The 115343-nt window shown below is 70.6% G+C and carries 95 protein-coding genes (1 of these 95 running past the window's edge); 43 read left to right on the top strand and 52 right to left on the bottom strand.

Features of this window, described 5'->3' with window-relative positions:
- On the top strand, positions 1-714 hold the 3' portion of the coding sequence (locus ACWIGI_RS16470) for a ribokinase (RefSeq protein WP_454203234.1). The gene continues 147 nt to the left of window position 1, outside the view; 714 of the gene's 861 nt are visible here — the last part of the coding sequence; its start codon lies beyond the left edge, outside the window; it ends in the stop codon at positions 712-714.
- 72 nt (positions 715-786) lie between these two features.
- Here ACWIGI_RS16470 and ACWIGI_RS16465 read toward each other — a convergent pair whose 3' ends face one another.
- Positions 787-1368 (bottom strand): TetR/AcrR family transcriptional regulator, encoded by a 582-nt coding sequence (locus ACWIGI_RS16465; RefSeq protein WP_454203233.1) that lies wholly within the window; start codon positions 1366-1368, stop codon positions 787-789.
- A gap of 117 nt (positions 1369-1485) precedes the next feature.
- Between ACWIGI_RS16465 and ACWIGI_RS16460 the strand changes: the two genes are divergently transcribed.
- Positions 1486-3246, top strand: a complete 1761-nt coding sequence (locus ACWIGI_RS16460; protein ID WP_454203232.1) for a nitroreductase family deazaflavin-dependent oxidoreductase — start codon at positions 1486-1488, stop codon at positions 3244-3246.
- Between the two features lie 60 nt (positions 3247-3306).
- On the opposite strand, the gene ACWIGI_RS16455 is transcribed toward ACWIGI_RS16460, so the two are convergent.
- The 6 genes from ACWIGI_RS16455 to ACWIGI_RS16430 form a co-directional block, all read right to left on the bottom strand.
- Entirely contained in the window at positions 3307-4338 is a 1032-nt protein-coding gene (locus ACWIGI_RS16455; RefSeq protein WP_454203231.1) for a zinc-binding dehydrogenase, read from the bottom strand.
- Positions 4339-4371: 33 nt separating this feature from the next.
- Complete coding sequence (locus ACWIGI_RS16450; RefSeq protein WP_454203230.1) at positions 4372-5250, bottom strand: VOC family protein; 879 nt, start codon at positions 5248-5250, stop codon at positions 4372-4374.
- Positions 5251-5268: 18 nt separating this feature from the next.
- Positions 5269-6381 carry a 2Fe-2S iron-sulfur cluster-binding protein gene (locus tag ACWIGI_RS16445; protein WP_454203229.1) on the bottom strand — a complete coding sequence of 371 codons (1113 nt, stop codon included), beginning with the start codon at positions 6379-6381 and terminating at the stop codon, positions 5269-5271.
- 161 nt (positions 6382-6542) lie between these two features.
- Positions 6543-6788 carry a hypothetical protein gene (locus ACWIGI_RS16440; protein ID WP_454203228.1) on the bottom strand — a complete coding sequence of 82 codons (246 nt, stop codon included), beginning with the start codon at positions 6786-6788 and terminating at the stop codon, positions 6543-6545.
- A gap of 11 nt (positions 6789-6799) precedes the next feature.
- On the bottom strand, positions 6800-7960 hold the full coding sequence (locus ACWIGI_RS16435) for a Rieske 2Fe-2S domain-containing protein (protein ID WP_454203227.1): 1161 nt from the start codon (positions 7958-7960) through the stop codon (positions 6800-6802).
- Between the two features lie 86 nt (positions 7961-8046).
- Entirely contained in the window at positions 8047-8559 is a 513-nt protein-coding gene (locus ACWIGI_RS16430; protein WP_454203226.1) for a flavin reductase family protein, read from the bottom strand.
- A 246-nt stretch (positions 8560-8805) separates the two neighbouring features.
- On the opposite strand from ACWIGI_RS16430, the gene ACWIGI_RS16425 reads away from it, so the two are divergent.
- The 5 genes from ACWIGI_RS16425 to ACWIGI_RS16405 all read left to right on the top strand — a co-directional run bounded on the left by ACWIGI_RS16425 (position 8806) and on the right by ACWIGI_RS16405 (position 14694).
- A complete protein-coding gene (locus tag ACWIGI_RS16425; protein WP_454203225.1) occupies positions 8806-9642 on the top strand; it encodes an IclR family transcriptional regulator in 837 nt (278 codons plus the stop codon).
- Between the two features lie 60 nt (positions 9643-9702).
- A complete protein-coding gene (locus tag ACWIGI_RS16420) occupies positions 9703-10377 on the top strand; it encodes a PadR family transcriptional regulator (protein WP_454203224.1) in 675 nt (224 codons plus the stop codon).
- 81 nt (positions 10378-10458) lie between these two features.
- Positions 10459-12174 (top strand): MFS transporter, encoded by a 1716-nt coding sequence (locus ACWIGI_RS16415; RefSeq protein WP_454203223.1) that lies wholly within the window; start codon positions 10459-10461, stop codon positions 12172-12174.
- Between the two features lie 193 nt (positions 12175-12367).
- Positions 12368-13597 (top strand): bifunctional 3,4-dihydroxy-2-butanone-4-phosphate synthase/GTP cyclohydrolase II, encoded by a 1230-nt coding sequence (locus ACWIGI_RS16410; RefSeq protein ID WP_454203222.1) that lies wholly within the window; start codon positions 12368-12370, stop codon positions 13595-13597.
- A gap of 155 nt (positions 13598-13752) precedes the next feature.
- Positions 13753-14694 (top strand): alpha/beta hydrolase fold domain-containing protein, encoded by a 942-nt coding sequence (locus tag ACWIGI_RS16405; RefSeq protein ID WP_454203221.1) that lies wholly within the window; start codon positions 13753-13755, stop codon positions 14692-14694.
- Positions 14695-14722: 28 nt separating this feature from the next.
- Here ACWIGI_RS16405 and ACWIGI_RS16400 read toward each other — a convergent pair whose 3' ends face one another.
- A complete protein-coding gene (locus ACWIGI_RS16400; protein WP_454203407.1) occupies positions 14723-15094 on the bottom strand; it encodes a hypothetical protein in 372 nt (123 codons plus the stop codon).
- 270 nt (positions 15095-15364) lie between these two features.
- Here ACWIGI_RS16400 and ACWIGI_RS16395 point away from each other — a divergent pair, with 270 nt between their 5' ends.
- Positions 15365-17683 (top strand): LuxR C-terminal-related transcriptional regulator, encoded by a 2319-nt coding sequence (locus ACWIGI_RS16395; RefSeq protein ID WP_454203220.1) that lies wholly within the window; start codon positions 15365-15367, stop codon positions 17681-17683.
- A gap of 39 nt (positions 17684-17722) precedes the next feature.
- Here the strand turns inward: ACWIGI_RS16395 and ACWIGI_RS16390 are convergent, their stop codons facing one another.
- The 4 genes from ACWIGI_RS16390 to ACWIGI_RS16375 form a co-directional block, all read right to left on the bottom strand.
- Entirely contained in the window at positions 17723-18577 is an 855-nt protein-coding gene (locus ACWIGI_RS16390; protein WP_454203219.1) for an alpha/beta fold hydrolase, read from the bottom strand.
- Positions 18578-19738, bottom strand: coding sequence for a 3-hydroxy-9,10-secoandrosta-1,3,5(10)-triene-9,17-dione monooxygenase oxygenase subunit (gene hsaA, locus ACWIGI_RS16385; protein WP_454203218.1), 1161 nt, complete (start codon positions 19736-19738; stop codon positions 18578-18580).
- A gap of 129 nt (positions 19739-19867) precedes the next feature.
- The gene (locus tag ACWIGI_RS16380) at positions 19868-21625 is read right to left on the bottom strand and encodes an alpha/beta hydrolase (RefSeq protein WP_454203217.1); all 1758 of its coding nucleotides are present in this window, start codon (positions 21623-21625) and stop codon (positions 19868-19870) included.
- 230 nt (positions 21626-21855) lie between these two features.
- Positions 21856-23364: an FAD-dependent oxidoreductase gene (locus ACWIGI_RS16375; RefSeq protein ID WP_454203216.1), complete on the bottom strand. Its 1509-nt coding sequence runs from the start codon at positions 23362-23364 to the stop codon at positions 21856-21858.
- A gap of 165 nt (positions 23365-23529) precedes the next feature.
- On the opposite strand from ACWIGI_RS16375, the gene ACWIGI_RS16370 reads away from it, so the two are divergent.
- The 3 genes from ACWIGI_RS16370 (at position 23530) to xylB (ending at position 28660) form a co-directional block, all read left to right on the top strand.
- Positions 23530-25923 (top strand): PEP-utilizing enzyme, encoded by a 2394-nt coding sequence (locus tag ACWIGI_RS16370; protein ID WP_454203215.1) that lies wholly within the window; start codon positions 23530-23532, stop codon positions 25921-25923.
- A gap of 321 nt (positions 25924-26244) precedes the next feature.
- On the top strand, positions 26245-27255 hold the full coding sequence (locus ACWIGI_RS16365) for a zinc-dependent alcohol dehydrogenase family protein (RefSeq protein WP_454203214.1): 1011 nt from the start codon (positions 26245-26247) through the stop codon (positions 27253-27255).
- Between the two features lie 16 nt (positions 27256-27271).
- Complete coding sequence (xylB, locus tag ACWIGI_RS16360; RefSeq protein WP_454203213.1) at positions 27272-28660, top strand: xylulokinase; 1389 nt, start codon at positions 27272-27274, stop codon at positions 28658-28660.
- A gap of 22 nt (positions 28661-28682) precedes the next feature.
- Here xylB and ACWIGI_RS16355 read toward each other — a convergent pair whose 3' ends face one another.
- Together ACWIGI_RS16355 and ACWIGI_RS16350 are read right to left on the bottom strand one after the other, a co-directional pair.
- A complete protein-coding gene (locus tag ACWIGI_RS16355) occupies positions 28683-28853 on the bottom strand; it encodes a hypothetical protein (protein ID WP_454203212.1) in 171 nt (56 codons plus the stop codon).
- Between the two features lie 112 nt (positions 28854-28965).
- On the bottom strand, positions 28966-30432 hold the full coding sequence (locus tag ACWIGI_RS16350; protein ID WP_454203406.1) for an FGGY-family carbohydrate kinase: 1467 nt from the start codon (positions 30430-30432) through the stop codon (positions 28966-28968).
- A 254-nt stretch (positions 30433-30686) separates the two neighbouring features.
- Here ACWIGI_RS16350 and ACWIGI_RS16345 point away from each other — a divergent pair, with 254 nt between their 5' ends.
- The gene (locus tag ACWIGI_RS16345; protein WP_454203211.1) at positions 30687-31778 is read left to right on the top strand and encodes a winged helix DNA-binding domain-containing protein; all 1092 of its coding nucleotides are present in this window, start codon (positions 30687-30689) and stop codon (positions 31776-31778) included.
- Between the two features lie 18 nt (positions 31779-31796).
- On the opposite strand, the gene ACWIGI_RS16340 is transcribed toward ACWIGI_RS16345, so the two are convergent.
- The gene (locus ACWIGI_RS16340; RefSeq protein ID WP_454203210.1) at positions 31797-32537 is read right to left on the bottom strand and encodes a tyrosine-protein phosphatase; all 741 of its coding nucleotides are present in this window, start codon (positions 32535-32537) and stop codon (positions 31797-31799) included.
- A gap of 97 nt (positions 32538-32634) precedes the next feature.
- Positions 32635-34830 carry a pyruvate, phosphate dikinase gene (locus tag ACWIGI_RS16335; RefSeq protein WP_454203209.1) on the bottom strand — a complete coding sequence of 732 codons (2196 nt, stop codon included), beginning with the start codon at positions 34828-34830 and terminating at the stop codon, positions 32635-32637.
- Between the two features lie 240 nt (positions 34831-35070).
- Between ACWIGI_RS16335 and ACWIGI_RS16330 the strand changes: the two genes are divergently transcribed.
- Positions 35071-36687 carry an AMP-binding protein gene (locus tag ACWIGI_RS16330; protein ID WP_454203208.1) on the top strand — a complete coding sequence of 539 codons (1617 nt, stop codon included), beginning with the start codon at positions 35071-35073 and terminating at the stop codon, positions 36685-36687.
- Between the two features lie 20 nt (positions 36688-36707).
- On the opposite strand, the gene ACWIGI_RS16325 is transcribed toward ACWIGI_RS16330, so the two are convergent.
- The 7 genes from ACWIGI_RS16325 to ACWIGI_RS16295 all read right to left on the bottom strand — a co-directional run bounded on the left by ACWIGI_RS16325 (position 36708) and on the right by ACWIGI_RS16295 (position 42427).
- Complete coding sequence (locus ACWIGI_RS16325) at positions 36708-37295, bottom strand: Dabb family protein (RefSeq protein WP_454203207.1); 588 nt, start codon at positions 37293-37295, stop codon at positions 36708-36710.
- Positions 37292-37636 (bottom strand): hypothetical protein, encoded by a 345-nt coding sequence (locus ACWIGI_RS16320; RefSeq protein ID WP_454203206.1) that lies wholly within the window; start codon positions 37634-37636, stop codon positions 37292-37294. Before ACWIGI_RS16320 ends, ACWIGI_RS16325 begins: the two co-directional genes overlap by 4 nt.
- Entirely contained in the window at positions 37633-38091 is a 459-nt protein-coding gene (locus ACWIGI_RS16315) for an LLM class flavin-dependent oxidoreductase (protein ID WP_454203205.1), read from the bottom strand. Before ACWIGI_RS16315 ends, ACWIGI_RS16320 begins: the two co-directional genes overlap by 4 nt.
- Before the next feature lie 219 nt (positions 38092-38310).
- Positions 38311-39126, bottom strand: coding sequence for an SDR family NAD(P)-dependent oxidoreductase (locus tag ACWIGI_RS16310; RefSeq protein WP_454203204.1), 816 nt, complete (start codon positions 39124-39126; stop codon positions 38311-38313).
- A gap of 10 nt (positions 39127-39136) precedes the next feature.
- Positions 39137-39868 carry a glucose 1-dehydrogenase gene (locus ACWIGI_RS16305; protein WP_454203203.1) on the bottom strand — a complete coding sequence of 244 codons (732 nt, stop codon included), beginning with the start codon at positions 39866-39868 and terminating at the stop codon, positions 39137-39139.
- Between the two features lie 11 nt (positions 39869-39879).
- Positions 39880-41655, bottom strand: a complete 1776-nt coding sequence (gene kstD, locus ACWIGI_RS16300; RefSeq protein ID WP_454203202.1) for a 3-oxosteroid 1-dehydrogenase — start codon at positions 41653-41655, stop codon at positions 39880-39882.
- A gap of 16 nt (positions 41656-41671) precedes the next feature.
- Positions 41672-42427 carry a glucose 1-dehydrogenase gene (locus ACWIGI_RS16295; RefSeq protein ID WP_454203201.1) on the bottom strand — a complete coding sequence of 252 codons (756 nt, stop codon included), beginning with the start codon at positions 42425-42427 and terminating at the stop codon, positions 41672-41674.
- A gap of 194 nt (positions 42428-42621) precedes the next feature.
- Here ACWIGI_RS16295 and ACWIGI_RS16290 point away from each other — a divergent pair, with 194 nt between their 5' ends.
- The 4 genes from ACWIGI_RS16290 (at position 42622) to ACWIGI_RS16275 (ending at position 46147) form a co-directional block, all read left to right on the top strand.
- The gene (locus ACWIGI_RS16290) at positions 42622-43743 is read left to right on the top strand and encodes an LLM class flavin-dependent oxidoreductase (protein ID WP_454203200.1); all 1122 of its coding nucleotides are present in this window, start codon (positions 42622-42624) and stop codon (positions 43741-43743) included.
- Positions 43744-43793: 50 nt separating this feature from the next.
- Positions 43794-44552 (top strand): glucose 1-dehydrogenase, encoded by a 759-nt coding sequence (locus ACWIGI_RS16285; protein WP_454203199.1) that lies wholly within the window; start codon positions 43794-43796, stop codon positions 44550-44552.
- A gap of 52 nt (positions 44553-44604) precedes the next feature.
- On the top strand, positions 44605-45564 hold the full coding sequence (locus ACWIGI_RS16280; RefSeq protein WP_454203198.1) for an alpha/beta hydrolase: 960 nt from the start codon (positions 44605-44607) through the stop codon (positions 45562-45564).
- A gap of 163 nt (positions 45565-45727) precedes the next feature.
- Positions 45728-46147, top strand: coding sequence for a DUF4189 domain-containing protein (locus tag ACWIGI_RS16275; RefSeq protein ID WP_454203197.1), 420 nt, complete (start codon positions 45728-45730; stop codon positions 46145-46147).
- On the opposite strand, the gene ACWIGI_RS16270 is transcribed toward ACWIGI_RS16275, so the two are convergent.
- Positions 46144-46518 (bottom strand): DUF5313 family protein, encoded by a 375-nt coding sequence (locus tag ACWIGI_RS16270; protein ID WP_454203196.1) that lies wholly within the window; start codon positions 46516-46518, stop codon positions 46144-46146. The two genes, ACWIGI_RS16275 and ACWIGI_RS16270, sit on opposite strands and share 4 nt — an antisense overlap.
- Entirely contained in the window at positions 46518-46970 is a 453-nt protein-coding gene (locus tag ACWIGI_RS16265) for a MarR family winged helix-turn-helix transcriptional regulator (protein WP_454203195.1), read from the bottom strand. Before ACWIGI_RS16265 ends, ACWIGI_RS16270 begins: the two co-directional genes overlap by 1 nt.
- Before the next feature lie 331 nt (positions 46971-47301).
- Here ACWIGI_RS16265 and ACWIGI_RS16260 point away from each other — a divergent pair, with 331 nt between their 5' ends.
- The 3 genes from ACWIGI_RS16260 to ACWIGI_RS16250 all read left to right on the top strand — a co-directional run bounded on the left by ACWIGI_RS16260 (position 47302) and on the right by ACWIGI_RS16250 (position 50714).
- Positions 47302-48525: a glutamate ABC transporter substrate-binding protein gene (locus tag ACWIGI_RS16260; protein ID WP_454203194.1), complete on the top strand. Its 1224-nt coding sequence runs from the start codon at positions 47302-47304 to the stop codon at positions 48523-48525.
- Between the two features lie 117 nt (positions 48526-48642).
- Positions 48643-49431: a hypothetical protein gene (locus tag ACWIGI_RS16255; RefSeq protein ID WP_454203193.1), complete on the top strand. Its 789-nt coding sequence runs from the start codon at positions 48643-48645 to the stop codon at positions 49429-49431.
- Positions 49432-49493: 62 nt separating this feature from the next.
- Entirely contained in the window at positions 49494-50714 is a 1221-nt protein-coding gene (locus tag ACWIGI_RS16250) for an RtcB family protein (RefSeq protein ID WP_454203192.1), read from the top strand.
- 120 nt (positions 50715-50834) lie between these two features.
- Here the strand turns inward: ACWIGI_RS16250 and ACWIGI_RS16245 are convergent, their stop codons facing one another.
- On the bottom strand, positions 50835-51314 hold the full coding sequence (locus ACWIGI_RS16245; protein ID WP_454203191.1) for a hypothetical protein: 480 nt from the start codon (positions 51312-51314) through the stop codon (positions 50835-50837).
- 100 nt (positions 51315-51414) lie between these two features.
- Positions 51415-51543: a hypothetical protein gene (locus ACWIGI_RS16240; protein WP_454203190.1), complete on the bottom strand. Its 129-nt coding sequence runs from the start codon at positions 51541-51543 to the stop codon at positions 51415-51417.
- Between the two features lie 160 nt (positions 51544-51703).
- Between ACWIGI_RS16240 and ACWIGI_RS16235 the strand changes: the two genes are divergently transcribed.
- Positions 51704-53821, top strand: a complete 2118-nt coding sequence (locus tag ACWIGI_RS16235; RefSeq protein ID WP_454203189.1) for a RecQ family ATP-dependent DNA helicase — start codon at positions 51704-51706, stop codon at positions 53819-53821.
- 207 nt (positions 53822-54028) lie between these two features.
- Here the strand turns inward: ACWIGI_RS16235 and ACWIGI_RS16230 are convergent, their stop codons facing one another.
- Positions 54029-54517: a MarR family winged helix-turn-helix transcriptional regulator gene (locus ACWIGI_RS16230; RefSeq protein WP_454203188.1), complete on the bottom strand. Its 489-nt coding sequence runs from the start codon at positions 54515-54517 to the stop codon at positions 54029-54031.
- A gap of 132 nt (positions 54518-54649) precedes the next feature.
- Between ACWIGI_RS16230 and ACWIGI_RS16225 the strand changes: the two genes are divergently transcribed.
- Complete coding sequence (locus ACWIGI_RS16225; protein ID WP_454203187.1) at positions 54650-55069, top strand: hypothetical protein; 420 nt, start codon at positions 54650-54652, stop codon at positions 55067-55069.
- A 180-nt stretch (positions 55070-55249) separates the two neighbouring features.
- On the opposite strand, the gene aztD is transcribed toward ACWIGI_RS16225, so the two are convergent.
- From aztD to aztB, 3 genes are read right to left on the bottom strand one after another with little or no spacing between them, the layout of a single operon-like run.
- A complete protein-coding gene (gene aztD, locus ACWIGI_RS16220) occupies positions 55250-56410 on the bottom strand; it encodes a zinc metallochaperone AztD (RefSeq protein WP_454203186.1) in 1161 nt (386 codons plus the stop codon).
- Positions 56411-56452: 42 nt separating this feature from the next.
- Positions 56453-57355 carry a metal ABC transporter solute-binding protein, Zn/Mn family gene (locus tag ACWIGI_RS16215; protein WP_454203185.1) on the bottom strand — a complete coding sequence of 301 codons (903 nt, stop codon included), beginning with the start codon at positions 57353-57355 and terminating at the stop codon, positions 56453-56455.
- Positions 57352-59349, bottom strand: a complete 1998-nt coding sequence (aztB, locus tag ACWIGI_RS16210) for a zinc ABC transporter permease AztB (RefSeq protein WP_454203184.1) — start codon at positions 59347-59349, stop codon at positions 57352-57354. Before aztB ends, ACWIGI_RS16215 begins: the two co-directional genes overlap by 4 nt.
- 57 nt (positions 59350-59406) lie before the next feature.
- On the opposite strand from aztB, the gene aztA reads away from it, so the two are divergent.
- Positions 59407-60090 (top strand): zinc ABC transporter ATP-binding protein AztA, encoded by a 684-nt coding sequence (gene aztA / locus ACWIGI_RS16205; protein ID WP_454203183.1) that lies wholly within the window; start codon positions 59407-59409, stop codon positions 60088-60090.
- Positions 60091-60544: 454 nt separating this feature from the next.
- Here the strand turns inward: aztA and ACWIGI_RS16200 are convergent, their stop codons facing one another.
- The 10 genes from ACWIGI_RS16200 to ACWIGI_RS16155 all read right to left on the bottom strand — a co-directional run bounded on the left by ACWIGI_RS16200 (position 60545) and on the right by ACWIGI_RS16155 (position 74133).
- Entirely contained in the window at positions 60545-61054 is a 510-nt protein-coding gene (locus ACWIGI_RS16200) for a DUF4254 domain-containing protein (protein ID WP_454203182.1), read from the bottom strand.
- A gap of 327 nt (positions 61055-61381) precedes the next feature.
- Positions 61382-62521 carry a glutamate 5-kinase gene (proB, locus tag ACWIGI_RS16195; RefSeq protein WP_454203181.1) on the bottom strand — a complete coding sequence of 380 codons (1140 nt, stop codon included), beginning with the start codon at positions 62519-62521 and terminating at the stop codon, positions 61382-61384.
- Positions 62522-62620: 99 nt separating this feature from the next.
- The gene (gene obgE / locus ACWIGI_RS16190; protein WP_454203180.1) at positions 62621-64075 is read right to left on the bottom strand and encodes a GTPase ObgE; all 1455 of its coding nucleotides are present in this window, start codon (positions 64073-64075) and stop codon (positions 62621-62623) included.
- A 250-nt stretch (positions 64076-64325) separates the two neighbouring features.
- Entirely contained in the window at positions 64326-64592 is a 267-nt protein-coding gene (rpmA, locus tag ACWIGI_RS16185; protein WP_454203179.1) for a 50S ribosomal protein L27, read from the bottom strand.
- Between the two features lie 51 nt (positions 64593-64643).
- A complete protein-coding gene (rplU, locus tag ACWIGI_RS16180) occupies positions 64644-64955 on the bottom strand; it encodes a 50S ribosomal protein L21 (RefSeq protein ID WP_354986255.1) in 312 nt (103 codons plus the stop codon).
- Between the two features lie 417 nt (positions 64956-65372).
- Complete coding sequence (locus ACWIGI_RS16175; protein WP_454203178.1) at positions 65373-68636, bottom strand: translation initiation factor IF-2 N-terminal domain-containing protein; 3264 nt, start codon at positions 68634-68636, stop codon at positions 65373-65375.
- A gap of 471 nt (positions 68637-69107) precedes the next feature.
- A complete protein-coding gene (gene ndk / locus ACWIGI_RS16170) occupies positions 69108-69524 on the bottom strand; it encodes a nucleoside-diphosphate kinase (protein WP_454203177.1) in 417 nt (138 codons plus the stop codon).
- A 36-nt stretch (positions 69525-69560) separates the two neighbouring features.
- Positions 69561-69905: a DUF4233 domain-containing protein gene (locus tag ACWIGI_RS16165; RefSeq protein ID WP_454203405.1), complete on the bottom strand. Its 345-nt coding sequence runs from the start codon at positions 69903-69905 to the stop codon at positions 69561-69563.
- A gap of 71 nt (positions 69906-69976) precedes the next feature.
- Positions 69977-71443 carry a bifunctional tetrahydrofolate synthase/dihydrofolate synthase gene (gene folC, locus ACWIGI_RS16160; protein WP_454203176.1) on the bottom strand — a complete coding sequence of 489 codons (1467 nt, stop codon included), beginning with the start codon at positions 71441-71443 and terminating at the stop codon, positions 69977-69979.
- The gene (locus ACWIGI_RS16155; RefSeq protein WP_454203175.1) at positions 71440-74133 is read right to left on the bottom strand and encodes a valine--tRNA ligase; all 2694 of its coding nucleotides are present in this window, start codon (positions 74131-74133) and stop codon (positions 71440-71442) included. The genes folC and ACWIGI_RS16155 overlap by 4 nt, the downstream gene beginning before the upstream one ends.
- A 355-nt stretch (positions 74134-74488) precedes the next feature.
- Between ACWIGI_RS16155 and ACWIGI_RS16150 the strand changes: the two genes are divergently transcribed.
- The gene (locus tag ACWIGI_RS16150) at positions 74489-75280 is read left to right on the top strand and encodes an alpha/beta fold hydrolase (RefSeq protein WP_454203174.1); all 792 of its coding nucleotides are present in this window, start codon (positions 74489-74491) and stop codon (positions 75278-75280) included.
- Here ACWIGI_RS16150 and ACWIGI_RS16145 read toward each other — a convergent pair.
- A complete protein-coding gene (locus ACWIGI_RS16145; protein ID WP_454203173.1) occupies positions 75237-76097 on the bottom strand; it encodes an MmyB family transcriptional regulator in 861 nt (286 codons plus the stop codon). The genes ACWIGI_RS16150 and ACWIGI_RS16145 overlap by 44 nt on opposite strands.
- A 208-nt stretch (positions 76098-76305) precedes the next feature.
- Here ACWIGI_RS16145 and ACWIGI_RS16140 point away from each other — a divergent pair, with 208 nt between their 5' ends.
- From ACWIGI_RS16140 to ACWIGI_RS16115, 6 genes are all read left to right on the top strand, one after another.
- Positions 76306-77463: a 2-deoxy-scyllo-inosose synthase gene (locus ACWIGI_RS16140; protein ID WP_454203172.1), complete on the top strand. Its 1158-nt coding sequence runs from the start codon at positions 76306-76308 to the stop codon at positions 77461-77463.
- Complete coding sequence (locus ACWIGI_RS16135; protein ID WP_454203404.1) at positions 77463-78752, top strand: DegT/DnrJ/EryC1/StrS family aminotransferase; 1290 nt, start codon at positions 77463-77465, stop codon at positions 78750-78752. The genes ACWIGI_RS16140 and ACWIGI_RS16135 overlap by 1 nt, the downstream gene beginning before the upstream one ends.
- Positions 78749-79957 (top strand): GNAT family N-acetyltransferase, encoded by a 1209-nt coding sequence (locus ACWIGI_RS16130; RefSeq protein ID WP_454203171.1) that lies wholly within the window; start codon positions 78749-78751, stop codon positions 79955-79957. Before ACWIGI_RS16135 ends, ACWIGI_RS16130 begins: the two co-directional genes overlap by 4 nt.
- A gap of 393 nt (positions 79958-80350) precedes the next feature.
- Positions 80351-81487: a cytochrome P450 gene (locus ACWIGI_RS16125; protein ID WP_454203170.1), complete on the top strand. Its 1137-nt coding sequence runs from the start codon at positions 80351-80353 to the stop codon at positions 81485-81487.
- A 124-nt stretch (positions 81488-81611) separates the two neighbouring features.
- Positions 81612-82283 carry an AAA family ATPase gene (locus ACWIGI_RS16120; RefSeq protein ID WP_454203169.1) on the top strand — a complete coding sequence of 224 codons (672 nt, stop codon included), beginning with the start codon at positions 81612-81614 and terminating at the stop codon, positions 82281-82283.
- A gap of 194 nt (positions 82284-82477) precedes the next feature.
- Positions 82478-82849 carry a hypothetical protein gene (locus ACWIGI_RS16115; RefSeq protein ID WP_454203168.1) on the top strand — a complete coding sequence of 124 codons (372 nt, stop codon included), beginning with the start codon at positions 82478-82480 and terminating at the stop codon, positions 82847-82849.
- 122 nt (positions 82850-82971) lie between these two features.
- Here ACWIGI_RS16115 and ACWIGI_RS16110 read toward each other — a convergent pair whose 3' ends face one another.
- Positions 82972-83898 (bottom strand): YegS/Rv2252/BmrU family lipid kinase, encoded by a 927-nt coding sequence (locus ACWIGI_RS16110; protein ID WP_454203167.1) that lies wholly within the window; start codon positions 83896-83898, stop codon positions 82972-82974.
- Complete coding sequence (locus ACWIGI_RS16105) at positions 83895-85472, bottom strand: FAD-binding oxidoreductase (RefSeq protein ID WP_454203403.1); 1578 nt, start codon at positions 85470-85472, stop codon at positions 83895-83897. Before ACWIGI_RS16105 ends, ACWIGI_RS16110 begins: the two co-directional genes overlap by 4 nt.
- A 141-nt stretch (positions 85473-85613) precedes the next feature.
- Here ACWIGI_RS16105 and ACWIGI_RS16100 point away from each other — a divergent pair, with 141 nt between their 5' ends.
- Both ACWIGI_RS16100 and ACWIGI_RS16095 read left to right on the top strand, forming a co-directional pair.
- The gene (locus tag ACWIGI_RS16100) at positions 85614-86231 is read left to right on the top strand and encodes a TetR/AcrR family transcriptional regulator (protein WP_454203166.1); all 618 of its coding nucleotides are present in this window, start codon (positions 85614-85616) and stop codon (positions 86229-86231) included.
- Between the two features lie 66 nt (positions 86232-86297).
- A complete protein-coding gene (locus tag ACWIGI_RS16095; RefSeq protein ID WP_454203165.1) occupies positions 86298-87842 on the top strand; it encodes a glycerol-3-phosphate dehydrogenase/oxidase in 1545 nt (514 codons plus the stop codon).
- 207 nt (positions 87843-88049) lie between these two features.
- On the opposite strand, the gene ACWIGI_RS16090 is transcribed toward ACWIGI_RS16095, so the two are convergent.
- Positions 88050-88463, bottom strand: a complete 414-nt coding sequence (locus ACWIGI_RS16090) for a hypothetical protein (RefSeq protein WP_454203164.1) — start codon at positions 88461-88463, stop codon at positions 88050-88052.
- A gap of 181 nt (positions 88464-88644) precedes the next feature.
- Between ACWIGI_RS16090 and ACWIGI_RS16085 the strand changes: the two genes are divergently transcribed.
- On the top strand, positions 88645-90720 hold the full coding sequence (locus ACWIGI_RS16085) for an FHA domain-containing protein (RefSeq protein WP_454203163.1): 2076 nt from the start codon (positions 88645-88647) through the stop codon (positions 90718-90720).
- A 170-nt stretch (positions 90721-90890) separates the two neighbouring features.
- On the opposite strand, the gene ACWIGI_RS16080 is transcribed toward ACWIGI_RS16085, so the two are convergent.
- The 4 genes from ACWIGI_RS16080 to ACWIGI_RS16065 all read right to left on the bottom strand — a co-directional run bounded on the left by ACWIGI_RS16080 (position 90891) and on the right by ACWIGI_RS16065 (position 99046).
- A complete protein-coding gene (locus ACWIGI_RS16080; RefSeq protein ID WP_454203162.1) occupies positions 90891-93953 on the bottom strand; it encodes an FAD-dependent oxidoreductase in 3063 nt (1020 codons plus the stop codon).
- 301 nt (positions 93954-94254) lie between these two features.
- Positions 94255-97080 carry a protein kinase domain-containing protein gene (locus ACWIGI_RS16075; protein ID WP_454203161.1) on the bottom strand — a complete coding sequence of 942 codons (2826 nt, stop codon included), beginning with the start codon at positions 97078-97080 and terminating at the stop codon, positions 94255-94257.
- Positions 97077-98585, bottom strand: a complete 1509-nt coding sequence (locus tag ACWIGI_RS16070) for a hypothetical protein (protein ID WP_454203160.1) — start codon at positions 98583-98585, stop codon at positions 97077-97079. The genes ACWIGI_RS16075 and ACWIGI_RS16070 overlap by 4 nt, the downstream gene beginning before the upstream one ends.
- Entirely contained in the window at positions 98582-99046 is a 465-nt protein-coding gene (locus tag ACWIGI_RS16065; protein WP_454203159.1) for a hypothetical protein, read from the bottom strand. The genes ACWIGI_RS16070 and ACWIGI_RS16065 overlap by 4 nt, the downstream gene beginning before the upstream one ends.
- 379 nt (positions 99047-99425) lie before the next feature.
- Between ACWIGI_RS16065 and ACWIGI_RS16060 the strand changes: the two genes are divergently transcribed.
- A complete protein-coding gene (locus ACWIGI_RS16060) occupies positions 99426-99698 on the top strand; it encodes a hypothetical protein (RefSeq protein WP_454203158.1) in 273 nt (90 codons plus the stop codon).
- 621 nt (positions 99699-100319) lie between these two features.
- Here the strand turns inward: ACWIGI_RS16060 and ACWIGI_RS16055 are convergent.
- On the bottom strand, positions 100320-101993 hold the full coding sequence (locus ACWIGI_RS16055) for a DHA2 family efflux MFS transporter permease subunit (RefSeq protein ID WP_454203157.1): 1674 nt from the start codon (positions 101991-101993) through the stop codon (positions 100320-100322).
- A gap of 198 nt (positions 101994-102191) precedes the next feature.
- Between ACWIGI_RS16055 and ACWIGI_RS16050 the strand changes: the two genes are divergently transcribed.
- From ACWIGI_RS16050 to ACWIGI_RS16015, 8 genes are all read left to right on the top strand, one after another.
- Positions 102192-102761 carry an NADPH-dependent FMN reductase gene (locus ACWIGI_RS16050; RefSeq protein WP_454203156.1) on the top strand — a complete coding sequence of 190 codons (570 nt, stop codon included), beginning with the start codon at positions 102192-102194 and terminating at the stop codon, positions 102759-102761.
- A gap of 41 nt (positions 102762-102802) precedes the next feature.
- Complete coding sequence (locus ACWIGI_RS16045; protein ID WP_454203155.1) at positions 102803-105790, top strand: AAA family ATPase; 2988 nt, start codon at positions 102803-102805, stop codon at positions 105788-105790.
- Between the two features lie 88 nt (positions 105791-105878).
- On the top strand, positions 105879-108182 hold the full coding sequence (locus tag ACWIGI_RS16040; RefSeq protein ID WP_454203154.1) for an FdhF/YdeP family oxidoreductase: 2304 nt from the start codon (positions 105879-105881) through the stop codon (positions 108180-108182).
- Entirely contained in the window at positions 108179-109000 is an 822-nt protein-coding gene (gene fdhD, locus ACWIGI_RS16035) for a formate dehydrogenase accessory sulfurtransferase FdhD (protein WP_454203153.1), read from the top strand. The genes ACWIGI_RS16040 and fdhD overlap by 4 nt, the downstream gene beginning before the upstream one ends.
- A gap of 114 nt (positions 109001-109114) precedes the next feature.
- Positions 109115-109489, top strand: coding sequence for a nuclear transport factor 2 family protein (locus tag ACWIGI_RS16030; RefSeq protein ID WP_454203152.1), 375 nt, complete (start codon positions 109115-109117; stop codon positions 109487-109489).
- A gap of 79 nt (positions 109490-109568) precedes the next feature.
- Positions 109569-110132, top strand: coding sequence for a hypothetical protein (locus tag ACWIGI_RS16025; protein ID WP_454203151.1), 564 nt, complete (start codon positions 109569-109571; stop codon positions 110130-110132).
- 331 nt (positions 110133-110463) lie between these two features.
- Positions 110464-111027, top strand: coding sequence for a carboxymuconolactone decarboxylase family protein (locus ACWIGI_RS16020; RefSeq protein WP_454203402.1), 564 nt, complete (start codon positions 110464-110466; stop codon positions 111025-111027).
- Between the two features lie 57 nt (positions 111028-111084).
- On the top strand, positions 111085-112473 hold the full coding sequence (locus tag ACWIGI_RS16015) for an ATP-binding protein (protein WP_454203150.1): 1389 nt from the start codon (positions 111085-111087) through the stop codon (positions 112471-112473).
- Here the strand turns inward: ACWIGI_RS16015 and ACWIGI_RS16010 are convergent.
- Together ACWIGI_RS16010 and ACWIGI_RS16005 are read right to left on the bottom strand one after the other, a co-directional pair.
- The gene (locus ACWIGI_RS16010; RefSeq protein ID WP_454203149.1) at positions 112470-113381 is read right to left on the bottom strand and encodes a DUF389 domain-containing protein; all 912 of its coding nucleotides are present in this window, start codon (positions 113379-113381) and stop codon (positions 112470-112472) included. The genes ACWIGI_RS16015 and ACWIGI_RS16010 overlap by 4 nt on opposite strands.
- 118 nt (positions 113382-113499) lie before the next feature.
- On the bottom strand, positions 113500-114720 hold the full coding sequence (locus ACWIGI_RS16005; protein ID WP_454203401.1) for a cation:proton antiporter: 1221 nt from the start codon (positions 114718-114720) through the stop codon (positions 113500-113502).
- Positions 114721-114864: 144 nt separating this feature from the next.
- On the opposite strand from ACWIGI_RS16005, the gene ACWIGI_RS16000 reads away from it, so the two are divergent.
- Positions 114865-115239, top strand: coding sequence for a PLD nuclease N-terminal domain-containing protein (locus ACWIGI_RS16000; RefSeq protein ID WP_454203148.1), 375 nt, complete (start codon positions 114865-114867; stop codon positions 115237-115239).
- Positions 115240-115343: the final 104 nt, after the last annotated feature.

The following is a 115343-nucleotide window of genomic DNA, read 5'->3' as shown; positions in this document are numbered from 1 at the left end:
CGCGGCGGGGGCGCGGTGGAGTTCGTGGGGGCCGTGGGTGACGACGTGTTCGCGGAGGCCCTCGAAAGCGTGCTCGCCGCGGCGGGAGTGGGGGTTTCGCGGCTGCGGCGGGTCGACGGGCCGAGCGGGGTGGCGGCGATCATCGTGGACGGGGGCGGGGAGAACAGCATCATCGTTGTGGGCGGGGCCAATTCGCGGATGACCGACCTGAGCGAGGCGGATCTGGCGGTCATCGCGCAGGCGGATGTGCTGCTGTGCCAGTTGGAGATTCCGGTGGAGACCGTGCTGGCGGCGGCGGTGCACGCACGCGCGAACGATGGCCTGGTGATGCTCAATCCGTCTCCGGTGCGCGAACTTTCGGACGAGCTCTGGGCGGCGGTGGACATCGCGGTGGTCAACGAGGGCGAGGCCGCCGAGTTCGGGGCGGCCCTGGACGTGGTGCCGCACGTGATCACCACGCTGGGCGCGGACGGCGCGGTGTATCGCGGGCTCGACGGGCGCACGTTTCCGCAGGCGGGGATCGAGGTGGCGGTCGTGGACACCACGGGAGCCGGGGACACCTTCACGGGCGTGCTCGCGGCGCACTGGCACGAGGGGCCGGAGACGGCGCTGCGGTGGGCGTGCGCGGCGGGGGCGCTGGCCACCACGACATTGGGCGCCAGCGCGGCGATTCCGTCGTTCGAGCAGATCGAAGGGGCATTGAGCCCGGCCTGATCGTGCAACAATCCCACTGTTCGGCGGAATCCGCCGCCGTCGGGGTATTCGCGCACGATCCGACCGGGTATCTCACGCCGCCGCGGTCGGAGCCTTCCCCGTATGCAGCGCAACCAGATCCGCCAATTGCCGGCCCACCCGCTCCAGCGGCGCGGTGGTGCGCGACGCCAGCGACATGACCACCGCGCCCTCGATCGCCGCCACGATGGTCGTGGCCAGGGTCCGGGCGGTCTCGGGCGCGACCTGCTCGGCTTCGAGCCGATCGGCCAGGATGCCCTCCCACTCGGTGAAGGTCTCCCCCGCGACGTCGGCGGCCTCCGGCGATTCGGCGCGGCCGAGGGCGGCAGCGACTATCGGGCAGCCCGCGGTGAAATCGCTCGAGATCAGGGCGTCACGCCACATGGCCGGGAAGGCCGCGATGACCGTCGCCAGGTCCGTGCCCGCGGTGACGGTGCGCATGAGGGCGCTCGACGCCTGGCCCGCCGTGCGCGTCGCCTCGGCCACCAGCTCGGATTTGCCGCCCGGGAAGTTCAGGTAGACCGAGCGGCGCGATATGCCGCTGTGCTCCAGGAGCTGGGCGATTCCGGTTCCGGCGATGCCTTTGCAGCGCATGAGCGCAATGGCGCTGTCGATGAGGCGGTCGCGCGCTCCCATGGTCGATTCCTTCCTTGCAGTATACCGATCGGTGTACTAGCGTTTTCCGTTATACCGATTGGTCTACCGAGTGTAGACCGGCGTAATCCACTTCGACGATGATTCGGAGCACCTGCCATGGCGACATCACCCTCCCGGCGGCCGGCCCCGGACCGCACCGCGCCAACTCCCAGCAACGGAGTGCCCGGTCTGTCCGATCCACTGCCGCTGGCCAGTGGGCAGGTGCTGCCGAACCGCATGATGAAGTCGGCGCTGAGCGAGGGTCTGGGCACCACCGACTGCGCGCCCGACGAGCGCCTCGAGCGCCTGTACGCGCGCTGGAGCACCGGCGGCTACGGGCTGATCGTGACCGGCAACGTCATGGTCGACAGCCGTCACCAGGGTGAGCCGGGCAATGTGGCGCTCGAGGACAAACGGCATCTGGCGGCGGTCACGCGGTGGGCCGAGGTGGCCAAGGCCGGCGGCAGCAAGGTCTGGATGCAGATCAATCATCCCGGCCGCCAAGCCAATCCGCTGGTGACCCGGAACCGCACCGTCGCGCCGTCGGCCATCGCCATGGGCATCCCGGGCGCCCCGGCCCCGCGCGCGCTGACCGAAGCCGAGATCCTGGAGATCATCGAACGTTTCGGCGTGGCGGCGAGCATCGCCGAGACCGCGGGCTTCGACGGCGTCCAGATTCACGGCGCGCACGGGTACCTGGTATCGCAGTTCCTGTCGCCGCTGTCGAATCAGCGCACCGACGCCTGGGGCGGAGATCCCGAGCGGCGCAGGCGATTCGTGCTCGAGGTCGCGCGCAGCATCCGCGCCGCGGTCGGCCCGGGCTTCGGGCTCGGCATCAAACTCAACTCCGCCGACTTCCAGCGCGGTGGTTTCACCGAGGACGAATCGCGCGCGGTCGTGGAGGCGCTGTCGAGCGAGGGCCTGGACCTCATCGAGATCAGCGGCGGCACCTACGATTCCCCGGCCATGCTGAATCGCCCGCAGACCGCCGCGGCCAGCACCCGGGCCCGGGAGGCGTACTTCCTGGAGTACGCCGAATCGGTGCGGCAGGCGGCCGGCGCGGTGCCGATCGCGGTGACCGGTGGCTTCCGTTCCCGCGCGGCGATGTCCGAGGCGCTGGCCGAGGGCAAGTGCGACCTCATCGGCCTGGGGCGTCCCGCCATCCTGTTCCCGAACGCGGCGGCCGATCTGCTCACCAACGGCACCGAAGTGCTGAATCCCCCGGCGATTTCCCTCGGCCTGCCCGCCCGGCTGCGGGCCAATCCCATGCTGAAGTCCCTGGACGGCGCGCTGGATCTGCAGTGGCACACCGACCAATTGCATCTGCTCGGCGCGGGCAGCGATCCGGACCCGGAGCGCTCGCCCTGGAAGACCGCCGTTCTCATCGTGCGGCGCAACGGTTTCGACGCCTTCCGCAGCAAGCGGTCGGCCGCGCCGCGACCCGCCGTGAACGCCGCGGCCCGCAAGTTCCGCCGGGAGCGGACCCTGGGCCGCTACGTCATGAACCCCGCGGTGCGGGCCCTGGACCGGATCGGCGTGCGCACCACGCTGGCCGCGGAGATCGAGACCATCGGCCGCAAATCCGGTGAGCCGCGCCGGGTTCCGATCTCCATGCTCTTCGACGCCGACGGCGCGTGGGCCATCTGCCAGCACGGCATGCGCTCGGGCTGGGGCCTCAACATCTCGGCGAACCCCGAAGTCCGGGTCCGCCAGGGCGATTGCTGGCGCACCGGCACCGCCGTCCTGCTCCCGGACGACGACGTGGTGGCCCGCGCGCGCACCTTCGCCCCGCATCCGCTACTGGCACCGGCCGCGCGCGGCATGTTCGCCGCTCTGGAGTCCGATCCGGTGACGGTACGAATCACCTTCACCGACTGACGATTTCGCGCGTCCCGCCGGATCCCGGTCACGGTGCTTCCGGCGGGGCCACGGGCACCCTCAGAGGTTGGGGCGCACCAGGATCTGGATGTGATCCTCCGGATTGCGCAGGGACTCGATGGCCCCGGCCACCCCGTCCAGCCCGACCTCGTCGGTGATGAGCGAGGCCGCGTCCACCGTGCCCTCGGCGATGCGGCGCAGGGTCTTGGCGTATTCCTCGTGCGGGTACACCATGCACATCTCGAGCGAGATGTCCTTGTATATCCCGACGATGGGCCGGATGACGTCGTCGGTCATGACCGCGCCGATCTGCAGGATCCTGGTCTCGCGGGGCACCCTGTCCATGAGTTCCATCAGCAGCCCGCGCACCGCGGCGCACACCCAGACGTGCAGTTTCTGGCCGGGCGCGGCCAGGTCCCGCCACACCTCCACCGGATCCTCCACCGCCGGATCCACGACCCGGTGCGCGCCCAGGCGCAGGGCGGCCTCGCGGCGCAGCCTCGACGGATCCGAGGCGACGATGGGCTCGACTCCGCGTTCGGCCAGCGCCGCGACCGCGCCCAATCCGACGGGGCCGCAACCGATCACGATGCCGCTGCCGTCGGGCCCGATCCCGGTGCGCGCCACGTTGCCGAAGCCGACGGCCAGGGGTTCGGTCATGGCCGCCACGTGCGCGGGCACGTGATCGGGAATCGGCTCCAGGGCCATGGCCTGCAACACCATGCGCTCCCCGTAGCCGCCGGGGAAATCGTTGGAGAAGCCGAGGCCGTGGATGCCGCCGGCCGCGTCCAGTGCCCACGGCAGGGCGACCACGTTCTGTCCTTCGACGAACGGGGTGTCCGGTCCCGCGCCGATGACCCGGGCGGCGAGCTCGTGGCCCATGACCAGGTCCCGGTGCGGGTCGAACAGGAAGGTCGGCACGCCGCTGTCCCGCGAGGCCCGCAGGAAGTCGTCGGTGTGGTCCAGGGCCTGTTTGTCCGAGCCACAGATCCCGCACGCGATGGTCTCGACCAGCACCTGCCCGGGACCGGGCACCGGCTCCGGGATCTCGTCGACGACGAGCCTGCGATTGCGCATGACGACCGCGCGCATGTCAGTTCCCTTCCGGCGCCGGGGTCGGGTCGCTCAGCCGCGGGCCCACTCGTGGCCCCAGTAGCTGTCCGCGGTCATCTCCTCCGCGACATAGTCGTCGCCGACCAGCATGCCCTCGCAACCGAATTCGATGTCCCAGTTGCCGGGGGTGCGCACGTAGAAGGAGATCATCTTGTCGTTGGTGTGCCTGCCCAGCGTCGAGGACAGGTGGTAGCCGGCCTTGGTGACGCGGTCCAGGGCCCGGCCGACATCGTCGAGCGAGTCGACCTCGACCATGATGTGCACGATGCCGGGGCCGTCCGGGCGGCTGCCCGGGATGAGCGCGAGGCTGTGGTGCCGGGGGTTGACGCCCATGAAGCGGATCCAGATGGGGTGCGCGGGCGGTCCGACGCGGAACGAGCCGCGCGAGCTGAAATCCAGTACCTCGGTGTAGAACTGCCGCGCGGCCTCGATGTCGGGCACCGGCAGCACCACGTGCCCCAGGCCCAGGTCGCCGTTGACGAACCGGGCGCCGTAGCGGGTCAGCACGGGGCTGTGGTCGAGCAGCGGTCCGTGGAACACCTCGATGGTGAACCCGGCCGGATCGACGAAGCTGATCGCCTCCTCGACATGACGATTCGCCGATTCCTCGAGGCTCAGCGCGGTCACCGCGACGCCCGCCTTCTCCAGGATCTCGCGCACCAGGTGCAGCGAGCGGCGGTCCGCGACCTGCCAGCCGACGGCGATGACCTCGTCGCGCTCACCCGGCACCAGTTCCAGGCGGTAGGTGTGCTCGTCGGTGCGCAGGTAGACCGAGTCCGGATTGGGGCCCGAGCCCTCGGCGAAACCGAGGGTGTCGAAGGCGAATTCGCGCCACGCCGCGACATCGGCGATGCGGACGCGGACGTAGCCGAGGGAGCTGAAGGCAGCCATGGTGAACTCCTAGCGATTTCAGGAATAGGTGATCGAGACGTCGTCGGTCACCGGAACGGCCTGGCAGGCCAGCACATAGCCCTCTTCCAGGTCGGCGTCTTCGAGAACTTCGTTGCGCCGCATGGACACCTCGCCGGAGACGACACGGCAGACGCAGGCGCTGCACGCGCCCTCGCGGCACGAGTACGGCGCCTCCAGGCCCTTGGCGAGCAGCACGTCCAGCAGGGTCTGCTGCCGCGGCCAGGTGACCTCGTGATTCTCCCCGTCGAGTTCGACCCGCGCGACAGCGTTGTCACCGGCGGCGGCCGCGGCGTCCATATCGACCGCGGCGGTATCGGTCTCGAACGGATTGCCCGCCAGCGACACGAACTTCTCCGCGTGCACGCGCTTGCGATCCGCGCCGAGCGCGGTCATGGCCGCGGCGACCGCGTCCATGAACGGGCCGGGGCCGCAGACGAACACCTCGCGGCCGGCCCACGGCGCGGCCAGCGCGGTGAGCTGGGCGACGCTCGGCAGGCCCTGCACCGACTGCAGCCAGTGCAGCACCAGCAGCCGATCCGGGTGCGCGGCGGCCAGTTCCGCGAGTTCGGCCGCGAAGATGACCGAGTTCTCGTGCTGGTTGGCGTAGATCAGCGTGATGTGACCCGAACCCCGCGCCAGCGCGGACTTCAGGATGGACAGCACCGGGGTGATGCCGCTGCCGCCGCCGAACAGCAGCAGATCGGTGTCCAGCGACGCGGGAGTGAAGAGCCCGGCCGGCGGCAGCACGTCCAGGCTCATGCCCTCGACGGCGTTGTCGCACAACCAGTTCGAGCCGTAGCCGTCGACCGTGCGTTTCACCGTCACCTTGAGCGGGCCGCCCTCGTGCGGCGCGCTGGACAGGGAGTAGCAGCGGCTCACCGACCCGGTGCGCTCGCTCGGAATGCGCAGGGTCAGGAACTGGCCGGGGCGGTAGTCGAAGCGATCGGCGCAGTCCGCGCCGGGGGTCAGTTCCAGCGATACCGCGTCGGCGGTCTCGCGCACCACCCGGGTGATGCGCACCGCGGCGCTGCCGCCCGCGCGCCGCACGGTCTCCAACGCGGCGTCGGCGTCGAGCTGCGCCGTATCCGGTTCGAGGTCTGCCACCGTCATCGCTCCACCAGTTCCATTCCTGTGCGTGTGTTTCGTTCCCGATCCGATCGGGTAGACCATTCGAGGGTCGACCGCCGACGCTGCCGGGCGGCCTGTTTCTCAGGCTTGGCGGCGGACCGTCGCTGACGCTCGGCGGCGGCCCGTCGCCAAGACGCCGCGCCCTAGGCCAGGGTGCGCCCGCGCGTGCGCACATCCGCGTCGCGGGTGCTCGCGCCCAGTGCGCCCGAGGCCACCGCCGCGTCGATGCTGTCGCGCAGCGCGTGGCAGGTGTGCGCCTTCAGGCCCGTCGCGGCCAGTTCCGTGCAGGCGGCCTCGGCGGCCCGGTTCCACTGCACGCTGGTGTGCTGGGGGCTGAACTTCTCCACCAGCACGCAGGTCCCGCAGGACCCGCACGAAACCCGATCCATCTCGGCGCCTCTCAGCCCTGTGCCGCGGCGGCTTCGGCGCGCTTGGCCAGGTTGTCGGCCACCTCGGCCTCCCAGGCGGTGACCGCGCGGGTGGTGTCCACCTCGAACTCGAAGCGCGCGGTCATCTCGTCGCTGACCGCGGCGGCGTCGGTGTAGAACTGCTCGTACCAGCGACGCAGCTGGTAGACCGGCCCGTCCTCCTCGCACAGCAGCGGATTGTTGATGCGCGACTTGCGCTTCCAGATATTGGCGTCCTGCTCGAAGCCCTTGCCGAGGCCGCCGACGAACTTCTGCGCGATCTCCGCGGCCTGCTCGGCCGGAACGCCGTCGGGCCTGCGCGCGATGGCCCCGTACATGAGCATGAACTGGTTCTCGTTGATCGGGTAGTGACAGTTGATCAGGTACCCCTCGACGACCAGGCCGTTCGCGCTCTCGGACTTCAGGTAGTCGATCATGTAGGACGGGCCGTAATAGGAGGCCTCGGACTGCAGGACGTTCTTGCCGCCCAGCGCCTTGGCGGTCTCGCCCATCATGTCCTCGCGCGAGACCGAGGTCATGTACTGGCTGGCGGTGTGCCCCTCGAAGACGTTCTTGAAGAAGGTCGGGAAGCCGTAGTGCACGTAGAAGAAGTGCGCCATGTCCACCACGTTGTCCACGACCTCGCGGCAGTTGGCGTCCACGATCATGGTGTTCCAGGTCCAGTCGGTCCACTCGTCGCTGAACGCGGCGTCGATGCGCGGGATCGCGACCTCGGCGGGCGGCTGCTTGTTCTCCGGGTCGTGCCAGACGAACAGCTGGTGGTTCTCGACCATGGTCGGCCACGCCTTGGTGCGGGCCAGCGGCGGCACCCGGCGCGCGTACGGGATGCCCGTGCACTTGCCCTTGCCGTTCCAGCGCCAGTCGTGGAACGGGCAGGCCAGCGAATCACCCTTGACGGTGCCGTCGGCCAGATTGCCGCCCATGTGCGGGCAGTAGGCGTTGAGCACGTTGAGCGTGCCGTCCTCGGCCGCGAAGACCACGATCTCGGTGCCGAAAGCCTTGACGGTGTGCGGCTTTCCGTCGCGGAAGGTCTCGGCCAGGCCCAAGCAGTGCCAGCCGCGCGCGAACCGGGCAGGCGGGGCGCCCGCGTCGATGACTCGCACTTCGGTCGCCACGGCACCATCGGTGGTCATGTGAATTCCTCTCCCTTGCCTTACTTCGAATGGTTCCCGCCCATGTGACGCCGATGACAACGGGTGTCCCACTGGCCGGGAGGTTGCTACTGGTGTGCGAGACGCCCGAAGGCCGCGCGGTAGAACAGCAGCGGCGTCGCCTCGGAGTGTTCGTTCAGGCCGGTCACACTCGCGATGACGACGGTGTGATCACCGCCGTCGACCTCGTCGCGCAGGGTGCAGTCGATGGTTGCCAGCGCACCGGTGAGCAGCGGAGAACCGTTCGCGGACGGGGTCCAGTCGATCCCGGCGAACTTGTCCGCGCCGGGCCGCCCGAGCCGACGGCAGAGCTCGTCCTGGTGGTCGGCCAGGATGTTCACGCAGAACGACCCGGCCCGGCGGATGCGCGGCCAGGTGCTCGAGGTGCGCGCCGGGAAGAAGCTCACCAGCGGCGGGTCGATGGACAGCGAGGCGAACGACTGGCACGCGAACCCGACCGGTTCGCCGGCGTCCATGGCGGTGATCACGGTGACGCCCGAGGCGAAGCGCCCGAGCACGGCCTTGAAGGCGGCGGGATCGATCCGCGCGGCCACGAGATCTACCTCCAGCACCGGTTCCACGGTGACTCCTCTATTTCGGTTCGACATATAGCTGTCAGTCATGACAGCAGGTCGGGCCACGGAGGCGTCAACATCCGGGTTCGGTGACCGAGACATGAATCCGTAGAACGGGACCAAACCTACGTAGTTCTCCCGATTCGTCCGGGTGTGGTCCAGGGCACTGTGATGGGTAGCACAAGGTCCGAAACCGGCACATGCCTATTCGGAATATCCCTAGACTGGATGTCGGATCCAACGGAGGCTCATATGTCCGTCGCCACGCTCGCCTCGGCGGAAGCTCGAATCGCTCACAACCCCATGCGTGCCAAGGAATCTCGTAACACCAGCGCCGAAGTGCCGGTCTCGATGATCGAACGGATGACGCTGATCCTGGACGCGTTCGACGCCTCCACCCCCACCCTCACCCTGCTCGGTCTGGTCGAGCGCACCGGGCTGCCGCGGTCGACCGTGCACCGGATCCTCGATCAGATGATCAAGCTGCGCTGGCTGGCGCACACCTCGGGCGGCTACCGCCTGGGCATGCGCGCGCTCGAACTCGGCGGACTCACCGCCGACCACAACGAGATTCGCGACGCGGTCAGCCCGCTGCTGCACGAGTTGAGCCAGCGCACCGGCATGGTCGGGCACCTCGCGGTGCTGGACGGGCGCGACGTGGTCTACCTGGACAAGGCCGGCGGCCGCTTCGCCGCGAGCCTGCCCACCCGCCTGGGCGGCCGGATGCCCGCGCACGCGACGGGTGTCGGCAAGGCCATGCTCGCCTGTCTCGAGCCCAACATCGCCGAGGCCGCGCTGCGCACCCGCCTGCCGCGCCTGACCCCGCGCACCATCTGCGAGCCCGAGGCCCTGGCCCGCGAACTCGCCCAGATCCGCCTGCGCCAGGGCATCGCCATCGACCGTGAAGAGGCCGTGGTCGGAATCGCCTGTGTCGCAGCGCCACTGCGCGGCCGGGGCACCGCGCCCGCCGCCCTCTCGCTCTCGGGCCGGGCCGACGGCATGAGCTACGACCGGCTGGCCCGCGTCGTGCTCGAGGTCGCGCACGAGGCCGGTCGCGCCCTGTTCCCGCGCCGCGCGCACTGGCGCTGACACAACCGATCGGTTGCCCGAACTCGAGAAGGCGGACACATGCGGGGGCGATACAGTTCCATGACGACCGACGGCGCCACGCGCCCCGACGAACAGCCGGTGATTCCGGACTTGCCGACCACGGCGTGGGCGGTACTCGGAATGCTTTCGCACGCAGAGGAACTCTCCGGGTACGACCTGAAGAAATGGGCGGACTGGAGTCTGCAGTTCTTCTATTGGAGCCCGTCGTTCAGCCAAATCTACGCCGAACTCAAACGGCTGGAGAAGCACGGCTTCGCCACCTCGCGCACCGTGGTGTCCGAGGACGGGATGCGCGGCAAGCGGATGTACGCCATTACCGAGAGCGGCCGGGAAGCGGCCTCGCACTGGGTGAATCACTCCCCCGTCGAGGCGCCGGTGCTCAAACACAGTGTGATGCTGCGGGCCTGGCTGGGGCATCTGGCCGAGCCGGATCGCATGCGCGAGATCCTGGGCAGGCACATCGATTACGCGGAAACCCAGCGCCGGCGCGCACAGGCCGACGCCGACGGCTCGGACGCCAATCCGGAGTGGGCGTATCCGAGCGCCGTATTGCGCTGGTGCGTCAAGCATTACGAGGCGGAAAAGGAATTCGCCGAGGACCTGCTGCGCGATCTCGACAAATTGGCCAGAAAGCGTAGTCGCCGAAAGGCCGCGGCGAAGCCGAACGGCGAAGATTCCCGGTCAACGGACCGGGAAACAACTGATTCCCACTGAACGGACTTCTTCATAGTCGGCGCGTATCCGGCGTGACACGGTTCACATCAAACGTGTTACCTACTCACCTGGAGTGCGCCAATGTCCACCACTGTCGATACCGCGACGCCCGACGGCGTCGTCGACGACACCGGCCGCCTCGATGGTGCATCGAAGCTCCGGATCTTCTCCGTCCTCGCGGTGATCGTGCTGTTCACCGAGGTCGCCCCCATGCAGTACGTCATGGTCTCGGCCGCCCTGCGCCAGATCGCGCCCACCTTCCCCAGTCAGGGCGCGAACATCAACTGGGCCATCATCGTTTTCGGCGTCGTGGGCGCCGCGACCTCGCCGCTCATCGGCAAGCTGAGCGACATCGTCGGCAAGAAGCGGATGTTCCTCACCTGCGGCATCCTGTTCATGATCGGCTGCGTCATCTGCGCGATCACGAGCAACTGGCTGCTGTTCCTGGTGGGCCGCGGCCTGCAGGCCACCGCCATCGCCACCGCGGTCATCTCCTACGGTCTCATTCGAGATCTCATGCCGCGCAAGCTGGTTCCGGTCGGCCTGGGCATCGCCTCCACCGGTCTGGGCGTCGCGGCCCTGGCGGGCCCGCTGCTGGGCGGCTTCATCGTCGACAACTACAGCTGGCGCGCGATCTTCTGGTTCCTGTTCGCCTTCACCGTCGTGATGATCCCGCTGGTGTGGGTGATCGTTCCGGAATCCAAGCTGCGCACCCCGCAGAAGCTCGACCTGCTCGGCGCGTCGCTGCTGGGCGCGGGCCTGGTGCTGACCCTGATCTACCTGGACAACGGCCAGCACTGGGGCTGGTCCAAGCCCTCCACCCTGGCCTGGCTCATCGGCGGTCTGGTGCTGCTGGCGCTGTTCCCCATCGTGGAGATGAAGGTCAAGCAGCCCATCATGGACATGAAGCTGCTGATGAACCCGCGCGTGAGCGTGGTGCTGTTCATCGCGCTGCTGGCCTCGTTCACCATCGGATACCAGTCGTACGCGGTGGGCTACATGACCCAGTCGCCGCCGGCGGCCGAGGTCGTCGAACAGGTCAAGGCCGCCACCTGGGAGCAGGTCAAGGCCGGTGCGCTGGAGCAGGCACAGCAGGGTGCCGAGGCCCAGGCCAAGGCCGCGCTGCCGCCGGGCGTGGAACTGCCGCCGGGCTCGGTCGTGGTGCCGCCCGAGGCCGTGTACTCCCAGCTGCCCCCGGACATGGTCCAGGTCGATCTCGACCCCGGCTACACCTACGGTGACGGCCTCAGCCTGCTCGGCTTCGCGACCCATATCGCGTTGGCGCAGGCGGTGATCTCGATGATCCTCGGCTTCGTCGGCGGTCTGTGGATCCGCCGCTCCGGGGCGCGGGCGCCACTCATCCTGGCCCTGACGATCTTCATCGGCTCCTCCATCGCCTACGCCCTGATGTCGCACACCTGGGGTGCGCTCGCCCTGGTCAGCGCGGTCTTCGGCATCGCGTTCGGCCTGTACTACGCGGCCATGCCGAACCTCATAGTCGAGGGCGTGCCCGCCGAGCAACAGGGCATCAGCGCCGGCATGCTCGGTGTCATGCAGGCCATGGGCGTGGCCATCGGGCTCGCGGTGGCCACCGCGTTCCTCAACGCCAACCCGGTGCAGGCCGTGGTGACGGTGGCGGGGGCGGAACCGGTCACGCAGGACATTCCGCTGCTGTACGCGGATTCCGGCTACGAGATCAGCTTCTACTTCATCGCGGGCGCGGCGGTCATCGCCTTGCTCGGCGCGATCCTTATGAAGCACGGCCGCACTCCCGCCACCGGCGGCACCGCGCACTGATCCTCCCCTCGATACCCCAACGGCCCGAAGGCATCTGCCTTCGGGCCGTTGCGGCGTACTGGAAACAACTCCGCGCCCATGATGACCCGATCGCGATCCGGGGCGCACATCGGCGACCACTGAGCGGGATCCTGCCTCGTTGTTCCGCGCCGGGCATATTTCTATTAGAAATACCCGAAGGAGGTGGTCGACGATGACCGGTGAGCTCGACAGCATCACCACCGCCGTGGCGGCGATCGCGGCAGGCGGCATGGTGCTCGTGGTGGACGACGAGGACCGCGAGAACGAGGGCGATCTCGTGCTCGCCGCGGAACACGCGACCCCCGAGAACATCGGCTTCCTGGTGCGCCACACCAGCGGTGTGGTCTGCGTGCCCATGGCGGGCGAGGATCTGGACCGGCTGCTGCTGCCGCCCATGACGGCGATCAACGAGGACCCCAAGGGCACGGCCTACACGGTGTCGGTGGACGCGATATCCGGTGTGAGCACCGGCATCTCGGCCGCCGACCGGGCGCACACCATGCGCCTGCTCGCCGATCCGCGCACCCGCCCCGGCGAGCTGTCCCGCCCCGGGCACGTCTTCCCCTTGCGCGCGAATCCCCGCGGCGTGCTGGGCCGGCCGGGTCACACCGAGGCCGCCGTCGATCTCGCGCGGCTGGCCGGCCTGCGCCCGGCCGGGGTGATCGCCGAGGTCGTCAACGACGACGGGTCCATGGCGCGCCTGCCCGAACTGCTGATATTCGCTCGCGCCCACCGTATTCCGATCGTCTCGATCGCCGATCTCATCGAGTACCGCAGGACCCTGGAGAACGGCGTGACCCGGGTGGTCGAGACCCGCCTGCCCACCCGGTTCGGCGATTTCCGCGTGGTCGGCTACGCGGACGCGCACTCCGGCGCCGAGCATCTGGCGCTGGTGTACGGCGATCCGGCCGGCGAGCACACCCTGACCCGCGTGCATTCGGAATGCCTGACCGGCGACGCGTTCGGGTCCCGGCGCTGCGACTGCGGTGAACAGCTCGACGCGGCCCTGGCGGCGGTGGCCGAACTGGGCCGCGGGGTGGTGGTGTACCTGCGCGGTCAGGAGGGCCGGGGCATCGGACTGCTGAACAAATTGCGCGCCTACGAATTACAGGATGAGGGCGCGGACACCGTCGACGCGAATGTGCGGCTCGGGCTGCCGATCGACGCCAGGGATTACGGCGCGGCCGCGCGCATTCTCGCCGATCTGGGCGTGCTGTCGGTCCGGCTGCTGAGCAACAATCCCGCGAAACGAGCCGGGCTGGAGGCGCACGGTATCGCGGTGACCGCGCAGGTGCCGTTGCAGACCGCGCCCACCGAGCACAATGTGCATTACCTGCGCACCAAAAGGGATCGCATGCGGCATCAACTGCCCGATATCGAGACCGCGGTCGGGTATCGCTGATCGTGTCCGGTCGTTTGCCGTGCACCCGGGGAATTACCGATTCGGGGCCGCCCGGAAATCGATCGCGCCGCAGTTCGCCGAGTACCGGCCGATCGGGCGCGCATTCGGTAGGGTCGGGTCGCGCAACGTGACGCGGGCAGTCGCAGGAGGTCGAAGTGCCGAGTTTTCTCAGCCGCGTGGTGCTGCCGAACTACTTTCGGCTCATTCGCGCGAATCGGCCGTTCCTGGGTCCCGAGGGCGCGCGGAAACATTTGCGCGAGCGCACCATTCGTCCCAAGACTTTCGGGCCGCCGCGCCGCCTGCGCACCGATGTCGCGGTGAGCGCGGATCACGTGGACGGCTGGCCGGTGTACACGATCACGCCGCGCGCCGGGCGGGTGCGCGGCAACGTCGTGTACCTGCACGGCGGCGCGTGGGTCAACGAGATCTCCCCGCAGCACTGGACGCTCGCCGCGGACATCGCCGTCGCGGCGCACGCGACGGTCACCGTGCCCATCTACCCGCTGGTGCCCTTCGGCACCGCCGACCAGGTGATCGCGGGCGTGTGCGCGCTGGTGCTGGCCAACCGTTCCCGGTACGGCGAGGTCTGCCTGGCCGGGGATTCCGCGGGCGGCCAGATCGCGCTGTCCACGGCCGCGGTGCTGCGCGACGAGCACGGGGTGCGGCTGCCGCGTACCGTGCTCATCTCCCCCGCGCTGGATCTGTCCCTGGCCAATCCCGAGATCGACGTCGTGCTGCCCACCGACCCGTGGCTGGGCAAGGAGGGCACCCGGGTCTTCATCGAGCTGTGGCGCGGCGTGCTGCCGCTCTCGGATCCGCGGGTCAGCCCGCTGCTGGCCGACATGGGCGGGCTCGGTCCCCTCACCGTGTTCAGCGGCACCCGGGACATCGTCTGGCCGGATGTGAAGCTGCTGGTGGCCAAGGCCCGCGCGGCGGGTGTGGAGGTCGACTATCACGAAGCGCCCGGACTGGTGCACGTCCATCCGCTGATTCCGGTGCCCGAGGGCCGGGCGGCCCGCGCGGTGCTGCTCGAATCCCTCGCCCGGGCGCTGGCCGGGACGCAGGAAAAACCCTGTGCGCCAAGCGAACCCGGATAGGCCCCGCACCACACCGGGGCGGGCGCCGTCAGTCGCCCGGACGCGGATGAGCGGCCAGCCAGGCGCGGGCGCGGGTCGCGGAGGCGCGGCTGAGCCAGGCGTCCTGGATGATCTCGGTCAGCTCCTGCAGGGTCAGTTCGGGCAGGCGCGCGGACCGCAGCAGCACCGAGGGATGACCCCGGAAATGCGGCGTGGTGAAGAAGGGCGAATCCGGATCCTGGACCAGGGCCTGTTTGTCGGACTCCCCCGGCACCCAGAAGACGATGACGTCCGGATAGCGGTCCCCGGTCTCCGGATCGACCGCGTCGGGGCGCGGGGTGCGGAAGAAGACGAACGATTTGGCGCCCACCTGATAGATGGGGTTCTCGGCGGGACCGTATTCGACCGTCACGTGGGGCATCGCCACGGCGAGGTCGTGCACATCCGCCAGACGGGCGCAACGCGGCTTGGTCGGCACCCTTCGAGGGTAGCCGCCGGGCGCGGAGGTTATGCCCACTCCGCATCGCAAAACCCGACAAATCAGGCGACGACCCGGAAGGATGCCTGTTCGGAGCGTCATGGGATGTAAGCGGGGGCACAGTGCCCACGAGCATGCCCGGCGTGCGGCGGCGAACAGGGTTTCTGTGGCGTCGCTGGCAGGGAACCCGACAAATCACATAGGTTGGTGCGCATGGCACGGCGTGGCAATGGAAATCTGACTGCCGAGGTCACCAGTTTCGTCGGGCGCCGCGACGAACTGGCAACCGCGAAGCGGCTGCTGCCCACCACCCGGGTACTGACCCTGCTGGGTCCGGGCGGCATGGGCAAGACCCGGCTGTCCCGGCAGATTGGGCAACTGGTGGCCCGGGCGTTCCCGGACGGCGTCTGGATGGTCGAACTGGCCGATGTCCAGGACCCGGACCTGGTCACCCTCACCGTCGCCGAGGCCCTGGACCTGCGCGACGAGTCCACCGCACCGCTGCCCCGGCTCACCGAGTTCCTGGCGAACAAGCGCCTGCTGCTGATCCTGGACAACTGCGAACACCTCATCGACGAATGCGCGCTGCTGGTCGGGCGCATCATCGCCACCACCCCGGACGTGCGGGTGCTCGCCACCAGCCGCGAGGTGCTCGGCATTCCCGGCGAGCAGGTGATGCCGGTACCGCCGTTGACGGTGCCGGACAACGACTCCGGGTACGAGGGCGACGCGCTGACGCTGTTCATCGAACGCGCCAGCGCCGCCAATCCGGCCTTCGTGGTCACCGCCGCGAACCGGCCGGTGCTGGCCGAGATCTGCCGCAGGCTCGAAGGCATGCCGCTGGCGCTGGAACTGGCGGCGCTGCGGCTGCGGATGTTCACCCCCGACCAGATTTTGGATCGCCTCGACGACACCATGGGCCTGCTGAGTACCGGGCCGCGCACCGCCCCCGAACGCCAGCAGACGATCGAGGGCGCGATCCGCTGGAGCTACGACCTGTGCACGCCGGCCGAACAGCTGCTGTGGGAACAGCTTTCGGTCTTCGCGGGCGGCTTCGATCTGGAGGCGGCCGAGGCGGTGTGCGAACTCGGCGTCGCGCGCAAGGCCAAGGGCGCGCTGCTGGACGCGCTCACGGGGCTGGTCGACAAGTCGGTGGTGCTGCTGCGCCTCGAGGGTGAGACCGCGCGCTACTCCATGCTCGAACCCATTCGCCAGTTCGCCGTGGACCGGCTCGACGAGCGCGGGGAACTGCCCGCGGTGCGGGCCCGGCATCGGGCGCACTACCGGCGGCTGGCCATGCGCGGGCAGACCGCGTACTGGACCGGCGAGGATGTGGACTGGTTCCGCGAATTGAGCCGCGAGCACGCGAATCTGCGTGCGGCCCTGCGCACCGGGCTCGAGGACGAACCGCTCGCGACCATGGCGACGGTGACGGTGCTGCGCCCGTTCTGGGAGCACAACCGATTCCTGTCCGAGGGCTACCGCTGGCTGGTGGACGCGCTCTCGCGCAACCCGGAGCCGACCGCCGAGCGCGCCAAGGCGCTGTCCTCGGCGGCGTCACTGGCGGCGCTGCTCGGCGATCAGCATTCGGCCGCGAAACTGGTGGCAGACTGCCTGGATCTGGCTGCGACGCTGGAGGATTCCGACATAATGGCCGAGGCGTCCCTGGATCGTTCGCTGCTGGCGTTCGCCGAGGGCAACCAGACCTACGCGCTGGAACTGGGCCACGAGGCCATCGATCTGGCGGCCGCCCACGGGCAGGACGCCATCGAAATGGACAGCCACGCCTTCTCTTTCATGTGCGCCATGGTGCTGGACGCGCCGGGGCGCACCGAACTGGCCGAGGGCTTCCTGAAGCTGACCACCGCCAGCGGCTCCCATCTGCTGGGCGGGCTGGCGCTGTGGACGGTCGGCATAAACCATTGGCGGCTGGGCGATCTGGAGGCGTCGGCGCAGTACCACCGGCGCGCGATCGAGCAGCTCGCGCTCTTCGATCGGTGCATCTGGCTGTCCTCGGCCTTCGAGGGCCTGGCCTGGACGGTCTCTGCGGCGGGCGATCCCGAACGCGCCGCCCGCCTGCTCGGGGCCGCGGAGTCGCTGCAGCGCAGCACGATTCGGCTGGCGCACACCATCACCGTCGCGGTCGGCGACAAGGAACGCTGCAAGATGCGGGCGGCGCTGGGCGAGGACGCGTTCCGCGCCGCCTTCGGCGCGGGGGCGAACATGCCGCTGGACGAGGCCATCGACTACGCCCTGGGCCGGACCCCGGCGCCCGCGCCGGCCGCGCCCGAACCCGTCGTCAAGCGCGCGCCCCGCGCGAAGTCCGCCGCCGTGTCGGAGACGAACGTACTGACCCGCCGGGAGAAGGACGTGGCGCGCCTGGTGGCGGCCGGGCACAGCAACAAGCGCATCGCCGCGGACCTGGTCATCTCCATCCGCACGGCCGAGACCCACGTCGAGCACATCCTGACCAAACTGGGTTTCACCTCGCGGACCCAGGTCGCGGCCTGGGCGCACGAACACGAGCTCTGAGTTCGCGCGCCGGCCGCGTCCGCGGTTCGATGCGGGTGACTACAGCCCGTGGGTGAGGAAGTCGATCACCGAACGCTCGAAGGCGTCCTTGCGCTCGATCTGCACCCAGTGCCCGCAGCGGGCGAAGGTCCGCAGGTCGGCGTTGGGCAGCTGCCGGGACGGGAACAGCGCGCCCTCCACCGGGGTGACGCGATCGTCCCGGCCCCAGAGCATGAGGACCTCGTGGCGCAGGCTCTTCAGGCGAGCCCACAGCGGGAGCGGCTCGGCCATCTTCGGGTTGTAGAAGGTGGCGTAGGCATCGCGCAGCGCCGCCTGGCCCCGGGGATCGGCCGCGGCCCGCAATCGCGTGGCGACGAGTTCCTCGGTGAGCGTGGCCTCGTCGCTGACCATGGCGCGCAGGAAGCCCATGGCCGTGGCGTCGGAGGGGTTGGCGTTGAATTCCATCAGCCGCCGAATGCCCTCGGAGGGTTCGGGTCCCAGCACGTTGACACCGACGCCGCCGGGCGCCATGAGCACCACCCGATCGACCCGGTTCGGATGCTCGAGCGCGGTCAGCGCCGCGACGCCGCCGCCCATGGAATTGCCGAGCAGGTGCGCCTTCTCGATGCCGAGCTCGTCCAGCAGCCCGATCACCGCGTCCGAGGCGATCCGAAGGTAGTTGCGGTCGTACACCTCCGGGCGGCCGCTCGCGCCGAAGCCGGGCTGATCCAGCACCAGGCACCGGAACCGCTCGGCCAGCACGGGCAGGTTGCCGCCGAAATTGGCCCAGCCCGAGACGCCGGCGCCGGAGCCGTGCAGCAGCACCAGGGGCGCGCCGGAGCCCGCCTCGTGGTACCGCAGCTTGCTGCCGTCGACGGTGACCCAGCGCTCGGTGTTCTCCACGGTGAGAGTCATCTACAGCATCCGATCCGTGACTTCGAGGCCCATGGCGCCCTTGCCGAACATGGCCAGCGCGCGCTCCACGTCGTTGATCGCGTGCACGCTGCCCGCGTGCGCGTCGCGCCAGTGCCGCTCGATCGGGTTGGGGCGGCGGATGGAATGCCCGCCGGAGTTCTTGAACAGTAGATCGATGGCCTCGAGCGCGCGTTCGGTGCCGCGCACCTGGTCGCGGCGGGCGCGCAGGCGCAGCTCGAACGGGATCTCCTCGCCCGCTTCGGCATAGCGCAGCTGCTCGGAAGTGTTGCGCTCCATCTGCAGGATGGCGGCGTCGATCTCGCTGGCGGCGCGCGCGATACGCACCTGGGCGAACGGATCGTCGGAGACCTTCTGGCCGCCGTAGGACAGGCGCACCCGCTCCTGCTGGCGCGCGATGTGCGCCTCGTACGCGCCCTCGGCCGCGCCGATGATGGGGGCGGTGATGGTGTTGGAGAAGACGCTGCCGAACGAAATCTTGTACAGCGGAGCGGTATTCACCTCCTGCCCGGGACCGATCAGGTTGGCCTGGTCGGTGGCGGAGTACAGCCGGTAGGCGGGCACGAACGCCTTGTCGATGACGATGTCGTTGGAGCCGGTGCCGGACAGGCCGGACACGTGCCACACGTCCTCGATGCGATAGTCGGTGCGCGGCACCAGGACCGTGTAGTAGTCCATACCGGTCTCCGAGGGCAGCAGCGCGCCCAGGAACACCCACTGCGCGTGATCGCAGCCCGAGGAGAAGCTCCAGCGGCCGGACATCTCGAAGCCGCCCTCGACCCTGCTGAGCTTGCCGGTCGGCGCGTAGGAGGACGATACCAGCGTGTCCGGGTTCTGCGACCACACATCCTGCTGGGCGCGATCGTCGAACAGCGCCAGCTGCCAGGGGTGCGCGCCGAGCACCGAGGTCACCCACGCGGTGGACGGGCACGCGGACGCGACCGCGCGCACCACCCGGTAGAAGTCGACCGGCGAGTCCTCCGCGCCGCCGAAACGCTTGGGCTGCAACATGCGGAACGCACCGGCCTCGGTCAGCTCCGCGATACTGGCATCGGGCACCCGCCGCTGCTCTTCGGCTTCCACCGCCCGTTCGCGGATCGAGGGCAGCAGATCCCGAACCTGATCGAGCACCTTGTTGGTCATGCGGGTGATTCCTCCTCGTGCAGTGGTTCCTGCACTCGACGCTATGGCGTCCGGACCCCGCCGACCGGAAAAGTCCCGGTGGGCGGAATCGGACGCGGCGCGCTCGGAAGGCCGTCAGCGATCGCCCGGCTACTTGTGCTCGATCTCCCAGTCGGAGTCCTCGTTCAGGGCCTGGCGGATGCGGGCCTCGAGCTCGGGATTCCAGTTCTCGGGCTGGGTCACCGCGGTCCAGCCGTCCAGCACCAGGGTGCCGTAGCGGTGACCGTGCCCGGACGGCACCTTCTGCGCGTGCGCCAGATCCGCGCTGACCTGCCAGAAGGTCACCACCGGCCACCACCGGATGGATTTGGAGACATCCGAGCCGCGCGGCTCCTTCAGCCAATCCGGTTGCTCGAACAGCAGATCCGGCGACCACCAGACGATGGGATCCGACGCGTGCTGCAGGTAGGCGATGCGGGGATCGACCCACGGCCCGCCCGGGCGGTTCAGATTCGGGGCGTCGGCGGCGAAGCGCACGATGAGTCCGTCGGCGTAGATGGGCAGGATCTCGGGGGTGCCGGGATCGCGGCGGGTGGTGAGCTGACTCCAGATGCGGTTGGAGTTCGGCGGGCCCACCCACAGCACGCCGTCCACCAGGGTGCGGATGTCGTCGAGTCCGGTGAAGGCCGCCTCGGAACCCTGCGAGCCCAGGCTCTCGCCGTAGACCAGCAGTTTCGGCCGGGCATCCGGCGGCAGCTGCGCCCAGCGCTCGTGGACCGCGTGCACCAGCAGGCGGCCGGCCTCGGCGGCCTTGGACTTGTCCGACAGGAACGACAGCACGCTGGGCAGGTACGAGTACTGGGTGGCGGCGATGGCGGAGTCGCCGCCGTACATGTACTCGATGGATTCGGCGGTGGTGGAGTCCACCCACCCGGTGCCGGTGGTGGTCACCATGACCAGCACCTTGCGCTCCCAGGCTCGGGTCCGGTCCAGTTCCTTGACCACGAGATCGGCGATGGCCTCGGGATCCTGCGCGGATTCGAGGCCGGCGTAGACGCGAATGGGCTCGCGCGCGGGCGCACCGGTGACCTGGGCGATGCGCTCGGCGGTCGGGACGAAGGAGACGAACCAGCGGCCCTCCGAGCCGAGGGTGTCCCACGGCGCGAGCGAACCCGGGCTGCCCGAGCGTTCGGGCTGGGTGGGCTGCACCGCGGCCGGTGAGGTGTTGCTGTTACGCACGCTGAACGCCGAATTCGCCACGGAGAAGAAGCCTTTGGCAAGCACGCCCTGGAACAGCAGCACGCTGAGGACGACCACGACCACGACGCCGGCGGGCAGCGCGATCGCGCGCGGGATGTGCCAGTCGATGTTCAGCACCCGCACGATGGTGCGAATCAGCCAGCGCACCAGGCGAAACAGCGCGACGACGAACGCGACGGTCGCCGCGGCCACCAGTTCCGCGCGCAGATAGCTGGAGGTCTCCGTCGGTTCCATGCCCATGAGGACTTCCAGATCCCGCTGCCAGCGCGCCGACCGCGCTAGGATCGCGGCCGCGCCCAGGGCCGCGCCGAGCACGATCACCAGTTTGACGATCTGGCGGATCCGGTCGCCGGGCTGGGCCAGTCGCATCCGGGCGCGGGTGCGGGCGGGGATGCGCGGCCAGGCCCATTTGCGGAACGCCCACTCGAGCACACAGCCGACCCCGTATCCGATCACCGCGCTGATACCGCTGACCAGACCCTGGAAGATCCAGCTGCGCGGCAGCAGCGAGGGCGAGACGGACCAGGCGAAGAAGATCGCGCCGATCACCACCCCGGTGTAGTTCGGCCTGATGGCGTGCTCGGCCGCGCTGAGCACGCCCAGCAGGCGCTGCGGCAGCGACGGACTCGACTGAGGCGCGGTCGTCATGACCCGAGTCTTCCCGCCGCCCGCACGAATTCGGCCCCGCGACACGCAACCGATCAGCTACTGCCGGACATACGTCCGACTCGACCCGTCGGGCCGGGCGCGCGCCCGCACCGGACACCGCACCCCGCAGGGCACCGGGTGCGCGCCGCCACCCATCATCGGGCGCGACGCGGATCGCGATGGGCCCGGCAGCGCGTCACCGACCGCGCTCACCCCGGGGTGGGCCGGGTTCAGGCCCGGGCGGCGGCCGCCACTCCCGCGCGACGGCCGAAGAAGGTGCCGTCGCCCAGGGAGGTGCCGGAGATGTAGCCGAACCCGTGCAGGCCGTTGGCGGCGCGGCCGGCGGCGTACAGGCCCGGGATCGGCGTGCCGTCCAGGTTCAGGACGTGGCCGTCGAGGTCGGTGTGCAGACCGCCGAGGGTGAAGACCGACGCGCCGGTGCCCCTGCGGTTTCCGGACTCGGACGGCGGGCGCACGCCCGCCTTGACGTCGATGGCGGCGAACGGCGGGGTGAGCGGGCGGAGCCAGCGGGCCGCCTTGTGGTGGTCGAGATCCGTTCCGCGCTCGGCGAATTCGTTGTAGCGGCGGATGGTGTCGGTCAGCGAGCCGGCCGGCAGGCCGGTGAGTTCGGCCAGCTCCTCGGGGGTTTCGGCGACCTGGTGCGGGCGCACGCCCCAGCGCTGGGATTCGGGAACCGCCTCGAAGCCCTCCTCGTCGACGATGACCCACACCGCGGTGTCACCGCCCGCCCACGCGCCGCCCATGTTCTGGCGGTACAGCGCGGCCTGGCCGATGCGGCCCGGATAGGTGTCCTCGTTCATGAAGCGCTGCCCGCGCGCGTTGACGACCATGCCGCGCGCGGCCAGTCCCGGGATCAGCGCCATGCCGACCTGGCCCGCCGACATGTGCCGCACGGCCGCGCCCAGGGCCTGCGCCATGCGGATGCCGCTGCCGTCGTCGGTGCCCGCGCTGACCCTGGTGTGCCCGAGCAGTTGCGGGGCGTGCGCGGCGAGCATGTCGTCGTTGTCGACGAAACCGCCGGTGGTGAGCACGACCCCGCGGTGGGCGCGGATTCGCAGTTCCCGGCCGTAGCGGCGCGCGACGACACCCAGCACGGCACCGGCGTCGTCGACGATGAGCGCGTCGGCGTGCACGTCGAACAGCGCTGTGGCGCCGGCGGTTTCGGCCGCCTCGGTCAGGCAGTCCATGAGCAGCCTGCCGCCGAAGTCGTTCGCGGTGGGCCGGTGCCCGCGCGGGGCCGGGGTCGCGAGTTCGGTGAAGGGCCAGCTGTTCTCGCCCAGCCACATGAGCCCGTCGTCGGTGGGCGGCACCCAGGTCGGGGCGTCCCACAGGGTCGGCTTGAACGGCACGCCGCGATCGACGAGCCAGCCGAAGTGCTCGACGCTGCCCGCGCAGTACGCCTCGATCTTGGCCGCGTCCGCGCCCGCGCCCAGGGCCGCGGTCAGGAAGGCCGCCATCGCCTCGGGGGTGTCCTCGAAGCCGCACGCGCGCTGGATCGGCGTGCCGCCGCCGAGATAGATCTCGCCGCCGGACATCGCCGAGGCCCCGCCCGGCCCGCCGGCGCGATCGAGCACCAGGACCCGCGCACCGGCCCGCGCGGCCTCGAACGCCGCCGACGCGCCCGCCGCGCCGTAGCCGACGACCAGCACCTCGGTCTCGACGTCGTACTCGCCAACCTCGCTCGCGGCCAGCGGCCGCACCGAATCACGCACTGTCATGTCTCGACGGTGCCCGCTCGCACCCCCGGGATATAGCGCGGCATCTTGCTGACCGATTCCGGTATCCCGTTGAACGGGACTGCGAGCCTGTCCCCGGCCTGGCAGCAGGGACGGTGTGTGAACGGCGTCACGTTGGTTGGGGACGCCTCACGAGGAGGAGAGTCAATGCGGATTCTGGTCACCGGAGTCACCGAGCCGAGCGGTCGTTCCGTAGCGCGCATGCTGCTGGCGGCCGGGCACGAGGTCATCGGCCTGGACCGGCAGCGCAATCGCTACGTGGACCCGCGCGTGGAGCAGATCGCCGGTGATCCGGCCGACGCGCAGCTCGCCGCGCGCGCCGTCGCCGGGACCGACGCGGTGCTCCACCTGGCGCAGGCCCCGGTCGGCGCGATCGCCACCGCGGCGCGCGACGCCGGCGTCCGGCTCGTGGTTCCGGTTGTGGCGGAATCGAATTCGACCGTCGAGCGGGCCGTGACCGCCAGCGGCGCGGACGCGCTGATCGTGCGCACCGCGCTGATCACCGGGCGCCGCATCGACGGCGGCAGCTGGCGGGTGCTGGAAAGCCTGGCCGGTGCGCGCGGCGCGGGGGCCGTGCAGGTTCTGCACTACGACGACTTCGAACGCTTCCTGGTGCTGGCCGCGCTGTCCCAGCGCGGCGGCACGGTCGGATTGGCCGCGCCCGGTGAGGTGTCCGGAGACGACGTGCGCCGCACGCTGCAGGACGCGGGCGTGAAATACACCGCGTGGCTGGGCCGTTCGGCCGCGGGCCGCGCGGTCGTGGACACCGCCGCCGCCCGGGACGATTGGGGCTTCCGCTACGGCTGGACCGCCCGCGAGACCGTCGAGGACGTGGCGCGCGGTCTGCACGGGCGGGTGTCGAGCAGTTCGGGCATGAAGAACCGGCGCGGCGCGATCCCGCTGCCCGCGCACGTGGTGCCGCAGAACGCCCCGACCTCGGACGGCTATCAGCTCCGGGCCTCCGCACCGGAGGGCCTGCAGGGCGAGTTCGACGATCTGCTCGACGATCGCATCCCGGTGTTCACCGCCACCAACACCTCCGAGGCGCTGCCCGGCCCGCTGACCCCGCTCACCATCGATCTGCAGGCGGGCGCGATCCGGCTCGGCAACGAGGCCATGGGCCACATGATCGCCATCGAGGGCGTCGCGCTCGAGCACTGGGTTTCCCGGGTCACCGGCGTCATGGGCCACCACATGTACATCAACGCCTCGATCGGCGTCTTCTCCGCGGAGAACATGCCGGGCTGGGACGAGGAGAGCGTGCGCCGCGACGTGTACGGCGCGATCGGCGACGTGGAGCTGCATCCCAAGGGCCGCCCGGCCATGTCGAGCGGTCTCGGCGCCCGGCTGGGCACCTTCAAGGCGCTGGGCCGCGTGGCCTCGACGGCGCTGAGCTACAGCAAGACCGCCGAGCTCATCAACGCCGCCGCGCGCACGGAGGCCCTGGACCGGGACGCGATCTCCGAGCTCACCGACGAGCAGCTGCACGCCCGCGCGCTGCTGTGGCGGGACCGCCTGAACCAGGGCTGGATGGCCGCCTCCATCGGCGTCATGATGACCGGCGCGGCCACCGCCGCGCACAAGGGCGAGGTGAAGATCAACCTCGAACGCCTCGAGTCCGCCCGGACGATGCTGGCCGTGGAACGCCTGGCGGCGCTGTGCCGCAAGGATTCCGGGCTGCAGGGTGTGGCCAAGAGCGGTGACGTGGCCGCCGCCCGGGAGAAGTCCCCGGAGTTCGCCCGGGCCCTGGACGAGGAACTCGCCCGCATCGGCCATCGCGGCCCGGGTGAGTGCGAGCTGATCAACGCCACCTTCGGCGATCGCCCCGAACTCCTGGTGACCGCGGCCGGCCGTGCCGCGGAAATGCCCGCGCCGCAGCGGGAACCGGTCGCCGAGCCGACGAGCCGCACCGCCAAGATGGCGGTCGGCGCGACGGTCTACCGCGAGCGCGCCCGCGACGCGGTGGTCCGGGTGACCCACTGCCTGCGCCTGGTCACCCAGGAACGCGCGGCCCGGCTGGTCAAGGCGGGCAGGCTGACCGAGATCGAGGACTCCGCGTTCCTGACCCTCGACGAAATCCTCTGGGCCCCGGCCGATATGGCCGAGCGCGTGGCCCGCCGGCGCGCCGAGCGCATTCGCTACCAGGGCGTCCGCATGCCCGACGTGATCAACGGCGACTGGGAGCCGGAGGAGATCTCGGGCGCACTGCCGGTCGGCGAGAGCCTGTCCGGGCTCGGCGTGAGCCCCGGCGTGGTCGAGGGCACCGTCAAACTCGTCCTCTCGATCGACGACGACATCGAGCCCGGCGACATTCTGGTCGCCTCGGTCACCGATACCGGGCACACCGCGATGTTCGGCTACGCGGGTGCGGTGGTCACCGACATCGGCGGCGCCGCTTCGCATGCCGCGATCGTGGCGCGCGAGTTCGGCGTTCCGTGCGTCGTGGACACCAAGACCGCGAGCACCGCGCTGCGGGACGGCCAGCGCGTCCGCGTGGACGGCGCGGCCGGCACCATCACCCTGCTCGCCGACGCCGAGTAGCGATCGTTCGGCCGGCGCGAGCTCGTGCCGGCCGTTCGCCGATCGTGCGCCGCGGCCGGTTCCCCCGGGACCGGCCGGGCGCGCGGGTGGTGCCACCGAATGCCGGCGTCGTCCTCCCGGAACGGCGCCGGCATTCGCGTGCCCGGCGCATTTTTCCGGCGGCGCTCGACATTTCGGCGTCGCCGTCCACCGGTATCGAACACACCCCGCGACACCCATTCACCCCCGCCCGCTCGTAATCGCGTCGAAACCCAGTCACGAATACGATTGCTATTGCGTAAAACGCGTCGAACTCACGGTGATCGGGTGCATGGTATTGCTATGCGCGCGTTGCTGGTCGAGAAGCCCGGACAGTTCTCGGTCGAAACGGTGCCGGATCCCACGCCCGGCGCGGGGGACGCGGTCGTGCGGGTGGACGCGGTCGGGATATGCGGAACCGATATCCATATCGTGGCGGGCGAATTCCCGCCGACGCCCTATCCCATCATCCCCGGGCACGAATTCGCCGGGGAGGTAGTGGCACTCGGTGCCGATACCGTCGGGGTCCGGATCGGTGATCGGGTCGCGGTCGATCCCTCGCTGTTCTGCGGGCGTTGTCATTACTGCGCGATCGGTCGCGGAAATCTCTGCGAAAACTGGGGCGCGATCGGCGATACCGTCGACGGCGCCATGGCCGAGTACGTGAAAGTGCCCGCCGCCAACTGTTATCGGCTACCCGGGCACATCTCCGCCGTGCAGGGCGCACTGGCGGAACCGCTCTCGTGCGCGGTGCACGGATTCGACGTGTTGCCGAGGCGACTCGGCGCGCACTACCTGATCTACGGCGCGGGCACCATGGGCCTGCTCATGCTGCAGTTGGCCGGCGCGGCGGGCGCGGGGTCGGTGTCGATGGTCGACACCAACGTCGACCGGCTCGCGGTGGCCCGCCGGCTCGGCGCGGACGCGGCGACCACGGACGCGGACGACATGGACCGGCCCGAGGGCTGGGAGGTCGTCATCGAGTGCAGCGGAACGGTTTCCGCCATGGAGGATGGCTTGTCCCGGGTGCGGCGTGGCGGCACCTATCAGCAATTCGGGGTTGCACCTGCGGACGCGCGAGCGAGTGTCTCGCCCTTTCGCATCTACAACGACGAGATCACCATCGTCGGTTCGATGGCGGTCCTGCACAGTTTCGGGCGGGCCGTGGATCTCATGGGCGAAGGCGTCATCGACGCCGACACCATGATCACCCACGATTTCGCGCTCGACGAATTCGGTGACGCGCTGCGCACTTTCCGCGCCGGCACGGGCCGTAAGATCCAGCTGCGTCCCGGACGGGGCCCGGCGCGATAGAGACGGGTAGGGACCAATGACGGTCGTTGCCGGAGTGGACTCTTCGACGCAATCCTGCACAATCGTGGTGTGCGACGCCGATACCGGAACGGTATTGCGGCAGCGGCAGATCGCGCATCCCGACGGCACCGAGGTGGCGCCCGCGCTGTGGTGGGAGGCGCTCAGATCCGCCTGCGATCGCATGATGCGCGACGTGGAGGCGATCGCCGTCGCGGGCCAGCAGCACGGGCTGGTCGTCCTGGACGCGGCCGGGCATCCGGTGCGGGACGCCCTGCTGTGGAACGACACCCGCTCGGCCGAGGCCGCGGGTCAACTGGTCCGCGAACTCGGCGGGCCGCAGGCCTGGGCCGACGCGGTGGGCAGCGTACCGCTGGCCGCGCACACCGTCGCCAAACTGCGCTGGTTCGCCGACAACGAGCCCGACCTCGCGGATCGGACCGTGCGCGTGCTGCTGCCGCACGACTATCTGACCTGGCGCCTGCGCGGCGGTGATCCCGCGCACGCGCCGACCACCGATCGCGGCGACGCCTCCGGGACGGGCTACTGGTCCCCGGGCGCGGGCAGCTACCGGCCCGATCTGCTGGCGCTGGCGTTCCGGGGGCGCACCCCCGAGGTGCCGCGCGTGCTGGAACCCGCCGGGGTCGCCGGGCACACGCCCGGCGGGCGCGTGGTGGCGGCGGGCACCGGCGACAATGCCGCCGCCGCACTGGGTTTGGGCATCGCGGACGGGGACGTGGTGGTCTCGCTCGGCACCAGCGGCACGGTGTTCACCCGGTCCGCCGCGCCGAGCACCGACCCGTCGGGGGCGGTCAACGGCTTCGCCGACGCCACCGGCGCGTTCCTGCCGCTGGTCTGCACGCTCAACGCGGCCCGGGTGCTGGACGCCACCGCGACGCTGCTGGGCACCGACATCTCCGGGCTGGAGGTGCTGGCGGCGCAGTCACCCGCGGGCGCCGACGGGCTCACGCTGCTGCCGTATCTGGCCGGGGAGCGGACGCCGAATCTGCCGCACGCCACCGCGAGTCTGCACGGGCTGCGCCCGGCCACCATGCGCCCGCACCATCTGGCGCGCGCGGCCATCGAGGGCATGCTGTGCAACATCGCCGAGGCCTTCGACCGGCTGCCCACCACGCCGCGGCGCATTCTGCTGATCGGCGGTGCGGCGCGCTCGCGGCTGATCGCGCACGCGGCCGCGACGATCTTCGGCCGCACCGTGACGGTCCCGCACGCCAACGAGTACGTGGCCCTGGGTGCCGCCCGGCAGGCGGCCTGGGCGCTGCGCGGTGGCCCGCGACCGCCGCGGTGGCCCGCACCGCAGGCGACCGAGTTCCACGCTCCCGCCGCGGGGCTGGGGGCGGCCGTGCGCGAGCGCTACGCCGAGATACGCAATCAGTACTACCCGTGAGCGGGGCCGGATCACACCGTGCTCAGCCGAAGACCACCGGGTCGTCGGAGAGGAATTCGTCCCAGGTGCCATGCCGTTCCAGGTAGGTGCGCACGGCATCCCGGGCGATCTCCTGTTTCGACCGCCCTTCGACTACCGCCTGCGCGCTCAGCGCAGCTTCTTGATCAGCGTTGAGCCGCAACGTCCATGCCACGGCGCAAGTTGTATCACCTCCGGGTCCCGCTGTCCTGCGTTCCGCGATCGCGGAGCAACCCACCGCGCACCATGCTGAAAAGGAATAAATCGGACACGTCGCGCGGCGGCGGTCAGGACGCGCGGTGCTGTTCGGCGGCCAGGAAATGGGCGGTGGCGCGGGTGGTTTCGTAGAGGGTGCGGTAGTGCCGGTAGTACCTGTCGTACTGCGCAGTGTGCGCCGGGTCGGGATCGACGGTGGCGACGATCGGGTTCCAGTCGGCGGTGGGCAGGCCCAGGGCCTCGGCCGCGAGCAGGGCGTCGCCCAGCGCCGCGCCGATGGTCTCGGCCGGCAATTGCTGAGGCAGACCGGTGATATCGGAGACGATGCGGGTCCACAGCCCGCCCCGGGTGCCGCCGCCCACCGCGATCAACCGGGTTGCCCGACCGCCCGCGTCGGTCATGGCCTCGAGGTTGTGGCGGACGCCGTAGCCGATGCCCTCCAGCACCGCGCGATAGAGCTCGGCGCGACCGTGGCTCAGGGTGAGCCCGGCGATCACCCCGCGTGCGCTGGGATCGAACAGCGGCGTGCGCTCGCCGGCGAAGTAGGGCAGCACCAGCAGCCCGCGGCTACCGGGTGGCACCGCGGCCGCGTCGGCGGTGAGTTCGCCGAACACCCCGCCGACGAGGGTGCGCAACCAGTCGGTGACCGCGCCGGAGGTCGCCATGCCCGCGGCGGAAGTGTATGTGCCGGGGCGGGTTCCACAGGTGGTCCACAGTCCGGGATGCGGTCGCGGCGCGGTCAGCACCTGGGTCAGGAACAGGGTGGTGCCGTACATGATCATGGTGTCGCCGGGATCGCGGGCGCCGATGCCCGCAGCCTCGGCCCAGGCGTCGATGGTGCCGGTGGTGACCGGCAGTCCGGCGGGCAGACCGGTTTCGGCCGCGGCCCGCGCGGTGAGGTGGCCGACAATCTCGGTGGGCCAGGCCAATTCGGGCAGCGGCAGGCCGGGAGCGACCGAATCGGCCCAGTCCCGGGCCCAGTCGCGGGCCGCCAGGTCGTACATGGGCACGCACTGGCTCGCCGACTGGTGATCCAGGACGTAGCGGCCGGTGAGCCGGTGCACCAGAAACGAACTCGCCATCAGCAGCATGCGCGTGTCTTTCCAGACCTGCGGTTCGTGCCGGGCCAGCCAGCGCAGTTTGGGCCCGACGGCCTGGCTGGTCAGCGGCGAGCCGGAGCGCTCGAGCACGGTGTCCGCGCCCAGTTCGTCGGTCAGCTCGGCTATTTCGATGCCGGCGCGGGTGTCGACGCCGTAGAGGATGGCCGGGCGCAGCGGCAGCCCGTGCTCGTCGGCGGGCAGCAGGCAGGGCCCGATACCGCTCACCGCGAGGGCGTCGACGGGCGGGCCGTCCTCGGTCAGCTCGCGCGCGATCGACCGGAAGTCCGCCCACCACACGGCGTCGGCGTCGTGCTCGACCCAGCCGGGCCGGGGCATGGACACCGCGTGCGAACGCTCGGAGCGCCGCACGACGCGGCCGCGATGGTCGGCGAGGACGCCCTTCGACGCCGAGGTGCCGATGTCTATGCCGAGCAGCATGATCGCCACGGGTGGGTCGGACGACGACCGCTGTCCGGGATCTCGCCCGGGCGGCTGTCCGCCGCCGGGCGGGGATGATCGGTGACGAGGGTGGTGCCGATTCGGGCCAATGCCTTGCCTCCCCGCGGTGGGTGGACTCTCGACTCCCCCTCAGAATCCCAGCTCCGTCGCCGTGACATGCCCGAATCCGGAAGATCGGTCTGCTCCGCCGAGATAGGACACGTCCTGTCCTAATCCCCGGCGACACTGATCCCATGACGGAAATCTCGCTCCGCACGCTGAACCGGACCCTGCTGCTGCGCCAGTCGCTCGTCGAGCGCGCCGACATGTCCGCCGCCGACCTCGTCCGCCGGCTGGTCGCGGTGCAGGGCCAGGAACCGAACTGGCCGTACGTCGGCCTGTGGTCCCGGCTCACCGACTTCCGCAACGACGAGCTGGAGGGGTTGCTGCGCGATCGAACCGTGGTGCGCTCCACCATGATCCGGCGCACGGTGCATCTCGCCGACGCGGCGGACTACCGCTGGCTGTACCCGACGGTGCGCCCGGCCGTCGAACAGCTGTACACCGCCGCCTACTTCCAGGAGGCGCTCGGCGCCACGGACCGCGACGAATTCCGTTCCGTGGGAGCGCGATTGCTCGCCGGGCGCACGCTGTCGCGCCGCGAGCTGGGGCGCGAACTCGCCGCGCACTTCCCGAGCCCGCATCCCGGGCGGCTCGCCCAGGCGCTGGGGCTGGTCCTGCCGCTCGTCCACGACCACACCGCCGGGGTGTGGGGCGCGTGGCGCAATCGGTACGTCTCGGTCACGCTCGCGCAGGACTGGACCGGCGAGCCCGTGCACGACGCGCCGGATCCGGAGACCCTGATCCGGCGCTACCTGGCCGCCTTCGGACCCGCGAGCGTGGCCGACATGCAGGCGTGGTCGGGGGTGACCCGGCTCGCGGCGGTCGTCGCCCGCCTGCGGCCGAGCCTGCGGGTGTACCGCGACGACACCGGCCGCGAGCTCTTCGATCTGCCGGACGCGCCGCTGGCCGACGCGGACCTGCCGGTTCCGGTCCGGCTGCTGCCCGCGTTCGACAACGCCGCCCTCGGGCACAAGGATCGCCGCCGGATCATCAGCGACGCGGACCGCGCCCGGATCAACCGGATCGCCTCGGCGGGCGTGCCGATGTACCTGGTGGACGGTTTCGTGCACGGCTCGTGGGCGGTGGAGGGCTCGACCGTTCGCATCACGCCGTGGCACCCCTTCGCCCCCGGCGCCCGCGAACAGGTGGAGGCCGAGGCCCACGCCCTGCTGCCGACGATCGCCTTGGGGGAAGAGGGCAAGGTCGTCGTCGAACCGCGATAGGCCGCTGCCCGCCGCGGGTCAGTTCGGTTGCACCACAAGGGTTTCGCGCAGGCTCGCGAGTTCCTCCGTCGGCAGGCCGTTGGCCAGCAGCCAGGCCGCGGCGCCGCCGTGGTCGGCGTGCAGATTGCGCAGGAAACCGAGCATGACCTCGGGGGTGATGGCCAGGATCCCGGTATTGGCCGGGGGCAGGCCGGTGTAGGAGGGCAGCGCGTTCAGGCGGTCCCGCACCCGCTGCATCCGCTCGTTGGTCAGGACGTAGTCGTGTGCGATGGCCTCGTGGTCCACGCCGACGGCGTCCAGTAATACCGCGGCCAGCACGCCCGTGCGGTCCTTGCCCGCGGCGCAGTGGAACAGCACCGAGCGGCGCTCGGGATCGATGATGAGGCGGACCGCTTCGACGATGTGCTCGGCGCTGCCCGCCAGCAGCTGACCGTACAGGTCGGTCAGATCGACGCGCGTCTTGTCGGGCACCAGATCCCGTGCCGCCAGCGAGGATTGCGGCGACTTGCGGATGGGCAGCCCCGCGATGCGGATCTCGGTGCCCGCGATCGGGCCGTAGCCCTCGCGGTCGACCTCGTCGGGCAGGCGCAGGTCGATGACCGTGCGCAGCCCCAGCGGGCCGAGCAGGCGCGCCAGGTCCGACTCGGTGGCCTGCTGCAGGGTGCTGGAGCGGAAGACCATGCCGAAACGGGTTGTCCCGCCCCCGGTTACGGGGAGTCCGCCCAGATCGCGCACGTTGTCGATCTGGGCGAACTCCACCCATCGCCGGTCCGCCGCGGCAGGGGACGCTGGGGAATGGCGGGCGGCGGAGTCGGAAAGTGTGGGGTCGGCGGACATCGACGGCGCGAGTACGGGATCAGTGGGCACGGCCGGCCGCCGCTTCCTCGGCGCGGGTCAGACCGCACAGGCCGATCAGATCCTCGTGCAGTTCGAACCACACGGTGTGATAGCTGTCCATGATGGGCCGGGCGACGTAGGTGAGGTCGCCCTCGGCGATGCGCTCGACGGCCCGGTCCAGGCGATCGGTGTAGCGGACCAGGCGCGGGGCCAGGCCACCGAGCCGGTGCACCAGCGGGCGCAGGGCCCGGTGGGTGGCGGCCAGGCGGGCCAGCACCGCCGCGTCGTAGTCGGCGTCGGCGTGATCGTTGACCGTCGCCGGATCCTTCATCTGCCAGTCGGTGATGATCACCTTGAGATCGGCGTTGTAGCCGCAGAATTCGTCGTAGGCGACGGTGAGCGCGGCGTGGTCGACGCTCGCGCGCTCGGCCTCGAGCAGCTCCGCCAGCCGGGGACGCCCCTCGGGGGTGAGCCGGAAGCCGGCCGGGGTGGTCGCGCACAGTCCGGCGGCGACCAGGCCCTCGCAGTGCGCGGTGATGTCGGCGACGTCCGCGCCCAGGCTCGCGGCCAGGTTCTCCGCGCTCACCCGGCCCTTGATGCCGACGAGCCGCAGCAGTGCCAGCTCGGTGACGGGCGCGTCCACCGGAGCCGCGCCCGGCGCGACATCGGTGCCGGTGTCTTCCGTTGCGCCGGAACGCTGTTCGAGCCGATCGGCCAGCGCCGCGGGCTCCACGCCCGCCCACTCGGCCAGCCGCGCCACGTCGTCGAGCACGCTCTGCTCGACGGGCTTGGCGGTGATCTGACCCGAAAGCACCAGTCCCGCACCGCCGTCGACGGTGACGGTCCGGCCGACCAGCGCGGCCACGACGCCCGGACCGCAGCCGACCACGCAGGGCCGTCCCAGTTCCCGGCTCACCAGCGCGGCGTGCGAGGTGGTCCCGCCCAGTTCGGTGACGATCGCGCGCGCGGCGATCATGCCGTGCAGATCGTCCGGGCTGGTGGTGGGGCGCACCAGGATGACGTCCTCGCCGGCCTCGGCGCGCGCCTCGGCCTCGTCGGGATCGACCACGACCACACCCGAAGCCAGTCCGGGACAGGCGGATTCACCGCGCGCCAGTGGCTCGTGCCCGGCGGTGTCACCCGTGGCCGGGCGCAGCACCTCGCGCACCTGGTCGGCGGTGACCCGATCCAGGGCCTCCCCGGCATCGATCAGGCCCTCCGCGACCATGGCCACGGCCGCGCGCGTGGCGGCCCGCGCGGTCCGCTTGGCCGGGCGCGACTGCAGCATCCACAGCGTGCCCGATTCCACGGTGAACTCGATGTCCTGCATATCGCGGCCGTCGCGTTCGAGCAGTTCGGTGGCGGCGATCAGGCGCGCGTGCACCGCGGGCTGGGTCGCGGCCAGGTCGGCGAGCGGGCGCGGGGTCAGGCGGCCCGAGACCACGTCCTCACCCTGCCCGCCCACCAGCCACTCGCCGTACACCGGGCCGTCGCCGGTGTTGGGGTTGCGGCTGAACAGCACGCCGGTGCCGGAGCGCTCGTCGAGGTTGCCGAACACCATGGCCTGCACCGTGACAGCGGTGCCGAGCGCGTCGGGCACCCCGCGATTGCGGCGATAGGTCTTGGCGCGCGCGGAATCCCACGACCGGAACACCGCCTCGATGGCGCCGCGCAGCTGCTGCCACGGGTCCGCGGGCACGACGCCGTCCGCCGCGCCGAGTACGGTCTCGCGGTACTGGTGCACGAAGCGATCGCGGGTGTCGTTGGCGTACACCGGATTCGAGGTCTCGGCCGCGAGCGCGGCCTGCACCTCGTCGGTCATACCGAGGTTGAGCACCGTGTCCATCATGCCGGGCATGGACACCGCCGAACCCGAGCGCACCGACACCAGCAGCGGCCGTCGCGCGCCGCCGAAGGAGCGCCCGGTCCCGCGCTCGATCATGGCGATGCCGGCGCGCACCCGCTCCCAGATCTCGTCGGCGATGACCCCGCGCCGGGTGTAGTCCGCCCAGGCGTCGGTGGTGATGACGAAGGCGGGCGGGACCGGCAGGCCGAGGGCCCGCATGTGGTCGATGCTCCACGCCTTGCCGCCGATGCGCTCGCGGGACAGCCCGCAGGCGCCGTCGAGTTCGGCGACGGTCACGGCGGCACCGGCCGGGCCGGCGATCGGCTCGGCCACGTCGGGTCGCTGCTCGAGCTCGGCTCCCGCGGTCATGTCACTCCTTCGATGTTCGGAATTCATCAGCACTCCAGCGCTCACCGCTCGAACGCGGCCTATCGGGCATATGCCGACCGGAAATATCCCTGTCATCGAGCGTGCCGGGCGATCGCCCTCACCCCCAACCCGCATCCCGATCAGCGGAATCACGCGACGCGGGCCGATGGCACGCCCGGTCACCGGGATGGCACGCGAAAAACGGGCATTCGGGTGGGGGCGGTGCGGCAGGATGGGCGAATGGATCGGCGGCATGCGGCATCCATCGGCGGAAGCTCGGCGTCCGGCCCGATCAGCACCATTCCGGCCCTCGTGGCGGACCGTGCCCGGCGGTATCCGGACGCCGTCGCGATAGCCGGGCCCACGGGGCGAGTGACCTACGCGGAATTGGCCGAACAGGCGGCGGCGGTCACGCGCGCGGCCATCGCCTCGGGGCTCGAGACCGGCGACCGCGTCGGGATGTGGGCGCCCAACACCGACCGCTGGATCGTCGCCGCGCTCGGGCTGCTCGGGGCCGGAGCCACGCTGGTGCCGATCAGCACCCGGTTCAAGGGTCCCGAGGCCGCCGACATCCTGGCCCGCGCCCGGGCCAAGGCCGTCTGCACGGTGCAGGAGTTCCTGGGCAACGACTACCCGGGCATGCTCGCCGCGGCCGGGCCGCTGCCCGACCTCGAACACCTCATCCTGCTCGACGACGCGCCGGGCGACACCGCCGCGGACTGGGACACCAGTTCGTGGGCCGGATTCCTGGCCCCGGGCCAGGTGATCCCCGCCTCGGCCGCGAAGGACCGGGTGGCGGAGGTGACCCCGGATTCGATCTCGGACATCCTGTTCACCTCCGGCACCACCGGCGCACCGAAGGGCGTCCTGGCCACCCACGGGCAGACCCTGGCGGTGTTCACCGCGTGGGCCGAGGCGGTGACGCTGCGGCCGCGTGATCGCTACCTGCTGGTGAATCCGTTCTCGCACACCTTCGGCTACAAGGCCGGGATCATCGCCTGTCTGCTGTGCACCGCCACCATGGTGCCGCTGGCCCGGTTCGAACCGGAGCCGGCGCTGCGCCTCATCGAGAGCGAGCGCATCAGCGTGCTCGCCGGTCCCCCGACGCTTTTCACCGATCTGCTGAACAGCGATCACGGTGACTACCGGCTGGGTTCGGTGCGCCTGGCCGGCACCGGGGGCGCGACGATCCCCGCCGAACTCGTCGAGCGCGTCCGCACCGAACTCGGGGTGCCGTCGGTGTTCACCGCCTACGGCCTCACCGAATCGGTGGGCGTGGTCTCGGTCTGCCCGCCCGGCGCGCCGGTCGAGTTGCTGACCGAGACGGTGGGAAAGCCGTTGTCCGGCACCCACGTTCGCATCGTGAACCCCGACGGCGGCAACACCGCGCCGGGTGAGCCCGGGGAGATTCTGGTCAAGGGTCCCAACGTGATGCTCGGCTACCTCGACGATCCCGCGACGACCGCGGCGGTCATCGACGTCAACGGCTACCTGCACACCGGCGACGCCGGGTACCTCGGCGCCGACGGGTATCTGCGCATCACCGATCGCCTCAAGGACATGTTCATCGTCGGCGGTTTCAACGCCTACCCGGCCGAGATCGAGCGGGTCCTGCTCGGGCACCCGCAGATTCGCGACGTCGCCGTCGTCGGCATCCCCGACAGCAGGCTCGGCGAGGTCGGCCGGGCCGTGGTGGTGCCCGCCGATCCCGCGGCCGCCGACGCGGCGGCGATCGTCGAGTGGTCCCGGAAACGATTGGCCGGGTACAAGGTTCCGCGCGAGGTGGTGTTCACCGGCGCCCTGCCCCGCAACACCGGCGGCAAGGTCCTCAAGGAGCAGCTGCGCGGCCCCCGCTGAGCGGCGGCGGCCGCGGGCGCTCACTGCCCCAGCACCGCCCCGTCCGCCCGGCGATACAGGTGCGCGATCTCCGGGGTCACGATCGAGCCCGGGATCTCGCTGTCGAACCAGCGATCGACGTGCGTCCAGTGGTACGGGTGTAGCAGATAGTCGCCGTTGAGCCCGTCGGCGTCGGCGAACTCCTGCTCCCAGGCGTGCGTCCAGCGCGGGTGGCCCGACACCCGGCTCAGCGACCAGGATTTGATGGCGGCGATATGACCGGGCATCGCCGTGAGATCGGCTTCGAAGCGCGCGATCACCGCGGCGGGCGTGCCCGCGCGCACCGTGAGCAGCAGGGTGCGCTTGATCCGGTCCGGTCCACCGAGCGGAACCGTCAGCGCGCGAAGCGGTTCCAGCCGCACCGCGTCGCCGTCCAGGCCGGGCAGGGCTTGCTCGGGCGTGAGGTCGGCGTGCAGATCCCACACCGCGCCGCGGCCACCGGCGCTGCCGGGCAGGTCCAACCCTCCCGAGCAGTGCCGCACCCCGGGCAGCGCGGCGGCCGCCGCCGCACGCGCGGTGACGTCGCGCTCGGTCGCCGGCGCGTCGCTCAGAATTATCCAGCGGCTCATGCCGTTTCCCTTTCGGAGACCGATTCCGCACCCGCGGCCAGCACGTGCCGCTGCCGTTCCAGCGCCAGCGCGTCGGTCCGCGACCAGAACTCGGCGACCGCCGGATCCGCCCCGGCCGCCGCGCGCATGCCGTAGAAGTCGTAGATGCCGGGCAGTTCCCAGACGATGTGCAGGGCGACCGCGTCGGCGCCCAGGTGTGCGCGCCAGACGTGCGGTGCGCGCAGCCCCCGGGTGATGGCGCCCGGCACGTAGTCCGCGCGCCAGCCGGCGAGCCAGTCCTCGACCCGGTCGGCGGGCAGGACGATCCGGTCCAGTACCCGGACCCCGGCCTCGGCGCTCACAGCGTCGCCACCACGTCGTTGCGGTAGCGATCCACGTATCCGGCAAGCGATTCCACGCCGTTCAGCAGCGATTCCGGGCCGAACATGGGCGGGGTGAGCACGAGGCGGCTCGCCCCCGCAGCGACATAGGGCCGCACGTAGTCGGCGTCGAACTCCCGGGTGAAGTCGAACGACCCGGGCCAGATCGTCATCTCCACCGCGTCCTCGGAACGTCCGGCGGCGGTGGCGATCTCGCGAATCCGGTCGGCGCCGCGCGCGAAGTCGTCCGCGCCGATGGTGTACGGGAACCAGCCGTCGCCGACCTGGGCCGCGCGCCGCACCGCCGGAAGACTGTTGCCGCCCAGCACGATCGGGATGGACCGCCGGCCGGATGCCCGGCGGCGATCTCGGGACGCCGATGACTGATCCGCTCGAAACCCTGGCGTTCGTGGCTGCGGCCTCGACGACCCGCTCATCAGCCGCCTCCGTTGTTCGAGAATCCAGCCTCCCAGCGGGGCCGTTCTTCGAGGCTCCCGTGTTACCGGCGTCACAACACAGGACCGGTCTCGATCAGCGAGACCGGCAATATGCGCAGGTCAAGGCTGTCCAACCGGCACAACGACCGTTAGCCGCACACCGGAAGGGCGTGCGGCCAACGGTCGTCCGGCCGCGCGGGCGCGGTCCTGCGGCGGAGGTCAGATCTCCTTGCGCATCTGCGCGGTGAGCGGCTTCATGTAGCCGGAGCCGAGCAGGCGCTGCATCCAGTTCATCGCCTTGGCGTCGGTGCCGATCAGGATGAGCGGGTCGTTCTTCCGGATGCCCTTGAGGATCGTCTGCGCGCACTGCTCGGGCGTGGTCTTGGCCAGGCCGTCGAAGTTCTTGGCCAGCGCGTCCCGATCGCGGTTGGCCGAAGCCCGTGCCTTCCAGGCGATCTCGGTCTTGATCATGCCGGGGTGCACGCTGGAGACGCCGACGTTGTTGCCCGCGATGATCATTTCCTGGCGCAGCGCGTCGGTGAAGGCGCGCATGGCGAACTTCGACGAGCTGTAGCCGCTCTGGCTCGGGCAGGCCACCAGGCCGAACATGCTGGACACGTTGGCGATGTGGCCGTCACCGGAGGCGACGACGTGCGGCAGAAACGCCTTCGTGCCGTGCGCGGTGCCCCAGAAATTGATGTTGAAGATCCATTCGAAGTCTTCCCAGGTCACGTCCTCGACGTTGGCGGTCAGCGAGACGCCGGCGTTGTTGATGACGATATTGACCTTGCCGAAGTCCGAGACCACCTCGTCCGCGTGCTCGTACACCGCCGCGCGATCGGTGACGTCGAGCTTGTACGCGCGGGCCTTGACGCCCTCCTTCTCGCACAGCGCCGCCGTCTCGGCGACACTCTCGAGATTGCGGCCCGACAGTGCCAGGTGCGCACCGTTCTTGGCCAGCTCGACCGCCAGCGCGCGGCCGATGCCCGCGCCCGCACCGGTGATGACGGCGACCTTGCCGTGGAAGTCCTTCATGATCTTTCCCTTACTGCGTGGTGAAGCCACCGTCGGCGATGAATTCCGACCCGGTGCTGTAGGAGGACTCGTCGGAGATGAGGAACAGCACCAGATTGGCGAGCTCCCCCGGGGTCCCCGGACGGGCGATGGGCTGATTGGCCGCGATGGACGCCGAACGATCGGAGGTGGCGACCATCTCGGTGGCGACGATCCCGGGGTGCACGGAGTTGACGCGAATGTTGTCCGGCGCGAACTCCTGAGCGGCGGTCTTGGACATCCCGCGCACCGCCCACTTGGAGGCCACGTACCCGAGGATGTTCGAGTAGCCGATGAGCCCGCCGGTCGAGGAGATGTTCACGATCGAGCCGGCGCCCGCGGCGCGCATCGAGCCGACCACGGCCTTCATACCCAGGAACACACCGACCTGGTTCACGTCGATGACCCGGCGGTAGTCGGCCTCGGACAGCTTCTCGATGGGGTCCACGTGCACGATGCCCGCGTTGTTGACCAGGCCCGAGACCGGGCCGAACGCCGCCTCGGCCCGCGCGACCACGACGTTCCAGGCCGCCTCGTCGGTGACGTCCAGCGGCAGGAACAGGGCCCGCTCGCCGAGTTCGGCGGCCAGGTCGGCGCCCTCCCGCTCGAGGACGTCGGTGATGACGACGCTCGCGCCCTCCTCGACGAGCCTGCGCGCGAAGGCCGCGCCCATGCCGCGCGCGCCGCCGGTGACGATGACGTTCTTGGTGCTTACCCGTCCCATATCGCCGCTCCTCAGTTCCGGGCCGCGCCGGCCGGGGCCGCGCCGCGCTTGGCGTTCCGTTTGGGCTGTGCGGACCCGGTCCGCTCGGACGCTGCCGAATCGGCCTGCGCCGCATCCGATTCCGCGTCGTCCCGGTCGGCCATGTGGTTGGCGGCGATGTAGCCGAACACCATGGCCGGTCCGATCGTCGCGCCCGCGCCGGCGTAGTCGTTGCCCATGACTGCCGCGGAGTTGTTGCCCGCCGAGTACAGGCCCGCGATGACCTCGCCGCGCTCGTCCAGCACGCGCGCGTGCTCGTCGGTGACCAGGCCGCCCTTGGTGCCCAGATCGCCGGGGACCATTTCCACCGCGTAGAACGGGCCGCGCTCGATAGGCGCGAGGTTCGGGTTCGGCTTCACGGTCGGGTCACCGTAGTAGCGGTCGTAGGCGGAATCGCCGCGCTGGAAGTCCTCGTCGCGGCCCGCCCTGGCGAAGCCGTTGAAACGCTCCACCGTGGCGGCGAGCTTGGCGGCCGGGATGTCCAGCTGCGCGGCCAGGTCGGCCAGGGTATCGGCCTGCTTGATGATGCCCTTGTCGAAATACGCCTGGGGCAGTGGCCGTTTGGGGAAGTTGCCCAGGAACAGGTAGTGGTCGCGGAAGTTCTGGTCGAAGATGAAGTGCGACGGCCCGCTGCTGCGCCCGGCCGCGGCCTCCTCGTACATCTTGTGCACGACGTTGACGTACGGCGCGGATTCGTTGACGAAACGCTCGCCCTCGTCGTTGACCATGATCGCGCCGGGCTGCGCGCGCTCGGCCAGGCAGAAGAACGGCGGGCGGTCGCCGCCGCTGCGCACCGACGGACCCCACCACGCGTCGTCCATGAGATCGGTTGCCGCGCCGACGTTCTGGCCCGCGACGATGCCGTCGCCGACATTCTCGACGGCGCCGACGGTCCACGCGGTGGACTGCGGGCCGGAGATGTACTTCTCACGCATTTCCAGGTTGTGTTCGAACCCGCCGGCCGCCAGCACCACGCCGTACTTGGCCCTGATGACCACCGGGGCGCCCTCGTGCTCGGCGCGCACGCCGACCACGACGCCGTCCTGCACGATCAGCTCGGACAGCGGGGTGTTCAGCCACACCGGCACGCCCGCGTCGCGCAGCGACAGCCACAGCCGCGCGGCCAGCGCCTTGCCCAGGCTCAGCGGCTTGGCGCCCTTGACCAGGGCCAGCGCGGTGCGCGCGCCGACCTTGACCGCGGTCTTCTTGGCGGTCCAGGTGCGCGCGATCATGTTCAGGTCGTGGAAATCGCTGACCGTGATGGCCAGCCCGCCCGGCGCGGACATGGTCGGCTGGTTGATCTTGTGCAGATCACCGCCGAGCAGTCGGCCGTCGATCACCTTGGGCTCGATGGACCGGCCCTGTGCCAGACCGCCCGGGTACTCCGGGTGGTAGTCGGAATAGCCGCGGTCGTAATCGAATTCCCAGTAGCGCGAGCGCGCGCCGAGGTAGTCGAACATCTTCGGGCCCTCGTCCAGGAAGGCCCGCTGCTTGGCATCGGGAACACGGTCGCCGACAACGGCTTTCAGGTATGTCCGCGCCATGGTCGGGCTGTCCGGCACGCCCGCGGCCTTCAGCACCGGGTTGTTCGGCACCCAGATGCCGCCGCCCGAGCGCGCGGTGGAACCGCCGAACAGGCGCGATTTCTCGATCAGGGTGACCGACAGGCCGCGATAGGCGGCGGTCAGGGCGGCGGTCATACCGGCCGCTCCGGAACCTACGACGACAACGTCGAATTCGAATTCCATGGGTGGTGTCTGTCCTCTAGTAGCCGCAACTGGTGAGCATGCCGCCGTCGACGACGAACTCGCCGCCGGTGCAGTAGCTCGAGGCCTCGGACGCCAGGAACAGCGCCACCTCGGAGACCTCGACCGGCTGACCCCAGCGCGGGATGGGCAGTTCGGAGAAGAAACTATTGCCGTCCACACCGCTCGCGCCCGCCACGGACGCGGTCATGGGCGTGGCGATACCGCCGGGGTGCACCGAGTTCACCCGGATACCCGAATGACCCAGCTCCCGGGCGGCGGACTTGGTGAGTCCGCGCAGCGCGAACTTGCTCGCGCTGTAGGCGGACAACCGGGCAGCGCCGACGAAACCCTCCACCGAGGACACGTTGACGATGGAACCGCCACCGGCGTCGATCATGGCGGGCGCGGCGGCTCTGATGCCGAGGAAACTGCCCGTCACGTTGATCGCCTGCATGGTGTTCCACTCGTCCAGGCTCATGTCGAGCAACCGCTTGAATCGCAGGATGCCCGCATTGTTGACCAGCGTGGTGAGCCGGCCGAAACGCTCGACGGTCTCGGAAACCGCTGCCTGCCAGTCGCTTTCACTGGTGACATCGTGGTGTACGTAGTGGACGTCCGCACCGAGCTCGGCGGCGAGCGCCTTACCCTCGTCGTCGAGCACATCGCCGAACACCACGCGCGCGCCCTCGGCGGCGAAACGGCGCACGTGCTCCGCTCCCATACCGCGCGCACCGCCGGTGATCAGCGCGACTTTCCCGTCCAACTGTCCCACAGGTTCCCGTCCTTCCTCAGCGTTGAAACCGACGCTAAGGCGGTCCCGCGGGACCGGGCAGGTGTGGTCCCGGCCACTGAGACAACCGAATGACCTGATGGTTTGAGTACTGAACTATTTCGGTTAGGCATAGCGGCCGGACCTTGCCCGAACAGGCCGCCTCGGGTAAGCCGGCGAGCTGAGGAGCACCCCGAATGAAGTTCTCGATGATCTTCGAAGCACAGATGGCGGATCCCACCGCCGCGCACGAGGCCCGGGTGCTGCACGACTGCGTCGAACAGGCGGTGCTGGCCGATCGGGTCGGCTTCGACACCGTGTGGGCGGTCGAGCACCACGGACTCAAGTGGTACGCGCACATGAGCGCGCCGGAGATCTTCCTGACCTGGGTGGCGGCCCGGACCGAGCGCATCCGCATCGGGCACGGCGTGGTGTGCATGCCGTTCAACTTCAACCACCCGGTGCGCGTCGCCGAACGCGCCGCCATGCTGGACGTGCTCTCGAACGGGCGGCTGAACCTGGGCGGCGGCCGCGGCGCGACCGCCGTGGAGACCTCGATGTGCGGGGTCGACCCCGCGCGCACCGCGGCCGAGGTCGAGGAATCGCTGCGCGTGATCGCCGCCGCCTGGCAGGACCCGGACGGCGAATTCTCCTATCGCGGTGAGCTTCTGACCATCGAGCCGCACCATCTGCTGCCCCGGCCGGTGCAGCGCCCGCATCCCCCGCTGTTCATGGCGTGCACGCGCAAGGACACCCTGCGGCAGGCCGCCGACTACGGCGTCGGGGCGCTCGTCCTGGGCTTCGCCGGGATCGAGGAGATCGCCGAACTGCGCGGCATCTACGACCGCGCCATCGCCGAACGCAGCGGTGAGCGACTCGTCTCCACCGTGGTCAACGACCATTTCGCGGCGCTGTGCCCGACCATCGTCCTGGACGATCGCGAACGCGCCCGGCAGATCGGCGCGCGCGGGCAGCGCTTCTTCGCCCAGGCGATCAAGCACTACTACGGCATGGGGCCCGCGCCCGACGAAGCCGTGGATCCCGCCGCCGACGAGATGGCCCGGATCGGGGCGGCCGGCGCGGAGCACATCGCCTATCTGCACGAGGCCAAGATCCCGGTGAAGTCCGGGTCGGCCGCGATCTTCAACGCCGAACACGCCTACGGCACCGCCGACGACGCCATCGCGTACGTCGAGCGCCTCGCCGCCGCGGGAGCCGACGAGATCCTGTGCCTCATCCAGATGGGCACCGTCCCGCAGGAAGCGTGCCTGGAAACCATCCGGCAGTGGGGCGAGAAGGTCATCCCCCACTTCCGCTGACCACTCGAACCATCGACATCCCCACCGTCACACACAGTTAGGACACAGCAATGACCGACCTGAACGGCAAAGTCGCCATCATCACCGGAGCCGCTCGCGGACAGGGCGCGGCCGAGGCGCGGCTGTTCGCCGAACGCGGCGCGAAGGTCGTCATCACCGACGTGCTCGAGACCGAAGGCAAGGAGCTCGCCGAATCTCTCGGTGACGCAGCGCGATTCGTCCGGCACGACGTGACCGACGAGGACAGCTGGGCCGCCGCGGTCGAGGTCGCCGTGTCCACCTTCGGCAGGCTCGACGTGCTGGTCAACAACGCCGCCATCTACATCATGAAGCCGCTGGTGGAGACCAGTTCGCAAGAGCTGGAACGCATTCTGCGGGTCAACCTCATCGGCGCGTTCAACGGGATCAAGGCCGTCATCCCGGCCATGACCGCGGCGGGCGGCGGTTCCATCGTGAACATCTCCTCGCAGGCCGGACTCGAGGGTCTGATGAACCACTCCGCCTACGGTTCGTCCAAGTGGGGCCTGCGCGGGCTGTCCAAGATCTCCGCCCTCGAACTCGGCCCGGCCCAGATCCGCGTCAACTCCGTGCACCCCGGACCCATTGCCACGCCGATGGTTCCGTACCTGACCACCGGCCCCGGCAGCTTCCCCACCCTGCCGCTCGAGCGCACCGGGCACCCCGAGGAGGTCGCCGAACTCGTCGCCTTCCTGGCCTCGGACGCCTCGGCCTACATCACGGGCGCGGAGATCACCGTCGACGGCGGGCTGGCGGCGGGCAAGTTCATCCCGCGCGGCATGCAGATGTAATCCGTTCCACGCGAATCCATTCCGAGATCACCCACCACCGCAGGAGTCCGCGATGTCCCTGTCGCCCGAATGGCAAGTCTTCGTCGACGCGGCCGCCGCCGCCTTCCCCGCCCTGGGCACCGAGGTGACGGACGCCCACGCGGCGCGCGCCTTCCTGGCCGCCCGGCCGGCGCCCGCGGTGCCGCCGATTCCGGTTGCGGCGGTGGAGGAATGGCTCGTACCGGGACCGATCGACGCACCCGAGGTGCCGGTGCGGCTGTACCGGCCGCTCGCGTCCGAGGCCGTCCCCGGGGTCGTGGTGTTCTATCACGGTGGCGGTTTCGTGCTGTGCGGCCTGGACAGTCATGACCGCTTCTGCCGGACCATGGCCAACGAGGCCGGCGTCATCGTGATCTCGGTCGACTACCGCCGCGCCCCGGACGATCGGTTCCCCGCCGCGGCCGACGACGCGTACGCGGTACTGCGCTGGGTCGCCGACAACGCCGAATCACTCGGCGGCGATCCGGCGCGGGTCGCGGTCGCCGGGGACAGCGCCGGCGGCAACCTCGCCACCGTCGCCGCGCTGCGCGCCCGGGACAACGGCGGACCGGACATCGCCTTCCAGCTGCTGCTGTACCCGATGCTCGACCCGGCCACCGACAGCGAGTCCTACACCGAGAACGCCACCGGCTACTTCACCACCGCGGCCCATTTGCGGTGGTACTGGCGGCAATACCTGCGCACGGACGCCGACGCCGAACAGCCGGACGCCGCCCCGCTGCGCGCCGACCTCACCGGCCTGCCGCCCGCGTACATCGCCACCGCGGAGTTCGACCCGCTGCGCGACGAGGGCGAAACCTACGGCAGGCTGCTGCACGAAGCGGGGGTGCGGGTGCAGGTGCAGCGCTGGGACGGCACCGTGCACGGATTCATGTCCATGGCCTTCCACCTGCCCGAGACCCAGCGGGCCAACGCCGCCGCCTTCGACGCGCTGCGGACCGCGCTGGCGCGCCCGCTGCAGGCCTCGCGGTAGCCGGCGCGGAAATCCCGTCGGCCGCAGCCGGATCGGCGGTCGGTGATGTTGCGATCGGTTCACCGGTGAGTAAAGAACCGGTAATCCCAAGGCGGCCCGCGCGGCGGTGCCGATCGTCTAGCATCGGCCTCGTTCGTCCGCTTCTGAAATATCGGGGATTCTCTTGTCGGTTGCACGCCTCACCGCGGTCACCGCGGCCATGACGGTCTCCTGCGCCCTGGCGGGCGCCGGAAACGCCTCCGCCGCAGCGCAGTACTACGGCACGATCGCACTGTCGCGGCTGAAGAACGCCGCGGTGATCTCGACCGACGCGCCCGGAAAGGTCTCCGCGGACGCGGCCGCCATCCGCGACTGCGCCAACTACGACTGCGAGATCGTGCTGCGCTTCAGCGACGGCTGCGGCGCCGTCGCCCGCGGCGCGGACGGGCGCTGGGGCTGGGCGGCGGCGGGCAATCGCACCGAAGCCGAGGCCATCGCGGTCGGCTCGCTCGGGGAGAGCAACCCGCCCTTCCCGGACCTCGGCAGCGCGTCCCCGCGCCCGGCCCAGGTGATCACCTCGGCCTGCACCAGGAACGCGGGCTAGCGCAGACCGCCGTAGCGCGCCTCGTACGCGGCGCGCTCGGCGGCGCGGCGATCGCGGCGGGCCGGATTCTCCAGATCCTCCGGCAGTCCGTGCTTGCGCAGCCGATGCGCGCGATTCATCGGCATGTAGGCCACGATGTAGAACATCGCGAGCAGCAGCACCAGCAGAATCATCGAGGCGCGCAGCCACAGCTCACCCGGAAAGAGCAGGAACAGCGCGAAGACCGGAATCATCGGCACCAGGCCGCGCACCAGATGCCGGGGGCCCGCCCATCTGCCGGTGAGGTCGTTGCGAACCCAGTCCAGCAGGGAGTCGGGCAGGCGCCGGCCGCAGGCGTAGCCGAGCCACTGTATCGGGTTGGGGCGCTTCATCATCGGACTCCCTTGTCGGCCGCGCGCGCGGCCGCGTTGACGCGATTGAGCACATCGCGCAGTTCCTCCAGATCGGACAGGCTCACCCCGAGCCGTTCCACCACCGCCGGCGGGATCAACTCGGCCCGCGCGCGCAGCGCCCGGCCGGAGTCGGTCAGATCGACCACCAGGGTGCGTTCGTCACGGTCGTCGCGGCGGCGGGTGATCAGACCCGCGGCCTCGAGTCTCTTGAGCAGCGGGGACAGCGTGGGCGAATCGAGCTGAATGGCGTCGCCGATGTCCTTGACCGACATCGGGGCCTCGCCCCAGAGCGCGAGCATCACCAGGTACTGCGGATGGGTCAGGCCCATGGGTTCCAGGAGTGGGCGGTACACCGCGAGCACCGCGCGATTGGCGACCGCCAGCGCGAAGCACACCTGCCGGTCCAGCCGCAGCGGGTCGTCGGCTTCCATCGTTCCGCCCTCCTCGATCGTCCTATCATTAGTGTCAGAATAGTTAACGCACTAACTATTGGCACGCGATCGGTGCGTATTCCACGTCACACCCACCCGGCGAGTGGCCGGGAAGCCGAGCGGGCATCGCCGTCGAGAATTCTATTTGCTAACAATTTGCTATTTCTGGCGTTTCCCGGGTACCCCGAAAATGACGGAGATTATTCCCCGCCGAATATTCTGACGAATCGCAATTTCAGACGGTTGATATCCGCGACTTTTGGTCACACCAATGCTTGGATGCTCGATAAGCTGAATGGTTGCTAGCCTGTGAAAAGGAGATAAGTCACCGATGAAGCGCGTGTTCTACACCGGTTCGATTGCGACCGTTCTCGTCCTCGCCGCATGCGCGCTGCAAGCCGCCCCGAAGCCGGAAGCGCCCCGGCCGCCCGCGCGCACCCTCACCATCGGCATCTCCGACGACCAGCCCGGACTATCGACCCGAGGTCCGGACGGAAGACCCCGGGGCTTCGACGTGGACACCGCCGTCTACATCGCCGGACAGCTCGGGGTGGAACCCGAGCACATCACCTGGCGCGAAGCGAGACCCGACCAGCGCGAAGCGCTGCTGAACTCCGGCAGCGTCGATTTCATCGCCGCCTCGTACTCCATCACCGCCGCACGGCAGCAACAGGTCTCGTTCGCCGGGCCCTACCTGATCGCCGGACAGGACCTGCTGGTCCGCCACGGCGAAAAGCACATCGACCGCCCCGAGGACCTGCACGACCGTTCGATCTGCACCACCGCGGGATCCACCGCCGCGGACCGCATCCGGCGCGGCTTCGCCCGCACGGTCGAACTCACGACCCGCGACACCTACGCCGAATGCGCGGCCGATCTCATCTCCGGCGTCGTGGACGCCGTGACCGCCGATGACGTCATCCTGGCCGGATTCGCCAAGAAATACGACGGCACCCTGCGCGTGGTCGGGCACCAGTTCACCCGCGAGCGCTACGGCATCGGCGTCCGCAAGGGCGACATCACCCTGCAGACCCGCATCACCGACGCCATTCGCAGCATGATCGACGACGGCTCCTGGCGCCGCGCCATGGAAACCCACCTCACCGCCAACGGTTTCCGCCCGCAGGCCGCGCCCGTCGTCTTCAACGCCCCCGACCGCCCCGTGCCCCCCGCCGACCCCGCGACCCTGGACCCCGACCTGGTCCGCGTCACCAACGCCGTGGCCGCCACCTCGAACGCCCGCGACTGGGAGGGCTTCCGCACCCTGGTCTGCCCCGAGACCGCCAACGACATAGACGAGATAGTCACCCACTACACCCCCCGCTACGACACCCACCTCGGCCCCGAGCTGACGACCGCCGGCTACACCCACACGGTGACCGCGGTAACCCAGCCCGACCCCGACACCGCCACGTTCGTCCTGCACGAGACCTTCACCGACGTGCCCGACAAGTACCGCAACTACTTCAAGGACATCAACTACACCGGCACCCTGATCCGCCGCGAGGGCGCCTGGAAGCTCTGCACGTTGAACGCCGACTTCGTGGAACCGTAGGAATCAGCCCTGGCGCGCCGAGCGTCGGCGCGCCAGCAAGGCTCGATGAAATGCCATGAATCAGACAGGTTTTCGCACTTTCTCGAACTCATGTTCGAACACTCGTAGTCTATCTTCATGATGGATCTCAGTTCCCCTGAGCTGTCCTACATGGTTGGTCTTCTGCAAACGGACGGCACACACTCCGGCAGCACCACGGGCAAGGGCAAGATCTCGATCGAACTGTCCGAACGGGATGCCGACATCCTTCTCCAGCTACAACGCCTACTCCCCTGCCACTCGCTGATTTCGACCAGAATCAGAGACACGAACTTCAAGCAGGGTTATGCCAGCAGGGTGTTGGAGTTCTGCGCCCAAGACGTTCGCAAAGAGTTCGAACGGTTCGGCGTCCCGACCGGTAAGAAGTCGAAAATCATCGGACCACCTACCGAGACGTTCAGTCGATCGGACTATCTTCGGGGCGTCCTCGACGGGGACGGTTCAATCGGTTTCACCGCCAAGGGTTTTCCGTTCATCAGCCTCGTGACGGCGAGTCCCGCGATGGCGAAGCACTTCTGCGACGAGATAGCGGCAGTGAGCGGAGTCCGACGCTCAGCAAAGCCGAACAAGCGGGACAGCGTTCCCAACATCATGGTGGCCAACCTCGCGGCAGTGCGCCTCGCCGACTGGTGTTACCCGGTGGGCGCGTTATCCATAGCGCGTAAGTACGCGGCGGCGCGTGCGGTCTCCGAATGGCTGGCACCCCACCAGAGATTCGGACACACAGTGCGGCACTGGACCCCAGAGGAGGACGAGCTCCTCGGTCACCACACCATCAAAGAAGCGGCTGCGCTGCTGGGGAGGAGCGAACAAAGTGTCAACCTTCGCCGTTGGCGACTGAGGCGCCGCACACCTCCGCCCGAATAATCCGGTGCGCGACCGCGGGTTCGACGCCTACCGTGATGCGCAATCCAAAGGAAGGACATCGGATGTTTCCCGTCGAGCTGCGCGGTACCCGAGCGCAGACGCTCATGTGGGCCCACGAGCACGAGATCGAGTCGGCCGCGCTCCAACAGCTGCGCAATATCGCCGAACTGGAATGGGTGCACGGGGTTCGGGTCATGCCCGATGTACACCTCGGTAAAGGCGCCACCGTGGGCTCCGTGATCGCCATGCGGGACGCCGTCGCGCCCGCGGCGGTCGGGGTGGATATCGGTTGCGGCATGGAGGCGGTCCGAACCTCGCTCACCGCATCGCATCTGCCAGACGACCTGCGAGGATTGCGGGCTCGAATCGAGGCTGCGGTGCCGGTCGGCTTTGCCGCGCACAGCGATCCGGTGAACGTGAACCGGCTGAACAACGAAGTGTCCGGGCATCGTGCGGGCGTGGTCCTTCGGTCGGGCTGGGAGAAGTTCTGGAAAGCCTTCGGATCGCTGGATTCGGGTGTGCAGTCGCTCGAATCGAAGGCGCACAAACAGATCGGAACACTAGGCAGTGGCAACCACTTCTGCGAACTTTGTCTGGATTCTGAGGGTCGCGTCTGGATTCTGCTGCACTCCGGGAGCCGGAACATCGGTAAGGAACTCGCCGAGCGGCACATGGCGGTCGCGCGGAAGCTGAGTCACAACGAGGGGCTGCCGGACCGGGACCTCGCGGTGTTTCTGGCGGGGACCGCCGAAATGGACGCCTACCGGCGGGATTTGAGCTGGGCGCAGGAATACGCGGCGCGGAACCGGGCCGTCATGCTGGCGCTCGTGTGCCGGGCCGTGCGGGAGGAATTCGCGGGGAAGGACGTCGTTTTCGACGACACCATCTCCTGCCACCACAACTACGTGTCCGAGGAGATCATCGACGGGATGCCGATGCTCGTGACGCGCAAGGGCGCGGTGCGGGCGGGGGCCGGGGAGCTGGCGCTCATCCCGGGATCCATGGGCACGCGCTCGTACGTGGTGCGCGGCAGGGGAAATCCCGCGTCGTTCCAGTCGGCCTCGCACGGGGCGGGGCGGCGGATGAGCCGCAACGCGGCCAAGCGGCAGTTCACGGTCAAGGATCTGATCGCCCAGACCGAGGGCGTCGAGTCCCGCAAGGACGCCGGTGTCGTGGACGAGATCCCGGCCGCCTACAAGGACATCGACCAGGTGATCGCGGCGCAGCGCGACCTTGTCGATATCGTTGCCACCCTACGGCAGGTGCTCTGCGTCAAGGGGTGAGCTGCCGTGGCCGAGGCGTCGTACCTGTTGGGGGTACGGCGCCTCGGTGCGTGAGCGGCCACGGGACCCGCTGGGCCGCAACGCTGTTCCCACCCCATCGACGACGCCGGTCGCCCCCGCTCACCGCCGCCCGAGGGTGACCGCGAGTCCCGCGCCCATGAGCAGTATCCCGACGATGAGCGGGAACCCGGACCGCAGCCATTCGTACAGCGCGACGTGCATCTCGTCCGAGAACGGCAGCTCACCGATGAGCCGGAACGTGTCGTCCGGGAAGATCAGGTGCAGGATCCCCGGCAGTACGCCCCAGACCGCCCCCGCCACAACGGTTCCCAGCGGCGAGTAGGCCGCCAGCACGACCACGACCAACAGCAGCAGCGCCCCCAGCAGAATCTGCAGCGTCGACCCGAGCCGGTCCGCCAGATCCCCCAGAATCACCCAGCGCCTGGTGTCGGCGGCCCCGCGCGCGGCGAACACCGTCCCGATCGGGGTGAGGATCAACCCGACCCCCACGCCGGTCAGCGTCCGCGACATCGTTCCGCCGCTGCGGAACTGCGCGCCCGGCGGCGTCCACCCCGCGGGCGACGGGAACTTCTCGGGCATGGGCGCCTCCCCTGTTCCCCGGAAACCCCACGGTCCCGGTATCCCATTGTCCGCCCGGCCCGCCGTTTCGCGCCCCCTCGATGCGCGATCGATCCCGCCGCTACATCCGCAGCGGCCGACCGGGTTCCAGGATGCGCACGGTCGTGTCCGCCGCCAGGTCCGCCACGGCGTCGCGATACAGATCCGGCCGATTGCGCTCGGCCTCGGTCATGACGCGGTCTCCGATCACGCGGGCTCATCATCCTGCGCCAGGATCGGCCGAGTTTCCCGTGGCCGCCGGTGGACGCGCTGGTTCGCACCTTGGTCACGGCCCACCTCGCCGCGGCGGGCTGAGCGCCGGGGGTGCGAGGTTGCCGCCGGGGTGCACCGTGTCGGTGCGGTGCGGCACCATGGACCGGGTGACCTCGACCGACGCGACCCAGACCCAGAACTCCGGCGCACTGCGGGAGGATGCCGAACGGCTGTTGCGAGAGCTCGCCGGGCCCGCGGCCCGGTTGCGGGAAGACCAGTGGGTCGCCATCGAGGCGCTGGTCGTGGGCAGGCGGCGGGCACTGGTGGTACAGCGCACGGGCTGGGGTAAGTCGGCGGTGTACTTCATCTCCGCCAAGCTGCTGCGCGCGGCCGGGCGCGGGCCGACGGTGATCGTGTCCCCGCTGCTGGCGCTCATGCGCAACCAGGTCGCGGCGGCCGAACGCGCCGGGGTCGTGGCGGACACCATCAACTCGGGCAACGTCACCGAGTGGGACGAGATCCACGCCCGGGTCGCCGAGGGCGTGGTCGACGTCCTGCTGGTCAGCCCGGAACGGCTGAACAACCCGGACTTCCGCGACGCCGTGCTGCCCAAGCTCGCCGCCGACGCCGGCCTGGTGGTGATCGACGAGGCACACTGCGTCTCGGACTGGGGTCACGACTTCCGGCCCGACTACCGCCGAATCCGCACGCTCATCGCCGATCTCGGCTCCGACGTGCCGGTGCTGGCCACCACCGCCACCGCCAACGACCGCGTCGTCACCGACGTGGCCACCCAGATCGGCACGGACACCCTGGTGCTGCGCGGCGGGCTCGACCGCGAGTCGCTGCACCTGTCGGTGGTGCGCATCCCGGACGCGGTGGCGCGCACGGCCTGGCTCAGCAGGCGCCTGCACGAACTGCCCGGCTCCGGCATCGTCTACGCCCTCACGGTGGCCGCGGCCCAGGATCTGGCCGACGTGCTCAATTCGCACGGCCACCACGTCGCCGCCTACACCGGGCAGACCGATCCGGCCGAGCGCGAAGCCCTCGAGGCCGCGCTGCTGAACAACGAGGTGAAGGCGCTCATCGCCACCTCGGCGCTGGGCATGGGTTTCGACAAGCCCGATCTGGGTTTCGTCGTGCACGTGGGCGCGCCGTCCTCGCCCATCTCCTACTACCAGCAGGTCGGCCGTGCCGGGCGCGGCACCGAGCGCGCCGAGGTCGTTCTGCTGCCCGGCCCGGAAGATCGCGCCATCTGGAGTTACTTCGCCTCGGTGGCGTTCCCGCGCGAGCACATCGTGCGCTCGGTGCTGGCCGCGCTCGACACCGATCGGGCCCTGTCCACCGCCGCGCTGGAACCGCTGGTCGAGTTGAACCGCTCGCGACTGGAGATGGTGCTCAAGGTGCTGGACGTGGACGGTGCGGTACAGCGGGTGCGCGGCGGCTGGATCGGCACCGGGCAGCCCTGGGTGTACGACACCGAACGCTACGAACGCCTGAACATCGCGCGCGAGGCCGAGCAGCAGGCCATGATCGACTATCAGGCCACCGACGCCTGCCGGATGAATTTCCTGCGCGGCCAGCTCGACGATCCGGGCCTGTTGCCGGATTCACCCGGCTGCGGTCGCTGCGACAACTGCACCGGCACGCGCCAGGACATCGCGGTGGACGCCGGCGACGTGGCCGCGATCCGGGCCCGGCTGGATCGTCCCGGCATCGACCTCGCACCGCGCAAGCAGTGGCCGACGGGCATGGCCAAACTCGGAATCTCGCTGTCCGGCAAGATCTCCCAGGGCGCGGAGACCGGCCGGGTGCTCGGCAGGCTCAGCGACCTCGGGTGGGGTCAGCGCCTGCGCGCCCTGCTGGACGCGCCCGACGCGCCGGTCCCGGACGACGTGTTCAAGGCCTGCACGGTCGTACTGCGCGAATGGAATTGGACCGAGCGCCCCGTCGCGGTCCTGGCTATGGACACCCCGCGGCACCGCCTGCTCACCACCTCGCTGGCCGCCCGCCTGGCCGAGGTGGGCCGCCTGCGCGATCTCGGCACCCTGCACCTGCGCCCCGATCTGCCCCCGGTGTCGGCCGCCAACTCCGCGCATCGCGTGGCCGCCCTCGACAACGCCTGGGACACACCGGATCTCAGCGATGTGGACGGCCCGATCCTGCTGGTAGACACCCTCACCGATTCCGGCTGGACCTTCACGATGGCGACCCGGGCGCTGCGCGCGGCCGGCGCCGACGCGGTCCTCCCGTTCGCCCTGGCGACCCCGTCCTGACGGGCCGTCGCGCACGAACCGGCTCCCGCGGCACGTTCGTTCGCGGAGGATGCCGCCGCCGGGCAGCATCGCGACCGTCCCGCCGTTCACCGCAGCAGCCACACCGCTGCACGCGACGCGCTCGACGAACGGCAGGGCGATTCCACGACCGGCGCGTCCGGTTGTCGCCGGAGCGGCCGCCGTTCGGACGGTGCGCCGGACGAACGGTCAGGAATCGTCCGCGGGGTCGCGATCGCGCAGGGCTTCGAGGGAATCCACGTAGCGCAGCATCAACCGCGCGAAGGTCAGCCGGTCGGACTCGGGCCACTCGGCGGTGACGCGGTCGAAGGCCTCGCGCTGATGCGTGCGGAACCGGGCCATGAGCTCATCGCCCGCCGGCGTCACTCGCAGGACGGTGCGACGGCCGTCCAACTGGGACGCGGCCCGGATCAGATAGCCCGCCTCGATGTTGTCCGCGACCATGCGGCTCGCCACCGAGGGATCGGCGCCGAGCAGTTCGGCGATCCGGCCGACGGTCACCTCCGCGCCCGGCTCCCGGCTGTGTTCGAGCACCTGGTTGAGCACCAGGGTCCGGCTGAAGTCCTTGGCCGAGAGCGGGTTCCGGACCTGTAGCGCGGCGGTGCGGCGCAGTTTCGCGAAGGCCGGGCCCACCGCGTCGAGCAGTTCGTCGGCGGTCCGGGGGTCCTGCGCTGTCATCCGCCCATCGTATATCCGTGACCGGGTGAATATGCATGTTGACGATCAATTATATGACTGACAGCATGTATATGTTCGATGACATGGATCTGGCCGCGCGCCGGGTCCGCTAGCACCGCAGGAGACCATCCCGTGAAACCCATCGGCTTCTGGCTCAATCGCGCGGACCGCGCCATCACCGCCTATTTCGACGAACGCCTGGCCGCCTTCGGCCTCACCCGTTTGGCCTGGCAGGCCCTCAATGTCATTCGCGCCGAACCCGAGATCACCGAGGCCCGGGTCCACACCGAACTCGAGGCAAACGCCGACCTCGAAACCCGGCTGGCCGCACTGGATCTCGTTCTCACCACCGGCTGGGCCGTGCGCACCGGCGCCGGACTCACCCTCACCGCCCTCGGGCGCGACCGGCACGACGAGGTCGCCGCGGCCGTAGCCGGCTTCCGCGAGGACTCGATGACCGGCATCACCGCGGATGAATACCGCACCGCCGTCACCGTCCTCGAACGGATGACGCTCAATCTGGAACCCCTGACAGGCGACCACGCCCGCTGAATCATCGGCTCGCACCGGCACCGATGCGACCGGCCCCGCACCGCCCTCGAACTCGGAAATCAGCGCAAACCACCCCGCGCACCACCGAATTCCACAACCATCGTGCGCCACTGCCGAATTCGGCAACCGACGCGACCGGGCCCCGGCGCGACTGCCGGGGCCCGGGGGAGAACCGCAGACTCAGTGCGCGAGAACGCCGCTGATCTCGTTCGGGACCGATTCCAGCGTCACCGAATTCACGATCTTGCCCGCGGTCAGATCGACCCGGTGAATCTGCTTGGTGGCGGGATCGCTCACGAACACGTCGGCGCCGCGCACGAAGATCGCCGGTCGCGGCTGCTGCCACTCGAGCGGCTCCTCCCACGCGCCGATGACCGGGACGCTGCGGGTCACCTTGCCCGCCACCGGATCGATGACGTGGATGCGGCCGTCGGTGCCGAGCACCAGGCCGTCACCCTGTGCGGTGCGCGCCAGGGAGCGGAAGGTGTAGCTCGTGCCGAGCGGGACCAGGCGCAGCGAGCTGTTCCGGGTGTCGATCAGCGAAACCTGCTGCGGCCGCTCCAGTTCGGCGTTCTTGTCCTGCTTGTAGTCGCCCAGCGCGATCGGGGAGGCGTCGCTGCCGGCCTGGTTGCCGATGCGCCCGTACGGGGTCGGGCTGGTGACCTTGGTGATCACGCCGTCGCAGTAGACCAGCGCGCCGGTCTGGCAGCCGATGACCACCGCTTCCCCGGCCACGGTGGACTCACCGTGCACGCCGGGGCAATCCTCGTTGCGTGCGATCTCCTTGCGGTCCTTGTCCAGCACCACGATGCCGGTGCGCTTCTCCTCGGTGCCGAGGGTCACCACCAGCTGACCGTTGGACAGCTCGACGGCCACGCCGTGGTGCGGCGCGGCGGCCCTGTAGTTCCGGGTCTTCGGGCTGCCGTGTTCGAGATCGTGCGGATCGAAGATGGTGACCTCGCCGGTGCCGTCGGTGAACAGCACGGTGCGATCGGCGTGCCGGACCACGTGGCCGGGCTTGGCGCCGGGGAAGGTGACGTCGGTGAACTCGCCGTGCACGGCGTCCAGCACCTGGAAGCCCTCCTTGGTCGACACCATCAGGTGGGTGTCGTTCCCGGAGGGGTTGAGCCGGTTGAAGCCCGCCAGCTCCAGCTTCTTCGCGACCGTGAGGTTCTGCCCGTCCAGCAGGTAGATGCCGCCGTCATAGGTGACAGCGAGCGGGTCGGCGATCTCGGCGTGCGTGTCCGTCTTGTCCTCGGCGCCGCAGCCGCTCAGGGCCAGCGTCGCGGCCAGCAGGCCGGTGAGCGCGACGCTCGAGCGCGCTCTGGTGCGAATTGACATGGTTGTGCTCCTCATCTCGGTGTTGCGCGAAGCCGTCGAACCTCAGCGCGCGCCCAGACCGCTCACGATCGAGTCGGTGTTCGCGCGCATCATTTCCAGATAGGTGGCCGCTCCCCCGCCCGGCTCGGTGAGCGACTCGGTGTGCAGGGCAATGACTTTCACGTTCACACCGGCCTGCTCGGCGAGAACGCGGGCCAGCCGATCGGGCTGGGACGAATCGGCGAAGATCGCGGGCACCCCGGCGGTCCGCACCGCACCGGCCAGCTCCGCGATGTCCGAGGCGCTCGGGGAGGCCAGGGCCGCGCCGCCGGGAATGATGGCGCCGATCACCTCGAATCCGAAACGCGCTGCCAGATAGCCGAAGACGTGATGGTTGGTGACCAGTCGCCGCTGCCCGGCGTCGAGCGTGCCGAAGCGGGTCGTCATCCACGAGTCGAGGCGGTCCAGTTCGGCCAGGTAGCCCTCGAGGTTGGCGCGGATCACACCGGTGTCGATGCCCGGTACGTCGAGCAGGCGTGCGCCGATCACCTCGACGGCTCGGCGCGCGCGGGCCGGGTCCGTCCAGAAGTGCGGGTCGGGCCGGTCGCTGTCGCGATACGGCAGGGGATTCACCTGCTCGCCCACCGACAGCGCGGGCACCCCGCTCTCCTCGGCGGCCTCGACGTGGCGCTGCACGCCCTCTTCCAGTCCGAGGCCGTTGTGGACGAGCAGTCCCGCGCGGTCGATGCGCGCCGCCTGCTGGGCGGAGATGGCGAAGCGATGGGGGTCGGCGCCGTGCGGCATCAGCACCAGGACGTTCGCGGCGTCGCCCACCAGGACCCGGGTCATGTCGCCGAGGATGTTGGTGGTCACCACGATGTCGACGCGACCGGAATCGGAAGCGCCGCACCCGGGCAGCAGCAGGACGAACAGGGCGGCCAGGGCCGCGCCGAGCATCTTCTTCATCGACCTGTCTCCACCATTCGTGCGGGGGCGATATCGAGCGGGAACGTGCGTGCGCGGCGCAGATCGTCGCGGTAGTCGATCTCGTGGATCACCCGTCCGCCCGCGTCGTTCACGTACGCGCGGTTGGTGTCGATCTCGATCACCGGCGGCGCGTCACCGGGTGTGATCGCCGAGAGCAGTTGCACCCGTGCGGTTTCCGCGCCGGTCACGACGTCGTACGCGTGCAGCACGCCGTCGCCGGTCAGCGTCAGCAGCGCGCTGCCCTCGCCGGCGGTGTTGGCGGCGACGACCGGTCCGGTCGGGACCAGCCGCCAGGTGTGCGCCCGGCTGTCGAGCACCCAGGTCCCGCGATCCCCGGCGCGGGCGGCGAGCACCGTGCTGCCCGCGCGGTGGGAGAACTCGACCGCGCGCTCCGCGGGTGTGATCGGTTGCGGGTAGGGAACTTTCACCCCGCCGAAGCTGCCCTCTTCGTTCGAGACCACCAAAGCCCCGTCCGCGCAGCTGAATACCACGCCGCGCCGGGTGATCGCCGACCCGCGCGGTTCCGGGCAGGAGTCCGCGAGCGCGGTCACCACCGCACCGGCGCGATCACGGATTTCTACACGCCCGGAAGCGGTTACGACGACCAGATGTTCGGCGTAGGGCAGTGCGATGCCGTCGATGAGCCCCTTCTCGGTGACAGTGCCGCCCTCCAGGGCCGGGCGATCGAGCAGCACGGTCCGGGGCGCCGGGTCCTCGACGACCAGCGCGGTGAGCACGGTGTCGCTGTGGGCGGCGGTCACCGGGCCGTACGGCACGACTCCCGCGTCGCGGGGTTCGGCCCGGTAGTAGTGCATGTGATCGCCGTGATCGACGGTCCAGGTCCCGCCGTCCAACGCGCGTGTGCCATTCGCCGTGCCGGGGTAGGCGAAGCGCCCGTCACCAGCCATGCGCGCCGGGCCCGGGATCCGGCCGTGCTCGGTGATGTCGCCGGTGATCAGGTCGACGATCCGGACCGCACCGGCGGAATCCGTTGCCACCAAACGGGATTGCGGACCGTCGGCCTCTTCCGCGCCCTCCACGTACCCGTGCGGCGCCGGTTCGGGCGCCGCTTCCTCGGCAGGCGTGGCACAGCCGGCCAGCGGCAGCACCGCGCCGAGCGCGAGCAGCGACATCAGCACCTGCCCGCCCGAACCGGACCGGTAAGCCCGCAACCGTGCCGCGGCGGCGGAGGCGAAGAACAGCCCGACCGCGACCGCCGCGATGGTGGCTCCCGCCGCCGTCCCGGCGTGCCAGGAGACCAGCAGCCCCGCCACGGTGGCGAATCCACCCAGCGCGGCCGCCAGCGCCATGATCACCGGTATGCGGTGCGACCAGTAGGTCGCGGCGGCGGGCGGAGCGATGAGCAGCCCGAACACGAGCAGCGTTCCGACGATGTGGAACGAGGCGATGATCGCCAGCGTCAGCAGGCCCAGCAGCGCACCCTGCGCCCAGCGCGGGCGCAGCCCGAGGGTGTGCGCGGTACGGGGATCGAAGGCGAGGGCCACGAAGGCGCGATGCCCGAGTATCGCGATGATCAGCGAAATGCCCAGCGCCACGGCGAGATAGCGCACGTCCGCGGACCGGATCGCGAGGATGTCACCGAACAGCAGACCGGTGACGTCGACCGCGAACGATTGCGAACGCGACACGATGATCACACCCAGCGCGAGCATCCCGGCGAAGAGCAGTCCGATCGCGGTGTCGGCGGCGAAGCGCGGGCTGCGGCCCAGCGCGGTGACCCCGACCGCCATGGCACCCGCGCTCACCGCCGCGCCCACGACCGGATTCCACCCGAGCAGCGCGGCCACCGCCACCCCGGGCAGCAGGCCCTGCGCCATGGCCTCGCCCAGAAAAGCCATGCCGCGCACCACGACCCAGGTCCCCGCCAGGGCGCAGATACCGGAGACGAGCAACCCGCCCCACAGCGCACGCTGCACGAATGTCACCTCGAACGGGGCGATCAGCCAATCCATGAGAGCGGACTATATTATGAAAATGATTATCAATACAATCTAGGTGGCAGGGTGGACATGGAGCGAACACCCGCGGTGCGCATCGAGGGACTCACGGCCGGATACCGCGCCGGGGACGTACTCCGGCAGGTCACCGCGGATATTCCGGCCGGGATGGCGACGGCGATCATCGGGCACAACGGGTCCGGGAAATCGACCCTGCTCGGGGCGATAGCGGGTGTGATCACACCCACGTCCGGACGCGTGGTGCGCGAGGGCGAGCTGCGACCCGCGTTCGTGGTGCAACAGAGCGCGGTTCCCGCGACGCTGCCGATCACAGTCCGCGAGACCGTGGCCATGGGCCGATGGGCGCACCGGGGACCGTGGCGCAGACTGACCCGCTCGGATCGGGCGACGGTCACCGAATGCCTGGAACGCCTGGGGATCACCGACCTCGCGCATCGACGGCTCAGCGCCCTGTCCGGCGGCCAGCGCCAGCGCGCGCTGCTGGCCCGCGCCCTGGCGCAGGAATCGGACCTGCTGCTACTCGACGAGCCGACCGCCGGCCTGGATATCGAAGCGCAGCAGGAAATCTCACGCATTCTGCGCGAGTTCGTCGCCGCAGGCACCACCGTCGTGATCGCCACCCACGACCGCACCGAGGCCCTGGACGCGGAACACTGCCTGCTGCTACGCGCGGGCGAGCTGGCCGGCGCGGGCCACCCGGAGGAGATCCTTCGCGAGCGCGCTGCCGAACGGTGAACGCCACGCACTGACGCCAACCCCCGTGCACCGAGCACCCCGGGCTGTTGATGATCGCAAAACCCCACACGCGCCGTGATTCGCCCGATGCGAGCGGATCTCGGCGAACGCCCCGTTCCGGTTCCCGCACGCTCGAAACGCTTCCCTCGCACCGTGTCCGAACGGTTCCGGGCGGCGATGGACACCCCTGCGGCGAACTCCCCCGTGCGGTGATCGGCCCCCGTGCACCGATCACCACGTGCTGGGTCAGGGGTAATGCCCGGGCCCGCCGGCGCCGCGCGCGCCGCCGAGCCCGGGCTCCCTACCCCGCACCCCAGCACCCCCACCGGATCGCCCCAACCTCGAGCGCCCGACTCGGCGCGCTCCAACCCCGGAGCGCCCCGTGCGAGGCGCTCCGGGCGAAGCGCCTCCTTCCGGCGGCGGCGGTGGATCGCACCGCCGCGGCCGGAATTCCCTACGCGGACCGTCGAATTCCCGTGCCGGTGACACCGGCGGCGCGATCGGTCCAGCCGTCGGCGAGCTGGGCGAGGAGGTACCAAGCCGCGTGTACCTCCTCGTCCGAGACCCGCTCGGCGGTTTTGAGCAGGTGCACCGCGTGCACGTGCGCGCCCGCCATAGCGTCCACGGCCGCGCCGAGGGACTCGGCGCGCGCTCCCCTCCTGCGCGCGCGGTTCGCCACCCAGTCGTCGATGCGAACGACGGTCCGGGCGCGCAGCTCGTCGATGCGGCCGGTCTCGCCGGGCTCCACCCGGCACTCGAGCCGCAGTTCCAAACGCTCCAGGTGCAATTCGGCCAGTGCCCGGGCCAATTTGGTGACCGGGTGGTCTTCGGAGCGGTCCCCGATGTGCCCGCAGAACGCGGCCAGCAGTTCGTGCCAATCCGGCAGGAGTGCGTGCATCTCGAAGTCGGTGTGCCGGAAACTGGTCGGCCACGGGTGTGTGCTGTCCGGTTGCCGTATGTACATGGCTGCCTCCACGGCGATGGGGGTGCACCCGACGCCGCGGGCGGTCACCGGACCGCGAGCCCGGCGCGGCAAGGGCGGACCGCGCCGGATCCTGGCAACCGCTATCGGCGAAGGGCACATCTCACGATGCGGCGCCGAGTGCACTACCAGGATGCCCGCTGCGAGCGGTCCTCCCACTGCCCTTTCTCTGGCCCTTCGGTGCCCCTGGGGCGGGATGGCACGCGAAAACCGCTCGCCGAGATGAGTTACGCGCGTTGATATTTCACTCTGCACGACCGACCGGTTCTTGACATGTGAAGTACCGACCGATCGGATTCGAGAGCCGCGCTAGACCTTGACGAGATCGTCCGCGTGCACCACGGACCGCTGATTGCTTTCCGAGAGTTCGCTGGAGGAGCGGCCCTTCATGGCTTCGAGCTCGTCGCTGTCGTAGGCCACGACCCCGCGCGCCACGACCTGCCCCTCCGGCGAGATCAGATCGATGACGTCGCCACCGTGGAAACGCCCGTCCACCTTCGTGATTCCGGCCGCCAGCAACGACCGTCGGCGTTCGGCCACCGCCGCCACCGCGCCGGCGTCGATGTGCACCGCGCCCCGGCTGTCCGCGGCGTGCCGCACCCAGAACTTGCGCGCCGAGAGCCGCACCGGCCGGGCGGCGAAGGCCGTGCCCACGCTCGCGCCGTCCAGCGCCGCCGCCGCGTCCGAGGCCGCGGCCAGCAGCACCGGCACCCCGGCGTCGGCGGCCAGGCGCGCGGCGGACAGCTTCGAGGCCATCCCGCCGGTGCCCAGCGCACCACCGCTGCCGGCGATCACACCGTCCAGATCGGCGCTGCTGCGCACCTCGGGAATGAAATTCGCGGCGCCCTTGCGCGGGTCACCGTCGTACAGGCCGTCCACATCGGACAGCAGCACCAGGGCATCGGCCCCGACCAGGTGCGCCACCAGCGCCGCCAGCCGGTCGTTGTCACCGAAGCGGATCTCCTCGGTGGCGACGGTGTCGTTCTCGTTGACCACCGCGATCGCGTGCAGCGACCGCAGCCGGTCCAGGGTGCGCTGGGCGTTGCGATGATGCTCGCGGCGGCCGAAATCCCCGGCGCTCAACAGCACCTGCCCGACCACCCGGCCGTACCGGGAGAACGAGGTGCCCCACGCGTGCGCGAGCGCGAGCTGCCCCACGCTGGCCGCGGCCTGTTTGGTCGCCAGATCCGTGGGCCGCTTGGACAATCCGAGCGGCGCGATACCCGCGCCGATGGCGCCCGAGGACACCACGATCACGTCCGAGCCCGCGCGCATCCGCGCCTCGACCGCGTCGGCCAGCCGATCCAGTCGCTCGGTCTCCAGACCGCCCTCGAGACTGGTCAGCGCCGACGAACCGATCTTGACGACCACACTGCGCGCCGTCGCGATCGCCTGCCGCGCCGGACTCGGCTCCGCACCCGTCTCCACCCGCGTGATACTCGCGCTCACCCGCACCACACCTCACTTCGTCCGCGATACACCGTATCGCCGCTTCGAACTCGCACCGCGACCGATGGCCACCGAGGTGGAATCGGTTGCGGGCGTTGCCTACTGGTCCTCGTCGCCGACCAGACCACGGCGCGCACGCGAGGCGTGCTTGCGCTCGGCCGCACCGATGCGGTCGGTCTGGTCCAGTCGCGGGTCCACGCCACGACGGGTGAGCAGGGTCTCCACACCGGCGGAGATCTGCGGCTCCCAGTCGAAGCAGTAATCGCCGATGGTCACCGAGCAGCCCGGCTCGGCGCCCAGCTTGACCAACTCTTCCTCTACGCCGAGGCGAGCCAGGCGATCGGCCAGGTAACCGACGGCCTCGGGATTGTCGAACGGTGTCTGCGCGACCCAGCGCTCGGGCCGCTCACCGATGACCACGAAGCCGCCCGGCTCGTCCGGATCCTTGACGATGCGGAAGCCGCTGTCGCCCTTGACCACCGGGCGAATGACCGGGCGCTTGACCTCGACCTCGGGCCGCGTCTCGCGGTATTCCTTGACCAGGTCCGCCAGCGCGAAGGTCAAGGGCCGCAAGCCTTCCCGGCTCACCGCGGAGATGGTGAACACGGGCCAGCCGCGCTTGGCGAACTCCGGGGTGACCATCTCGGCCAGCTCGGCGGCGTCGGGCACATCGGCCTTGTTGAGGATGACAACGCGCGGGCGGTCGGCCAGATCACCCAGGCTCGCATCGCCCTTGAGGGCGGGCTGGTACGCGGCCAGTTCAGCTTCGAGCGCGTCCACGTCCGACACCGGATCCCGGCCCGGGTCCAGGGTGGCGCAGTCGACCACGTGGGCCAGCACCGCGCAGCGCTCGAGATGACGCAGGAAGTCCAGGCCCAGACCACGGCCCTCGCTCGCGCCCGGGATCAGACCGGGCACATCGGCCACGGTGAACGTCGTCTCCCCCGACTGCACCACGCCGAGGTTGGGCACCAGCGTGGTGAACGGGTAGTCGGCGATCTTCGGCTTGGCCGCCGAGAGGACCGAGACCAGCGAGGACTTGCCGGCCGACGGGAAACCCACCAGGCCGACGTCCGCCACCGACTTGAGCTCGAGCACCAGCTCGCGCTCCTGCCCATCCTCACCGAGCAGTGCGAATCCGGGGGCCTTGCGCGCCTTGGACACCAGCGCCGCGTTGCCCAGCCCGCCGCGACCGCCGAGCGCGGCCACGTACTGAGTGCCCGCGCCGACCAGATCGGCCAGCACATCACCTTCGGGGCTCATCACGACCGTGCCGGACGGCACCTTCAGCAGCAGGCCCTCGCCCTGCTTGCCGTTGCGGTTGCTGCCCTCGCCGGGCTTGCCGTTGCCGCCCTTGGCATGCGGGTGGAAATGGAAGTCGAGCAGCGTGTGCACATTGGGGTCGACCTCGAGGATCACATCCCCGCCGTTGCCCCCGTTACCGCCGTCGGGACCGCCCAACGGCATGAACTTCTCTCGGCGCACCGAGGAACACCCGTGCCCACCCTTGCCCGCACGCACGTGCAACACGACACGGTCGATGAATTTGGACATATCGGTGATCATCCTCCTGCTGTGCGCTATTTGCCCTCCGCTTCGCTCCGGGCGAGTTCGCGGCCCCTATGTCTCGTTCTTCCCTCCCTCCGCTCCTCCGCTTCGCTCCCCCGCTCCACTCAGTCCAGAACGAGACGGCCGCGAACTGAGAGTGCGGGGGTACGAAGGCCGAGCAAAGCAGAAGCGGGCCAGGGCATCGCACCCTGACCCGCTTCGGGAGAGATTGTGGAGCTCAGCTCCGGCTCGCCGGTCAGGCGTTCACCGGCTCCGCAACCACGATGTTGACGGTCTTGCGGCCACGCTTGGTGCCGAACTCGACCGAACCCGCCGCGAGGGCGAACAGCGTGTCGTCGCCGCCACGGCCGACGTTGACGCCGGGGTGGAAGTGCGTGCCACGCTGGCGAACCAGGATCTCGCCGGACTTGACGACCTGACCGCCGAAGCGCTTCACGCCGAGCCGCTGGGCATTCGAATCGCGACCATTGCGCGAGCTGGATGCACCCTTCTTATGTGCCATTTCAGAACTCCTCGTGCCGGGGAACGAACCAGCGATCCCCTGGTCGGAAACTTAGTTGATGCCGGTGACCTTCAGGACCGTCAGCTTCTGACGGTGGCCCTGACGCTTGTGGTAGCCGGTCTTGTTCTTGAACTTGTGGATGCGGATCTTCGGGCCCTTGGTCTGTTCGACGACCTCGGCGGACACGGAAACCTTCGCCAGCTTGTCAGCATCGGTGGTCAGCTCGGCGCCGTCAACGACCAGCACCGGCGCCAGGGACACGGCAGTGCCCGGCAGACCCTCGATCTTCTCGACCTTCACCAGGTCACCAACCGCGACCTTGTACTGCTTTCCGCCGGTCTTGACGATTGCGTACGTTGCCATCGGTCGGCTGCCCTTCTTCCTGTACTAGTGCTGGTGTCAACACTTTGCTCACACGACTGATCCTCCGGTTCACACCGGAAACCGCCGTACGACTGGTCTGGTATTGCACGCCGCCTGGGGCCGGTCGGTCCGCTCGGGAACCTGGCCCTCGTTCTCACAGCATCTGCTCGAATCAAGCAGCACAGCAGAGTGCTGTCGCCGGGGGCAGCGACTGTCCAAGAGTACAGGACCGGCCGAACCCATCCAAACCGGGGTCGTGCCATCGCGATCGGGCCCGAAGCCACAGCTCAGCGGGCCGTAACGGGCCTCGCCGACGCCGCTGTCGCGCACGTCACGCCCGCCCGATCCGGTCCGTGGAAACGGTCCGGCCCCGGCGCGATGACGCCGGGGCCGGACCGCGAAACAGCTTCGGCCGGACTAGTTCCCGCCCTCCGGCGCCCCGGCGGGGCGACCGGCGGCACGACGCCGCTGACGGGTGCGCGGGGGCAGTTCCGCCGGCGCCAGGTCCTGCAGGGACAGGGCCGGGGTGGCGGGCTGGTCCGTGCTCGAGAGCACGAACACCGCGGCCTCGCCGGTGGACGCCGGGGTGGAGACCGACCGTGCGACGCGGCGCCGGCGGCGACCGGGCTCCGCGCTCACCCGCTCGGTGACCTCCGGTGCGGCGACCGCGAGCTTCGGTTCGGACTTCGCTTCGGCGGGCGCGGTCTGCGCCTCGGTCACGGCCTGGGCGTCCGCCACCGTGACGACGGCCTCCGCGGCGGCGACCACCGCGTCCTCGGCGACCACCGCGTCGGCGGCGGCCTCGGCGGCGGGCGTGTGCCGTCCGGTGCCGTTGGTCGTGGCGCGGGCGGCGGGCTCGGGATCCCGGACCGCGGCCTCGGACACCGCTTCGGCGCCCGCAGCCTCGGCCGCGGCCACCGCCTCGGTGGCGAAGGCCACCTCGTCGGCCACGTCGACATCGTCGTCGTGATGCGCAGCCATCGCCAGGGCGACCGGGTGGGCGCGCTTGGCGGCGGCCTTCTCCTTGGTCTCCTTGACCTCTTCCTCCGGCGCCGGGGCAGCCTCGACCACACCGGTCAGCGGCGCGGACTCGGCCGCGGCGTTGCCGCGATCCTTGCGCCGTCGACGCGAACCCTCGCGACGGCCCACACCCTCGTCCCCGGCCGGAGCGGACTCCACCGGGTAGTTGTGCACGATGAGACCGCGGCCGTGGCAGGTGTCGCAGGTGGTCGAGAACGCTTCGACCAGACCGGTTCCCAGCTTCTTGCGGGTCATCTGAACCAGGCCCAGCGAGGTCACCTCGGACACCTGATGGCGCGTGCGGTCGCGGCCCAGGGCCTCGGTCAGTCTGCGCAGCACCAGATCCCGGTTCGACTCGAGGACCATGTCGATGAAGTCGACCACGATCATGCCGCCGATGTCGCGCAGCCGCATCTGGCGCACGATCTCCTCGGCCGCCTCGAGGTTGTTGCGGGTGACGGTCTCTTCCAGGTTCGAGCCGCCCGCACCGGTGAACTTGCCGGTGTTGACGTCGACGACCGTCATGGCCTCGGTGCGGTCGATCACCAGGGTGCCGCCCGAGGGCAGCCACACCTTGCGATCGAGGGCCTTGGCCAGCTGCTCGTCGATGCGCAGGCTGCCGAAGACGTCGACGCTGCCGTTGGCCTCGTACTTCTCCACGCGGACAAGCAGATCCGGGGCCACGGTGCGCACGTAGTTCTCGACCGTGCTCCAGGCGCGCTCGCCCTCGATGACGAGCTTGGAGAAGTCCTCGTTGAACAGGTCACGCACGACCTTGACCAGCAGGTCGGGCTCTTCGTAGAGGGTCTTCGGCGCGTTCGAGCCGTTCTTGGACTGATCCTCGATCGAACGCCACGTCTGCTGCAGGCGCTCGACGTCGCGGGCCAGCTCCGATTCCTCCACGCCCTCGGACGCGGTGCGGATGATGACCCCGGCGTCCTGCGGCACGATGTCGCGCAGGATCTCCTTGAGACGCTTGCGCTCGGTGTCGGGCAGCTTGCGGCTGATACCGGTGGAGGTGCCGCCGGGCACGTACACCAGGAAGCGGCCGGCCAGGCTGATCTGCGTGGTCAGGCGAGCGCCCTTGTGGCCGACCGGGTCCTTGGAGACCTGGACCAGCACGGTGTCACCGGGCTTGAGCGCCTGCTCGATCTTGCGCTCGCGGCCGCCGAGACCGGCCGCCTCCCAGTTCACCTCGCCCGCGTAGAGCACGCCGTTGCGGCCGCGTCCGATGTCGACGAAGGCGGCCTCCATGGACGGCAGCACGTTCTGGACCTTGCCCAGGTAGACGTTGCCCACCATGGACGCCGAGCCGGTGCTGGTCACGAAGTGCTCGACCAGGATGTTGTCCTCGAGCACCGCCACCTGCGTGGTGGAACTCGGGTGATCGGGGAAGTGCTTGTCGCGCACAACCATTACCCGATCCACCGACTCGCGGCGGGCCAGGAACTCCGATTCGGTCAGGATCGGCGGGCGGCGGCGGCCGGCCTCGCGGCCGTCCCGGCGGCGCTGGCGCTTGGCCTCGAGGCGGGTGGAACCGCTGATGCCCTGGACCTCGTCGACGTCCTTGGCCGCGGCGGCAGCGGCGGCGCGGCGCTTGCTGCGCGGCTCGCGCTCGTGCACGACCGTGTTCGGCGGATCGTCCTCGGTGTTCTCGGGCTCGTTGTCCTCGCCGCCCTTGCGACGGCGACGGCGACGGCGGCGACGGCTGCTCGAGCCCTCGGGCACGATCTCGTCGTCGGCGTCGTCCTCGTTCTCGGCCTCTTCCTCGGCGTCGGCCCGGAGCTGATCCTCGATCTCGGGATCGATCTCGCCCGACTCGTCACCGTCGGCGGCCTGCTCGCCCCGGCCCCGGCCCCGGCCGCGACGGCCGCGGCGACGCCGGCGCGAGGCGGTGTCGCCGCGCTCGGAACGCGAGTCGTCGCCGTCCCAATCCTGGTCGTCCTCGGCGTCGTCGGCGCTGTCCTCGACGGCCTTGTCCTCGGCCGCGGCGACCTCGACCTTGGCCTTGGACTCGGCGCGCGACCTGTCCTCGGCGCGGGTGTCGGCCTTGGCCTGGTCGTCGTTCCGGCCGGCCTCGGCGTCGGGCGCGGTCTTGGCGGGCTCGTTCTTGGGCTTGCGCTCGGCCCGCTGCTTGCGGCGGGTCTCCTCGACGGCGGCCATGTCCGGGGACAGGAACAGCGGCGCGGCGACGGGCGCGGACGGCTGGTAGACGATGGGCTCGCCGACGGGCAGCTCCGGCTGCTGGAACGGGCTGGCGAAAAGTTTGGGGGCGCGTTTGCGCGCGGGGCGGGCCTCGGGCTCGGCGACGACGGCCTCGGCGGCCTCGACCTCTTCGGCCGCGAATTCGTCGGCGGCGAGCACGTCACCGGCCGCGATGGCCTCGTCCACCGTGGCGGGGGCGGCGGTCTCGGCCGCGGCGGGGCCGAAGGCGTCGCGTACGGTTTCCGCGACGGTGCGGTCCAGGCTGGATTGCGGGCTGCGCGCCTGCGCGCCCATTTCGGTCAGGTGGGCCAGGATTCGTTTGCTGGTGACTCCCAGCAGCTTCGCCAGGGCGTGCACCCGGATGCGTTCGGGCAACTGTTCGGCAGCCGAGCCGGCCGCCGTGCCCTGTTCTCCGGCGTTCACCTGCGATGCGTCCTGCGGCTCTTGATCGGCCACGAAATCTCCTCGGGACCCCCGGGCGCGTCCCTCAGATGTGAGTGACGCGGCCGACGCGGGGGCGCTGTCTCGTCTCGCACCCCATCGGGCGCGAGAGCGTATGGTCTGCGCGCCGCGTGCCCGCTATCACCTATGTTGTCGTCGTTCGGGCGAATGTGGTCACGTGGCGCCTGGCTGTTTGGCTCGACTCCACGGCACGAGCGTTCATCCAGCGGGCCGCCCGACAGCCGAGTCTCGGTAGCCGTCGGCGGCAGCGATGATCGTCCGTCGTGCCGTGATGTCAGTCGGAGGTGGCCCTCACCTGCCGCTAATGGCGGGCAGCGGTCACTTCCGATGCCAGTATCCCACACCACCTCGGGGCGTCGCGCCCACGAACCCCCGACACCCCGTCGCCGGGGATGCCGGAGGTTCGAGCGGACTCACCCGGTGAGGCCGATGTTCGGCCCACACGATGCGGAGCCCGGAAGCGGATCAGAGGGTGAATTCGGGGAACCAGAGCGCGATTTCACGCTTGGCGGACTCGGGCGAGTCGGAGCCGTGCACCAGGTTGAACTGGGTCTCGAGGGCGAAGTCGCCGCGGATGCTTCCGGTGGCGGCCTTCTCGACCGGATCGGTGCCGCCCGCGATCTGACGGAAGGCCGGGATCGCGCGGTTACCTTCGAGCACGGCCGCGACGACCGGGCCGGAGGTGATGAATTCGATCAGCGAACCGAAGAACGGCCGCTCGCGGTGCTCGGCGTAGTGCTCGACCGCGATCTCTTCGGAAACGTTCACCAGCTTCAGCGCCGCGATCTTCAGGCCCTTGCGCTCGATACGGGTGATGATCTCCCCGACCAGGCCCCGGGCCACGCCGTCGGGCTTGATGAGTACCAACGTCTGCTCAGTCACGAGCAAAGCCTAACGGGCAGGTTGCCAGGGAAAAAACTAGGAAGTCCCGGACATCCGCTGGCTGGGGAGCAGCCCCGCCGCGATCCGCTTGCGGACGTCGGCGCGCAGGAACAGGATGAACGCCCAGACGATGGCGAAGACCACCCCGATCACCAGGATCGACAGCTGCATGAAGGCGCCGCCGGCAATGAGCAGGACCTGCAGCGCCAGGTTGAAGTTCATCGCCCAGGGCTTGCCCTGTACGCCCGCGCCCAGGAACATCGCCACGGCCAGGCCGACCAGGAAGGTGATGGACCACCACTCCAGGCCGCCGCCCACGGCCGCGACCACCGGCAGCGCGAGCAGCACGGTGATGGCCTCGAGGATGAGCGTCCCGGCCATCACCCCGCGGAAGCCCTTCCACGGGTCGGTGGCGGGTTCGGGCACCGGGTTCGGCGCGGCGTCTGATCCGGTCACGCGGGATCCTTTCCGAACAGCGAGCGGGCCGCACCGGCGGTGGCGACCGATCCGGTCACCACAATGCCCGCACCGGAGACCATTTCGCCATGTTCGCCCTCTTCGGCCAGGGCGATGGCGGTTTCGATGGCATCGGCCAGATCGTTGGCCACCGCGACCCGCTCGTCGCCGAACCGCTGCACGGCCAGGTTGGCGAGATCGTCGACGGGCAGCGCGCGCGGGGAGCCGTTCTCGGTGACCACGACCGCGTCGACGATGGGTTCGAGAGCGTCGAGGATGCCCCCGGCGTCCTTGTCGCCGAGCACGGCGACCACCGCGATCAGTTTGCGGAAGTCGAATTCGCCGGTGAGGGTAGCGGCCAGGGCCTGCGCGCCCTGCGGGTTGTGGGCCGCGTCCAGGAAGATGGTCGGCGCGCTGCGCATGCGTTCCATGCGGCCGGGACTCACCGCGCTCGCGAATCCGGCTCGGATGGCGTCGACGTCGAGCTGGCGGGAGGCGCCGGCTCCGAAGAACGCCTCGACCGCGGCCAGGGCGAGCACGGCGTTGCGTGCCTGGTGCTCGCCGTGCAGCGGCAGGAAGATGTCGTCGTAGACGCCGCCGAGGCCCTGCAGCGAGAGCACCTGGCCGCCGACGGCGACCGCGCGGGTCAGGACCCGGAACTCCGAGCCCTCGCGCGCCACGGCGGAGTCCATCTCCACGGCCCGGCGCAGCAGCACGTCCATGACCTCCGGTTCCTGCTGCGCGATGACCGTGACGGTGTCGCGCGGAACCAGGCCGTCGTCGGGGGCCTTCTTGATGATTCCGGCCTTCTCCCCCGCGATGGACTCGAGGTCGGGGCCGAGGTATTCGGTGTGGTCCAGGCCGATCGGGGTGATGACCGCGACCTGCGCGTCGATCACGTTGGTGGCGTCCCAGCGCCCGCCCATCCCGGTTTCCACGACGGCGACGTCGACCGGGGCCTCGGCGAAGGCCGCGTAGGCCATGCCGGTGAGCACCTCGAACTTGCTCATGGCCGGGCCGCCCGCGGCGTCGGACTGCTTGTCGATCATCTCCAGGAAGGGCAGCAGCTCGTGGTACAGCTCGACGTACCGCCCGGGCGTGATGGGCGCGTTGTCGATGGCGATGCGCTCGGTCGCCAGCTGCAGGTGCGGGCTGGTGATGCGGCCGGTGCGCCGATGCAGCGCGGTGAGCAGCGCGTCGATCATGCGGGTGACCGAGGTCTTGCCGTTGGTGCCCGCGATGTGGATGGCCGGGTAGCCCTGCTGGGGTGAGCCGAGCAGGTCCATCAGGGTCGCGATGCGGGTCAGCGACGGTTCGATCTTGGTTTCCGGCCAGCGCTTGTCGAGTTCGGCTTCCACCAGCGCCATTTCGGCCAGGTCGACCGGGGAGGTTCCGGTGAGCGGCCCGGGCGCGTACTGCGCCCGGGGCTCCTCGTCGTACTCGTGATCGGGCTCGTCGGTCATGCGCGGTCCGCCAGTTTCGCGATCTCGGCCAGGCGCGCGCCGATGCGCTCGACCTCGGAGGCGGCGATCTCCTGCCGTCCCCGGATCTTGGCGACCACGTCGTCGGGCGCCTTGGCCAGGAACCCCTCGTTGCCGAGTTTGCCGGTGGTGCCGGCCAATTCCTTCTGCGCGGCGGCGAGGTCCTTCTCCAGGCGACGGGCCTCGGCGACGAGGTCGACGGTGCCGGAGGTGTCGATCTCGACGGTCACGGTGGCGGTGCTCAGGCGCACCTCGAGCGAGGCGGTGGCGGCGAAGTCGTCGCCGGGCGCGGTGAGCCGGCCCTGGTTGGCGATCTCGGTCTGCTGGGCGAGCACGTCGGCGGCGTCCAGCCCGATGAGCTTGGCGGCGACCTTCTGGCTGTCGGCCAGGCCCTGATCGCTGCGGAAGCGGCGGATCTCGGTGATCAGGCGCTGGGTGTCGGCGATGCGCCGGGCCGAAACCTCGTCGGCGGGAACGCCGCTGGCCTGCGGCCACGCCGCGATCACCACCGATTCGCCGCCGGTGAGCGCGCGCCAGAGCTGTTCGGTGACGAACGGGATGGCCGGATGCAGCAGGCGCAGCACCGAATCCAGGACGTTGCCGAGCACGACGCGGGTGCTCGCGGCGCGCTGCTCGGACTCGGCGAACTGCACCTTGGCCAATTCCAGGTACCAGGAACAGAATTCGTCCCACGCGAAGTGGTAGAGCTGCTCGCAGGCCTTGCCGAAGTCGTAGCGGTCGAAGTTGGCGTCCACCTCGGCGCGCACCTGGTCCAGGCGATCCAGGATCCAGCGATCGGAGTCGGTGAGGGTGTCGCGCGCGGGGAGCTCACCGGGCTGCGCGCCGTTCATGAGCGCGAACTTGGTGGCGTTGAACAGCTTGGTGATGAAGCTGCGCGAGGCGGTGACGTGCGAGGTGCCGATGGACAGGTCGCTGCCGGGCTGGGCGCCGCGCGCGAGGGTGAATCGCGTGGCGTCCGCGCCGTATTCGTTGATCCAGTCCAGCGGGTCGATGCCGTTGCCGCGCGACTTGGACATCTTCTTGCCGTGTTCGTCGCGAATCAGGCCGTGCAGGAACACATCCTGGAACGGGACCTGCTTGGTCTCGGCGTCCTTGCCCGCGGTGATGGCCGGGTCGTCGGAGACGAACATGCCGAACATCATCATGCGCGCCACCCAGAAGAACAGGATGTCGTAGCCGGTGACGAGAACGCTGGTGGGATAGAACTTCTCGAGTTCGGCGGTGGTGTCGGGCCAGCCCATGGTGGAGAAGGGCCACAGGCCCGAGGAGAACCAGGTGTCCAGGACGTCGGGGTCCTGCACGTAGCCCTCGGGCGCCTGCTCGTCCGGTCCGACGCAGACGATCTCGCCCGCGGGGCCGTACCAGATCGGGATGCGGTGGCCCCACCAGAGCTGGCGGGAGATGTTCCAGTCGTGCATGTTGTCGACCCACTCGAACCAGCGGGGTTCCTGGCTGGCGGGGTGGATCTTGACCTCGCCGTTACGCACGGCGTCACCGGCGGCCTTGGCGATGCCCTCGACCTTGACCCACCACTGCATGGACAGGCGCGGTTCGATGGGTTCGCCCGAGCGCTCGGAGTGCCCGACCTGGTGCTTGTACGGGTACACGCGCCCGACGATGCGGCCCTCGGACTCGAGGCGCTCGCGGATCTTCACGCGGGCCTCGAAGCGGTCCATGCCGTCGAATTCGGTTCCGCTGTCGGCGATCTTGCCGGTCTTGTCCATGATCGTGGGCATGGGCAGGTTGTGGCGCAGGCCGAGCTCGAAGTCGTTGGGGTCGTGCGCGGGGGTGATCTTCACTGCGCCGGAGCCGAATTCGGGGTCGACGTAGTCGTCGGCGACGATCGGGATCTGGCGGCCGGTGATGGGGTGGTAGACGGTGGTGCCGATGAGAGCCTTGTAGCGCTCGTCCTCGGGGTGCACCGCGACGGCGGTGTCGCCGAGCATGGTCTCCACGCGGGTGGTGGCGACGATCACGTGCGGTTCGTCGTCGTTCAGCGACCCGAAGCGCATGGAAACGAGTTCGCCGTCGACCTCCTTGTGGTCGACCTCGAGGTCGGAGATGCCGGTCTGCAGCACGGGCGACCAGTTGACCAGGCGCTCGGCCCGGTAGATCAGGCCCGCCTCGTACAGGCGCTTGAAGATGGTCTGCACGGCGCGCGACAGCCCGTCGTCCATGGTGAAGCGGTCCCGGCTCCAGTCGACGCCGTCGCCGAGGCGGCGCATCTGACCCTGGATCTGGCCGCCGGACTCGCGCTTCCAGTCCCAAACCTTGTCGATGAAGAGTTCGCGGCCGAAGTCTTCCTTGGTCTTGCCGTCGACGGCGAGCTGCTTCTCCACCACGTTCTGGGTGGCGATGCCGGCGTGGTCCATGCCGGGCAGCCACAGCACCTCGAAGCCCTGCATCCGCTTGCGGCGGGTGAGCAGGTCCATGAGGGTGTGGTCGAGCGCGTGGCCCATGTGCAGGCTGCCGGTGACGTTCGGCGGCGGCAGCACGATCGAGTAGGCGGGCTTGTCGCTGCTCGCGTCGGCGGTGAAGTAACCAGCGCGTACCCAGCCTTCGTACAGGTCGCTCTCTACCTCGCTGGGGTTCCAGCTCTTGGGGAGGGCGTCGGCACGATTACGTGGGTTCTCAGAGGCTGTGCTGGTCACCTGGCGATTCTAATGGAGGCCCGCGCAGGGCTTGACAGGGCCGCCGACCGGTGGTTCCGAGGGGTGGAGTCCGGGATCGCCGCGTCGTGGATTCGGATCGCGGGAGGGTGTCGCCGAGGGCGAAAGATTGGGGGCGGGACTTGCGGCGGATGAGGGACACCGGAAGCCCCGCCCTCACGAATCAGACTACCGGCGGATTCGGTCGGACAGCCGAATCCATAAGCAATTCTCAGGATTCGGCCAAATCGCCCAGGCTAGACCGTCTTTCGTTGCATTCACGTTGCGTCGGGCGCACCGACCGCCCGCCACGCGGGATCCGGCTCCCGCCGCGAAACCCTGTCGTAGAGTCCGAAATATGCCGTTCGTCGCTCGCGGGGGAACGAAGATTCACTACACCGATACGGGAGGTGCCGGTCAGGCCATAGTTCTGGGGCACTCGATGCTCATGGACAACGAGATGTTCGAACCGCAGCGATCCGCTTTGGGGCGGGAGTACCGGATCGTGGCCATCGACTCTCGGGGTCACGGTCCCAGCTCGGACGACGGAACACCGTTCAGCTATTGGGATCTGGCCCGCGACGCCTGGGCCGTGGTCGATCACCTCGGCATCGACCGGGTGGTCGTGGGCGGCGTCGAGGACGGCGCGTCCACCGCGCTGCGCATGGCGCTGCTGGCGCCGCCGCGGGTGCGCGGGGTGGTGGTGATCGGCTGCACGGCCAAGGCCATGCCGCCCGATCGCCGCGTGGGCTACCGCGAAGTGCTGGACTACTGGGCCGGCGACGGACCGCTCACCCCGACCATCAAGATGGTGTCCGCGCTGACCATCGGCGGCACCCTCGAGGACAAGCTGCCGTGGTGGGACAAATGGATGGCCGGTGATCGCGGCCGGGTCCGGCCGACCACCGAGTGCCTGATCAACAGGGATTCGGTGTTCGAACTGCTCGGCGACATCGACTGTCCCGCACTGGTTCTGCGCGGGTCCAGCGATCAGACCTCGACCCCGCAGGACGCGCTGGACATCGCGGCGGCCTTCGGCGGGCGGGCCGCGGCGCACACCATCGCGGGCGCCTCCATGGTGCCGAACCTCACCCATCCCGATCGGGTCAACGCGATCCTGCGGGACTTCCTGGCGGGACTTCCCGGGTAGGGGTGGCCCCGACGAGTCCGATGAACAACTGGTGCGCGGTGTCCGGCGCGGTGCTGCGGTAGCGCTGCACGACCACGTCGAAGACGGTGGCCGTCTTGGGGTTCCGCAGCCGGACGGTCGAGTCGGGCCGGCCGATGCCGACGTGCGCGTCCTCCCAGAGCCTGCGGAAGTCCGCGTGCTCGCCCAGTTCGCGCAGCAGTTCGTCGATGTCCGCGCGGCCGTGCGCCTGGGCGGCGTACGCCCGGAAGCGCCCGACCATGAGCCGGGCCTCGTGCTCCCATTCCTCGATGACGATGCGGGCGCGCGGGTCGGTGAACAGCCAGCGCACCACGTGCCCGCCGCGCAGCAGACCCGGGAACGCCGCGTCGAAGGCGCTGTTGCAGGCCACCACCCGCCAGCCGTCGTCCAGGGCGGCGGCCAGGTGCGGGAGCAGGGCGTCCAGCGTGGTGCGCACCGTGTCGACGACGGGATCGTCGCGGCGCAGTTGCCGGGGATTGCGCCGGGTGGGCTGCTGCTGGGCCAGGTGATAGAGGTGTACGCGTTCGGCGGCGTCCAGGCCCAGGACGGTGGCGAGCGAATCGAGGATGGCGGGACCGGGGTTGAGCGCGTCGCCCTGTTCGATCTTGGCGATGTAGCCGAGGCTGGCGTGGGTGGCCTCCGCCAGTTGTTTGCGGGTCAGCCCGGCGGGATGTCTGGCGGTGCCGCGCGAGCGGCGTTCGCGGACGAATTCGGCCAGCGACGGCGCGCGCAGTGCGGACGCGGTGGTCCCCCTGCCGTTCGGCGCCCCGATGTCATTGTCCGGCAAGAGTTCTCCCATTCACCCGGGCAGCCTTCGTGACCTGCCGGAATTGCACAGTACCGCGCGGGGAACCGGCCCTCGCGGCGAAGTCGCGGCGGGCGCTACCCCTGCCGGTGGTACCCCGGCCGCGCGGCGATCCGGGCAGTGGTACCGGCGCGCCGGGCAGGCTCTGACTGGGGCAGCTCACCGTTTGCCAAACGTTGTTGTGTCACTTGAAATTTCCCGCATGGCAATGACTTCACGCACCATTCGGATCGGCGATCAGTCCTTTCCGTATTCCTTCGGTGAGGACTGCCTCGACGAGATCGCCGCGGAGATCGCCGGTTTGGCCGCGGACACCCTGGTCTTCGTGACCGACGATCACGTGCTGGAGTTGCACGGCCGGGCGCTGGCGCGGCTGGCGGGTGCGACGCCCTCGATCACGCTCAGCCACCGCGCCGGCGAGTCCATGAAGACCCTGACCTGCCTGACCGCGCATCTCGAGACCGCGCTGCGCGCCGGGGTGACGCGGCGTTCGGTGGTGGTGGCCTTCGGCGGCGGGGTGCCCGGAAATCTGGCCGGGCTCATGGCGAATCTGCTGTTCCGCGGGGTGCGGCTGGTGCACATCCCGACCACGACGATCGCGGCCATGGACTCGGTGCTCTCGCTGAAGCAGGCCATCAACAGCCCGGTCGGCAAGAACCACATCGGCACCTATTACGCGCCCACGGCCGTCTACACCGATGTGCGCTTCTTCGGCACCCTCACCCCGCGCGAACTGCGATCCGGGCTGTGCGAGATGGCCAAGAACTGCCTGGCCATTCATCCGGCCGCGCTCGAACAGCTGCGCGCCGTCATCGATTCCGGCGCGTCGGCCACGCCCGCCGCGTTGCGCTGGCTCCTGGACGCCAGCATCGCGGCGAAATCGGCGGTCACCCGGGCCGACACCTTCGAACGGGGGTCGGGGCTGGTGCTGGAGTACGGGCACACCGCCGGGCACGCCATCGAGATCTGCGATCACCGGGCCCGGGGCGCGGCGGGGCTCTCGCACGGCGCGGCGGTCGCGGTGGGAATGCTGGTGGCGGCGCATGTTTCGCACGCGCGCGGCCGGCTCACCGAGCGGGAGCTGCGCGTGCACTACGAGATCGTGACCGGGCTCGGGGTGGAACCGCGACTGCCCGCCGCGGTGCGCATCGCCGACGTGCTGGCGGTGATCGGCGACGACAACAAGAAGGGCTACCTCGACTCCCGGCCGGACGCGGTGCCTTTCGTCCTGCTGGACGCCCTGGGCACACCGGCCCGCACCGGCACGCTGCCGCTGGTGCACGTGTCGATGGACGAGATCCGGGCGGCGCTCGAGGCGCTCGCGCTGCCCGCCGCCAGCGTCCGCGCCGTGGGCGTGTGATGCTGGCCGTCGACGGCGGCGCGCCGATTCGCGCCGGCCGGGCCTGGCCGGTGTGGCCGCAGTACGACGCGGGCACCGAACGCGCGTTGCTCGCCGCGCTGCGCTCGTCGCGCTGGTCGGTGAGCTGGTACGCCCCGGACGGCGGCAAATCGCGAGAGCGGCGTTTCGCCGAGGAGTTCGCGCGCTACACCGGGGCGGCGTACGGGGTCAGCGTCGATCACGGCTCCAGCGCCCTGGTGATCGCCCTGGAAGCACTGGGTGTCGGGCCCGGGGACGAGGTCATCGTGCCCGCGCTGACCTGGGTCGCCCCCGCGACCGCCGTGCTGCGGGTGGGCGCGCTGCCCGTGCTGGTGGACGTGGATCCCGGGACCGGCTGCCTGACAGCGGATCACGTGCGCGGCGCGCTGTCCGAGCGCACCCGCGCGGTCATCGCCGTACACCTGGCGTGCACCGCGGCGCCCGTCGACGAACTCGCGGCGCTGGCGGGCGAGACGGGCGTCGCGCTGATCGAGGACTGCTCGCAGGCGCACGGAACGCGGTGGAACGGCCGCGCCCTGGGCACTTTCGGCGATATCGGGGTCTTCAGCCTCGGCGCGGCCAAGACCCTGGCGGCCGGGGAGGCCGGGGCCGCCGTCACCGACGATCCGGCCCTGTACCGCCGCATGCTCATGCTGCGCGCGGATTCGCGCGGCTACCTCGCGGACGCGCCGCGCCCGGGCGAATACGAACTCGTCGAGGACTGCGAGATCATGGGCGGCAACTACTGCATGTCCGAGCTGACCGCGGGCGTGCTGCTGGATCAGCTCCCCCGGCTGGACTCTCAGCACGCGCACCGGGCGGTGCGCGCGGGCGAACTGGAGGCCGGCCTGGCCGCCCGTGCCGGGCTCGGCGCGATTCCCGTTCCGGCGCAGGTGGATCGGCGGGCCGTCTACGAGTTCGGCGTTCGCTTCGAGCCCGGTGTGTTCGGCACGGCCCCGGTCGAGCGGGTCGCGGCCGCGCTCACCGCCGAACTCGGCACCAAGGTGTATCCGCCGCGTCCGCCCCTGCATCGCAGCGCCCTGCTGCGCCCGCGGACCAAGGCGCGCTTCGCCCGGATCTGGGACGGCGCGGGCACCTCCGGGCGCACCTTCGCCGGGGCGGACCACTACCGCGAGCACACCCTGCTGCTGCATCACAGCGTGCTGCTGGGCGAACGACGCGATATCGACGATCTGCTGGCCGCGCTGGACAAGGTGCGCGCGGCGTACTCCCCGCGCGGTACGGCCCCGGAACAGAAAGTGGCGGTATGACTTCGGAGTTGCTGTCGGACTGGGACAGCCGGGTACTGGACGACATCGCGGTGCGCCGCGCCACCGAGGCCGATTGGGACGCGTTGCGAGACTGCTACTTCCGCGCCTTCGGCGGCGTGCACACCCGCGACTTCGACCTCTGGAAGCGGCAGTTCCGGCTGGCGGACGTGGCGGTGGCCGAGGATGTCTCCGATCCGGCCGCGCCGTTCATCGTGGGCACCGCCTCGGTGATCCGCATGCGGGTGACGGTGCCCGGCGGCGGGCAGCTGAGCGTCGCGGCGTGTGCACAGGGGATGGTGGCCACCACGCATCAGAAACGCGGTATCTACGCCAAGATTCAGAGCGAGCTGGCCGCCATCGCCCTGTCGGGCGGTTCGCAGGTGCTGGCCGCGATGCCGGGCCCGGGCGGGAACTACGGCTACGTCGGAGTCGGCGCGTACGCCCGACGGCTGCGCGTGGATCGCAGGCGCTCGAAACTGCGGGCCGCGCCCGGTGATTCGGGACCGGCTCGCGAGCGCCGGTACTCCGAGTCGATCCCGCTGCTGCGCGAGATCTACGACCGCTGGCAGCGCGCGACGCCGGGGGCGCTGAGCCGCAACGAGTTCTGGTGGCCGAGCACCTTCGCCGACGACTCCTGCGTGATCACCCACCCGGACGGATACGTGATCTACGACCTGGCCGGCACGACGGTGCTGGTCCGCGATTTCTGCGCGGTCACCACCGCCGCCCATCGCGAGCTGCTGCGCTGCCTGCTCGGCCACGGCGAGTACGACACCGTCGAGATGACCACGGCCGTGGACGATCCCACCCCGCTGCTGCTCGAGGACCTGCGCACGGCCGCGGTGGCCGGCGTCGCCGCGAGCCTGTGGATGTGGATCCTGGACCTGCCCGCCGCGGTCGCCGCGCGCACCTTCGCCGCCGACTTCCACGGCGTGATCGAGCTGGCCGACCCGTGGGGAATGAGCACGGGCACCAGCGTTCTCACCGTCCGCGACGGCGCGGGCACGTGGACCGATGCCGGACCCGTCGCCGCCCCGGATCTGCGCATCGGCCCGCTGGAGCTGACGAGCGTCTACTTCGGCACCCACACGGTCACCGAACTGCACCGCGCCGGCCGCGTCGAGGAGTTCACCCCGGGCACGGTCGCGGCGCTCGACCGGGCGCTGGCCGAGGCGCGACGGGCGATCAACAACAACGCGGTATGACCACGTGTCTCGGCGCCGCGCGGCGCGAAATCGCCGGTGCCCGAGCTACCGCCCCCGGCACACGGCCGCTCGACGCGAGAGACGCAGCGGTCGCCGAAACGGGTGACTCCCCGGCGCGCACGACCCCGGTGATCGTTCTGCCGCCCGCGCCGGCCGAGGTGCGCCCCATCGTGAATCCCCTGCCGGTGAGGCGTCATCGCGCGGCACGAGTACTCGCTCGGCGATCGGCATACGGGCGAGGCCGCGCCTCCCGCCCACGCGGCCTCAGCACTCAGCACCCGAATCATTTCGGAACCGACCATGACCCAGGAAAGGCAGGAATTCCGTGACACATCGGATTCGGATCATCGAGGCGGTGCGCGCCCGCGTTTCCGCGAGCGGCGAGGTGACGGCATGACCGGCACGGAGCAGAGCACCGGCCTGTGCCCGGTGACCGGTGCGGCCGACCTGACCCGAATCACCACGCCCACCGGCGATCCCGCGTGGCTGGCGACCGGCTACCACCTGGTGCGCGAACTGTTCGCCGACACCCGGCTGGGTCGCTCGCACCGCACGCCCGAGACCGCCGCGCGGATCGGCGAGTCCGCCTTCTTCGGCGGCCCGATCGGCAATTTCGACACCGAGCTCGACGACCACGCGCGCATGAAATCCATTCTGCAACCCCACTTCTCGCCGGGTCGCATGCGCGCGTTCCGGCCGCGGGTCGAGGCGGTCACCGCCGAGTTACTCGATGGCCTGGCGGCTCGCGGCGGGTCCGCGGACCTGCACGCGGAACTGGCGGTACCGCTGCCGTTGCAGATCATCTGCGAGCTGCTGGGGGTGCCGTTCGAGGATCGGGACAGCTTCCGGGAATGGACGGCCGCCGCGGGTGACGTGGCCGATCGCGGCAAGGCCGAACAGGGCGCGGCCGACATCTTCGGCTACTGCCGGAAATCGGTGGAGCACAAGCGCGCTCACCCCGGCGACGACGTGACCTCGCGACTGTGCGCGGATCCCGAGCTGACCGACGACGACGTCGCCATGTTCGCCATGGTGCTGCTGTTCGCCGGCCACGAAACCTCGGTGGTGCAGATCGGGGTGGCCGCGCTGATGCTGCTGGAGGAGCCGGAGCTGTGGCGGACCCTGCACGAGCGCCCGGAGCTGGTGCCCGCCGCCGTCGACGAATTGCTGCGGGCCTGCGAGCCGACCAACCTGCCGCGGTACGCCCGCACCGACCTGGAGATTCGCGGGGAACAGGTCGCCGCGGGCGATCTCGTACTGCTCGGACTGACCTCGGCCAATCACGACGCGACGGTGTTCCCCGATCCCGCCCGCGTCGATTTCGCCCGTGCGCAGGGGCAGCACGTCACCTTCGGCTTCGGCGGTCACTACTGCATCGGCGCCCCGCTGGCCCGCATCGAAATGCAGGCGGCGATCAGGCAATTGACCGCGCGCTTCCCCACCATGGCGCTGGACGCCGCCGCGGGGGCGCCGGTTCAGCGGGAGGAGGTCTTCACTCGCGGCCTGACCGCGCTCCCGGTCACGTGGTGACACCCGGCGGGAATGTTCACAGCGGGTGTTCCCGTGCAGGCAGCCGGGGCCGTATCGCGAGTTCGGGGGTGATTTCAGGGATATCCCGGTTGCAGGAACCCTTTTCGCTGCCGATGCTGGAGATGTGAACCCCCCGCTGGACCCCGGCTCCACCCCGTTGTCTTCCGCACCGCGCGTGGTGACACCGCACCAGGTGCACGATCTGCGCGGTGTCGCGATCCACCAATTGCGTTATCCCGCAACGGCGGCGGTCATTTTCGCCGGGGTGCCGGGGGCGGGCAAGAGCACCGCCCTGCGCAAACTGTTCGGCAGCACCTCCGACGCGGTGCGCCCGGCGATGAGTCCGGACGGGGCGCTGCTGCTCGATTCCCAGCATTCGCGCAACTGGTGGCAGCCGCGCCTGGACGCGGTCCCGTACCCACTGTGGCTGCCGATCGTGCACGTCACCCACTACCTGCGCATCCGGATGGCGCTGTTCCGCGCGGCCGGACCGGTCGTCATTCACGACTGCGGCACCCGGAACTGGGTGCGCTGGCTGGTGGCGACGTGGGCGCGGGCGGCGGGCCGGACCGTGCACCTGATCATGATCGATGCCCCGGCGGAATTGGCCATGGCCGGGCAGATCTCGCGCGGGCGCGAAGTGGGCCGGATGAGCTTCCGCTGGCACTGCCTGCGCTGGCAGCGCCTGATCGGCCTGGCCGGCGCGGGCGTCAAACCGCGGCCCGCGCCCACGTCCGTGGTCATCCTGGATCGGGCGGCGGTCACCGCCCTGGGCGAGGTCACGTTCGCGGCCTGACGGCGGGTTTCCGGGCCCTGTGACCCGTATCACCGATGTTCGGGCCTGTGAGGCGGATCGCAAAACTATTGCCCACATCAGCTGCGGTGATGTGTTCTTGCTATACGGCTGGCGCCAGTCGCTTCCATATCGGCATCACGCAGTACTCGACACATTTCCCGGGCCCGAGCGCCCACGCCGGAAAGCGAGTCATCATGCGCGTCTCGAAGCGATTCACCCGGCTCGCCGTTCTCCTCGGCGCCGCGGCCGCCACCGGTTTCGCCGTAGCCGGAACAGCTTCCGCCGCAACACCGTTCGTGATTCCCGACGTCGGCGCGATCGGGGTGGAGTTCAGCCCCGGTGAAACGCAATCGCTCGCCGACAGTCCGGTGCCCGCGCTCGCCGATCGCTATGTGCCGCATACCGCACTGAGCGTAGGTATCCAGCCCGATTCGACCCTCCCGCACGACGGGGACCGGGTGTTCGCCGGGATCAACGAGATCGTCCGCGAAGCGGCGTCCCGGCCGGGTGGGTCGGTCGATGTGCTCGTGGATTCGGAGGGCGTGGCCGTACTCCAGGTCTGGTAGCCCCGGACCGGCCACGGGTGACCGGGACTTCACCGCACCCTCCGGTAAAGACTGTGCCCCATGCCATTCCGGCGTGGGGCACAGTCTTGTCGGGCGCGCGGCATACTCGTGCCGGTGCCCGCTCAGGGCACGAGCACCTCGAGCGCGCCGGGCCGGGACACGAAGGTGGCCGGGAGCATGCCCGCGGGGTCGCCGTCGGCGGTCGCGGGCGCGTTCGGCGCCGACAGCACCACTTTCGCGGCCCGGTACTGCCCGGCGGCCGGATGATCGATGCGCTTGCCGGAGGACAGCGCGGGCAGCAGCCGCAGCAGGTCCAGCCGGGACATCTTGCCCACCACGGTCAGATCGAGCAGCCCGTCGTCGATGACGGCGTCGGGCGCGATGAGCATGCCGCCGCCGTAGGTCCTGGTGTTGCCGACCGCCACCATGACGGCGTCCAGTTCGATCACCGTGCCGTCCGGGTGGTCCGGGGAACCGTGCAGCTCGATGCGATAGGGCACGGCCAGCTTCCCGGCCAGTTCGATGACCGCGGCCAGGGTGTAGCGCAGCGGGCCCTTGGGCCAGACCAGAGCGTTGGCGCGCAAGGTGACTCGCGCGTCGAACCCGGTGCCGGTGACCGTGGCGAACCACATCGGCCGGGCGGCGTCCTCGGCCTGGACCGTGCCCAGGTCGATGGTGCGGGCATTACCGGCCAGCACCACGTCCACGGCCGCGGCGGTGTCGTCGGGCACTCCCACCTCGCGGGCCAGGTCGTTGCCGGTGCCGCCGGGCACCAGGCCCAGCGGGACGCCGGTGCCGACCAGCGCCTGCAACACCACGCAGGTCAGGCCGTCGCCACCGGCGGCGACGACGGCGTCCGGGCGGGCCGCGGGATCGGCCAGCGCCGCGCGCACCTGCTCCTCGGTATCGGCCGCGGACGCACCGCGGATCTCGGTGACGGCCACGCCGCGCGCGGCGAAACGATCGGCGGCGGCGATGCCCACCTGCACGCCTTTGCCGTGACCCGACAGCGGATTGGTCACGAGCAGAATCGAGCGAATCTCTCTCACGGAATGAGCTTCCCAGGGTTGAGGATGCCTGCGGGGTCGACTTCCCGTTTCACCGCGCGCAGCACGCGCACGCCCAGGTCGCCGATCTCGGCGCCCATCCACGGCCGATGGTCCGCGCCGACGGCGTGGTGGTGGGTGATGGTGCCCGCGGCGTCGACGATGGCGTCGCCGGCCGCGCGCTTGGCCACCGCCCACTGCGCCAGCGCGTCGTCGGCCTGCTTGGCGACGATGGTGAAGTACAGCGAGGCGCCGGTCGGATAGGTGTGCGAGATGTGGCACATGACCAGGGCCGGGGTGCCCTGCGCGGTGAGTGAATCGGTCAGGGCGGCGGTGACTTTCGCCTTGAGGTTGGCGAGATTGGACCAGGTGGTGGCGGTTTCGAGGGTCTCGCACAGAATTCCCGCGTCCAGCAGGGAGTCCCGCAGGTAGGGGGCCGAGAAACGGCCGTGCTCCCATTCGCGGGCGGGGGTCTCGCCCAGGGCGGTGCCACCGGCGGCGCGCAACAGGTCGATGGCCTCGGCGCTGCGGGCCGCGACGTGGGCCGCGGTGCCCTCGAAGGTGGTGACCGCGAGGCAGCCGCCGACCGCCGCGCCGCCGATGTCCCCGGCGCGCGCGAGATTCAGGCCGGTCTCGGCCTCGTCGGACAGCCGCATGACGGTGGGCGCCGCGCCCGCCTGGATGACCGTGCGCAGCGCGGCCGCGCCGGTGGCGAAGTCGGGGAACGACCACGCCTGGTAGGCGGTGGTCTCGGGCACCGGATGCACGCGCAGGGTGACGGTGGTGATGATGCCGAGCGCGCCCTCGGAACCGGAGAACAGTTCGCGCAGATCGGGTCCCGCGGCCGAGGCCGGGGCGCGGCCCAGGTCGAGGCTGCCCGCGGGGGTGGCCACGCGCAGGCGCTGGATCATGTCGTCGAAGCGGCCGTAGCCCGCCGAGGCCTGCCCCGAGGAGCGGGTGGCGGCGAAACCGCCGATGGTGGCGTATTCGAAGCTCTGCGGGAAGTGCCCCAGCGAAAGACCGTGCCGGGCAAGCAGTTCCTCGGCCCGGGGACCGGAGAGGCCGGCGCCGAGGGTGGCGGTGCCGCTGACGGGATCGACGTCGGTGAGGGTGTCCAGGCGGGCCAGGTCGATCGCGACGACGGTGGCGAAGGCGCCGCGCGCGGGGTCGAGGCCGCCCACGACGCTGGTGCCGCCGCCGAAGGGCACCACGGCGATGCCCGCGCCGGAGCAGTACTCGAGCAGGGCCTGGACCTCGTCGTGCGAGGCCGGGAAGACGATGGCGTCGGGGGCGTCCTGCGGGCCGTCGGCGCGGCGGCGCAGCAGGTCGGGGGTGGATTTGCCGCCGGCGTGCAGCAGGCGATCGCGGTGGTCGACAGAGACGTGATCCGCACCGACCACCGCGACGAGCCCAGCCCGGTGTTCCGGCGTCAGGGTCGAGTCACGCAGCGGCACGTCGCCCTCATCGCGACGGGTCGCCGGTTCCGCGGACACTCCGAACACCTGCGTGAGCAAGCCCCGAATCTGCTCCGAGAGCGGTTTGTGTCCGGACGGGGAGCCCCAGGCGTCCCACACCATACTCGCGCGGACCTGCGGCTCGCCCGGGTTTCCCGGCGAAGCGGATGCTGCTTGCGTGTCGACCATGCGTTACAGTCTGACATAGAATGTCAAGCAGTAACGAGAACTGCCGATCGGACCGGTGATGGAAGGGTGGTACCCATGGCTTCGACCGAACCGTCCTCCCGCGATCTCGCCGCCCCCGAGACCGTCTCCACCGTCGATCGCGCGATCCTGGACGCCGCCCGCGCCTGCGTGGCCGAATTCGGGGTGCGGCGCACCACGCTCACCGAGGTGGCCCGGCGGGCGGGCGTGAGCCGGCCGACGGTGTACCGGCGCTGGCCCGACACCGGATCGCTGGTGGCGGATCTGCTGGTGCGCGAACTGCGCGAGATCATCGCCGGCGCGGTGCCCGACACCGGAACCGCCCGCGACCGGCTGGTGGCCGCCATCGTCGGCGGCGGGTCGACGATCAGGCGGAATCCGCTGTTCGCCAAGATCTTCCGCACCGACGCCGACGTCATGCTCACCTACGTGTTCGAACGGCTGGGCCGCAATCAGCGCGCGCTCATCGAGTTGTTCGCGGCGGCGGTGCGAGAAGGCCAGGGCGACGGGTCCATTCGGGACGGGGACCCCGAACGGCTCGGCACCATGCTGCTGCTCATGGCGCAGTCGGCGGTCCAGTCCGCGGGCACGGTCGCCGAACTGCTCGACTCCGCGCACCTCGACATCGAACTCGCACACGCCATCACCGGATACCTCGCGCCCTCGGCGCCGTAAGCGCCGCCCGACCGGGCGGCTTCCTTCGACCGCAGCACCCGCTGCACCGCATCGAAAGGTCCTGTCATGACCGGCACTTCGGCTCACCCCGGCTCCGCCCTCAACGCCGCGCGACGCGAGCGTGAACTGCTCGCGCTGGGCGCGGGCGAGACCATCGACATGCTGGTCATCGGCGGCGGGATCACCGGGGTGGGCATCGCCCTGGACGCGGCCGCGCGCGGTCTGCGCACGGTGCTGGTGGAGAAGCACGACCTGGCCTTCGGCACCAGCCGGTGGAGTTCCAAGCTCGTCCACGGCGGGCTGCGGTACCTGGCGAGCGGCGGGGTGGGCATCGCGCACGAGAGCGCGGTCGAACGCGACATCCTGCTCACCCGCACCGCACCGCATCTGACCCGTGCCCTGCCGCAGGTTGTCCCGTTGCTGCCGACCATCGGCGCGGCGCAGAAGACGCTGGTCCGCGTCGGTTTCGCCGCCGGTGACGTGCTGCGCCGGACCGCGGGCACCTCGGCGGCGGTGCTGCCGCGCTCGCGGCGGGTGGCCGCGGCCGAGGCGCTGCGCTACGCGCCGACCGTGCGCCGGGCCGGGCTGCGCGGCGGGCTCATCGCCTGGGACGGGCAGCTGGTGGACGACGCGCGCCTGGTGGTGGCGATCGCGCGCACGGCCGCCGCGCACGGGGCATCGGTGCTGACCCGGGTGGCGGCCACCGAGGTCACCGGCACGACGGCGACGCTGCGCGACGAGCTGACCGGCGAAACCCTGTCCGTGCGAGCGCGTTCGGTCGTCAACGCCACCGGCGTCTGGGCGGATCAGGTGGATCCGAGCATCGAGTTGCGGCCCTCGCGCGGTACGCACCTGGTGTTCGACGCGGCCGCCTTCGGCGGGCTCTCCGCCTCGCTGACCGTGCCGATTCCGGGCAGCACCAGCCGTTTCGTCTTCGCCTTCCCCGCCGCGCACGGGCGGGTCTACCTCGGCCTGACCGACGAAGAGGCCCCCGGGCCGGTGCCGGACGTACCGCACGCGACCGAGGCCGAGATCGACTTCCTGCTCGACACCGTCAATACGGTGCTGCGGGAACCGTTGCGCCGGGAAGACATTCGCGGCACCTTCGCCGGGCTGCGGCCGCTGCTGCGCACCGGCGCGGACAGCACCGCCGACATCTCCCGCGAACACGCGGTGCTCACCTCCCCCACCGGACTGATCACGGTGGTCGGCGGCAAGCTCACCACCTACCGCCGGATGGCCGAGGACGCGGTGGACGCCGCTGTCGGGCACGCGAAGCTGACGGCCGGCCCCTGCCGCACCCGGCAGCTGCCGCTGGTCGGCGCGGTGACCGGGGTGGCCCGCGACCGCATCCAGGCCCCGACCCGGCTGGTCGAGCGGTACGGCAGCGAGGCGGCCGCGGTACTGGACCTCGCGCACGCCGACGCCACGCTGGCCGAGCCGGTAGCGCCCGGGATCGACGTTCTCGCAGCCGAGTTCGCCTTCGCCGTCAGCCACGAGGCCGCGCTGGACGCCGACGATCTCCTGGACCGCCGCACCCGGATCGGCCTGGTCGACACCGACCGCAAGGCCGCCGCCCCCGCGGCGGAGGCGGCATTCGACGGACGCTGAGCGGGTTTCACCGTCGGGGGACTCCACCGCGAACCCGTACGGCCCGGTTTCGCCCGGGCGACAGCGGATTCCGATCGGACACCTCACGTGCACACCCTGCCCCTGGGTCGGCGCGACCGCAGTCGGGCGCGTCGGTTCCTGCTGAAGCCGACCAGAGCCGAGGCCACGGCGACTTCGTCGCGGACGATCACACCGATCGTGGCCGGGTCAGTGCAGGACGATGCAGCCCGAACCGGTGAGCAGGCCGGTGCCGACGGTGATGTCGACGTAAGGGACCACGTCCGCGCCGGGGACGGTGTGCTGGACGATCTGGAGGCGGTGGACGCCGGGGGTGGCGGGAGTCCAGTGGGCGATCGCGATCCGGCCCGAGGGAACGGCGGTGGCGAAGGCTGTGCCGTTGTCGTAGAACACGACCGGGGCCGAGGGATCGTCCACGTAGCCGTTCACCGGGTAGGTGCAGCCGGCGCCGTAGTTCGTCGCCGGTCCGTAGCTGAGGCCGGGTTCCACGCCCACCCGGGTGGCGGTGGCCCCGGCGGGAGCGCACAGGACGGTGAGCGCCGCGGCGGCCGCGATGGCGATTCCGGCGCCGCGTACGGCGCCACTGGTGTCGATCGTGCCCATAGGTTCGGTCCTTCGGGTACGCCGGAGCCGGATGCACCGGCACGATTGTTCGATCCTCGCGCCCCGGGGGTCACTTCGGGCAGTATTGCCACGATCGGGCGGATTCCGTGTCGGGACCGCCGGCGTGTGAACGGTCCTATGCTTGGCAGCGATGTTGTGAGCGCCGGACAAGGAGGCGCGAATGGGGCGGATACCGACAACAGTCGGATTGCTGCGCGGTGAGGGGTTGATCGCGCGGTTCGGAAGCGTGGTCCTCTACCTCGCGGGGACGAGCAGGTCCACCGAACGGATACTCGGTGCGGCCGAGACGGCGGCGGGGTCCGCGGATCCGGGCGTGGCCATCGCGCAGCGGCTGGCCGCGACGGTTTTCAGCGGCGGGTCCGCGCAGCCGCCGTCGTTCGGGGTGGTCGCGCCCACCGCCGGCGGCATCCTGGTGCTGCTGCGCGGGCCGGTGCGCGCGCTGGTCGAGGGGCCGGAGGGCGCGCGCGAATTCTCCGGTGTGCGCGCCATGACCTGGGCCGACGAGATCTTGCGCGATCCGGTGCGGCGCCTGACCATCGCCGCGGACAGCACCGAGGGCGGGGAGATCCCGTATACGAATCTGCGCGTCGGCGTGGTTCCCGGCGGTGGTTTTCTGATGCACGCACCGCCTTCGGGGTTGCCCGCGCAGCGCGGGAACACCGGGTCCACCCCGCGCCAGGGGGCGTCCGGTGCAGCGGGGACGCCGGTGCCGGGCGGGTCGCGTGAGTCCCGCTCCGACCCCGCGTTTGCCCGGCCGGGGCCGGTCGCTACCGGTTCGCCAGGGGCTGGCGGATCATCGAGCGCGAGTGGAACACCAGCTTCGAGCGGTGCGCCGGGCGCGAGCGGAACGCCAGGCAGAGGCGGATCGTCGAGCGCGGGCGGATCGCCTGGCTCAGGCGGACAACAGGCCGCGGCAGGTTCTCCCGGGCCGGTGCCGGACCTCACGAATCGTGCTCCCCTACCTACTCCCTCGCATACCCGCTTCGCGGCGCACGGCTCCCCCGAGCGAGCGCCGGGCAACCGGGGCCCGGATTCGGGTCCGCTGCCCACACGGGCCGAATCCGGCGCTGCCGCCCCCTCGACCCCCGCCGGCCTCGATGCATCGCCCACCGGATACGTGGGGCCGGGAACACCCGGCGAATCCGCCGGTGGCCGCCGATCCTCCGCCTCGGGGCCGAATCCACGGCCCGAGAGCGCGGCGGGCAAGCGCCACCCGGAGCCGCCCGAGACGCAGGCGGCGGGGTCGTTCGGCCGCCCGGCCGAGCTGCCCGACCCACCGGCCCCCGGGTCCGCCGGCCGCATCGGCAACCGCCCGGCCCCGCCGCCCGAACGGCGGGCCGACGGCGGGCGGCCCGGCGACGCGCCGCCGACGCGTGGCACCCCGCGCGCGGAGCCGTCACAGCCCGCGAGCGGTCCGCTCGGTCGCACGGAATCGCCTGCCCCGCAACCGGACCGGTCTGCCGCGCGAGAACAGGCCCTGCCGGACCGGCCGCTGGATCCCAACGACCCGCAGGCGGCGATTCCCACCGAGACCCGTGTCGTCCCCAGAATCGACGACAAGGCGGACGGCAACGCACCGGAGGGCCTGACCGTTCCGGATTCGGGTCCCGCGCAGGGTAATCAGCCGCATGCCGGTCCCCGACTATCGAAAGACGCCCCGCCGGAACAGGGTTCGGGCGCGGCCGCGGGAACCGCGCGCCCGGGCGGCGCCGGGTCGCCCGCGGGCGCCCGGCCCGCACGGCAGGGCGGACCCGAGCCCACCCGCCCGGATCCCGCCGATCTGCCGCCGACCGCCGCCTTCGACGCCGAGGCGGCCGCCGCCGAGCCCGCGGCCACCGAACGCGCCGGCGGGCGCGGCCCGGTGCCCCCGGAGACCAGTGCCCTCGGCCCCGTCGGCGGCGCGCTCACCACCGCGGACGGCGCGGTCTATCCCCTGGATCGCCCGTATGTGATCGGCCGCGATCCGCTCATCGACGAGTCCGTCCGCCGAGCCGCCTCCTCCCCCATCGTGATTCCCCGCGATCGCCACGTATCCCGGGTCCACGCCTACGTTTTCATCGAGAACGGCATGGTCCTGATCCGCGACGCCGCCACCCCCGGCGGCACGTTCGTCGCCGCCCCCGGCGCCCAGGACTGGATTCGCGTGGGCCAGCGCCCCCACGAGCTCAAACCCGGCTGGAGCCTCCGGATCGGCGCCCGCATCCTGACCTACCGCCCCGAACAACCCCGCCGCTGACCCCGGACCCTGGGGCGACGTCGCTACCAGCGCCCCGAACGGTGAACCGAAGTAACTGCCGCCCAGTTACTTTCGTGGGTCACGATCCGCCAAGCGGCTGCGGCCCGATCGCTGGGAGAACCGGGCCCGAGTGCGCGGTCCGGTGGCTGACCGCGTCGCGGGTCGAGCGGTCAGGCGGGAGCGATCGCGGCCAAAGGGGTCCAGTCACCGGCGCGGAGGGAACCGTGGAGATGCGGCGGGAGGGCGGACCGGGAACGGACGGCGGACTGGGCCGCGGCCAGGTCGGCGGGGTGGTGACCGAGGACGGTCGCGCCCACGCAGCGGCCCGCGGACAGGACCAGGGCGCGGTAGGACGGGGCGCCGGCGTTCTCGGTGACGATCACCTCGTCACCGGGGGCGGGGACGGTGCGGCCGATCGCGAACAGTTCCAAGCCGACACCCTTGAGGAGGGTGGCGGGGAGCTCGGCGGTCAGAATCCGGTTGCCGCCCAAGGCGTTCACGGCGGCGGCCTCGGCTTGCTCGGCGGCGACCGGCCACAGCCCGGGCACCCGATCGCGGTGTTCGGCGACGTCGCCGGCGGCGTAGACGTGCGGGGCGGCGGTACGCATGCGGTCGTCCACCAGAATGCCGCGCGCCACCGGAAGACCCGCCCGCCGGGCGAGGTCGGCGTTCGGCGCGATGCCGGTGGCGGCGAGGAAGAGGTCGCACGGCAGGGTGCGGCCGTCGGTCAGGACGGCGGCCCGCACGGCGGGTTCGCCTACCAGGCAGGCGGTTTCGGCGCTGCGGCGCACCTCGATGCCGAGCCGGGTGAAATGGGCGAGCACCAGCTCCGAGCAGCGCGGGTCGAGCTGTTTGCTCAGCAGGCGGGGACCGCGTTCGAGCACGGTGACCCGTAAACCGAGCTGGTGCAGCGCGTATGCCGCTTCCAGGCCGAGCAGGCCGCCGCCCGCGACCAGGGCGCGGGCGGATCCGTGCTGCTGGGCGTAGGCGCGAATGCGCAGGGCGTCCGCGGCTTCTCGCAGCACGAAGCTGCCGGGACGGTGCAGGCCCTCGATGGGCGGGGCGGCGGCGCTCGCGCCCATGGCGAGCACCAGGCGGTCGTAGGGCAGCACGTCGCCGGTGCCCAGGTGCACGCGCTGGGTGCGCGTATCGAGCCGGGTGGCAAGGGTATTGAGCCACGGCGTGATCTGGTGCTCGGCGTACCACTGTTCGGGCAGCAGGTGCAGGCCCTGCATGGCCGAGCGGCCGTACACCAGGCGGGAGATGCCCATGCGGTTGTAGAAGTCGTGGGATTCCCGTCCGACGAGATGGATCTCGCAGTCCGGATGCCCGCGCCGGACGAAGTCGGCGGCGGTGACGCCGGCGATACCGTTGCCGATGATCACCACGCTCACGATGGAGCGATCGAAACGCACGGTGGTGCCACCGTTTCCGGTGCCCGGCTGCGGGGTCAGCGACACCCGCACCGCGCCGCTACCGAGGCGGGCGGCGCAGGCCATCCGGGTGTTCTCGGCGAAACCCAGCCGCCGCAGCGTGTTTCGCTCGTCGCTGCCGACCGGGCCGAGCAGCTCCGCGCCCGCGAGCACCGCCACCGGGTCGGCGCCGCACACCCCCATCCGGCAGCCCGCCTCGAGCGGGAGATGTGCGCGTTCGGCGCAGTCGAGCAGGCTCATGCCGGGATCGGCGGTCACCCGGGTGCCGCCCGGCTCGAACGTCACCGAATCCGCTGCCGCCGTGGGGTTCTCGGGAGCGGTGCGCGGCCGTGGGAAGGACAGCAGGACCGGCGCCGTGCGCGCGCCGGTGGTGAGCGCGTACTGGAGTTCGCTCACCCGGGTGCGGGCGAGGAACGCGAGGGTCGCGGCCAGTACCAGCAGGCTGATCGGCCAGCGCAGCCAGGCCGCCTGCAGGCCGGTCAGGGTGCGCAGGGAGGTGAGCAGAGCGGGCCCGGCGAACCAGTAGAAGATGTTCAGCGCGAGCGCGGCGTAGCCGGCGGCCAACATCGGGGTGGAGATCCCGGTGGTGGATTCCAGGACGAAGAACACCCCGACCGCGGCCAGCAGGAACAGCGCCAGCAGTTCGAACCGCTGCGGGGCGGCGATGCCGTCGCTGCCCGCGAGCACGAAGAAGCCGAGGACGAAACCCGGCAGGGCGGCGGCGAAGAGCTTGCGCGCCATACCCCAGCCGGGATCCGGATCGTCCAGGTCGGCCTGGTACGCGCCGCGCGGGCTGAAGTCGAAGCAGTTCTTGGCGCAGCCGACACAGGGCTCGCAGTGGTTGTTGGGCACGGTCAAGAACGGCGTCTGCCCGTAGGCGCGCTGCACCGGGAACAGCGGGCAGATGCTGCTGCACCAGCCGCTCTTGCCCTTGAACAGCACCCCGCCGGTCCCCGCCGCCACCGCGACCGCGAGCAGCACCCCGCCGGTCGCCACGCCGCTGCGGTCCAGTCCGGCCAGCCGCGATCCGGCGATACCGAAGAACAGCGCCACGGCGATCAGGTATCCGCGCCGCTGCACCCAGCCCGGCAGGGTGGCCGCGCGGCTGAATCCGAACAGCCTGGGCGCCTGGTTGATCGCCGCCAGCGGGCACACGTTGCGCCAGAGTCCCGGAGCCGCCAGGAACAGTCCGGGCAGGATCGGAACGACCACGCCGAAGAACAGCGGCAGCCCGATATCGGGCCGGACGAACAGCGTGAGGATCACCGCGAGAAAGACGCCGACACTGACGGCCCGCAGCCCCCGCCACACCCGCACCGGGACGCGCGCGGTCATGTCCATGAAGGTGGGGAACATGTTTCGCGTGCCGGTCGGGTCGATGTCGAGGAGGCGTTCGGCCAGGGCCGTCCCGGGCCCCGCCCGCCGCTCCCCCGGCGGTGGCGGCGCGGGCCGCCCCGCCGGCTCGACATGGGTGTCCACCCCGATCTCGGGCGGCGCGTCCGGGCTCGGTGCGCGCAGGACGATGATCTCGGTCCGCCCGAGCCGCACCACATCCCCCACCGCGAGTACCTGCCGCCCCGCGAGCACCACCCCGTTGACCGTGGTCCCGTTCCGGCTGCCCAGGTCGACCACCGACAAGCCCGTGGGCGTGGGCACCAGCCGCACGTGCCGACGGGAAACCTCACTGTCGGAGAGGATCTCACCGCCCTCTCCACGCCCGAAGATGATCGGCCCCGCCAGTCGCCGCCGCCGCGCCGCCCGCCCCCACTCCCTGATCTCGATGACCGGTTCCGCACCCATCGCCGCGTCCCCCTCCCGGCACACCCATCGGATGGTCACCCATATATCGACGAAAACCCCTCCGCCGCTACCGCTCTCCTCGGATCGGGCAACCGTTCCCCCGGCCCGCGCACCTCCCGTACCTCGACAGCACGACGGCGCGCATCCCGCGCCCAGGTCCGGTCGGTCGCCGCAACTCTCCTCCAGGAAGCTGACGCTCGGCGAGGCGCGGGGTCCCGAGGCGAAGCCCGGTCTCCGTGCAGGCTGCGCGGTCTCGCCGCAGCACCCCATCGCGCCGGGGCACGGGCGCGGGTGGGGCGGGTCAGGACCGTTCCCGTAGTCGCAGCACCCGGATGTAGCGGTAGCGCTTGCCCATGCGGCGCAGGCCGACCGACGCGGTCGCGCCGGTCGCGGCGGCCAGGGTGGCGGCGACCGCGAGGGCGGGGACCGTTGGCTCGTGGGCGAGCAGCAGCCAGGACGCGGCGGAGAGGGCGAGACCGAGGAGGGCGGCGCTGACGGTGAGGCCGATCGTGGCGGCCACGCGGGCGCTGCCGCGGCGCAGGGACCGGGCGTTGGACTCGGTGTAGGCGGCGGCGAACAGGGTCAGCAGGACGATGGCGGCGGCGGTCGCGGTGGTGGTGCCGCGCTGGGCGGTGTGGACGCCGAAGCGGTAGGTCGCGACGTCGGAACCGTTGCGGGACAGCGCCAGTTCGCCGGTCAGATCACCGGCCAGGACGTAGGGGTTCACGGGCGCCGGGAGGTCGGCGGCACCGTCCCGCAGGGGTGTCGTGCTGCCGCCGATGGTCCTGCCCAGCAGATTCACCGACAGTTCGGCGCTGTCGGCGTCGATTCCGTCGAGCGTGAGCGGTATCGGCTTGGACAGGTCCAGTTCCACCGCCCGCGCCACGGCCGGATCCATACCGGCGATCCGCACCGTCCCGGGGGCGGGCAGGTCGCGGTCCAGCGCGCCGCCCAGCCCGAGCAGCGTCGCGCCGGTGACGAGTGCGGCCAGGACGCCGGCCGAGATCAGTGGCACCCGAGGCGATGTCAGCCGCACCACCCGCTGCACCGGCACGAGGTCGTCGCGGTCGATATCGATCAACCGAACCCCGTCGTGCCGCATCGGCTCGAGCGGACGCACCCGCAGTAGCCCGACCGCCATCCGGCCCGCATGCTGCGGCTGGTTCGGCGGCAGGATCCGCTGCGGTGCGCTCGGCGTCGAAACCCGCTGCCCGGCCACGTGTCCGTCGAATCGCGAGCCGTCCGCGCCCACGTTCGCCGCGGCGCCGGGGTGCGCCGGATGCGGTCCGCCGCCGGCTCCTGGACGCTGCCCGCCGGAGTACCCGCCCCGCCGCACGGTCGGCACCCGCTGCTCGGGATCCGCGTCCCGCCGGGTCGGCCACAGTGGTGTCGCGGGCCGCACCACGGTCTCCGGCGCGGACGCCGGAGGACGAACCCGGCCCGCGTCCGGATTTCCGGGCCGGGGCGAGCTTCCACGCGAATCCTGCTGTGCACCGTATGCGTTCGCGCCGCCGGGAGGCCGGTTGCCGTCCCAGCCGGTCTGCGCGCTACTGGGCTGCCCTGGCCGCCCCGGCCCGCCCGGCGGTACACCCTGCCCAGGCGGCAACACACGCGGATTGCCGCTGTTCTGCGGCCGCCCCGAAGGAGCCTGCGCCCCAGCGCCGCTCGCGGCTACGGCAGGCCCGTACGGTGGCGTCGCCGGATTGACGGTAGTTTCCGCAGCGCCAGCCGACTCCTCCGCCGGGCCGGGCCCGGGCACTCGATCCGACCGCCCCGGCGAGCCCGGACGGTAAGAGCGTTGATCCACAGCGGGATTGACCGTCGTCTCCGCTGGCCGCTGCTGCGGGACAGGGTTGTTCGGATCCGAGTGCGCGGGGGTACGGGTCCGGCCGGGGCGATAGGCCGGATCCGGGACCCGGCCGTACGGGGGAGGTGGAGTCGCGGGGTTGAGCACGGTCGGTGGCGGTTCCGCATTCCGTTGTAACGCGGTGGTTTTCGGGTCGGGCATGTCGCGGGTGACCGGCCCGGGTGGGGGCACCGGGTCGTACGGGCGCGGAAGTGTCCCGGCGCCGCGTGGCCGCGGCGGGGTCTCGGCGGCCACCGGAGTGTGTGGGCGCGGAGGCGTCGCGGGGTTGAGCAGGGTCGGCGGGGCGGACAGGGGGCGAGGCGGGGTGTATGGGCGGGAGTGCGCGCCGCCGGTGGCCGCGGCGGCTATGGTGTCCGCGCCGATCAGCGGAATGCCCACGGGGGTAAGCCAATTGGCGCCCCAGCAGTGGGCGGCGGGCTCCGCGAGGGCTATGCCGAAGGACTCGGCGGTGGCGAAACGGTCGGCGGGGTCCGAGGCCAGGCCGCGCATGACGGTGTCGGCGATCGGCTGCGGGACGGCCGGCGCGACCCGGGTGAGTGGGATCGGCTCGCCGTAGGCGTGGGCGAAGAGCATGGCGACGGCATCGGTGCCGGGCGGAAAGGGCAGGGCGCCGGACAGCAGTTGATAGAGCATCGTCGCCAGGGCGTACACGTCGGTCGAGGGCGAAAGCTCTTCACCGCGAACCTGTTCCGGCGCGATGTAGGAGGGCGTGCCGACTATGTCACCGGCCCGCGTCACCAGGGTCTCGGCACCGCCGATGATCTTGGCGATGCCGAAGTCGGTGAGTTTCAGCGTGCCGTTGGCCGCGAACATCAGGTTGGACGGCTTCACGTCGCGGTGCAGGATGCCGTGCCGGTGCGCCGCCTCCAGTCCCGCCGCGCAGGCCAGCGCCACCGCGACCGCCGCCGTCGCCTCGAAACCCGCCGTGACGAAACGATTCTCGACCGTCCCGCCGGGCAGGAACTCCAGCACCAGCAGGCACAGATCCTCGTGCTCGATGTAGTCGTACACCGGCACCACGTGCGGATGGTCGAGCGCGGCCATCATGCGCGCCTCGTCCACGAACCGCCGCCGCACCTGCGCGTCGTCGGCGAACTGCGGCGGGATCTGCTTGATCGCCACCCGCCGCGCCAGCCCCCGGTGCGTCCCCGCCAGCACCACACCGCACCCGCCCCGCCCGACCTGCCCGTCCACCTCGTACCCGGGCAGCGCCGCGCGCACCCGGGCGATGTCACCCTGCTTCAGATCCCGCACGCTCATCCGGCCACTCCGCCGGGCCGGAACCGCTGAATACCGGGGGTGGTGCGAATGGTGGGTTCATCGGCGCCGGGTTCGCTCTCCCGCCGCGCATCCCGCGCGAGCGGTTCCGAGTCGGTACCGGGCTGCGAAGCGCTCCGGCCGATCGTCGTCTCCCCTGTCGGGTCGAACGAATCCGCCCGCGCCGCATGTTGTTTCCTCAGCCCGGGAGGCGCAGCACCGGGTTCCCCCGAGCCCGGGGATACCGCGCGGGGCTCCCCCGAGTCCGACGGCACCGCACCGGCTGTCCTCAGGCCCGGCCGAACCGCACCGAACTCCCACGAATCCGACGGTGTCGCATCGGGTTTCCGCATCCCGGGCGGCAAGCTCACCGCCTGTGTCGGTTCCTCGCTCGGTGCCGGTTGCCAACCCCAGCGCCGGGGCGCGGCGGGGTCGGCGGGACCGTCACCGCTACCCGGCACCCCGGCGACCGAGCCGAGCGGGCTGGGAGAGCCCCCGTCCAATTCGCCGGGCGGTGCGGCGTCGGCGCGGGCGGACAACGGTAGTCCGGATCCCGGGCCCAGCCGCCCGGCGGCGAACGCCGCCTCCGGCCCGCCGGACCAGGCTCCCTCCGGGTTGCCGCCCGCGCGAGCGTCAGGCGTGAAGCCCGCTCCCACCGCGGCGAATTGCCCGCCGTCGCCCGACGGCTCGGCTCCGGACGCGGCGGTGAAACCCATCGCGTCGAGTTCGCGGGCGGCGGCCAGGTCCTCGGGGTCGAGGCCGAGGTAGTCGGGACGCGTGGGGGTCGGCGAGAAGTAGCCGGCGAGGAAGAACACGGTGGCGGTCACCCCGGCCAGCGCCAGCCACAGCGACGTCGCCGGAACCCACCAGCGCGCGACAGAGGCGGTGAAACCGATCATCAGGCCGATGCCGATCCCGGGGGCGAGCACCCGCAGCCCGCGCTGCCAGCGATTGGCCGCGAGCCGGTGCCTGGCCACACTCAGCGCCGCGTCGGCGATCGCCAGCATCGTCAGCACCGCCATGATGATCCCGAACAGGCCGTACACCGACGCCAGCGAACCGCGCACGTCGATGACCGTGGGCACCGCACCCACAGGTTCGCCGTCCGCCCCGATGACCGTGAGGTCCGAGCCGATGAGACCGGTCGCCTGCCCGTCGAGGCCGGCCGGATCGAGCCGATAGGTGAGCTTGCCCGTCGCCCCCGCGGCCACGGTCAGTTCGACCGAGGTCGAGTAGGAGAAGAAGTTCAGGCCGAGCACGTGGCCGGTGAGATCGACGCGCCGCACCGTTACCGAGTCGGCGGACCGATTCTCGAGTTCCACCGTCACGAGCGCGACGGTGGCGGGCTCGAGGCGCACCGGATCCCGTGCGCCGGCGCCCGCGATGTCCCGGCCGTCGACGGTGGCCGTGACGCGCACCGGCCCGGCCGCCGTGGCGGGCGTGATCGCGAAACAGGCGGCCAGGCACAGCAGGACGATCGCGAGGGGTGCGAGACGAAGCCTGGTCATCGGGGCCTCCGAGCGGGCAGATGGGATACCAGGCGGTGGCCGTAGAACCAGCCGCCGACGAGCAGGAAGAACAGCAGGACGGTCGCGGTGGCCGCGCCGCCCCCGACCTCGCTGACCAGCACCACGTCCAGTGCGGCCGCCAGGGTGGGGCCGCACTCGGCGGTCACGTCGTGATGGCCGATCTCGGTGGCGCCGGTGGCCAGCGTCGTGTCGAAGCCGCCGTCGGCCCGGGCGCGAGTATCGGCGACGGCCGTGCCGCCGATCGAAACCTGCACCCGCGCACCGGGATCGCAGCCGCGCCCCGCCACGGCCACCGGCGCACCCGGCGACACCGCGGGCGGAGTCAACTCCAAACCGGCGCCCGCCGGGAATACGTCATTCGATCCACCGGTGGTGCTCGGATTGCCCGCGCCCGGTTCCGGCGTGACAGGTTCGGGCGTCACCTCGGGTTCGGTCGTCACCCCCGGCCCCGGATCTGGCTGCCCGCCACCAGATCCGGGGTTGCCGCCGCCCGGGTTGCCGCCACCGCCGTCCACCCGGCACTGCCCGTCCGCCGGGCGGTCCGAGCCATCGGGACACCGCTGCTCGGGGCATGCGCCGCTTGCCGGTTTGTCGGATCCGTCGGGACATTTTTCCGGAGCGCACTGCCCGTCGGCCGGCTTGGTGGACCCGTCCGGGCACCTCGTGTCAGGGCACTCACCGCTCGACGGCTTCACAGACCCGTCCGGACACCTCGTATCAGGGCACTCACCGCTCGACGGCTTCACAGACCCATCCGGACACTTCGGCTCCGGGCACTCACCGTCGCTCGACCGGGTGACGCCTCCCGGGCATGGCGGTGTGGGACATTCGCTCCCATTCGGGACGGTCGAGCCGTCGGAACAGGTGACCGGCGGGCACTGGCCGCCGGCAGGCATCGTCGTGCCGTCGGGGCAGGTCCGAGTGGTCGGGCAGACTCCATCGGCGGGCTGCACCGATCCGTCGGAACAGTACTTCGGGTCCGGTCTGGTCTCCGGGCAGCCGGTCGCCGGTTTCACCGTGCCATCGGAGCAGTACTCGATCGGGGTGCCGCAGCCGCCGCTGTCGAAGCAGCGGTCGGCCCCACCATCCTGATCGCCACCATCCTGATTACCGCCGCCATCCGGCGACCCGCCGTCTCCGGTACCTCCGCCGTCGCAGCCCGTACCGCTGCAATCCCCGCCCGCGACGCCGGGCGGGGTGGCCGGGGCCGGATCGGCGGTCTCGGTTACGGGCGTATCGCGCTGGGCGAGCACGATTTCAGCGGAGAACACCTCCCGAGCCGGCAGCGTGTACGCTTCGGCGGCGGGAGCCGAGGGCGTGTCGGAGGCCGAGAGTCCGCCTGTCACACCGATTACCAGCAGTGCCAGCACGATGGCGAGCCCCCGCTGTGCGAGGTTCGAAACGCGTATGCGGCGTGCGGCTTTCACGCACCGGAACAGTGCTCCGGCGGGCGGACCGAAATATGCGCGTGTGTCCATCCGGCGTAACCTCGCTGGTTCGATGGTAAGGCCCGGGAGCATGACCGCAATGTCTTCTCACCCAGGCGTTACACACCGGTGCCCGGGCCCGAACAGCCTGTGAACCCGGCTGCCGACCACTCGAGTCCACGCTGATGAATCGCGAAAGGCCCGATGCGCGTTCACACACCGGGCCGGGGATCGCCGCCCCCACTATCGGGGGCACGCGGGCCACGTTCGCCGCTGGACTGCGACCTCACTCCGACAGGTCGTGTGGCGAGCGCGTGGTGAACCGGGCAGCCGGTTCCGGGACGACCGGCAGGCTCGGTGCCCGCCCATCCGCCGCCACGGTGAGCGCCGTCTCCCCCACACCGGCGGTCGCCAGATCCGGTTCACCCACCACCGCGACGACGCTACGGCGGGGCAGCAGCAACGCCGGAAGCACCGCCAGGGCGAGAACCAGCACCGCCCACCCGTAGGTGCCGCGGAAGGCGTCGGCCACGGTCTCCGCGAGCGCCGCCGAGCCGCCGGAAGCCCTGTGCGCCAAGGTTTCCAGACTGGCCCCGGGCACCTCCCGCACCAGGGCGTTGCTCAACAGCACCGAGATCAGCGCCGCGCCGATCGACGCCGCGATCTGCTGCACGATGCCGAGGGCGGTGCTCGCGGCCGGAATCTGCGCCAGCGGCAGCGCCCGGGTCGCGGTGGTGATGGTCGGCATGATGGTCGCGCCGACCCCGATGCCCATGACCACCCCGGCCAGCGCGATGCGCCAGTACTCGGTGTCGGCGTGGATCTGCGTGGTCATGGCGCCGAATCCGATAGCGGCCAGCGCGATTCCACCGAGCACTAGCCGTCCGGGCGGCATGCGGTCCACCAGCCGCCCGGCGATCTGCATGGTGATGCCGGTCGCCAGCACCTGCGGAATACCGAGGATTCCGGCCTCGGTCGCCCCGTGTCCGCGCACCACCTGCCAGTAGAGCGGGCCGAGCATCATCGAGCCGAAGTAGGCGGCGTTGAACAGCATGAGGGTGAGCGCGGCCGAACGGAACGGCCGGTGCCGGAACAGAGTCGGATCGATGAGCGGATGCCGCACCCGCCGCGAGCGCACCACGAATCCGGCGATGAGCGCCGTGCCCGCGACCGTCGGCAGCAGCGCGGAGAGCACGGTGAAGTCGCCGTGCTCACCCCCGGTGGCGACCCCGTAGATCAGCGCGGCCAGACCGGGCGACAACAGCAGCAGTCCGGGCAGGTCCAGCGGCGTGGCCGGCGCGGGCGGATCGGCGACCAGTACACGCCGCGCGCCCAGCAGTGCGACCGCGGCCACCGGCAGATTGATCAGGAACAGCCACCGCCAGCTCGCCTGATCGACGAGCCAGCCGCCCAGCACCGGTCCGGCCAGCGGCCCGACCAGCACCGGAATTCCCATGAGCGCCATGGTCCGGCCCATGCGCGCCGGGTCCGCGGCCCGCATCATGATGGTCATGCCGATGGGGATGATCATCCCGCCGCCCAGACCCTGTACCACCCGGAATCCGATGAGCGAGGGCACGTTCCACGCCAGCCCGGTCAGCAGCGAGCCGAACGCGAAGAGCGCGATGGCGGACATGTACAGCCGCTTGGCGCCGAATCTGCCGATGGCCCAGGCGGTTACCGGGATCACCGTGGCGAGGGCGAGGGTGTAGGCGGTCGCCACCCAGGCGATGGTGGCCAGCGAGGTCTCGAACGTGCTCGCCAGATTGTTCAGCGCGACGTTCACGATGGTCATGTCCAGGACCGTCATGATCGAGGCCGAGATCACCACGGCGGCGGTGGCGGCCAGGCTCACGGTCCCGGGCGCGGCGGTCGCGGGAACAGCGGGGCCGGCCGGGGCGGTGCGGGTGCCGGCGGGCGCCGGGGCCGAGCGGCCGCGGGTCCGGAAGGTCGTGTTCATGCCTTCGACGGTAGGAAAGCGCAGGTCCGGGCCGCCTCTGTCGAATGACCGGGGTGTACCGGGGTCGGGCGACCAGGTACCGCCCCGGGCACGAACCAGGTACATCGACGGAGGCGAGGGCGGGACCGTCGCCCCTAGCGTTCAGGGCAGCAACGACGCCGGTCCCGAACCGGCGCTCCCCCACTCCCGGAGGTCGACATGCCCACCACCCCGCTGCGCCTGGCCGTCATCATCGGCAGCACCCGCGAAGGCCGCTTCGGCCCCACCGCCGCGCACTGGTTCGCCCGTGAATCCACGGCCCACGGCGATTTCGAGGTCGACGTGATCGACCTGGCCGAGCACCCGCTGGACGCGGTGCTGCGCGATACCCCCGATCCGGCGATGCAGCCGCTCACCGATCGGATCGACGCCGCGGACGCCTTCGTCATCGTCACCCCCGAGTACAACCACAGCTACCCGGCCTCGCTCAAGGTCCTCATCGACTGGCACTACACCCAGTGGCAGGCCAAGCCGGTCGGCTTCGTGTCCTACGGCGGTCTGGCGGGCGGCCTGCGCTCGGTCGAGCACCTGCGCCCGGTCTTCGCCGAATTGCACGCGGTGACGGTGCGCGACACCGTCAGCTTCCACGGCGCGTGGGAGCGCTTCGGACCGGATGGTTCGGCGCTGGACCCGGCGGCCGCCGCGGCCGCCAAGGCCATGCTCGACCAGATCGCCTGGTGGGCACTGGCATTGCGGGAGGCGCGCGCGATCCGGCCGTACGGCGCGTGATGTGGCGCGGGTCACAGCGCCGAATTCGATAGTGTCGCGGAGTGTTCTACGGCCGTACCACCGAGCTCACCGCCCTGGCCGGACAACTGGCCGGGGCGGAGCGCGGCCGCGCGGGCGTGACGGTGCTGCGCGGTGAGGCGGGCGTCGGCAAGTCCGAACTGCTCGCCCGCACAGCCGAACTCGCCACCGGCTTCCGCGTCCTGCGCGTCACGGGCACCGAAACCGAGACCGAGCTGGCCTATGCCGGACTGCACCTGCTGCTCGGGCGGGCGCGCGCCGGGCTCGACCGGCTGCCCGAGGCGCAGGCCGGCGCGCTGCGGGCGGCCCTGGACTCGGGTGAATCCGTTGCACCGCAACGATTCCTGGTCGGGGTGGCGACCCTCACCCTGCTCGCCGAACTGGCCGAGGACGTGCCGCTGCTGTGCCTGATCGACGATGCGCAGTGGCTGGACCGCGCCACGCTGCGAACCCTCGAGTTCGTGGCCCGCCGCCTCGACGCCGAACGGATGCTCCTGGTGTTCGCCGTCCGCGACGACCTGCTGCCCGAACTCGACGAATTACCCGCCACCACGGTGACTCTCACCGGACTGGACGCGCCCGCCGCATTGGAGCTGCTCACCGCCACGCACGGCACGCTGCCACCCGCTGCGACCGAGTGGCTGCTGCGCGAAGCCCACGGCAACCCGCTCGCTCTGCACGTACTACCGACCATCCAGCGCGCCGAGAGCCGCTACGCCTCACCGTTCCAGCACACCGCGCCCATCCCCACCCGTATCCAGCGCGCCTTCACCGACCGGATCGCCCAGCTCCCCAGCTCCACCCGAACGCTGCTGCTGGTGGCGGCGATCGACAGCTCCGGCGACACCACCGTCATCCTGACCGCCGCCCACCGCCTCAACGCTGCCGAACACTCGACCCGCGACCTCGGCGCCACCGCCGACGCCGAGAAACGATCGATCGACCCCGCGGTTACCCCCGATACCACGGTCACCGCTGATGCGGACGGCCCGAGCCAGGTGGTGCCGATTCCTCCGTCCGCCCGGGCAGCCGTAATCAGGTCTGATATCTCCGCCACCGAAACGATTTCGCACACGGCCATGGATTTCGCTCTCGTCGCGGGAGGGACGTGCGCGAACGGAGCCCCGGAGGGGAGCCGGGCACGTACCGAACCGGACCCGGCACGAACCGAAGCGGACCTGGCGCGGGCCGAGGCCGCCGGGCTACTGCGGTTGCGCGACGGTCGAATCACTTTCGCGCATCCGCTGATTCGGGCCGCGGCGCTGGATTCGGCACAGCCCGCGCGGGTGCGCGAGGCGCATCGGGCGCTGGCGGCGGAGTTCGCCGCGCCCGGGTGCGAGGACCGGTGGGCCTGGCACAGCGCGGCCGCGGCAACCGGGCCGGACGAGACCGTGGCGCTCGCCCTGGAAGGGGCTGCCGAGCGGGCCGCGCGGCGCGGCGGGTTGAGCGAGGTCGCCGGGGCGGCCCGGCGCGCGGCCGAGCTGAGCGCGGACCCCGGAGCCCGCGGGCGGCGCCTGACCATCGCGGCCGAAGCACTGGTGGAAGCCGGACTGCTCACCGAGGCCGCCGCGACGGCCGACGAGGCCACGGCGCTGACCACCGATCCGGGCGCGCTCGGCGCGCTCACCGTCCTGCGCTCGGAGATCGCTCTGGAACAGGATCAGCCGCGCGCGGCGTACCAATCCTCCGGCACGGCAGCCGGATTCGTCGTCGACCGCGATCCGGCCCTGGCCGGGCACCTGCTCTTCCAGGCGGCGCGCGCGGCCTGGGGCGCGGGCGATCTGGCGGCGGTGACGCACACGGCCGAACGCGCCGAGGCCCTCGCGGTGCCGAACGCGACCCGGGTGCGCGCGCTCGCCGACCTGGTCGCCGTGCTCAATCCGGGCGCCGAGCGCGCCGAAGGCATTGCCGCGCTGCGCTTCCTGCTCGACACCGTCGATCCCGACCAGCTCGCCGAGCGCGTGCAGATGGCGCACTGGCACGTGCTGTTCGCCGATCCGGTGACCGCCCGCGACATCGCCGCCGCACTCGCCGCCGACTGCAGGCGGCGCGGCGCGATCGGCGTGCTCACGCACGCGCTGCGCTGGCAGGCCCGCACCGAACTCATCCTGGGCCATCCCACCGCCGCCACCGCCGCCGCCACCGAGGGCCTGCGCCTGGCCGCCGAGACCGGACAGCGCGTCATCGAGATCTACCAGTCCGCCACCCTGGCCCTGCTGGCCGCGACCCGCGGTGACGAACCCGCCTGCCACGAGTACGCCGCCGCCCCGATCGCCCGCGACATCGCGCCCAGCAGCGTCCACGCGGGCGCCGCGCTCGCCCTGCTCGACCTGGGCCTGGGCCGGCCGGACGCGGCCGTGGACCGGCTCACCGCGCTGCTGGCGGGCGCGAACCGGCACGGGGCCATCGCGAGCATCCCCGACCTGGTCGAGGCCGCGCACCGCACGGGCCGCCTCGACCGGGCCCGCACCGCCTTCTCCTGGTATCGCGAATGGTCCGATCACATCGAACAGCCCTGGATACAGGCGATCTCGCTGCGCTGCGCGGCCCTGCTCGCCCCGGACGCCGAGGCCGAACCGCACTTCACCGCGGCCCTGGACGCGCATCGGCGCGACACCGATTTCGCCTTCGACCGCGCCCGCACCGAACTCCTGTACGGCGAATGGCTGCGCCGCAGGCAGCGCCGCACCGAGGCGCGCGCCCCGCTGCGCGCCGCCGCCGAGACCTTCCGCAGGCTCGGAGCGGTCCCGTGGGCCGAGCGCGCCGACGCCGAATTGCGCGCCACCGGCGAGACCCGGTCCGCCGAACCCGGCGCGGACCTGATCACCCGCCTCACCCCGCAGGAGTTGCAGACCGCGCAGCTGGCCGCGACCGGCCTGTCCAACAAGGACATTGCCGCGCAACTGTTCCTGAGCCCGCGCACCGTCGGCTACCACCTGTCCAACGCCTATCCCAAACTCGGGCTCACCTCCCGGCACGAACTCGCGGCCGTCTTCGCCGGACACACCTGATCTCCGCCCGAATCGTCCGATCCCATACGGCATACGATGCGTAGGACCCGACCGGTCCACCGCCGTGCCGCAGAGGAGAATGGTCGCCATGCATCGTGCCGCGCCGAAGAAGGACATCGATGAGGCCGCGCTGACCGTCACACCGCCGAAAACCGAGGCCGCGGGCTTCCCCGCGGTGGCGATCGCGCTCGAGCACGCGGTCGAGGAGATGGGCGTGGTGCGCACCGCGCGCACCCTGGCCCGGGTCAATCAGCGGCACGGCTTCGACTGCCCGGGCTGCGCCTGGCCGGAGCCGACGGGCCGCCGCCGCCCCGCGGAATTCTGCGAGAACGGGGCCAAGGCCGTCGCCGAGGAGGCGACGCTGCGGACCGTCACCCCGGAGTTCTTCGCCGCGCACTCGATCGAGGAGCTGGCGGGCAAGTCCGGCTACTGGCTCGGCCAGCAGGGCAGGCTCACCCACCCGATGGTGTTGCGCCCCGGCGATACCCACTACTCGCCGATCGCCTGGGACGCGGCGTACCGCATCGTCGCCGACGCGCTGAACGGCCTCGACTCCCCCGACGAGGCGGTCTTCTACACCTCCGGCCGGACCGCCAACGAGACCGCTTTCCTGTACCAGCTGCTGGTGCGCTCCTTCGGCACCAACAACCTGCCCGACTGCTCGAACATGTGCCACGAGTCCTCGGGCACCGCGCTGACCGCCTCGATCGGCATCGGCAAGGGCTCGGTCACCATCGACGATTTCTCGAAGGCCGACCTCATCATCGTGGCGGGCCAGAATCCCGGCACGAATCACCCGCGCATGCTGTCCGCGCTCGGTGAGGCGAAAGCGCACGGCGCCAAGGTGATCGCGGTCAACCCGCTGCCCGAGACCGGGCTCATCGGCTTCCGCGATCCGCAGACGCTCAAGGGCCTGGCCGGCGGCATCACCATCGCCGACGACTTCCTGCAGATCCGGCTCGGCGGCGACATGGCGCTGTTCCAGGGTCTGGGCAAACTGCTGTTCGAGGCCGAGGATCGCGCGCCGGGCACGGTGGTCGACCGGGCCTTCGTCGACGCGCACACCGCCGGGTTCGCCGAGTACGAGAAGCACATGCGCGCGGTCGATCTCGGCGTGGTCGAGGAGGCCACCGGGCTGACCCGCACCGAACTCGACCGCACCGCGAAGCTGCTGGCCGAGTCGAAGGCCGTCATCATCTGCTGGGCGATGGGCCTGACCCAGCAGGTGCACGGCGTGGCCACCATCGAGGAGGCCACCAACCTGCTGCTGATGCGCGGCATGATCGGCAAACCCGGCGCGGGCGTGTGCCCGGTGCGCGGGCACTCCAACGTGCAGGGCGACCGCACCATGGGCATCTGGGAGAAGATGCCCGACGCGTTCCTGGACGCCCTGGACGCGCGCTTCGGCATCACCAGCCCGCGCGAACACGGCTGGGACACCGTCAACGCCATTCGCGCCATGCGGGACGGGCGCGGCAGGGTCTTCTTCGGCATGGGCGGCAATTTCGTCTCCGCGACCCCCGACACCGAGGTCACCGAGGCCGCGCTGCGCAATTGCGAACTCACCGTGCAGGTCTCGACCAAGCTCAATCGCAGCCACGTCGTGCACGGGCGGACCGCGCTCATCCTGCCCACCCTGGGCCGCACCGACGAGGACGTGCAGGCCGGTGGGCGACAGCAGGTCTCGGTCGAGGACTCGATGTCGATGGTGCACCTGTCCACCGGGCGCCTCACCCCGGTCAGCGCCGAGCTGCGCAGCGAGGTCGCCATCGTCTGCGAGCTCGCGGGCGCGCTGTTCGGTCCCGGACACCCGGTGCCGTGGGCCGAATTCCAGCGCGATTACGACACGATTCGCGACGCCATCGCCGCGGTGGTGCCCGGCTGCGCCGACTACAACGCGAAGGTGCGGGGCCGCAACGGGTTCCAACTGCCGCATCCGCCGCGCGACGCCCGGGAATTCCGGACCGCCACCGGCAAGGCCAATTTCGCGGCCAACGAACTGCACTGGCTGCCGGTCCCCGAGGGCAGGCTGATCCTGCAGACCCTGCGCAGCCACGACCAGTACAACACCACCATCTACGGTCTGGACGACCGCTACCGCGGCATTCACAACGGCCGCCGCGTCGTGCTCGTCCACCCGGAGGACATCGCCCGATTCGGTTTCGCCGAAGACGATCTCGTCGACGTGATCTCCGAATGGAACGACGGCACCGAGCGCCGCGTCGAGGGCTTCCGGCTCGTCGGGTACGCCACCCCGCGCGGCAACGCCGCCGCCTACTACCCCGAGACCAACCCGCTGGTCCCCCTCGACCACGTGGCGCGGCGCTCCAACACCCCGGTCTCCAAGGGGGTCACCGTCCGCCTCGAACGCCACACCCACAGGACATCGTGAGCCGAGTAACCGCACGCCGCCGCACCCTGCGCATCTCCCCCACCGGAACCGTCGACCGCCCGGATACCCTCGCGGTCGAGGAACCCCTGGAGATCCGCACCGGCGGCCAGGCCCTGACCGTCACCATGCGCACCCCCGGCGCGGACATCGACCTGATCCACGGATTCCTGTTCGGCGAGGGCATCATCGACTCGGCGCGGGACATCCGGACCGCCCGCTACTGCGCCGGCACCGACGAGAACGGGCAGAACACCTACAACGTCCTGGACGTGCAGTTCAGCGACACGCGACCGGCCGCGGCGATCAAGCCCCGCAACTTCCTGACCAACAGCGCGTGCGGGCTGTGCGGCAAGACCGCGCTCGACGAGGTTCGCACCCGGACCCGGTTCCCGCTGCCCGAGCACGGGCCCGTGGTCGACATCGCCACGCTGGCCTCCCTGCCGCCCCAACTGCGTTCCGGCCAAGCGCTTTTCGACGCCACGGGCGGGCTGCACGGGGCGGCCCTGTTCACCTCGGATGGCACGCTGCTCGCGCTGCGCGAGGACATCGGACGGCACAACGCGGTGGACAAGGTCATCGGCTGGGCGCTGCGCGAATCCCGCATTCCCGGGCACGACCTGCTGCTCATGGTCAGCGGGCGGGCCTCCTTCGAACTCGTCCAGAAGGCCGTCATGGCCGGGATCCCGCTGCTGGGAGCGGTGTCGGCGCCCAGCTCGCTCGCGGTGGACCTGGCCGCGGAGGCCGGTCTCACCCTGGTCGGGTTCCTGCGCGGAGAGTCGATGAACATCTACACGGGCACGCAGCGCGTTCGGTACTGAGCCGCATCCCGGTTGCCGGGACCGTCCCGGAGAGTGAATCTCGCGGGTCCGATCGGGGCCGGCAACTGCTACTCTCCGAAGTGGAACACGTTTCACTTTTACCCGGGAGAATCCATGGCGGCGCAGCCTCGCGATGTTATCGAGCAGTATGTGAAATTGGTGGCCGCGGGCGCCACCGATGAAATCGTGGCGCTCTACGCCGAGGACGCCACGGTCGAGGACCCGATCGGGACCCCGACCCGGGTCGGGCACGCCGCGATTCGCGAGCTGTACGCCGCGCTCGAGCACGCCCAGAACAAGGAGACCGAACTGCACGCGGTGAAGGTCAACGGCAATCACGCCTCGGCCTACTTCACCCTGGTGAGCTACTTCGGCGACCAGCGCATGACGCTGACCCCGATCGACATCATGGAGTTCGACGACGCGGGCAAGATCACGAAGATGCGGGCCTACTGGGGTCCCGAGGACATGGTCATGGAGAAGATCTGACCGCGTGACCCTTGCTCCCCGCCGACCGCCGAATTACCGTTGCACCACCGGGTGATTCGGCGGCGGAGGGGAATGGTCGATGCGAATCTCGTTGCACGGCACGGGCGACGGATTCCGGGTGCGCATGCGCCTGGACGTGAACCGCCGGCGCTGGCTCGCGGTGCAGATCATGCTCGGGGTGCTGCTCGCTATCGCCCTGTTCACGGGCCTGTGGGCCACCTTCGCACCGCATTCGTTCTACACCAGCTTCCCGGGCTTCGGCATGCGTTGGGTACAGCCGGACGGGCCGTACAACCACCATCTGACCGGCGACGTCGGCGCCTTCTTCCTCGCTCTCGGCGCGGTCACCGCCGCCGCCCTGTGGTTCCTGGACAGCCTGCTGGCCCGGGTCGCGGGCCTGGCCTGGCTGGTCTTCGGCGTTCCGCACCTGATCTACCACGCCTTCCACCGGCCCGAGGACATGGGCGGGGCCAGCTTCACCCTGAGCCTGATCAGCGTGTTCGTCCTGCCCGCCCTGGGCCTGGCGCTGATACTCGTCGCGCCCCGCGAGCGCACCCGCGTGCCCGAGCCGAACGACCTCACCTTCCGCTTTCCCCGGCGCGGGAAGTCCGCGCGCGGCCTGGGAAATCGCCCGCCGCGATGAATTCCGGCCCCGCGCGCCGTCGTAACAGGTGTGGAGAACACACCGATTTCCGGGTAACGGAGTAAAGGTTCAACGGCGAACCACGGGGAGTCAACGGCGATTCCCGATCAGGGCGCGAACGGCCCCCGGCCGATCGTCACCGGCTCCCGATTGCGACATAGCCGAATATCGACGAGTTCGCGTTACCCCGGCCCGCCAGGACCGGGCTAGCGCCCACACCGCACCGAAACATCCTGTGACGCAGGGCATACCGATCGACCGTCACGTCTCGCGGGGCTGTCTCGTCCAAGGGGTAGCAGTATCCTCGGATTCGCAGGAGACCCCCATGAGCATGACCCGCCTCCCCGCCGTCGGCCCGAAGCAGGCCGGACCGCTGACCCGAATTCTGTACTGGTACATGAAGCGCCGCTTCGGCGCGGTTCCCGAGCCCTTCGCCGTCACGGCGAATCATCCCCGGCTCTTCCTGGCTTCCTCGGTGCACGAGGGCCTGGTCGAACGCGCGTCCACGGTGCTGCCGCACAATATTCGCGAGATCGCGGTCTACTACGTCGCCCGCACCGTGGGCTGCTCGTGGTGCGTGGACTTCGGCACGATGCTCATGCGCCTGTCCGACCTGGACGTCGACAAGCTCCGCCACATCGACGACTACGAGACCTCGCCCGCGTACGACGCCGACGAGCGGGCCACCATCGCGTACGCGGCGGCGATGACGGCCACGCCGCCGACCGTCACCGACGAGCAGGTCACCGACCTGAAGCGGCGCTTCGGCGCCGAAGGGCTCATGGAGCTGACCTATCAGATCGGCCTGGAGAACTCCCGGGCCCGGAGCTACTTCGCCCTGGGCATCACCGATCAGGGCTTCAGCGCGGACGCCTGCCGGGTGCCCTGGGCCTGACCCAGGGCACCGTTAACCGGTAGCCAGTAGTTCGCTGATCTGTGCGAGTATCGGATGATGCCCGCCGATGATCTCGCCCCCGCCACCCTGTCCGCACGCTCCGACGACGGTCGATCCTTCATCGTCGGAGACGCAGCCGACAGCGCCTTCGTGGCCGGATCGCTGGTGGTGATAGTCAGCGCCGGTCACCGGCAGCTGGCGCTCATCGAGGAGCGCTCGGAAACCACCCCGGTACGGCTGCGCGGGCGGCTCGTCGGCGAACTCACCGGCGACGGCATCGACACCCGCGCCAGCCACTCCTTCGCTACCGCAAGTGTGGAGGGCGCGGACACCGCGACCGTGCAGGCGCTGCACGACACCACCGGCGCGATGCTCGAGGTCGGGGTGAATCTCACCCAGCCGGGCGGGCCGGCGCGGTTGCTGCCGCAGCGGTTCAACCGGCACACCTTCTGGTGCGGGCAGAGCGGGTCGGGCAAGACCTACGCCCTGGGCGTGGTGCTGGAACAGCTCATCGCGCACACGGCGCTACCGGTCGTCATCTTCGATCCGAACTCGGACTTCGTCCACCTGGGCGACGTCGACCCCGCCGCGACCGGGCCGACCGCGAATGCCCTGCGCGAGCGCGATATTCGCGTCCTGCGCCCCAACGCCGAACCCGGTTCGCGGCTGCGCGCCCGGTTCATCGATCTGCCGCTGGACTCCAAAGCCGCCGTCCTGCAGATAGATCCGATCGCCGATCGCGAGGAGTTCAACGAGCTCCTGCACCTGCGTTCGATCATGGACTCCGGCGAACTGTTCGAGGTGCGGCCGCGCCTGCTGTCCTCGGAGAATCCCGCGCAACGCCGCCTGGGGCAGCGGGTGGAGAACCTCGGCCTGCTGGACTGGGAGGTGTGGGCGCTGGGCGACGCGGCGGTCACCGACGTGGTGGCCGGGCGCCCCGACGTCTCGGTCCTGGATCTGGGCGGATTCTCCACGCCCGAACAGCAATTGGTCATCGCCCTGGCCTTGCTCGACGACCTCTGGGCACGTCGCGAGGAACGCCGCCCCGTGCTGCTGGTCATCGACGAGGCCCACAACCTCGCCTCACCCCGCCTGGACTCCCCCATCGCGGTCGCGGTGCGCGAACGCCTCATCCAAATCGCCGCCGAGGGACGCAAATTCGGTCTCTGGCTACTGCTGTCGACCCAGCGCCCGTCCAAGGTGCATCCCGGAATCCTGTCCCAGTGCGACAACCTGGCCCTGATGAAGATGACCTCGCCCACCGACCTGGCCGAACTCGCCACCTATTTCGGCTACGCGCCCACCGCCCTGCTCGACCGCTCACCCTGGTTCCGCCAGGGCGAGGCCCTGTTCGCGGGCGGGTTCGTCCCCGCGCCGTCACTGGTCAAGGTCCGCGCGCGCCTGACCCGCGAGGGCGGCAGCGATGTCGGGGTCCCGATGCGCTAACCGGCGGCGCGCGGCCGCAGCAGCAGCACCGCCACGCCCGCGAGCACGATGCCGATCATGTTCACCGCCAGCTGTGCCAGCGATTCGGCGGCGATGGTCCACTTGCCGGCGATGGTGGCGACCACCGCGAGCCCGGCCGCGGGCACGGTGGTCACCGAGATGAAGACGCCGACCAGCACCGCCGAACTGGAGGTGACCATGGCCAGCATGCCCGCCGCCCCCGCGAGCAGCGCCACCACCAGTGAGAACGGGCCGACCTCGTAGATGAAGTCGAAGCCGCGCGCGTCGTCCACGTTCCCGTCGCCGAGCCAGCCCAGGCGAATCCAGAGCAGGGTCGCCAGGGCGGTGACGGCCATGGCGGCCGGGAACGAGACCGCCAGGGTCGTGAGCGAGCCGCGGATGAGCCGCCGGTCGTGCCGCACCAGCCCCACCGAAAGGGCTGCGAGCGGCCGGAATTCGGGCCCGACCACCATCGCGCCGACCAGGGTCAGGGGTGAGGCGGTGGTGACGCCGACGGCGGACAGCAGGAAGGCGATGCTCAGAAAGGCCAGGAAGGTCGGGGTCAGGCGTGAGCCCTCGCGCACCTGGCTCAGCAGCTGCTCCCACACCACGACCTGATCGGGCCGCCCGGGCGCGCCGGTGTTCGCCCGCTCCCCCGCCGTGGACAGCATGGTCCCGGCGGGCGCGAAGGTGATGCTCCCGGTCCGGTCCACGCCCAGCGCGCGCAGCGCGACGAGTATCTCGTTCGCCGAGGCCCGCGCCACGTCGGCCTGGATCAGATCGCCGCGGGGTTCGACCGCCGTCCCGCGATCGAGGGTGAGATGGGTGGTCCCGGGGTCCTCGGCCAGCAGCGCCATGGCGCGTTCGGTCACCTCGCCTCCCGGACAGATCACGCGCAGATGCAGCACCCGAACTCCTCTCCGCCCGGCGGTGCGGCCGGGACCGGCCTCCGATTCGACGCGATATGTGCCCCGGGTGACGAGGTCGCGGGCCGCGGATCCCACCGCCACCACGCGACCGAACGGCTCACGCGCCCTGCGCTTTCGGCGCGCCGGTCGCGCGGCCCAGCAGCCGGGCCAGCAGCGGAAAGAGCAGGACGGTGGTGGCGCCCGCCGCCACCAGGGTGGATGCCAGATCCTGCGGCATCAATCCGCTGCTCGTCGCGACATTGGTGACCGCGACGATGATCGGCAGGCCGGTGGCGGCATACAGCGCCAGCTGCACGCGCTCGCGGCGGTCGGCCAGGTTCGCGCCGTGCGGGACGAAACGCTCGCTCAGCAGGACCGGGATACCGCGCGCCACCGCGATGGAGAGCACGAACAGCAGCCACAGCAGCGGCTCCCCGGCGACCGCGCCGATATCGATGCCCATGCCCGAGACCACGAAGAAGACGGGAATCAGAATCCCGTATCCGATGGTCTCGAGCGAGGATTCGACCTCCGGGTGGCCCGCGGCGATCAGCCTGCGCAGGATCAGGCCGGCAGCGAACGCGCCGAGCACCACGTCCAGATCCGAGACCTCGGCGATGGTCATCAGCACGATCAGCAGCAGGAAGACCCCGCGCACGGGTAGCTGTTCGGTGCTGTTCGAGTCGCCGAGCACGCGGGCGAAGCCCGGCACCCGGTCCAGCATGCGCTGCGGAACCAGTCCGATGATCGCCGCCGCCAGCAGGAAGAACACGAGTGTCACCAGGGCCGCGCCCACGCTGCGACTGGTGAGCAGCACCGACATCGCCAGCACCGGGGCCAGCTCGCCCACGGCCCCGTGCGCCAGCACCGCGCGCCCCAGCGGTTTGTCCAGCAGCCCATCCTGTTTCACGATCGGCAGCAGCGTGCCCAGCGCGGTGGAGGTCATGGCGATGGCGACCGCGATCCGCGCGGTGATGTCGGCGTCCGCCGCCCACACGGTCACCAGCGCGATGGCCACGACGGCGCTGACGCACCAGGTCAGCCACGCGGTGCGGCCCGAGCGCCCGCCCAGCAGCTTCGGATCGAGTTCGTACCCGGCCAGCAGGAACAGCATTCCGAGCCCGAGTTCGCTGAGCAGATCGACCCCGCCCGCGGTGCCCGCCCAGCCCAGCGCGAACGGCCCGACCGCCACCCCGGCCAGCAGCAGGAGCACCACGGCCGGCACCACCCCGCGCAGCAGCCGCGACACCAGCGGCGCGAGCACGGCGGCCAGGGCGATCCAGAACAGAGACACCATGGGCTCGGGCTGCACGGTTGGCAACTCATCAGCAAGCACCATCACCCGGCAATCGTGTCACGTGAAACCGGTCCGGCGAAGCTCAAACTCGCAGCGAAGACCCCTTACATCGACCCGCCACACGTGTTTCAATCAAACGACCAGTCACGTAGCCATGAATTAACCAACTAGATAGGGACCCACGTCATGGATTTCTGGGACGTCTTCTGGCTCATCATCACCACGTTCGCCTTCGTGGCCTACCTGATCCTGCTGTTCATGATCATCACCGACCTCTTCCGGGATCACGAGACCTCCGGCTGGGTCAAGGCGGTATGGGTGATCTTCCTGTTCTTCCTCCCCCTGATCACCGCGCTCGTCTACCTGATCGCGCGCGGCAACGGTATGGCCGCCCGCTCGGCCGCCGCGGCCAAACAGCTCCAGGACGCGGAGACCCGCTACATCCGCGACACGGCGGGCACGAACCCCGCCTCCCAGATCGCCGACGCGAAGAAGCTCCTCGACGAGGGCACGATCTCGGCCGCCGAGTTCGAGGCCCTGAAGACCAAAGCCCTGTCCTGACAATCCCTTTCACACGCGAACGCCCGCACCTGCCGGTGCGGGCGTTCGCGTGTGCGGGAGATGTCGTTCACCCATGACGACGGCGGCCCCGCGAGGATTTCTCG

This window comes from Nocardia sp. NPDC055321 (genome assembly GCF_053645575.1).
The sequence above is the reverse complement of the archived record's forward strand: the minus strand, read 5'-3'. Positions and strand labels throughout refer to the sequence as shown.

Bases quoted from the DNA above. Each gene is read 5' to 3' on its own strand.
- ACWIGI_RS16380 (WP_454203217.1), bottom strand. From the start codon at position 21,625: ATGACGACCGCGCCTCAGTCGAGTCCGTCGCTGCCGCAGCGCCTGCTG.
- aztD (WP_454203186.1), bottom strand. From the start codon at position 56,410: ATGTCAATTCGCACCAGAGCGCGCTCGAGCGTCGCGCTCACCGGCCTG.
- aztB (WP_454203184.1), bottom strand. From the start codon at position 59,349: ATGGATTGGCTGATCGCCCCGTTCGAGGTGACATTCGTGCAGCGTGCG.
- ACWIGI_RS16055 (WP_454203157.1), bottom strand. From the start codon at position 101,993: ATGAACACGACCTTCCGGACCCGCGGCCGCTCGGCCCCGGCGCCCGCC.
- xylB (WP_454203213.1), top strand. From the start codon at position 27,272: ATGACGGTCGTTGCCGGAGTGGACTCTTCGACGCAATCCTGCACAATC.
- ACWIGI_RS16425 (WP_454203225.1), top strand. From the start codon at position 8,806: ATGTCCGTCGCCACGCTCGCCTCGGCGGAAGCTCGAATCGCTCACAAC.
- ACWIGI_RS16395 (WP_454203220.1), top strand. From the start codon at position 15,365: ATGGCACGGCGTGGCAATGGAAATCTGACTGCCGAGGTCACCAGTTTC.
- rplU (WP_354986255.1), bottom strand. From the start codon at position 64,955: ATGGCAACGTACGCAATCGTCAAGACCGGCGGAAAGCAGTACAAGGTC.
- ACWIGI_RS16135 (WP_454203404.1), top strand. From the start codon at position 77,463: ATGCTGGCCGTCGACGGCGGCGCGCCGATTCGCGCCGGCCGGGCCTGG.
- hsaA (WP_454203218.1), bottom strand. From the start codon at position 19,738: ATGACCAACAAGGTGCTCGATCAGGTTCGGGATCTGCTGCCCTCGATC.
- ACWIGI_RS16020 (WP_454203402.1), top strand. From the start codon at position 110,464: ATGACCCGCCTCCCCGCCGTCGGCCCGAAGCAGGCCGGACCGCTGACC.
- ACWIGI_RS16085 (WP_454203163.1), top strand. From the start codon at position 88,645: ATGGGGCGGATACCGACAACAGTCGGATTGCTGCGCGGTGAGGGGTTG.
- ACWIGI_RS16230 (WP_454203188.1), bottom strand. From the start codon at position 54,517: ATGACAGCGCAGGACCCCCGGACCGCCGACGAACTGCTCGACGCGGTG.
- ACWIGI_RS16350 (WP_454203406.1), bottom strand. From the start codon at position 30,432: ATGCTGCTCGGCATAGACATCGGCACCTCGGCGTCGAAGGGCGTCCTC.
- ACWIGI_RS16235 (WP_454203189.1), top strand. From the start codon at position 51,704: ATGGACCGGGTGACCTCGACCGACGCGACCCAGACCCAGAACTCCGGC.
- ACWIGI_RS16145 (WP_454203173.1), bottom strand. From the start codon at position 76,097: ATGGGAGAACTCTTGCCGGACAATGACATCGGGGCGCCGAACGGCAGG.
- ACWIGI_RS16290 (WP_454203200.1), top strand. From the start codon at position 42,622: ATGAAGTTCTCGATGATCTTCGAAGCACAGATGGCGGATCCCACCGCC.
- ACWIGI_RS16015 (WP_454203150.1), top strand. From the start codon at position 111,085: ATGCCCGCCGATGATCTCGCCCCCGCCACCCTGTCCGCACGCTCCGAC.
- aztA (WP_454203183.1), top strand. From the start codon at position 59,407: ATGGAGCGAACACCCGCGGTGCGCATCGAGGGACTCACGGCCGGATAC.
- ACWIGI_RS16455 (WP_454203231.1), bottom strand. From the start codon at position 4,338: ATGCGCGCGGTCGTCATGCGCAATCGCAGGCTCGTCGTCGACGAGATC.
- rpmA (WP_454203179.1), bottom strand. From the start codon at position 64,592: ATGGCACATAAGAAGGGTGCATCCAGCTCGCGCAATGGTCGCGATTCG.
- ACWIGI_RS16260 (WP_454203194.1), top strand. From the start codon at position 47,302: ATGAAGCGCGTGTTCTACACCGGTTCGATTGCGACCGTTCTCGTCCTC.
- ACWIGI_RS16370 (WP_454203215.1), top strand. From the start codon at position 23,530: ATGCGGATTCTGGTCACCGGAGTCACCGAGCCGAGCGGTCGTTCCGTA.
- ACWIGI_RS16000 (WP_454203148.1), top strand. From the start codon at position 114,865: ATGGATTTCTGGGACGTCTTCTGGCTCATCATCACCACGTTCGCCTTC.
- ACWIGI_RS16130 (WP_454203171.1), top strand. From the start codon at position 78,749: ATGACTTCGGAGTTGCTGTCGGACTGGGACAGCCGGGTACTGGACGAC.
- ACWIGI_RS16465 (WP_454203233.1), bottom strand. From the start codon at position 1,368: ATGGGAGCGCGCGACCGCCTCATCGACAGCGCCATTGCGCTCATGCGC.
- ACWIGI_RS16025 (WP_454203151.1), top strand. From the start codon at position 109,569: ATGCGAATCTCGTTGCACGGCACGGGCGACGGATTCCGGGTGCGCATG.
- ACWIGI_RS16330 (WP_454203208.1), top strand. From the start codon at position 35,071: ATGGATCGGCGGCATGCGGCATCCATCGGCGGAAGCTCGGCGTCCGGC.
- ACWIGI_RS16460 (WP_454203232.1), top strand. From the start codon at position 1,486: ATGGCGACATCACCCTCCCGGCGGCCGGCCCCGGACCGCACCGCGCCA.
- ACWIGI_RS16445 (WP_454203229.1), bottom strand. From the start codon at position 6,381: ATGACGGTGGCAGACCTCGAACCGGATACGGCGCAGCTCGACGCCGAC.
- ACWIGI_RS16245 (WP_454203191.1), bottom strand. From the start codon at position 51,314: ATGCCCGAGAAGTTCCCGTCGCCCGCGGGGTGGACGCCGCCGGGCGCG.
- ACWIGI_RS16440 (WP_454203228.1), bottom strand. From the start codon at position 6,788: ATGGATCGGGTTTCGTGCGGGTCCTGCGGGACCTGCGTGCTGGTGGAG.
- ACWIGI_RS16115 (WP_454203168.1), top strand. From the start codon at position 82,478: ATGCGCGTCTCGAAGCGATTCACCCGGCTCGCCGTTCTCCTCGGCGCC.
- ACWIGI_RS16215 (WP_454203185.1), bottom strand. From the start codon at position 57,355: ATGAAGAAGATGCTCGGCGCGGCCCTGGCCGCCCTGTTCGTCCTGCTG.
- ACWIGI_RS16070 (WP_454203160.1), bottom strand. From the start codon at position 98,585: ATGACCAGGCTTCGTCTCGCACCCCTCGCGATCGTCCTGCTGTGCCTG.
- kstD (WP_454203202.1), bottom strand. From the start codon at position 41,655: ATGGAATTCGAATTCGACGTTGTCGTCGTAGGTTCCGGAGCGGCCGGT.
- ACWIGI_RS16200 (WP_454203182.1), bottom strand. From the start codon at position 61,054: ATGTACATACGGCAACCGGACAGCACACACCCGTGGCCGACCAGTTTC.
- ACWIGI_RS16415 (WP_454203223.1), top strand. From the start codon at position 10,459: ATGTCCACCACTGTCGATACCGCGACGCCCGACGGCGTCGTCGACGAC.
- folC (WP_454203176.1), bottom strand. From the start codon at position 71,443: ATGACCGACGAGCCCGATCACGAGTACGACGAGGAGCCCCGGGCGCAG.
- ACWIGI_RS16150 (WP_454203174.1), top strand. From the start codon at position 74,489: ATGCCGTTCGTCGCTCGCGGGGGAACGAAGATTCACTACACCGATACG.
- ACWIGI_RS16075 (WP_454203161.1), bottom strand. From the start codon at position 97,080: ATGAGCGTGCGGGATCTGAAGCAGGGTGACATCGCCCGGGTGCGCGCG.
- ACWIGI_RS16325 (WP_454203207.1), bottom strand. From the start codon at position 37,295: ATGAGCCGCTGGATAATTCTGAGCGACGCGCCGGCGACCGAGCGCGAC.
- ACWIGI_RS16050 (WP_454203156.1), top strand. From the start codon at position 102,192: ATGCCCACCACCCCGCTGCGCCTGGCCGTCATCATCGGCAGCACCCGC.
- ACWIGI_RS16040 (WP_454203154.1), top strand. From the start codon at position 105,879: ATGCATCGTGCCGCGCCGAAGAAGGACATCGATGAGGCCGCGCTGACC.
- ACWIGI_RS16285 (WP_454203199.1), top strand. From the start codon at position 43,794: ATGACCGACCTGAACGGCAAAGTCGCCATCATCACCGGAGCCGCTCGC.
- ACWIGI_RS16250 (WP_454203192.1), top strand. From the start codon at position 49,494: ATGTTTCCCGTCGAGCTGCGCGGTACCCGAGCGCAGACGCTCATGTGG.
- ACWIGI_RS16435 (WP_454203227.1), bottom strand. From the start codon at position 7,960: ATGACCACCGATGGTGCCGTGGCGACCGAAGTGCGAGTCATCGACGCG.
- ACWIGI_RS16270 (WP_454203196.1), bottom strand. From the start codon at position 46,518: ATGAAGCGCCCCAACCCGATACAGTGGCTCGGCTACGCCTGCGGCCGG.
- ACWIGI_RS16280 (WP_454203198.1), top strand. From the start codon at position 44,605: ATGTCCCTGTCGCCCGAATGGCAAGTCTTCGTCGACGCGGCCGCCGCC.
- ACWIGI_RS16125 (WP_454203170.1), top strand. From the start codon at position 80,351: ATGACCGGCACGGAGCAGAGCACCGGCCTGTGCCCGGTGACCGGTGCG.
- ACWIGI_RS16100 (WP_454203166.1), top strand. From the start codon at position 85,614: ATGGCTTCGACCGAACCGTCCTCCCGCGATCTCGCCGCCCCCGAGACC.
- ACWIGI_RS16165 (WP_454203405.1), bottom strand. From the start codon at position 69,905: ATGGCCGGGACGCTCATCCTCGAGGCCATCACCGTGCTGCTCGCGCTG.
- ACWIGI_RS16315 (WP_454203205.1), bottom strand. From the start codon at position 38,091: ATGAGCGGGTCGTCGAGGCCGCAGCCACGAACGCCAGGGTTTCGAGCG.
- ACWIGI_RS16420 (WP_454203224.1), top strand. From the start codon at position 9,703: ATGACGACCGACGGCGCCACGCGCCCCGACGAACAGCCGGTGATTCCG.
- ACWIGI_RS16305 (WP_454203203.1), bottom strand. From the start codon at position 39,868: ATGGGACGGGTAAGCACCAAGAACGTCATCGTCACCGGCGGCGCGCGC.
- ACWIGI_RS16345 (WP_454203211.1), top strand. From the start codon at position 30,687: ATGACGGAAATCTCGCTCCGCACGCTGAACCGGACCCTGCTGCTGCGC.
- ACWIGI_RS16080 (WP_454203162.1), bottom strand. From the start codon at position 93,953: ATGGGTGCGGAACCGGTCATCGAGATCAGGGAGTGGGGGCGGGCGGCG.
- ACWIGI_RS16400 (WP_454203407.1), bottom strand. From the start codon at position 15,094: ATGCCCCACGTGACGGTCGAATACGGTCCCGCCGAGAACCCCATCTAT.
- ACWIGI_RS16365 (WP_454203214.1), top strand. From the start codon at position 26,245: ATGCGCGCGTTGCTGGTCGAGAAGCCCGGACAGTTCTCGGTCGAAACG.
- ACWIGI_RS16310 (WP_454203204.1), bottom strand. From the start codon at position 39,126: ATGAAGGACTTCCACGGCAAGGTCGCCGTCATCACCGGTGCGGGCGCG.
- ACWIGI_RS16090 (WP_454203164.1), bottom strand. From the start codon at position 88,463: ATGGGCACGATCGACACCAGTGGCGCCGTACGCGGCGCCGGAATCGCC.
- ACWIGI_RS16140 (WP_454203172.1), top strand. From the start codon at position 76,306: ATGGCAATGACTTCACGCACCATTCGGATCGGCGATCAGTCCTTTCCG.
- obgE (WP_454203180.1), bottom strand. From the start codon at position 64,075: ATGTCCAAATTCATCGACCGTGTCGTGTTGCACGTGCGTGCGGGCAAG.
- ACWIGI_RS16095 (WP_454203165.1), top strand. From the start codon at position 86,298: ATGACCGGCACTTCGGCTCACCCCGGCTCCGCCCTCAACGCCGCGCGA.
- ACWIGI_RS16335 (WP_454203209.1), bottom strand. From the start codon at position 34,830: ATGACCGCGGGAGCCGAGCTCGAGCAGCGACCCGACGTGGCCGAGCCG.
- ACWIGI_RS16375 (WP_454203216.1), bottom strand. From the start codon at position 23,364: ATGACAGTGCGTGATTCGGTGCGGCCGCTGGCCGCGAGCGAGGTTGGC.
- ACWIGI_RS16390 (WP_454203219.1), bottom strand. From the start codon at position 18,577: ATGACTCTCACCGTGGAGAACACCGAGCGCTGGGTCACCGTCGACGGC.
- ACWIGI_RS16030 (WP_454203152.1), top strand. From the start codon at position 109,115: ATGGCGGCGCAGCCTCGCGATGTTATCGAGCAGTATGTGAAATTGGTG.
- ACWIGI_RS16005 (WP_454203401.1), bottom strand. From the start codon at position 114,720: ATGGTGCTTGCTGATGAGTTGCCAACCGTGCAGCCCGAGCCCATGGTG.
- ACWIGI_RS16105 (WP_454203403.1), bottom strand. From the start codon at position 85,472: ATGGTGTGGGACGCCTGGGGCTCCCCGTCCGGACACAAACCGCTCTCG.
- ACWIGI_RS16410 (WP_454203222.1), top strand. From the start codon at position 12,368: ATGACCGGTGAGCTCGACAGCATCACCACCGCCGTGGCGGCGATCGCG.
- ACWIGI_RS16255 (WP_454203193.1), top strand. From the start codon at position 48,643: ATGATGGATCTCAGTTCCCCTGAGCTGTCCTACATGGTTGGTCTTCTG.
- ACWIGI_RS16265 (WP_454203195.1), bottom strand. From the start codon at position 46,970: ATGGAAGCCGACGACCCGCTGCGGCTGGACCGGCAGGTGTGCTTCGCG.
- ACWIGI_RS16450 (WP_454203230.1), bottom strand. From the start codon at position 5,250: ATGGCTGCCTTCAGCTCCCTCGGCTACGTCCGCGTCCGCATCGCCGAT.